At 67.2% G+C, this 112,862-nt stretch carries 105 protein-coding genes, 1 pseudogene and 1 riboswitch (1 of these 107 running past the window's edge); of the genes and pseudogenes, 56 read left to right on the forward strand and 50 right to left on the reverse strand.

What is annotated here, in order from left to right:
- Positions 1-107 (reverse strand): annotated as a pseudogene (locus J2W36_RS23640) (ABC transporter ATP-binding protein); the annotation flags it as partial.
- A 7-nt stretch (positions 108-114) separates the two neighbouring features.
- Complete coding sequence (locus tag J2W36_RS23645; protein WP_307692228.1) at positions 115-1,308, reverse strand: substrate-binding domain-containing protein; 1,194 nt, start codon at positions 1,306-1,308, stop codon at positions 115-117.
- Between the two features lie 358 nt (positions 1,309-1,666).
- Between J2W36_RS23645 and J2W36_RS23650 the strand changes: the two genes are divergently transcribed.
- On the forward strand, positions 1,667-2,251 hold the full coding sequence (locus tag J2W36_RS23650) for a BPSL1445 family SYLF domain-containing lipoprotein (protein WP_307692229.1): 585 nt from the start codon (positions 1,667-1,669) through the stop codon (positions 2,249-2,251).
- Between the two features lie 137 nt (positions 2,252-2,388).
- Here the strand turns inward: J2W36_RS23650 and J2W36_RS23655 are convergent, their stop codons facing one another.
- The 4 genes from J2W36_RS23655 to J2W36_RS23670 form a co-directional block, all read right to left on the reverse strand.
- A complete protein-coding gene (locus tag J2W36_RS23655) occupies positions 2,389-2,841 on the reverse strand; it encodes an Lrp/AsnC family transcriptional regulator (protein WP_307692230.1) in 453 nt (150 codons plus the stop codon).
- A complete protein-coding gene (locus J2W36_RS23660; protein WP_307692231.1) occupies positions 2,838-4,196 on the reverse strand; it encodes a voltage-gated chloride channel family protein in 1,359 nt (452 codons plus the stop codon). Before J2W36_RS23660 ends, J2W36_RS23655 begins: the two co-directional genes overlap by 4 nt.
- Before the next feature lie 15 nt (positions 4,197-4,211).
- Complete coding sequence (locus tag J2W36_RS23665; RefSeq protein WP_307692232.1) at positions 4,212-5,747, reverse strand: sigma-54 interaction domain-containing protein; 1,536 nt, start codon at positions 5,745-5,747, stop codon at positions 4,212-4,214.
- Positions 5,748-5,822: 75 nt separating this feature from the next.
- Positions 5,823-6,887, reverse strand: coding sequence for a hypothetical protein (locus J2W36_RS23670; RefSeq protein WP_307692233.1), 1,065 nt, complete (start codon positions 6,885-6,887; stop codon positions 5,823-5,825).
- Positions 6,888-7,069: 182 nt separating this feature from the next.
- Here J2W36_RS23670 and J2W36_RS23675 point away from each other — a divergent pair, with 182 nt between their 5' ends.
- From J2W36_RS23675 to J2W36_RS23750, 16 genes are all read left to right on the forward strand, one after another.
- Positions 7,070-7,837, forward strand: coding sequence for a CerR family C-terminal domain-containing protein (locus J2W36_RS23675; protein ID WP_307692234.1), 768 nt, complete (start codon positions 7,070-7,072; stop codon positions 7,835-7,837).
- Complete coding sequence (locus J2W36_RS23680) at positions 7,834-9,369, forward strand: efflux transporter outer membrane subunit (protein ID WP_307692235.1); 1,536 nt, start codon at positions 7,834-7,836, stop codon at positions 9,367-9,369. Before J2W36_RS23675 ends, J2W36_RS23680 begins: the two co-directional genes overlap by 4 nt.
- Complete coding sequence (locus tag J2W36_RS23685) at positions 9,366-10,487, forward strand: efflux RND transporter periplasmic adaptor subunit (protein WP_307692236.1); 1,122 nt, start codon at positions 9,366-9,368, stop codon at positions 10,485-10,487. Before J2W36_RS23680 ends, J2W36_RS23685 begins: the two co-directional genes overlap by 4 nt.
- Positions 10,484-13,582 carry an efflux RND transporter permease subunit gene (locus J2W36_RS23690; protein WP_307692237.1) on the forward strand — a complete coding sequence of 1,033 codons (3,099 nt, stop codon included), beginning with the start codon at positions 10,484-10,486 and terminating at the stop codon, positions 13,580-13,582. The genes J2W36_RS23685 and J2W36_RS23690 overlap by 4 nt, the downstream gene beginning before the upstream one ends.
- Positions 13,579-14,046, forward strand: a complete 468-nt coding sequence (locus J2W36_RS23695) for a DUF4189 domain-containing protein (protein ID WP_307692238.1) — start codon at positions 13,579-13,581, stop codon at positions 14,044-14,046. Before J2W36_RS23690 ends, J2W36_RS23695 begins: the two co-directional genes overlap by 4 nt.
- 28 nt (positions 14,047-14,074) lie before the next feature.
- A complete protein-coding gene (locus J2W36_RS23700; protein ID WP_307692239.1) occupies positions 14,075-14,764 on the forward strand; it encodes a response regulator in 690 nt (229 codons plus the stop codon).
- Positions 14,742-16,220: a sensor histidine kinase gene (locus tag J2W36_RS23705; protein ID WP_307692240.1), complete on the forward strand. Its 1,479-nt coding sequence runs from the start codon at positions 14,742-14,744 to the stop codon at positions 16,218-16,220. Before J2W36_RS23700 ends, J2W36_RS23705 begins: the two co-directional genes overlap by 23 nt.
- 204 nt (positions 16,221-16,424) lie before the next feature.
- Positions 16,425-16,847, forward strand: a complete 423-nt coding sequence (locus J2W36_RS23710; protein ID WP_307692241.1) for a tripartite tricarboxylate transporter TctB family protein — start codon at positions 16,425-16,427, stop codon at positions 16,845-16,847.
- Positions 16,847-18,376: a tripartite tricarboxylate transporter permease gene (locus tag J2W36_RS23715; protein ID WP_307692242.1), complete on the forward strand. Its 1,530-nt coding sequence runs from the start codon at positions 16,847-16,849 to the stop codon at positions 18,374-18,376. The genes J2W36_RS23710 and J2W36_RS23715 overlap by 1 nt, the downstream gene beginning before the upstream one ends.
- 192 nt (positions 18,377-18,568) lie before the next feature.
- Positions 18,569-21,190, forward strand: coding sequence for a type VI secretion system Vgr family protein (locus J2W36_RS23720; RefSeq protein WP_307692243.1), 2,622 nt, complete (start codon positions 18,569-18,571; stop codon positions 21,188-21,190).
- A gap of 12 nt (positions 21,191-21,202) precedes the next feature.
- Positions 21,203-21,925 (forward strand): DUF4123 domain-containing protein, encoded by a 723-nt coding sequence (locus J2W36_RS23725; RefSeq protein ID WP_307692244.1) that lies wholly within the window; start codon positions 21,203-21,205, stop codon positions 21,923-21,925.
- A 60-nt stretch (positions 21,926-21,985) separates the two neighbouring features.
- Positions 21,986-22,249 carry a PAAR domain-containing protein gene (locus J2W36_RS23730; RefSeq protein ID WP_307692245.1) on the forward strand — a complete coding sequence of 88 codons (264 nt, stop codon included), beginning with the start codon at positions 21,986-21,988 and terminating at the stop codon, positions 22,247-22,249.
- Positions 22,250-22,285: 36 nt separating this feature from the next.
- Positions 22,286-22,906 (forward strand): DUF3304 domain-containing protein, encoded by a 621-nt coding sequence (locus J2W36_RS23735; RefSeq protein ID WP_307692246.1) that lies wholly within the window; start codon positions 22,286-22,288, stop codon positions 22,904-22,906.
- Between the two features lie 24 nt (positions 22,907-22,930).
- Entirely contained in the window at positions 22,931-23,551 is a 621-nt protein-coding gene (locus J2W36_RS23740; protein ID WP_307692247.1) for a DUF3304 domain-containing protein, read from the forward strand.
- A 24-nt stretch (positions 23,552-23,575) separates the two neighbouring features.
- Complete coding sequence (locus tag J2W36_RS23745; protein WP_307692248.1) at positions 23,576-24,199, forward strand: DUF3304 domain-containing protein; 624 nt, start codon at positions 23,576-23,578, stop codon at positions 24,197-24,199.
- 24 nt (positions 24,200-24,223) lie between these two features.
- Positions 24,224-26,014: a T6SS phospholipase effector Tle1-like catalytic domain-containing protein gene (locus J2W36_RS23750; RefSeq protein ID WP_307692249.1), complete on the forward strand. Its 1,791-nt coding sequence runs from the start codon at positions 24,224-24,226 to the stop codon at positions 26,012-26,014.
- A 13-nt stretch (positions 26,015-26,027) separates the two neighbouring features.
- Here the strand turns inward: J2W36_RS23750 and J2W36_RS23755 are convergent, their stop codons facing one another.
- The 3 genes from J2W36_RS23755 to J2W36_RS23765 form a co-directional block, all read right to left on the reverse strand.
- Positions 26,028-27,551, reverse strand: a complete 1,524-nt coding sequence (locus J2W36_RS23755) for a tripartite tricarboxylate transporter permease (RefSeq protein ID WP_307692250.1) — start codon at positions 27,549-27,551, stop codon at positions 26,028-26,030.
- 1 nt (position 27,552) lies between these two features.
- A complete protein-coding gene (locus J2W36_RS23760) occupies positions 27,553-28,098 on the reverse strand; it encodes a tripartite tricarboxylate transporter TctB family protein (RefSeq protein WP_307692251.1) in 546 nt (181 codons plus the stop codon).
- A gap of 112 nt (positions 28,099-28,210) precedes the next feature.
- Entirely contained in the window at positions 28,211-29,170 is a 960-nt protein-coding gene (locus tag J2W36_RS23765; RefSeq protein WP_307692252.1) for a Bug family tripartite tricarboxylate transporter substrate binding protein, read from the reverse strand.
- 114 nt (positions 29,171-29,284) lie between these two features.
- Here J2W36_RS23765 and J2W36_RS23770 point away from each other — a divergent pair, with 114 nt between their 5' ends.
- The 6 genes from J2W36_RS23770 to J2W36_RS23795 all read left to right on the forward strand — a co-directional run bounded on the left by J2W36_RS23770 (position 29,285) and on the right by J2W36_RS23795 (position 34,854).
- Positions 29,285-29,968 (forward strand): response regulator transcription factor, encoded by a 684-nt coding sequence (locus J2W36_RS23770; RefSeq protein ID WP_307692253.1) that lies wholly within the window; start codon positions 29,285-29,287, stop codon positions 29,966-29,968.
- Positions 29,965-31,398, forward strand: a complete 1,434-nt coding sequence (locus J2W36_RS23775; protein ID WP_307692254.1) for a sensor histidine kinase — start codon at positions 29,965-29,967, stop codon at positions 31,396-31,398. The genes J2W36_RS23770 and J2W36_RS23775 overlap by 4 nt, the downstream gene beginning before the upstream one ends.
- Before the next feature lie 2 nt (positions 31,399-31,400).
- Positions 31,401-31,856, forward strand: a complete 456-nt coding sequence (locus J2W36_RS23780; RefSeq protein WP_307692255.1) for an RNA-binding S4 domain-containing protein — start codon at positions 31,401-31,403, stop codon at positions 31,854-31,856.
- Between the two features lie 126 nt (positions 31,857-31,982).
- Positions 31,983-32,789, forward strand: coding sequence for a PPK2 family polyphosphate kinase (locus J2W36_RS23785; RefSeq protein ID WP_307692331.1), 807 nt, complete (start codon positions 31,983-31,985; stop codon positions 32,787-32,789).
- A gap of 75 nt (positions 32,790-32,864) precedes the next feature.
- The gene (locus J2W36_RS23790) at positions 32,865-33,404 is read left to right on the forward strand and encodes a CinA family protein (protein WP_307692256.1); all 540 of its coding nucleotides are present in this window, start codon (positions 32,865-32,867) and stop codon (positions 33,402-33,404) included.
- Between the two features lie 355 nt (positions 33,405-33,759).
- Positions 33,760-34,854, forward strand: coding sequence for a GNAT family N-acetyltransferase (locus J2W36_RS23795; protein ID WP_307692257.1), 1,095 nt, complete (start codon positions 33,760-33,762; stop codon positions 34,852-34,854).
- Here J2W36_RS23795 and J2W36_RS23800 read toward each other — a convergent pair.
- Positions 34,830-35,435, reverse strand: coding sequence for a hypothetical protein (locus tag J2W36_RS23800; RefSeq protein ID WP_307692258.1), 606 nt, complete (start codon positions 35,433-35,435; stop codon positions 34,830-34,832). The two genes, J2W36_RS23795 and J2W36_RS23800, sit on opposite strands and share 25 nt — an antisense overlap.
- A 182-nt stretch (positions 35,436-35,617) precedes the next feature.
- On the opposite strand from J2W36_RS23800, the gene J2W36_RS23805 reads away from it, so the two are divergent.
- Entirely contained in the window at positions 35,618-35,839 is a 222-nt protein-coding gene (locus tag J2W36_RS23805; RefSeq protein ID WP_307692259.1) for a hypothetical protein, read from the forward strand.
- A 31-nt stretch (positions 35,840-35,870) separates the two neighbouring features.
- On the opposite strand, the gene J2W36_RS23810 is transcribed toward J2W36_RS23805, so the two are convergent.
- The 10 genes from J2W36_RS23810 to J2W36_RS23855 form a co-directional block, all read right to left on the reverse strand.
- Positions 35,871-36,875 (reverse strand): aminotransferase class I/II-fold pyridoxal phosphate-dependent enzyme, encoded by a 1,005-nt coding sequence (locus J2W36_RS23810; RefSeq protein WP_307692260.1) that lies wholly within the window; start codon positions 36,873-36,875, stop codon positions 35,871-35,873.
- Positions 36,875-37,858 carry an adenosylcobinamide-phosphate synthase CbiB gene (gene cbiB / locus J2W36_RS23815; protein ID WP_307692261.1) on the reverse strand — a complete coding sequence of 328 codons (984 nt, stop codon included), beginning with the start codon at positions 37,856-37,858 and terminating at the stop codon, positions 36,875-36,877. Before cbiB ends, J2W36_RS23810 begins: the two co-directional genes overlap by 1 nt.
- Complete coding sequence (gene bluB, locus J2W36_RS23820; protein WP_307692262.1) at positions 37,855-38,532, reverse strand: 5,6-dimethylbenzimidazole synthase; 678 nt, start codon at positions 38,530-38,532, stop codon at positions 37,855-37,857. The genes cbiB and bluB overlap by 4 nt, the downstream gene beginning before the upstream one ends.
- Positions 38,529-39,098 carry a cob(I)yrinic acid a,c-diamide adenosyltransferase gene (gene cobO / locus J2W36_RS23825; RefSeq protein WP_307692263.1) on the reverse strand — a complete coding sequence of 190 codons (570 nt, stop codon included), beginning with the start codon at positions 39,096-39,098 and terminating at the stop codon, positions 38,529-38,531. The genes bluB and cobO overlap by 4 nt, the downstream gene beginning before the upstream one ends.
- Before the next feature lie 34 nt (positions 39,099-39,132).
- Positions 39,133-39,927, reverse strand: coding sequence for an ABC transporter ATP-binding protein (locus J2W36_RS23830; protein ID WP_307692264.1), 795 nt, complete (start codon positions 39,925-39,927; stop codon positions 39,133-39,135).
- Positions 39,924-40,910, reverse strand: a complete 987-nt coding sequence (locus J2W36_RS23835) for a FecCD family ABC transporter permease (RefSeq protein ID WP_307692265.1) — start codon at positions 40,908-40,910, stop codon at positions 39,924-39,926. The genes J2W36_RS23830 and J2W36_RS23835 overlap by 4 nt, the downstream gene beginning before the upstream one ends.
- Positions 40,907-41,725, reverse strand: a complete 819-nt coding sequence (locus J2W36_RS23840) for an ABC transporter substrate-binding protein (protein ID WP_307692332.1) — start codon at positions 41,723-41,725, stop codon at positions 40,907-40,909. The genes J2W36_RS23835 and J2W36_RS23840 overlap by 4 nt, the downstream gene beginning before the upstream one ends.
- 95 nt (positions 41,726-41,820) lie before the next feature.
- Complete coding sequence (gene cobU / locus J2W36_RS23845) at positions 41,821-42,384, reverse strand: bifunctional adenosylcobinamide kinase/adenosylcobinamide-phosphate guanylyltransferase (protein ID WP_307692266.1); 564 nt, start codon at positions 42,382-42,384, stop codon at positions 41,821-41,823.
- The gene (locus J2W36_RS23850; RefSeq protein WP_307692267.1) at positions 42,377-43,729 is read right to left on the reverse strand and encodes a cobyrinic acid a,c-diamide synthase CobB; all 1,353 of its coding nucleotides are present in this window, start codon (positions 43,727-43,729) and stop codon (positions 42,377-42,379) included. Before J2W36_RS23850 ends, cobU begins: the two co-directional genes overlap by 8 nt.
- A complete protein-coding gene (locus J2W36_RS23855) occupies positions 43,726-45,633 on the reverse strand; it encodes a TonB-dependent receptor domain-containing protein (RefSeq protein WP_307692268.1) in 1,908 nt (635 codons plus the stop codon). The genes J2W36_RS23850 and J2W36_RS23855 overlap by 4 nt, the downstream gene beginning before the upstream one ends.
- 77 nt (positions 45,634-45,710) lie before the next feature.
- Positions 45,711-45,950: riboswitch (cobalamin riboswitch) on the reverse strand.
- 47 nt (positions 45,951-45,997) lie between these two features.
- On the opposite strand from J2W36_RS23855, the gene J2W36_RS23860 reads away from it, so the two are divergent.
- The 3 genes from J2W36_RS23860 to J2W36_RS23870 all read left to right on the forward strand — a co-directional run bounded on the left by J2W36_RS23860 (position 45,998) and on the right by J2W36_RS23870 (position 47,672).
- Positions 45,998-46,228, forward strand: coding sequence for a DUF904 domain-containing protein (locus tag J2W36_RS23860; protein WP_307692269.1), 231 nt, complete (start codon positions 45,998-46,000; stop codon positions 46,226-46,228).
- The gene (locus tag J2W36_RS23865) at positions 46,225-46,569 is read left to right on the forward strand and encodes a cell division protein ZapA (protein WP_307692270.1); all 345 of its coding nucleotides are present in this window, start codon (positions 46,225-46,227) and stop codon (positions 46,567-46,569) included. The genes J2W36_RS23860 and J2W36_RS23865 overlap by 4 nt, the downstream gene beginning before the upstream one ends.
- A 287-nt stretch (positions 46,570-46,856) precedes the next feature.
- Positions 46,857-47,672: a sulfite exporter TauE/SafE family protein gene (locus tag J2W36_RS23870; protein WP_307692271.1), complete on the forward strand. Its 816-nt coding sequence runs from the start codon at positions 46,857-46,859 to the stop codon at positions 47,670-47,672.
- A gap of 7 nt (positions 47,673-47,679) precedes the next feature.
- Here the strand turns inward: J2W36_RS23870 and hemN are convergent, their stop codons facing one another.
- Positions 47,680-49,059, reverse strand: coding sequence for an oxygen-independent coproporphyrinogen III oxidase (gene hemN / locus J2W36_RS23875; RefSeq protein ID WP_307692272.1), 1,380 nt, complete (start codon positions 49,057-49,059; stop codon positions 47,680-47,682).
- Positions 49,060-49,338: 279 nt separating this feature from the next.
- Here hemN and fnr point away from each other — a divergent pair, with 279 nt between their 5' ends.
- The gene (fnr, locus tag J2W36_RS23880) at positions 49,339-50,055 is read left to right on the forward strand and encodes a fumarate/nitrate reduction transcriptional regulator Fnr (RefSeq protein ID WP_307692273.1); all 717 of its coding nucleotides are present in this window, start codon (positions 49,339-49,341) and stop codon (positions 50,053-50,055) included.
- A gap of 2 nt (positions 50,056-50,057) precedes the next feature.
- On the opposite strand, the gene J2W36_RS23885 is transcribed toward fnr, so the two are convergent.
- From J2W36_RS23885 to J2W36_RS23925, 9 genes are all read right to left on the reverse strand, one after another.
- Positions 50,058-50,969: a 2OG-Fe(II) oxygenase gene (locus J2W36_RS23885; protein WP_307692274.1), complete on the reverse strand. Its 912-nt coding sequence runs from the start codon at positions 50,967-50,969 to the stop codon at positions 50,058-50,060.
- Complete coding sequence (locus J2W36_RS23890; RefSeq protein WP_307692275.1) at positions 50,966-51,598, reverse strand: SEN1982 family lipoprotein; 633 nt, start codon at positions 51,596-51,598, stop codon at positions 50,966-50,968. The genes J2W36_RS23885 and J2W36_RS23890 overlap by 4 nt, the downstream gene beginning before the upstream one ends.
- Positions 51,599-51,639: 41 nt before the next feature.
- Positions 51,640-53,025 (reverse strand): cytochrome-c peroxidase, encoded by a 1,386-nt coding sequence (locus tag J2W36_RS23895; protein ID WP_307692276.1) that lies wholly within the window; start codon positions 53,023-53,025, stop codon positions 51,640-51,642.
- A 66-nt stretch (positions 53,026-53,091) separates the two neighbouring features.
- A complete protein-coding gene (locus tag J2W36_RS23900) occupies positions 53,092-55,425 on the reverse strand; it encodes an alkaline phosphatase family protein (protein ID WP_307692277.1) in 2,334 nt (777 codons plus the stop codon).
- A gap of 253 nt (positions 55,426-55,678) precedes the next feature.
- On the reverse strand, positions 55,679-57,232 hold the full coding sequence (locus J2W36_RS23905; RefSeq protein WP_307692278.1) for a malonate--CoA ligase: 1,554 nt from the start codon (positions 57,230-57,232) through the stop codon (positions 55,679-55,681).
- An 18-nt stretch (positions 57,233-57,250) separates the two neighbouring features.
- Positions 57,251-58,027, reverse strand: a complete 777-nt coding sequence (locus tag J2W36_RS23910; RefSeq protein ID WP_307692279.1) for an enoyl-CoA hydratase/isomerase family protein — start codon at positions 58,025-58,027, stop codon at positions 57,251-57,253.
- A 10-nt stretch (positions 58,028-58,037) separates the two neighbouring features.
- Positions 58,038-59,024, reverse strand: a complete 987-nt coding sequence (locus J2W36_RS23915) for a Bug family tripartite tricarboxylate transporter substrate binding protein (RefSeq protein WP_307692280.1) — start codon at positions 59,022-59,024, stop codon at positions 58,038-58,040.
- A 114-nt stretch (positions 59,025-59,138) separates the two neighbouring features.
- Positions 59,139-60,617, reverse strand: a complete 1,479-nt coding sequence (locus J2W36_RS23920) for a malonyl-CoA decarboxylase (protein WP_307692281.1) — start codon at positions 60,615-60,617, stop codon at positions 59,139-59,141.
- Positions 60,614-61,282, reverse strand: a complete 669-nt coding sequence (locus J2W36_RS23925; protein WP_307692282.1) for a GntR family transcriptional regulator — start codon at positions 61,280-61,282, stop codon at positions 60,614-60,616. The genes J2W36_RS23920 and J2W36_RS23925 overlap by 4 nt, the downstream gene beginning before the upstream one ends.
- A 165-nt stretch (positions 61,283-61,447) precedes the next feature.
- On the opposite strand from J2W36_RS23925, the gene J2W36_RS23930 reads away from it, so the two are divergent.
- A complete protein-coding gene (locus J2W36_RS23930) occupies positions 61,448-62,359 on the forward strand; it encodes a pseudouridine synthase (RefSeq protein WP_307692283.1) in 912 nt (303 codons plus the stop codon).
- Positions 62,360-62,370: 11 nt separating this feature from the next.
- Complete coding sequence (locus tag J2W36_RS23935; protein ID WP_307692333.1) at positions 62,371-62,688, forward strand: YnfA family protein; 318 nt, start codon at positions 62,371-62,373, stop codon at positions 62,686-62,688.
- Between the two features lie 39 nt (positions 62,689-62,727).
- Here J2W36_RS23935 and lgt read toward each other — a convergent pair whose 3' ends face one another.
- A complete protein-coding gene (gene lgt, locus J2W36_RS23940; protein ID WP_307692284.1) occupies positions 62,728-63,555 on the reverse strand; it encodes a prolipoprotein diacylglyceryl transferase in 828 nt (275 codons plus the stop codon).
- Between the two features lie 131 nt (positions 63,556-63,686).
- Here lgt and J2W36_RS23945 point away from each other — a divergent pair, with 131 nt between their 5' ends.
- Both J2W36_RS23945 and J2W36_RS23950 read left to right on the forward strand, forming a co-directional pair.
- Complete coding sequence (locus J2W36_RS23945; RefSeq protein ID WP_307692285.1) at positions 63,687-64,742, forward strand: GlxA family transcriptional regulator; 1,056 nt, start codon at positions 63,687-63,689, stop codon at positions 64,740-64,742.
- Between the two features lie 61 nt (positions 64,743-64,803).
- Entirely contained in the window at positions 64,804-65,976 is a 1,173-nt protein-coding gene (locus J2W36_RS23950) for an MFS transporter (protein ID WP_307692286.1), read from the forward strand.
- Positions 65,977-66,019: 43 nt separating this feature from the next.
- Here the strand turns inward: J2W36_RS23950 and J2W36_RS23955 are convergent, their stop codons facing one another.
- A complete protein-coding gene (locus tag J2W36_RS23955; RefSeq protein WP_307692287.1) occupies positions 66,020-66,964 on the reverse strand; it encodes a LysR family transcriptional regulator in 945 nt (314 codons plus the stop codon).
- 99 nt (positions 66,965-67,063) lie between these two features.
- Here J2W36_RS23955 and ilvD point away from each other — a divergent pair, with 99 nt between their 5' ends.
- A complete protein-coding gene (ilvD, locus tag J2W36_RS23960; RefSeq protein ID WP_307692288.1) occupies positions 67,064-68,758 on the forward strand; it encodes a dihydroxy-acid dehydratase in 1,695 nt (564 codons plus the stop codon).
- Between the two features lie 73 nt (positions 68,759-68,831).
- Here ilvD and J2W36_RS23965 read toward each other — a convergent pair whose 3' ends face one another.
- Positions 68,832-69,383, reverse strand: a complete 552-nt coding sequence (locus J2W36_RS23965; protein ID WP_307692289.1) for a DUF3592 domain-containing protein — start codon at positions 69,381-69,383, stop codon at positions 68,832-68,834.
- 150 nt (positions 69,384-69,533) lie between these two features.
- On the opposite strand from J2W36_RS23965, the gene J2W36_RS23970 reads away from it, so the two are divergent.
- Positions 69,534-69,842 (forward strand): c-type cytochrome, encoded by a 309-nt coding sequence (locus J2W36_RS23970; RefSeq protein ID WP_307692290.1) that lies wholly within the window; start codon positions 69,534-69,536, stop codon positions 69,840-69,842.
- Here the strand turns inward: J2W36_RS23970 and J2W36_RS23975 are convergent.
- Together J2W36_RS23975 and acs are read right to left on the reverse strand one after the other, a co-directional pair.
- Entirely contained in the window at positions 69,836-70,372 is a 537-nt protein-coding gene (locus J2W36_RS23975; protein WP_307692291.1) for a LapA family protein, read from the reverse strand. The genes J2W36_RS23970 and J2W36_RS23975 overlap by 7 nt on opposite strands.
- Positions 70,373-70,509: 137 nt before the next feature.
- On the reverse strand, positions 70,510-72,519 hold the full coding sequence (gene acs, locus J2W36_RS23980; RefSeq protein ID WP_307692292.1) for an acetate--CoA ligase: 2,010 nt from the start codon (positions 72,517-72,519) through the stop codon (positions 70,510-70,512).
- A 155-nt stretch (positions 72,520-72,674) separates the two neighbouring features.
- Here acs and J2W36_RS23985 point away from each other — a divergent pair, with 155 nt between their 5' ends.
- The 4 genes from J2W36_RS23985 (at position 72,675) to proX (ending at position 77,220) form a co-directional block, all read left to right on the forward strand.
- On the forward strand, positions 72,675-73,292 hold the full coding sequence (locus J2W36_RS23985) for a YqhA family protein (protein ID WP_307692293.1): 618 nt from the start codon (positions 72,675-72,677) through the stop codon (positions 73,290-73,292).
- A gap of 408 nt (positions 73,293-73,700) precedes the next feature.
- Positions 73,701-74,975, forward strand: coding sequence for a glycine betaine/L-proline ABC transporter ATP-binding protein ProV (gene proV / locus J2W36_RS23990; protein WP_307692294.1), 1,275 nt, complete (start codon positions 73,701-73,703; stop codon positions 74,973-74,975).
- 18 nt (positions 74,976-74,993) lie between these two features.
- The gene (gene proW, locus J2W36_RS23995; protein WP_307692295.1) at positions 74,994-76,148 is read left to right on the forward strand and encodes a glycine betaine/L-proline ABC transporter permease ProW; all 1,155 of its coding nucleotides are present in this window, start codon (positions 74,994-74,996) and stop codon (positions 76,146-76,148) included.
- A gap of 34 nt (positions 76,149-76,182) precedes the next feature.
- Positions 76,183-77,220 (forward strand): glycine betaine/L-proline ABC transporter substrate-binding protein ProX, encoded by a 1,038-nt coding sequence (gene proX, locus J2W36_RS24000; RefSeq protein ID WP_307692296.1) that lies wholly within the window; start codon positions 76,183-76,185, stop codon positions 77,218-77,220.
- On the opposite strand, the gene J2W36_RS24005 is transcribed toward proX, so the two are convergent.
- Positions 77,221-78,141 carry a LysR family transcriptional regulator gene (locus J2W36_RS24005; protein ID WP_307692334.1) on the reverse strand — a complete coding sequence of 307 codons (921 nt, stop codon included), beginning with the start codon at positions 78,139-78,141 and terminating at the stop codon, positions 77,221-77,223.
- A gap of 145 nt (positions 78,142-78,286) precedes the next feature.
- Between J2W36_RS24005 and J2W36_RS24010 the strand changes: the two genes are divergently transcribed.
- Both J2W36_RS24010 and J2W36_RS24015 read left to right on the forward strand, forming a co-directional pair.
- Positions 78,287-79,180 (forward strand): transporter substrate-binding domain-containing protein, encoded by an 894-nt coding sequence (locus J2W36_RS24010; RefSeq protein WP_307692297.1) that lies wholly within the window; start codon positions 78,287-78,289, stop codon positions 79,178-79,180.
- A 17-nt stretch (positions 79,181-79,197) separates the two neighbouring features.
- Positions 79,198-80,487: an aminotransferase class V-fold PLP-dependent enzyme gene (locus J2W36_RS24015; protein WP_307692298.1), complete on the forward strand. Its 1,290-nt coding sequence runs from the start codon at positions 79,198-79,200 to the stop codon at positions 80,485-80,487.
- A gap of 28 nt (positions 80,488-80,515) precedes the next feature.
- Here J2W36_RS24015 and J2W36_RS24020 read toward each other — a convergent pair whose 3' ends face one another.
- Positions 80,516-81,532 carry a metal-dependent hydrolase gene (locus J2W36_RS24020; RefSeq protein ID WP_307692299.1) on the reverse strand — a complete coding sequence of 339 codons (1,017 nt, stop codon included), beginning with the start codon at positions 81,530-81,532 and terminating at the stop codon, positions 80,516-80,518.
- 180 nt (positions 81,533-81,712) lie between these two features.
- Here J2W36_RS24020 and J2W36_RS24025 point away from each other — a divergent pair, with 180 nt between their 5' ends.
- Entirely contained in the window at positions 81,713-82,330 is a 618-nt protein-coding gene (locus J2W36_RS24025) for an NAD(P)-dependent oxidoreductase (RefSeq protein WP_307692300.1), read from the forward strand.
- 14 nt (positions 82,331-82,344) lie between these two features.
- On the opposite strand, the gene fumC is transcribed toward J2W36_RS24025, so the two are convergent.
- Positions 82,345-83,742 carry a class II fumarate hydratase gene (gene fumC, locus J2W36_RS24030; protein ID WP_307692301.1) on the reverse strand — a complete coding sequence of 466 codons (1,398 nt, stop codon included), beginning with the start codon at positions 83,740-83,742 and terminating at the stop codon, positions 82,345-82,347.
- 126 nt (positions 83,743-83,868) lie between these two features.
- On the opposite strand from fumC, the gene J2W36_RS24035 reads away from it, so the two are divergent.
- Genes J2W36_RS24035 through J2W36_RS24045 form a run of 3 tightly spaced genes read left to right on the forward strand, consistent with a single transcriptional unit; the run spans position 83,869 to position 87,019 of the window.
- Positions 83,869-85,422 (forward strand): fumarate hydratase, encoded by a 1,554-nt coding sequence (locus J2W36_RS24035; RefSeq protein ID WP_307692302.1) that lies wholly within the window; start codon positions 83,869-83,871, stop codon positions 85,420-85,422.
- Positions 85,419-86,264, forward strand: coding sequence for a glutamate racemase (gene murI, locus J2W36_RS24040; protein WP_307692303.1), 846 nt, complete (start codon positions 85,419-85,421; stop codon positions 86,262-86,264). The genes J2W36_RS24035 and murI overlap by 4 nt, the downstream gene beginning before the upstream one ends.
- Positions 86,261-87,019 carry a PA3715 family protein gene (locus tag J2W36_RS24045; RefSeq protein ID WP_307692304.1) on the forward strand — a complete coding sequence of 253 codons (759 nt, stop codon included), beginning with the start codon at positions 86,261-86,263 and terminating at the stop codon, positions 87,017-87,019. The genes murI and J2W36_RS24045 overlap by 4 nt, the downstream gene beginning before the upstream one ends.
- A 41-nt stretch (positions 87,020-87,060) precedes the next feature.
- Here J2W36_RS24045 and J2W36_RS24050 read toward each other — a convergent pair whose 3' ends face one another.
- The 3 genes from J2W36_RS24050 to J2W36_RS24060 all read right to left on the reverse strand — a co-directional run bounded on the left by J2W36_RS24050 (position 87,061) and on the right by J2W36_RS24060 (position 89,186).
- The gene (locus J2W36_RS24050; protein WP_307692305.1) at positions 87,061-87,699 is read right to left on the reverse strand and encodes a DUF6806 family protein; all 639 of its coding nucleotides are present in this window, start codon (positions 87,697-87,699) and stop codon (positions 87,061-87,063) included.
- Positions 87,700-87,850: 151 nt separating this feature from the next.
- Positions 87,851-88,588 carry a PilZ domain-containing protein gene (locus J2W36_RS24055; protein WP_307692306.1) on the reverse strand — a complete coding sequence of 246 codons (738 nt, stop codon included), beginning with the start codon at positions 88,586-88,588 and terminating at the stop codon, positions 87,851-87,853.
- 139 nt (positions 88,589-88,727) lie between these two features.
- Complete coding sequence (locus J2W36_RS24060) at positions 88,728-89,186, reverse strand: CBS domain-containing protein (RefSeq protein WP_307692307.1); 459 nt, start codon at positions 89,184-89,186, stop codon at positions 88,728-88,730.
- Positions 89,187-89,335: 149 nt separating this feature from the next.
- On the opposite strand from J2W36_RS24060, the gene J2W36_RS24065 reads away from it, so the two are divergent.
- Positions 89,336-90,637, forward strand: coding sequence for an O-acetylhomoserine aminocarboxypropyltransferase (locus J2W36_RS24065; RefSeq protein ID WP_307692308.1), 1,302 nt, complete (start codon positions 89,336-89,338; stop codon positions 90,635-90,637).
- 118 nt (positions 90,638-90,755) lie between these two features.
- The gene (locus J2W36_RS24070; RefSeq protein WP_307692309.1) at positions 90,756-91,577 is read left to right on the forward strand and encodes an alpha/beta fold hydrolase; all 822 of its coding nucleotides are present in this window, start codon (positions 90,756-90,758) and stop codon (positions 91,575-91,577) included.
- A gap of 27 nt (positions 91,578-91,604) precedes the next feature.
- Here the strand turns inward: J2W36_RS24070 and J2W36_RS24075 are convergent, their stop codons facing one another.
- Complete coding sequence (locus tag J2W36_RS24075) at positions 91,605-92,027, reverse strand: thioredoxin family protein (RefSeq protein WP_307692310.1); 423 nt, start codon at positions 92,025-92,027, stop codon at positions 91,605-91,607.
- A 12-nt stretch (positions 92,028-92,039) separates the two neighbouring features.
- Positions 92,040-93,302, reverse strand: coding sequence for a YihY family inner membrane protein (locus J2W36_RS24080; RefSeq protein ID WP_307692311.1), 1,263 nt, complete (start codon positions 93,300-93,302; stop codon positions 92,040-92,042).
- An 84-nt stretch (positions 93,303-93,386) separates the two neighbouring features.
- Here J2W36_RS24080 and J2W36_RS24085 point away from each other — a divergent pair, with 84 nt between their 5' ends.
- From J2W36_RS24085 to J2W36_RS24120, 8 genes are read left to right on the forward strand one after another with little or no spacing between them, the layout of a single operon-like run.
- Complete coding sequence (locus J2W36_RS24085) at positions 93,387-93,794, forward strand: DUF2069 domain-containing protein (protein ID WP_307692312.1); 408 nt, start codon at positions 93,387-93,389, stop codon at positions 93,792-93,794.
- An 8-nt stretch (positions 93,795-93,802) separates the two neighbouring features.
- Complete coding sequence (locus J2W36_RS24090) at positions 93,803-95,221, forward strand: FAD-binding oxidoreductase (RefSeq protein WP_307692313.1); 1,419 nt, start codon at positions 93,803-93,805, stop codon at positions 95,219-95,221.
- A gap of 56 nt (positions 95,222-95,277) precedes the next feature.
- On the forward strand, positions 95,278-95,598 hold the full coding sequence (locus J2W36_RS24095) for a type II toxin-antitoxin system CcdA family antitoxin (protein WP_307692314.1): 321 nt from the start codon (positions 95,278-95,280) through the stop codon (positions 95,596-95,598).
- 4 nt (positions 95,599-95,602) lie between these two features.
- Complete coding sequence (locus J2W36_RS24100) at positions 95,603-95,917, forward strand: CcdB family protein (RefSeq protein ID WP_307692315.1); 315 nt, start codon at positions 95,603-95,605, stop codon at positions 95,915-95,917.
- Positions 95,918-95,927: 10 nt separating this feature from the next.
- Entirely contained in the window at positions 95,928-96,761 is an 834-nt protein-coding gene (locus tag J2W36_RS24105; RefSeq protein WP_307692316.1) for a thymidylate synthase, read from the forward strand.
- Positions 96,762-96,777: 16 nt separating this feature from the next.
- Positions 96,778-97,263, forward strand: a complete 486-nt coding sequence (locus tag J2W36_RS24110; protein ID WP_307692317.1) for a dihydrofolate reductase — start codon at positions 96,778-96,780, stop codon at positions 97,261-97,263.
- Positions 97,264-97,309: 46 nt separating this feature from the next.
- Positions 97,310-97,915 (forward strand): DUF4337 domain-containing protein, encoded by a 606-nt coding sequence (locus tag J2W36_RS24115; protein ID WP_307692318.1) that lies wholly within the window; start codon positions 97,310-97,312, stop codon positions 97,913-97,915.
- A gap of 20 nt (positions 97,916-97,935) precedes the next feature.
- A complete protein-coding gene (locus tag J2W36_RS24120) occupies positions 97,936-98,979 on the forward strand; it encodes an NAD(P)H-dependent flavin oxidoreductase (protein ID WP_307692319.1) in 1,044 nt (347 codons plus the stop codon).
- A gap of 67 nt (positions 98,980-99,046) precedes the next feature.
- Here J2W36_RS24120 and J2W36_RS24125 read toward each other — a convergent pair whose 3' ends face one another.
- Positions 99,047-99,946: a LysR family transcriptional regulator gene (locus J2W36_RS24125; RefSeq protein ID WP_307692320.1), complete on the reverse strand. Its 900-nt coding sequence runs from the start codon at positions 99,944-99,946 to the stop codon at positions 99,047-99,049.
- A gap of 103 nt (positions 99,947-100,049) precedes the next feature.
- Here J2W36_RS24125 and J2W36_RS24130 point away from each other — a divergent pair, with 103 nt between their 5' ends.
- The gene (locus J2W36_RS24130) at positions 100,050-100,922 is read left to right on the forward strand and encodes an aldo/keto reductase family oxidoreductase (RefSeq protein ID WP_307692321.1); all 873 of its coding nucleotides are present in this window, start codon (positions 100,050-100,052) and stop codon (positions 100,920-100,922) included.
- Here J2W36_RS24130 and J2W36_RS24135 read toward each other — a convergent pair.
- The 4 genes from J2W36_RS24135 to J2W36_RS24150 are packed head-to-tail and all read right to left on the reverse strand — an operon-like array spanning position 100,873 to position 107,429.
- Entirely contained in the window at positions 100,873-101,547 is a 675-nt protein-coding gene (locus J2W36_RS24135) for a TetR family transcriptional regulator (protein WP_307692322.1), read from the reverse strand. The two genes, J2W36_RS24130 and J2W36_RS24135, sit on opposite strands and share 50 nt — an antisense overlap.
- A 16-nt stretch (positions 101,548-101,563) precedes the next feature.
- Entirely contained in the window at positions 101,564-103,018 is a 1,455-nt protein-coding gene (adeC, locus tag J2W36_RS24140; RefSeq protein ID WP_307692323.1) for an AdeC/AdeK/OprM family multidrug efflux complex outer membrane factor, read from the reverse strand.
- A 1-nt stretch (position 103,019) separates the two neighbouring features.
- Complete coding sequence (locus tag J2W36_RS24145) at positions 103,020-106,190, reverse strand: efflux RND transporter permease subunit (RefSeq protein ID WP_307692324.1); 3,171 nt, start codon at positions 106,188-106,190, stop codon at positions 103,020-103,022.
- An 18-nt stretch (positions 106,191-106,208) separates the two neighbouring features.
- Positions 106,209-107,429 carry an efflux RND transporter periplasmic adaptor subunit gene (locus J2W36_RS24150; protein ID WP_370869378.1) on the reverse strand — a complete coding sequence of 407 codons (1,221 nt, stop codon included), beginning with the start codon at positions 107,427-107,429 and terminating at the stop codon, positions 106,209-106,211.
- 140 nt (positions 107,430-107,569) lie between these two features.
- On the opposite strand from J2W36_RS24150, the gene J2W36_RS24155 reads away from it, so the two are divergent.
- Positions 107,570-108,208, forward strand: a complete 639-nt coding sequence (locus J2W36_RS24155; RefSeq protein WP_307692326.1) for a TetR/AcrR family transcriptional regulator — start codon at positions 107,570-107,572, stop codon at positions 108,206-108,208.
- Positions 108,209-108,210: 2 nt separating this feature from the next.
- Here the strand turns inward: J2W36_RS24155 and recD are convergent, their stop codons facing one another.
- Positions 108,211-110,349, reverse strand: a complete 2,139-nt coding sequence (recD, locus tag J2W36_RS24160) for an exodeoxyribonuclease V subunit alpha (RefSeq protein ID WP_307692327.1) — start codon at positions 110,347-110,349, stop codon at positions 108,211-108,213.
- A protein-coding gene (gene recB / locus J2W36_RS24165) for an exodeoxyribonuclease V subunit beta (protein ID WP_307692328.1) crosses the window boundary here: on the reverse strand, positions 110,346-112,862 show its 3' portion. 1,263 nt of this gene lie beyond the right edge of the window; only the last 2,517 of its 3,780 coding nucleotides appear in the window; its start codon lies off the right edge, out of view — the gene reads right to left on this strand; it ends in the stop codon at positions 110,346-110,348. The genes recD and recB overlap by 4 nt, the downstream gene beginning before the upstream one ends.

A 112,862-nucleotide genomic window follows, 5' to 3' on the forward strand; every position in this document is an offset into this window, starting at 1 on the left:
TTCGGCCCGACGATGGCCGTCAACGTGCCGGGCGCGAAGGCGCACGAGACAGCGTTGACGGCCACGTGGCCGCCGAAGCGAATGGTGAGTCCGCGGGTTTCCAGCATCGGGCGATCAGCGTTTGTTTTTGATCGGGATGTTCATTTCCTCGGGCTTGATCTCGTGCACGAGCTCAGGCACGCCCCACGCGAAGGCCGGATCCACCTTGATCTTGAAGTGGTACATCGACTGCATCGCCTGGTGGTCTTCCTTGCGGAAGGTCATCTTGCCTTTGGGCGTGTCGAAGCTCATGCCTTCCATGGCAGTGATGAGCTTGTTCGTGCCGGTGTCGCCGCCGGTCTTCTTCAGCGCCGTGACCACCGCCATCGCAGCAGAAAAGCCGCCCGCGGTGAAGAAGTCCGGCGGCGCCTTGTACTGCTTGTAGTGCGCCGAGACCAGCGCCTCATTCACGGGGTTCTTCGGGATGCCGAAGTAGTAGTAGGTCGCGCCTTCCATGCCCGGCAGGCTCTTGTAGGCGGCCATGGCGGGCAGGATGTTGCCGCCGGTCGCGATCTCGATGCCGTAGCGCTTGAGGTCGAGGTCGACGATCTTGAAGGGGTTGCCTGCGCCGGCCCAGACGATCCAGATGATCTTGCGGCCCGGCTGGTCCTTGAGCTTGTCGATCAGGCGCTGAGCACCCGCGGTGAAGTCGGTGGTCGCCGGGGGCAGGTATTCCTCATGGGCCAGCTTGGCGTTCTTCAGCGCGGCGCCGAAAGCCTTGACGCCGTCACGGCCAAAGGCATTGTCCTGCGCCAGCGTCGCGACCGTGACGCCCGGCTTGTCGATGGCCACCGCGTTGCTGATGGCGTCCTGCGACGAGTTGCGGCCGGTGCGGAAGATGTACTTGTTCCACTTGTCGCCGGTGATCGAATCGGCCACGGCGGGCTCGACGATCAGCACCTTCTTGTATTCCTCGGCGACCGGCAGCATGGCCAGCGCCACGCCCGATGCAGTCGGCCCGACGGCCAGCGCGGCCTTGTCGTCGGAGTACGCGGCGGCCAGCAACGACTTGCCAAGATCGGGCTTGCCCTGGTCGTCCTTCTCGATGACCACGAGCTTCTTGCCGTTGACCTCCATGGTGCCGCCGGTGGCGTACTCGAGGCCCATCATCAAACCGATTTGCGTCTGCTTGCCGTAGGCCTCGAGTGCCCCGGTCTTGCTGTAGACGTGGGCGATGCGGATCTCGTTGGACTGCGCCATGGCAGCTTGATGAGCGAAGACGGCAATGCTGCCGAGCACGGCTGTCGCGATAAGGTTGCGGCGGATCATGATGTCTCTCCTGTAGGAATGGCTGAATATTGCACAGTTTGTGCCAATTCATAGATTGTTGATTTAACTAGGTATTTTTAATTTTTTGCCCACCTAAAGACCACAAAACAGACATCCGTTATGTCTAATATTCAGACAAATGTCTGTTTCATCGTCAGGGTTTACGCTGAGCATTTCACTGTCCACCGGAACTTCTTCACGTCTTGCGTCAGTACTTTCCTGCGACGCCCGATTTCGCGTAGGCGCTCGCCTGCTTTGCGTTTTTGGGCCTTTCCACCGCCTTACGATGCAGCCCTGGCGTTCGGACGGTGCAGCAATGCAACGCGATCCGCCTGATTTTTCTCAAAGGATTTGACCCATGTACTCCACCAAGCTCCGCACCTTTGCAACCATCACCGCAGTGGCTGCCTGCAGCCTGGCGTTCGTCGGCTGCACCACGACCCGTCCCGGAGATACCGGCACCGCCACGTCGACGCGCACTTCGATCGATGCGCAGGTCGATGCCTCGCTGTCCAAGCTGTACGACACCGTGCCCGGCTCGCGTGAACTGGTCGCCAAATCGCGTGGCGTGCTGGTGTTCCCGTCGGTCGTCGGCGCGAGCTTCGGCATCGGTGCCGAATATGGCCGCGGCGCCCTGCGCACCAACGGTCGTACCCAGGCCTACTACAGCACGACGGCAGGCTCGATCGGCTTCCAGGCTGGCGCGCAGTCGAAGGCGGTCATCTACCTGTTCACCACGCAGGAAGCTCTCGACAAGTTCCGCAACAGCAAGGGCTGGACGGCCGGTGCAGACGCCACCGTGGCCCTGGCCACCATCGGCGCCAATGGCAGTGTCGACACCAACACGGTTCGCCAGCCCGTCATCGGCTTCGTGCTGACCAACGTGGGCCTGGAAGCAGGCGTGTCGGTCCAGGGTGCGAAGATCACCGAAATCGCGCTGTAAGCAAGCGCCGGGCTCTGCCCGCGCCCAAGCCGGCTTCGACGCTGCACCGCAGCGCCGAGCCGGCTTTTTCAATGGTCACCTGTATTGCCTGCGTTGCCTGCATGCGCTTTGGTCAAGCGGCGGCTGGCCGACTCCCCTCACTGGCGGCGCAGTCCGCGCCGAAAGATGGGCGTGGACATGACGATCGCAGTCCGTGTTTCACCCCATCGGTTGATGTCGCCGAGGAAGGATTCCAGCGCGGCCATGTCCGCCACGGCGATGTGCATCATGTACGAGTCCGCACCGGTGACGTGGTGGCACTCGAGGACTTCGGTGCGTGCACGCAGCACTTTGAGCAGTGCCTGTTTGTGCGGTTGCGCCGTCGTGATGCCGATGAGGGCCTGAACCGGCAAGCCGACTTTTGCGGGATCCACGTCGGCATGCACGCCCCGGATGACCCCTGCCTCCTGCAGGCGCCGGAGGCGCTCAGCCGTTGCCGCAATCGAAAGCCCAGCGGCCTCGGCCAGGGTCTTGAGCGGCGCGCGACCATCGGCCTGCACGGCTTCGAGAAGCTTCCATGCCTTGGTGTCGAGCTGGAAGGCGTCGGTCATGGGCGACCGACCTCCTTTTCGGGTCCTGCCTCGCCTGCCTGCGCTTTAGGGGTCATCGCACGGTGCCGCGCCATGTCACCCAGGCGCAGATCCTCCAGTGGCGTCGTGGCTGCGTACTTGCCGGCACCCACGCGTTGCGCGTGATAGATGCCGGTATGGCCCGCGCACAGGTAGCTCATCACGCAGGCAACAGCCGCCAGGGGCCCGATGGCCGGACCAAAAAGTTCCATGGCCATGACGATAGTGGCCAGTGGCGTATTGGCTGCACCTGCGAAAACCGCCACGAAACCGATGGCGGCAAGCATCGAGAACGGCAAGTGCAGCAGGGGCGCGAGCGCATTGCCCAGTGTCGCCCCGATGTAGAAGAGCGGGGTCACTTCGCCGCCCTTGAAGCCCGTGCCGAGCGACACCACCGTGAACACCAGCTTGCCCAGAAAGTCCCAGGGTGCAACCGGCATCTCAAACGACTGCACGATGGTCGGAATGCCCAGGCCGATGTACTTGTGCGCATCGAACTGCGCAGCGCCGAGCGCCCACACGGCCACGGCAACGACGCCCCCCCCCAACACCGGACGCAACGGCGGGTAAGCCACGAAGCGCCTGACCAGTGCGCCCAGGCCATGCGTCGCGGTTGAAAACACGCGACCAGCCAGCCCGAACGCCACACCAGCGACCGCAACGGCCAGCACGCTCCACACACCGATGGGCGCCATGGCGCCTACCGTGTAGTGCGTGTGGTGTACGCCCCACGCCATGCCGACCTGATCCGCCACGAGGCCGGCCACCACGCACGGAAAGAGCGCGTCATAGCGCATGCGTCCGATGGCCAGCACCTCCAGCCCGAAAATCGCGCCCGCCAGCGGTGTGCCAAAGACCGATGCGAATCCCGCGCTGATCCCCGCCATCAGCAGGATGCGACGGTCTTCCGGCGCCAGGCGCAGCAGGCGCGTGAGCTGGTCGGCCAGCGCCCCGCCCATCTGCACAGCCGTGCCCTCGCGCCCGACCGACGCGCCGAACAGGTGAGACACGACCGTGCCACCGAGCACCAGCGGCGCCATGCGCAGCGGCACCATCTTCGTGGGATCGTGGATCTGGTCGATCAGCAGGTTGTTGCCCGCATCCACCGCGCGGCCCCAGCGGTGGTACACCCAGCCCACTGCAAAACCAGCCGCCGGCAGCAACCAGATCATCGCCGGATGCGCCTCGCGCCAACGTGTGGCCGCATCCAGCATGAACAGGAAAAAGGCCGAGGCACTGCCGGCGAGCACGGCCACCACGCAGGCGATGGGCATCCATTTGCCGATGTACGCCAGTTGTGGAAAGGCTTTGAAGAACTTGAAACGGTCGGAGCGCATGAGAAGGAGTCCTGCCTAATTTGAATCGACCGCCATCCGGTCGTACAGCGTGGCGCGCGAAATGCCCAGCAGCCGTGCCGCCGCCAGCTTGTTGCCACCGGTCGTGGCCATCGCGGCGGCAATGGCGCGTCGCTCCAGCTCGGCAACCTGCTCGGCGAGCGGACGCAACAGACGGGTCTCCCCAGCGCTCGGCTCGATGGGTGCGGCGGTCTCTGGCGCGGCAATCTGCTCCAGGCCGGTTTCGGCCAGCACGCGCTGGACCTCGGCCGCATCAATGCGCGTGGCGTCGCTGCGCATGGCGAGCTGTTCGAGCACATTGCGCAGTTCCCGCGTGTTGCCGCGCCAGTGCTGCGCGGCCAGCAACGCCAGCGCGTCGGGCATGAGTTCAGGTGGCGCCTCACCGCTGCGCTGGGCCATGTCCTCGCCCAGCGCCTCGACCAGCGCAGGAATGTCGCCGCGCCGCTCGCGCAGCGGCGGCACGCGCAGCGGCAGCACGTTGAGCCGGTAATACAGGTCTTCTCGAAAGCGTCCGTCGCGCACCAGTGCGACCAGATCGCGCGAGGTTGCAGCGATCACGCGGGCATCGAAGGCGACCAGCTTGTTGGAGCCGAGCGGCTCGATCTCGCCCTCCTGCAGCGCACGCAGCAGCTTGGCCTGCAGGCCCATCGGCATGTCGCCGATCTCGTCAAGGAAGAGCGTCCCGCCGTCGGCGAGCTTGAACTTGCCCTCGCGGCCCTTTCGGTCAGCGCCGGTGAAGGCTCCCGGCGCAAAGCCGAAGAACTCAGCCTCCAGCAGCGTGTCGGGCACCGCCGCGATGTTCAGGCTGACGAACGGTCCGTGCGCGCGCGCCGAGGCGGTGTGGATGGCGTGCGCCAAGAGCTCTTTGCCGGTGCCTGTCTCGCCCAACAGCAGCACCGGGCTCGACGACTGCGCCGCGCGCCGTGCATGGCGCTTGATGTCCACCGCCGCCGGACTGCTGCCGATGAAGCTCGCAAAGGTGTACTTGGCGCGGCGCTGGCCGCCCGGCGCGTGCTGGAGCAGCGGGTTGGCACGCTGCGTGGCCAGCTCGCGCCGCGCGTCGTCCAGGTCGCGCTGGAGCATCGCGAACTTGCTGATGAGCGGCTGCAGCGTGGTTTCGGGATGGTCGAACAAAACGATGCCGATGGCACCGATCACCTCGCCGGGCGCATCGCCGGCATCGCCCTCGCGCTCGGCGTGCAGCGGAATGCGGCTGACCACGAAGGTGCCGGCCCGATTGGTCAGCAAGTCGATGAGGATGGGCTGGCCGGTGTCGAGCACCTGGCGCATCTGCGTGTTGGGGATGACCTCTTCCACCTGGCGGCCGAGAAAATCGTCCACCGATCGCACGCCCAGCGCCGGCAGAAAGCGCTGATAGCCCTCGTTCACCCAGACGATGCGACCGCCTCGGTCCACCAGGAACATGCCCTGGCTGATACTGGAGAACAAGTGGAACATCGAGCGCGCAGCCAGCGCGAGGATGCCGTCGGCGTCGAGCGGGAGTCGAGGGGAAGCGTCGGTGGGCGCAGGCATGGCTGGATCGTAGCCTGCCGCGGCTGCCGGCGCGGACGTCAGCGCGGCGATGCAGGCCGCCTCAGCACCCCGCGTTCAGGCCGGCTGGAAGCTGAAACTGCGCGAAAAGGCAGCGCCGTCGATGGTGCCATCAAAGGTCGCACGATAGCTGGCACCCTTGGTAAGCGCCTGCTGCGCCAACACGAAGACCTGCGCGGCGGTCAGGCGTTGTGCCGGGTCGTTGGACGCGTCCAGCACCGTGGTGGGCACGGTCGCACCATCGGGCCCGATCAGGCGATGGCTGCGCAGCACCAGAACCTTGCCCGCAGGGGCGCGCAAATAGATTGGCGTGCCCACAGTGCCGTCGCCCACACCGGGCAGCGGGTTCGGGTTCTCCTTGGCAGGCACGAAAGAGGCGCGCGCCACGGTCGTGCCGTCGCAGGGGTAGGTCAGCAGATCGGCCTGGCTCGCGTTGTCGACGGTGCTTTTCACGCCGAACTCCATCACAGTGACCTGGGCGAAGGCACTGCTGCCCTTTTGTTCGGCATAGCCCACGCCCAGGTCGCGCCGGGGCGACAGCAGCGCGGCCATGTGATAGACGGTCGTCAGCAGGTACTTCGCGTGCGCGACCGCACGGTCCGTGGGCAGCGCCGCGGCGGCAATGGCCTCGTCGCTGGTCGCGAGGGCGCTGTGGGCGAAAGCCTCGTTGACCGCGCCTGCCGCTGCCGCATAGCCGGCGGCCTTGGCGCGATCGACTGGATTTTCTCCGGTGAAACCCGGCATGCCGGGCACTTCGGTGTGGGCACCCTGCGTGCCATTGGAAATGTCTGTGGCCAGGTAGGTGCCGTGGTGGGCAGCCGCGCTGTCCAGGCTGGCGTCCGCCGCGAGGGGGCTGAAGCCGCAGCGCTGGCGTTCCTCCTGCAGCACCTGCAAGACGGCGGCGCGCAGCCCCACCATGTCGATCGAACGGGCCATCGCGGGCGACGGCACCGGCAAAGCGACCCGCGCGGCCACCGTCGTCGCGCTGGTGGCGGCTTGCGGCCCTGCGGCCACGACGACGCCCGTGGGGCTGGAGGCCCCGCCACCGCCGCCGCAACCGGCCAGCGTAAGCAAGGCCGCGGCAAGAGGAAGAACGACGGATCTGGTGGGTTTGGACGACATGGGAAGACCTGCTTCTGGGACCACGCCAGTCTCCCGCCGACCTGCACTTTTCAATGGGTGGAACAGAGGGTGCATTCCCCATCTTCTGGAGCCGCTGCGCTGCGTCGTTCCCGATTCACCAGCCTCGTGTTGAGCGCCTTAATTTAATCAATCGTTTGATTTATGTGTTCCAATCTTCCTCTATGAAGTCGCCCATTTCGCACGCCATCCCAGCGCCGCCCGCCTCGCGTGCCCCGCGCGCCTCGCGAAGCGATGGCATCGAAGCACGCGGACGGCTGCTGCACGCGGCACTGCGCCTGTTCGCCGAAAAGGGTTTTGCCAAGACGTCCACCCGTGAAATCGCGCAGGCCGCAGGCGCAAACGTCGCGGCCATCAGCTATTACTTCGGCGACAAGGCCGGGCTCTATGCGGCCACCTTCTGCGAACCCATGGGCGGCACGGCGGCCGACGTGATTGCCTTGTTCGATGTCCCCGGCATGCCGGTCGAGGAGTCGTTGCACCGCTTCATGCTGGCTTACACCGAACCCCTCAAGCTCGGCGAAGTGGTGGGCTACTGCATGCGCCTGCACATGCGCGAGCTGCTCGAACCCACACAACAGTTTTCGACAGAGATCGACCGCGATGTGCGCGGCCCGCACGAGGCCCTGGTGCGCGTGCTGTGCCGCCACCTCGCACTCGACGTGCCAGACGACGACGTGCATCGGCTGGCGTTGTCGATCGCCGGTCTCGCCATGCAGCTCTTCGTGATGCGCGACATCGTGGATGCACTGCAACCTTCGCTGCTCGGCTCGCCGCAGGACATCGATGCCTGGGCCCAGCGCCTGTTGGGCTACGCGCTGGCGATGGTCGCCAGCGAAGCCGCCCGACGACGCGCGACGCCGGCCGCACCACGCGCGCCCTCTCCTCCTGCTCGGTCGCACGGCCGCAGCAACCAACGAACAGGACCATGAGCCCATTGCAACTTCTCGGCGCGCTCGGCGTGCCCTTTGCCCTGACGGCCCTTGGCGCCTGCAGCATTGCGCGCCCGCCCGCCATCGCCACCGCGCCCATGCCGGCCCAATGGAACGCGCCCCTGCCGGCAACTGCAGGCATTGCGCGGCCCGCCACCCACACAGGCTCGCTGGCAGCGCTGACCGAATGGTGGCGCCAACTGGACGACCCGCTCCTGGTCGACCTGATCGCCGCAGCCCAGGACGCGAGCCCGACCATGGCCAGCGCGGCAGCGCGCATCGCCGAAGCGCGTTCGAACCGTGTGGCCACGGCATCCGCCCTCCTGCCGAGCCTGAACGGCACGCTGTCGGGCACGCGCGCCAACACGCCGTCGAGCGGGGGCAACGGCTTTGCCGCGACCCCGATCACGACCCTGCAGGGCACCGTGCAGTCGCAATGGGAGATCGACCTGTTCGGGCGCCTGGGCGCCGATCGCGATGCGGCCGAGACCCGGCTGGCCAGTGCCGACGCCAAATGGCACGATGCCCGCGTGTCCGTGGCGGCCGACACGGCCAACGCCTATTTCGCGCAACGCACATGCGTCCAGCAGCTCGCCGTGTCCGAGTCCGACGCCCGCTCGCGCAGCGAGACTTCACGGTTGACCGACCTTTCCGCACGCGCCGGCTTCACCGCACCGGCCGACGCGGCCCTGGCGCGCGCAAGTGCGTCCGATGCGTCGGGCCGGCTCACCCAGCAGCGCGCGCAATGCGAGGTGCAGCGCAAGTCGCTGGTGGCGCTGACCGGTCTGGACGAACGCGAACTTGCCGCCCGGCTGTCCGCCATGCCGACGCTGCAGCCATTGCCCGCGCTGCTCGCGGTGGACGCCGTGCCCGCGGCGCTTCTGGCCCAGCGGCCCGACGTGTATGCCAGCGAGCTGGACGTGGCGGCTGCCAGCGCCGACGTCGGCTCGGCCGAGGCCGAGCGCTATCCAAGGTTGTCGCTCACCGGCTCGGTCGGCGTTTCCCAGTACCGCGTGGGCGGCTTCAGGCAGTCGCTCGACACCTGGTCGGTGGGGCCGTTGTCGCTGACCGTGCCGCTGCTCGATGGCGGCGCGCGCAAGGCCAATGCCGACGCGTCTCGCGCCCGCTATGCCGAAGCCGTGGCCGCGTATCGCAGCAACGTGCGCCAGGCGGTGAGCGAAGTCGAGCAGGCACTGGTGAACCTGCAGAGCACCGACGCCCGTGCGGGCGACGCCGATGCGGCCGTGCAGAACTACCAGGCCTCTTTCAACGCCACGCAGGCGCGCTACGACAGCGGCCTGGCCAGCCTGTTCGAGCTGGAGGATGCGCGCCGCACGCTCTACAGCGCGCAGACCGCGCGCGTCTCGCTGCAGCGTGAACGCGCCGAAGCATGGGTCGCGCTCTACCGAGCGACCGGTGGCGGCTGGACGCGCCCCGCGCAGCAAGAAGGCATCGAATCGACCGCCTCCACATCGACCTCCTCTGTGACACCTGCGAGCCAGGCCGTCCAGCAGGTCACTCAACAGCCATGAAGTCCATGAAACGCTCCACCCTCGTCCTTTTGATCGCCGCCGCGCTGGCGGTCGCCGGTGTTGCCCTCTGGCTCGTTCGCGGCCACCCGGCCGAAAGCCGGTCCAAGCCGGCGCAGGCCGCGGCCGCGCCCCGGCCGACGCTGACAGTCACCGTCGCGCCGCCTGCGCACGCCGAACTGAACGTCACGCTGGCCGCCAACGGCAACATCGCCGCCTGGCAGGAGGCGGTGATCGGCTCCGAATCGAACGGCCTGCGCCTGGGCGAGGTGCGTGTGAATGTGGGCGACGTGGTCAAGAAGGGGCAGGTGCTCGCAACATTCATTGGCGACACGGTGCGCGCGGATGTCGCACAGGCCCGCGCCTCGCTCGCCGAAGCCCGCGCCAATGCGGCGGACGCCGCCGGCAATGCCGAGCGTGCCCGCACCTTGCAGGCCACCGGCGCACTGAGCCAGCAGCAGATCAACCAGTACCAGACCAGCGCGCAGACCGCGCAGGCGCGGGTCGAGGCGGCCGAAGCCGTGCTGGCAGCGCAGCAGGTGCGCGGGCGCAACACGCAGGTGCTGGCGCCCGATGATGGTGTGATCTCCGCGCGCACTGCCACGGTCGGCGGCGTGGTGGCCGCGGGCAGCGAGCTGTTCCGCCTGATCCGCCAGGGCCGCCTCGAATGGCGCGCCGAAGTCACCTCGGCCGAGCTGGCCCGCATCGCAGTCGGCACGCCCGCCACAGTCACCAGCGCCAGCGGCGCCCAGGTGCAAGGCAAGGTGCGCAGCGTGGCACCGACGGTCGATCCGCAGACGCGCAATGCGCTGGTATACGTCGATATCCCCAATGTGCTGCAAAGCACCGCGGTCAAGGCTGGCATGTTTGCACAGGGCGAATTCCAGCTGGGTAGAACCAGCGCATTGACGGTACCGCAGGCAGCCATCGTGCCGCGCGACGGCTTCAATCACCTGATGCTGCTGCAGCCCGACCAGCGCGTCGCGCAGTTGCGCGTGCAGACCGGCCGCCGCGTCGGGGACCGCGTCGAGATCACCACGGCGCTGCCCGCCGATGCCAAGGTCGTGGTGCAGGGCGCCGGCTTCCTGAACGACGGCGATCTGGTGCGGGTAGCCCCATGAACGTTTCCGCCTGGTCCATCAGGAACCCGATTCCGGCAGTGATGCTGTTCGTGCTGCTCACCGTCGGTGGGCTGCTGTCCTTCAACGCGATGAAGGTGCAGAACTTTCCGGACATCGACCTGCCGACCGTCACGGTGTCCGCGGCGCTGCCGGGCGCCTCGCCGTCCCAACTCGAGACCGATGTCGCGCGCAAGCTCGAGAACGCCATCGCCACCATCCAGGGGCTCAAGCACATCACCACCAAGGTGCAGGATGGCGCGGCCACGCTGATCGTCGAGTTCCGGCTGGAAAAGCCGGTGCAGGAAGCCGTCGATGATGTGCGCTCGGCCGTGCAGCGCGTGCGCTCGGACCTGCCCGCCGACGTGCGCGACCCGGTGGTCACCAAGCTCGACCTGGCGGCACAGCCGGTGCTGGCCTTTACCATCGCATCCGACAGGATGGATGCCGAGTCGCTCAGCTGGTTCGTGGACAACGACGTGACCAAGAAGCTGCTGGCGTTGCCGGGCGTGGGCGCGGTCAACCGGGTGGGCGGCGTGACGCGGCAGGTGCACGTCGACCTCGACCCGGCCAAGCTGCAGGCGCTGGGCGCCACGGCGTCGGACATCTCGCGCCAGCTGCGCCAGGTGCAGACGGAAAGCGCGGGCGGCCGCTTCGACCTCTCGGGCAGTGAGCAGCCGGTGCGCACCATGGCCACCGTGCAGTCGGCCGACGAGCTGCGCACGATGCAGATTCCGCTGTCCGATGGCCGCCGCATCCGCCTCGACCAGGTCGCGCGCATCAGTGACACCATTGCCGAGCCGCGCAGCGCGGCGCTGCTCGACGGCAAGACGGTCGTCGGCTTCGAGGTCGCGCGCAGCCGCGGCGAAAGCGAAGTCGAGGTCGGCGGGCTGATCCAGAAGGCGCTGGTCGAACTGCGCACGCAGCACCCGGACATCCGCCTGACGGAGGCCTTCAACTTCGTCGACCCGGTGCAGGAGGAATACGACGGTTCGCTGCACCTGCTGTATGAAGGCGCCATCCTGGCCGTGGTCGTCGTGTGGCTGTTCCTGCGCGACTGGCGCGCGACCTTCGTCTCGGCCGTGGCGCTGCCGATGTCGGTCATTCCGGCCTTCATCGGCATGCACCTGCTGGGCTTTTCGATCAACGTCATCTCGCTGCTCGCGCTGTCGCTGGTGGTCGGCATCCTGGTGGACGACGCCATCGTGGAGGTCGAGAACATCGTGCGGCACCTGCGCATGGGCAAGAGCCCGTACGACGCGGCGATGGAGGCGGCCGACGAGATCGGCCTGGCCGTGATCGCCACCACCTTCACGCTGATCGCGGTGTTCCTGCCGACCGCCTTCATGAGCGGCGTGGCGGGCAAGTTCTTCAAGCAGTTCGGTTGGACGGCCTCCCTCGCGGTGTTCGCCTCGCTGGTGGTCGCACGCGTGCTCACGCCGATGATGGCCGCCTACCTCATGAAGCCCATCGTCACCGCCGAGAAGGAAGCCGGCTGGATGCGCTGGTACATGCGGGCAGTGGCCTGGTGCATGACGCACCGCCTCGTCACGATGGTGCTGGCCCTGCTGTTCTTCATCGGCTCGCTGGCGATGATCCCTCTGCTCAAGACCGGCTTCATTCCGCCGGACGACAACTCGCAGACCCAGGTCTACCTCACGCTGGCGCCGGGCGCCACGCTGGCGCAGACCAGCGCCACCGCCGAGGAAACCCGGCGTCGGCTCATGCAGATCCAGCACGTGCGCAGCGTCTACACCACGGTGGCCGGCGGCAGCGCCGGCGGCGATCCGTTCGCCAGCTTCGGCACGCCCGAGACACGCAAGGCCACGCTCACCGTCAAGCTGGACCCACGCGGCGACCGGCCGCGCAAGCAGGTGATCGAAAACGAAATCCGCAAGGCGCTGGAGAGCCTTCCGGGCGTGCGCACCACGGTCGGCCTGGGCGGTTCGGGCGAGAAGTACATCCTGGCGCTCTCCGGCGAAGACCCGGTGGCGCTGACCACCGCGGCGCGCGCGGTCGAGCGTGATCTGCGCAGTATTCCCGGCCTGGGCAACATCACATCGACCGCCAGCCTGATCCGCCCGGAAATCGCGGTGCGCCCGGACTTCGCACGCGCGGCCGACCTGGGCGTGACGAGTTCAGCCATCGCCGAAACCCTGCGCGTGGCCACCCTGGGCGACTACGACCAATCGCTGCCCAAGCTCAACCTCGCGCAGCGCCAGGTGCCCATCGTGGTGAAGCTCGAAGACTCGGCTCGGCAAGACCTGGCGCTGCTCGAGCGCCTCACGGTGCCGGGCACGCACGGCCCGGTCATGCTGGGCCAGGTCGCCAAGCTCACGGTAGAGGGCGGTCCGGCCGTGATCGACCGCTACGATCGCTCGCGCAATGTCAACTTCGAAATCGAGCTGTCGGGCATGGGCCTGGGCGACGCCAAGACCATGGCCATGGCGCTGCCCTCGATCGCCAAGCTGCCGCCCGGCGTGCGGGTGGCCGAGGTCGGCGATGCCGAGGTCATGACTGAGCTGTTCGCCAGCTTCGGCCTGGCGATGCTGACCGGCGTGCTGTGCATCTACATCGTGCTGGTGCTGCTGTTCAAGGACTTCCTGCATCCGGTGACCATCCTGTGCGCGCTGCCACTCGCACTGGGCGGCGCCTTCGTGGGCCTGCTGATCGGGCAGAAAGCGCTGTCGATGCCTTCGCTGATCGGCCTGATCATGCTGATGGGCATCGCGACGAAGAACTCGATCCTGCTGGTGGAGTACGCGATCGTCGCGCGCCGCGGGCATGACGGCAGCGGCGGCCGCCCCGCCGTGCCCGGCATGAGCCGCTGGGACGCGCTGATGGACGCATGCCACAAGCGCGCGCGCCCCATCATCATGACCACGCTCGCCATGGGTGCGGGCATGGCGCCCATCGCCTTCGGATGGAGCGCAGCGGACTCGAGCTTCCGCTCGCCGATGGCCATGGCCGTGATTGGCGGGCTGATCACCTCCACCGTGCTGAGCCTGCTGGTGGTGCCCGCCGTGTTCACCTACATCGACGACGCCGAGCACTGGATCGGGCGCACGGTGCGGCGCCTGCGGGGGCTGCCGAGATGACGGCGCCTGCGCAATGCGCCGCTTCGCGACGCCCCGCCTTCCTGCTTGCCCTCGTCGGGCTGCTTGCGCTGCTGGTCTTGGGCAGTCCACGCCCAAGCCTCGCGGCCGACGCGCCACCGACCCTGGCGGCCGCCGTTCCCTCGCCGAGTTGGGGTGCCATTGCCTCGATGGCCTCTCCCACCTCGTCGGCTTACGGTTTCTCCTTCAACCAGCGCACCCGCGACGCGGCAGAACGCGCCGCCCTGGCCCAGTGCGAAAAAACCACCGGACGCGCCGGCAGTTGCGCGGTCCGCGCCTATTTCAACCGCGCCTGCGGTGCCCTGGCCGCCGGGAACTACGGCGAATGGGGCACTGGCCTGGCCGCCACGGCAGACGCCGCGGGCAAGGCGGCGGCCAGCCAGTGCGACAGCCACCTGCCGACCCAACCGTGCAAGACGCTGGTGCAGGTGTGCTCGCCGCGCTGAAACCGCCGGCATCGTAGGATCGTCACCTATGCGCCTGCTCCTGATCGAAGACGAAGCCGAAATGGCCGCCTGGCTGATCCGTGCGTTCAAGCAAAGCGGCTTCGTGGCCGACCATGCGCCCGATGCGGCCACGGCCGAGTCTCTGCTCGCAGTCGGCCACTACGACGCCGTGGTGCTCGACTTGCGCCTGCCCGACAAGCACGGCCTGGTGCTGCTGGCCGACTTGCGTGACGCCGGCAACCGCACCCCGGTGCTGGTGCTGACCGCGCAAGGCCTGCTGCAGGACCGGGTCAAGGGCCTGAACCTGGGCGCCGACGACTTCCTGACCAAGCCATTTGCCATCGAAGAGCTGGAGGCGCGCCTCGATGCGTTGGTACGCCGTTCTCGCGGCAACGCACATGGCATCCTGCGCTGCGGCAGCCTGACACGCACCCCCGAGAGCCGCGCATTCCTGCTCGACGGTGTGTTGCTGCCGTTGACGCCGCGCGAGAGCGCCGCGCTGTCGGTGCTGCTCGCGCGCCACGGTTCGCCGGTCGAAAAATCGCACCTCTCCGCCAAGGTCTTTCCTTCGGACAGCCAGGCGGGCCCCGATGCCATCGAGCTGGTGCTGCATCGGCTGCGCCGCAAGCTCGCCGGCGGCGACGTGCGCATCGTCACCGTGCGCGGCCTGGGCTACATGCTCGAGAGCACCGGCCATGACCCTGCCGCCACGCACTGAGCCCGGCAGCCGCTTCGGCATCCGCGCGCGCCTGCTCGTGCTGCTGCTGCCTTGCCTGCTCGGCCTGCTGGCATTGGACAGCTGGAACGACTACCGTGCCTTGCGCGACCTGGCACAAGACGCCTACGACCGGGTGATGCTGGCCTCCGCTCATGCACTGCGCCGCAGCGTGGTCGTCACCGCAGACGGCACGCTGCAGCTGGATGCGCACACGGCTCAGAGCACGGCCCGCGCGGTGCTCGACGCGATCGACGCCGACAACCAGCTGATGTCCGTCGAGCTCCTCCCACGAACCGCGGGGCAGGACCGCGCAGCAGCCGTGCCAGCCCCACGCAGGCTGCTGGGCGAGGCCGACCTGCCGCAACCGCCCGTCGACGGCTGGGCGTCGGTCGATGGTCTCTCCACGGTCTGGTATGACGCCCACCACCTCGGTCATCCGGTGCGGGTGGTGGCGCTGCGCGGCCCGCAGGTGGACGAGCGCGGCCAGCCCTTCGACGTGCAGGTCCAGGTGGTTCAGCCGAGCCGGCCACGTGCGCGCGCCGAGGCCGACTCGCTGCGCCAGCAACTGCTGCGCGATGCGCGCATGGTGCTCATGGTGAGCCTGCTGGTCTGGCTGGGCGTGACCTGGTCGCTCAAACCGCTCGAGCGTCTGCGCGAATCGGTGATTCGGCGCCAGGGTGGCGTCCCGGAGCCGCTGGACGTCACGGGCGTGCCCTATGAAGTGTCACCGCTGGTCATCGCGGTGAACGCGCAGGTGGCCAGCTACCGGGAGCTGCTCGATGCGCAGTCGCAGTTCCTGGCCGACGCGTCCCACCAGCTGCGCACGCCGCTGGCCATCATGATGACCCAGGCGGGGGTGGCGTTGCGCGAGAAAGACCCGGCGCGCCTTCAGGAAACACTGCGGGCGATACGGGCCCAGGTGGGGCGCAGCCGCCGACTCTGCGAACAGCTGCTGGCACTGGTGCATGCGAGCGAGCGCACCCCGCCAGGGTCGGCGCCCAGCGACGTTGATCTCAACGGCATTGCGCGCGACGTGGTGGTCCAGCACCTGACGCTGGCCCATGAGAAAGACCAGGACCTGGGCTGGGCAGATGCCGGTCATGCGGTCACGGCGCAAGCCGATGGCGCCGAGCTGTACGAGGTGCTGGCCAACCTCGTTCACAACGCGATCGTCCACACGCCCGTGGGGGGCCGCATCACCGTCGAGGCCAGCGCCGCCGACGGTCAATCGCTGGTCGAGGTGCGCGACGACGGCCCCGGCATCGCCCCGGCTCGGCGCGACGAGGTGTTCGAGCGTTTTCGGCAGCTGGCCGGCACCGCGGGCAACCACGGTGCCGGCCTGGGCCTGTCGATCGCCCGCGCTTATGCAAGGCGCAACGGCGGCGATGTCGTGCTGGCGGACGCCGGTCCGGACGGCACCGGTCTGCGTGCCATCCTGCGCCTGCCGCAGGCCTGAAGCTCGCCTGCCGGCCGGTGCCCCTGCGGCAGCCGGCACGTGAGTGATAGTACGTATTCGCAGCCCTGCGGGCCCGAACGAAAGCAGATTGGAAGCATCGCTGCCTACGATCCGCGCCAGCCGGCACAGCCGTCGGCGCTATCAAAAGGAGACCCGCATGCCCGCCTGCCCTTCGTCCACCCTGCGCACGCGGAGGTGTTCCGCATGAACAATCGCAATTTCATCCGGGGCATCTTCCTGATGGCCATCGCCGCACTCTTCGGCGGCGTGGCGACCAACTACAGCATCGGCTCCTTCAGCCGCTCCGGCCCCGGGCTGTTCCCGATCATGGTGAGCTCCTTCCTGTTCCTGATCGGGCTGATCACCGCAGTGCGGTCGTTCTTCGTCGAACGGCTGCCGGTGGACTACAACGTCAAGAACATCGCCATCATCCTGACGAGCCTGGTCGGCTTCGCCGTCATCTCGGAGCACGTCAACATGATCCTGGCCATCGTGTTCATGGTGTTCGTGTCCACGTTCGCCGGCACCTCGTATTCCGTGGTGCGCAACATCAAGATCTCGATCGGCCTGGTGGCCGTCGCTTTCGCCTTCAAGAACCTTCTCGGCCTGAACCTGCCGCTCTACTGATGGAAGTCTTTCACAACCTCGCGTTCGGGTTCGAGCATGCGCTCACGCTGCAGAACCTGCTCTATTGCGCCCTGGGCTGCACCGTCGGCACGCTCATCGGCCTGTTGCCGGGCCTCGGGCCGCTTTCCACGATCAGCCTGCTGCTGCCGCTGACCTATTCGATCCCCACCGGCGGCGCACTCATCATGCTTGCCGGCATCTACTACGGCGCGCAATACGGCGACAGCGTGAGCGCAATCACGATGAAGATCCCGCATGCGAGCAGCATCGTGGCCTGTATCGACGGCTACCAGATGACGCTCAAGGGCAAGACCGGCCTGGCGCTGTTCACGGCCGGGCTGTCGAGCTTCATCGGCGGCACCGTCGCCATCGTGGTGCTGTCGACGATGGCACCGGCGCTCGGCGAAGTCGGCTTCCTGTTCGGCCCGGCCGACTACTGCGCGCTGATGCTGCTGGGCTTCTTCTGCGTGAGCTTCGTGAGCGCAGGCAGCCTGCTCAACGGCCTGGCCATGGCCATGGTCGGCGTGCTGCTCGGCGTGGTGGGCACCGACGTGAACAGCGGCGTGGCGCGCTACACGATGGACCTGCCCTTCCTGCAGGACGGCATCGGCCTCATCAGCATCGCGCTGGGCTGCTTCGGCATTGCGGAAGTGGTGAAGAACCTGGACAACAAGAACGTGCTCACGCCGTTCAACGGCAAGATCAAGCTCATGCCGACCTGGCCCGAGTTCAAGCGCATCTGGCCCAGCGCGCTGCGCGGCAGCGTGATCGGCTCCGTGCTGGGCATCCTGCCCGGCGGTGGCCCCACCATCGCCCAGTTCGCAGCCTATGCGGCCGACAAGAAGTTCAGCAAGTACAAGCACGAGATCGGCACCGGCTGCATCGAGGGTGTCGCCGGACAGGCAGCGGCCGACGAGGCTGCCGCGCGCACCAGCTTCATCCCGCTGATGGCCATCGGCATCCCCGAGAACGCCGTCATGGCGTTGATGATGGCCGCCTTCGTCGTCAAGGGCATCCAGCCCGGCCCGAACATGATCGGCACACACCCCGACCTGTTCTGGGGTCTGGTGGCCAGCATGTGGATCGGCAACTGCTTCCTGCTGGTGCTGAATGTGCCGCTGGTGCGTTACTGGCTGTCGGTCTTCAAGATCCCGTACACCGTGCTGTTCCCTGCGATCATGTTCTTCTGCTGCGTCGGTACCTTCAGCATCAACAACAGTCTGGACGACATCTACACCACGGCGGTCTTCGGCCTGATCGGCTACCTCTTCCTGCGCCTGGACATGGAGGCGGCACCGCTCATGCTCGGCTTCATCCTCGGGCCGATGCTCGAGGAAAATTTCCGCCGCGCAATGCTGCTGAGCCGCGGTGACTTCAGCGTCTTCGTGACGCGGCCGATCAGCGGCACGCTGTTGACCGTGATTGCCATCGTCGTCATCTGGCAGACGGTCGCGTTCTTCCGTGCCGTGCGCAACAAGAAAACGGTGGCTCCTGTCGCCCCAGAGGAAGCGCAACAGGCAGTAGGCTGAGAACAGGTCGCCTGGCGGGTCGGCGGATGTCGACCCGCTTGAAGTGCACTGCATTGTCAGATGGAGAGCCCGCCACCCAGACATCCAATATTTCTCTGCGCATTTCCGTGACTTCCTGCTCGCCGAGCCGAGCCGAGCGCTGTCGCACGCACCAGATCGCGTGCCAGACTGTGCTTTCAGGGAGGCAAAACGATGCGTATGGATGTCAACGCACGCGCGCTGCGCGTGGAAGGCGCGGCACTGCCGCAATGGCAAGGGCAGCCTGCACTGCTGCCTGTCCGATTGGAGGGACGCGAAGGCGTCAACAGGCTGTTCGAGTACCGCCTGCTCCTGAAAACCCCCGACAGCCGAAGTTTCAGCCCGTTTCTTGCGGCCAACTTCAAACTCAACGAGTTCGTCGGCCGAGAGCTCACGGTTCACATCGAACTCGAGGGCAGCGGCACCTATGTCGTGGGCGCGGTCGGGTCCGAGACGGGCTCCCTCGGTGCCGGAACGCGCGAGATCACCGGTCTCGTCGACAGCGCCCGTTTCGTCAAGATAGCCGGGCGGCACGCTTTCTACGAATTTGTTCTGCGCCCATGGCTGCACCTCGCGACCCGCACCTCCGATTGCAAGATCTTCCACAACAAGACGGTGGTCGAGATCCTGGACGAGGTCCTCGCGGACTATTCGTTTCCTGCCGAGAAGCGATTTGGCACGCAGTACCCGGAGCGCGAGACCCAGACGCAACTCAACGAGACCGATGCCGACTTCCTGATGCGCCTTTGCCAGGAATGGGGCATCAACTTTCACTTCGAGCACAGCGAGGGCAAGCATCGCCTCGTACTCAGCGACAACAACGGTGCGTTTGTGGAAAGCCCGAGCGAAGCGTATCGGGAGCTGCGATTCCATGACGGTCGCAACCAGATCGACGAAGAGTTCGTCACCGAGTTCACCGTCACCGACACGCTCACCAGCGGGAGCTACGAGAGCCGGGATTTCGACTACACCCGCCCCCGAGCGCTCCTGGCCGCGCGCGTGCGCTCGCCGCGGGACACGGGCCAGTCCGGGCAGGACATCTTTCGCTGGCGTGCGGACGACGGCAGCGACTACAGCCAGCCCAATGCCGGCCGACTGGCCGATGCCAACCAGACCGAGTCGCAGGGCGAACTGCTCGCGCACCTGCGCATGGAGGCGATGCGCCAACATGGCCTGCGCGCGCAAGGCGCAGGCGAGTTGCGCGGCCTTTTGCCGGGCCACACCTTCCGGCTGAAGGGGCACCCGCAGGAGCTGGCCAACGGCGACTATGTCGCCATCGACACGGAACTGCTGATCGAGGATGTCGCGGCGGTCTCACAAATGACCTCATCGGCGGCACCCACTGCACAGGGCGCGCAGGGCGATGGGGCGGCAGCCCAGCAATGGCGTGTCCAGCTGCGATTCGAAGCCCAACCCGCGCGCCAGCCGTTGCGGCCCGAGTTCAGTATTCCCAAGCCGCGCCAGCACAGCCCGGAGACCGCACTGGTGGTCGGGGCCAGCGATTCGCAAGGTGTCCCGAACAACATCTACACCGACGAATTCGGTCGCGTCAAGATCCAGTTCCACTGGGACCGCTATGGCGAAAAGGACCATCGCAGCTCGTGCTGGGTGCGCGTGTCCAGCGAGTGGGCAGGCAACCAGGCGGGCGCCATGCACCTGCCGCGGGTCGGCCAGGAGGTCATCGTCAGTTTTCTCGGCGGTGACCCGGACTTGCCGATGGTCACAGGGCGGGTCTTCAACCAGCACAACCTGCCGCCGTGGGAGCTGCCCGGCCAACAGGCGCTCAGCGGCTTTCGCTCGCGCGAATTGAAACCCGGTGGCGGCAACAGCGCTGCCGGGCGCAGCAACCACCTGATCTTCGATGACACATCTGGCAGCATCCAGGCACAGCTCAAGAGCGACCACCAGCACAGCCAACTCTCGCTCGGCGACATCAGCCGCATCGAGAACAACGCGGGTCGTCAGGAACCACGGGGCGAAGGCTTCGAGCTTCGCTCCGACGGACATGGTGCCGTGCGAGCCAAGGCGGGCATGCTGCTCACGACGGAAGCGCGCGAACGGGCGCGCAACCACACGACCGACATGGGCGAGACCGTCCATCGACTGGAACGCGCACACGATCACCACGAGACGCTGGCAGCACTTGCGCGGCATCACCATGCGCAGGAAGACAACACCGACCAGGCCGAAGTCGCCGGCCAGTTGAACGCCCAGAACCAGACCATCAAGGGCACGGCCGGCGCGGACAGTGCCAGCACTGGCTTCCCGGAACTGGCCGCGCCCCATCTGGTGCTTGCCAGCGCGGCAGGCATCGGCGCCACGGCGGCCGGCACGCTTCAGCTTGCCGCGGGTCAGCATATTGCCGCGACCAGCGCAGGGCACACCAGCTTGAGCAGCGCCAAGAGCCTGCTCGGAAGCGCGATGGATGCGATACGCCTTTTTGCCCAGAACCTGGGCATCCGCATCGTTGCAGCCAAGGGCCCGGTGCAGGTGCAGGCGCAGGACGACAACATCGAGCTGATCGCCCAGAAGGGGGTCGAAGTCACCAGCACCACCGACTGGACCCGGATCAAGGCCGAAAAGGGAATCTCCCTCGAAGTCGAGGGCACGCGGTTCGAAATCACGAGGAAAGGTGTCCAGATCTGGACCACCGGCGTGAGTCATGTGTGGGCGGGTGACCACCAGACCTTCGGGCCCAAGTCCGCGGCGCCGCTGCTGCCTGAACTGCCTCGCAGCGTGTGCATTCCCTGCATGCTGAAAGCCGCCAAGGCCGGCAGCGCCATCACCCGCTTCTGAGGCACCTCCATCATGAAAAACTTTGTCCTGGTCGACGGTGCCATGGCTTACGGCACGGTCAGCACGCGGCAGGTCTTCAAGGCGCCCGACGCCGAGTGGCTGGCCGCGCTCATGCCGCACGAAGCGCAGAGGCTTGCCGGGCCGCTGCTGCTGGACACCGAGCGCATCAACAGCCTGCCGGCTTGGGTGTCTGAGGCGCACCGGGTCGTCGCGGCCTTTCCCTTGCGACTTCATATGTCGGTGATCGACTCCGAACTTGGGCTGAAGGAACTGGCCGAGCATCTGCGTCGTTTCATCCATTTCAGCGACGACCAAGGTGAGACCTACGGACTGCGCATCGCGGACTGCCGCGTGCTGGCCTACCTGCCCCAGGTATTGAGCGCGGATCAATGGGATGCCTTGACCGCCCCCATCCAGCGCTGGAGCATCCACGACCGGACGGGAAAGCAGGTGCAGTTGTCACTTGACGAAACGCGGCATGCGCGCCAGACGCCCTCGTCGATATGGCACCTGAACGCCGACCAGATTGAACGGCTGATCGATGCCGGAGAAGCCGACGCACTGCTGGCGTTGCTCGGCAAGTCGCCCGAGGCCACCCCACCTGCTGACATTCAACGGTATTTCGCCCTGGCCAGCCAGTGCGTCGAACACTGGCGAGCCGGCGGCGGCAAGGATCGCGGCCAACTCCTCGAACTGGGCCGGCGCGCCTTCGCCAACCAGAGGGCCAAGCGATGAAGCATGAGCCGATGCGGATGGGGTCGGTCGGTGCCGACGGCCTTGACGGAGACCGCTGATATGCGCGACGAACACAACCGCAGCGTGATCCGGCTGGCCGACACCACCGACCACGGCGGCACCGTGAAGACGGCCTTCGAGGGCCTGCGCGTCCACGACAGGCCGGTCGCCGGCGAGGGCTGCCTCGTCTGGTGCCCGCGCTGCAAGGGCGACTTTGCCATCCTGCCTTCGAGTTCCGGGCGAAGGCACCACGGCCGGACCATCGCCTACGAGGGCGACCTGACGGCGTGCGGAGCCCGCCTCATCGCGTCCTTTGTCGGCTGAACCGAGACACAGCGAGCCACCCAGGGAGGTCCACCCATGAACCGATTCAAAACGATAGCCAGTCTCAGGCGCCGATTGCAACACTGGGCCGTCCGGCTGCTTGGCGCCCTTTCCATGGCAGCACTGCTGAGCGCCTGCGCGCTTCACGGCAACGACCTGGTACCCGACCAGGACAAGGTGGGGGTGCCCGTGACCGCCATCGGGCACTACGGCGCAATGATCGGCATCCCCGAATACTCCATCGATGGCTTCCACGGCGGCAACAACAGCGGCTGGGGTGGTGGCGGCAGCATCGCTTGTTGCGTCCTGCTGCCGCGCACCGTCACCAAGCCGGTCATCGTCACGGTCAAGTGGGAGACCTGTGACATCAGCCATATCAAGTACGTCAACCACCGCAAGGTGGACCCGGACGCCCGTTGCACCATAGAGGAACACGAAGCCACCGTGCCCATTCACTTTGCGGTTCCTCCGGGGGACAGTTCCGGTCTGTACGTGCACTTTCTACCGGGTCACAAGGTCGAGGTGTGGGTGTCATGGCCAGGTCCCGGCAGCACTCTTTATCCCGGTCCCAAGTTCCCGTTTGGACCCGCGCCACCCTATGCGCCGCTGCCCGACGAGAAGCCGGCACTGCCGACTGACAACAGCACCAAGAAATAACAAGCAACCCAGGGAGTCCTAACAGTGAGCGATTTCAAGACCATCACCGACCTCAGGCGCCGATTGCAACACTGGGCAGTCCGGCTGCTTGGAGTCCTATCGATAGCAGCGCTGCAGAGCGCCTGCGCGCTTCACGGCAACGACCTAGTGCCCGACCAGGACAAGGTGGGAGTGCCCGTGACCGCCATCGGGCACTACGGCGCAATGATCGGCATCCCCGAGTACTCCATCAACGGCTTCCACGGCGGCAACAACAGCGGCTGGGGCGGCGGTGGCAGTACAGCATGCTGCGTCCTGCTGCCGCGCACCGTCACCAAGCCGGTCATCGTCACGGTCAAGTGGGAGACCTGCGATATCAGCCATATCCAGTACGTCAACCATCGCAAGGTGGACCCGGACGCCCGTTGCACCCTAGAGGGACACGAAGCCACCGTGCCCATTCACTTTGCGGTGCAGCCGGGGGAAGGTGCCGGCTTAAAGGTTCACTTCCTGCCCGGTCACAAAGTGGAGGTTTGGTATACGCGGCAGGGGCCTACCAGCGCTGAGTACCCGGGCCCCAAGTTTCCATTTGGCCCCGCGCCACCCTATGCGCCGCTGCCCGACGAGAAGCCGGCACTGCCGACTGACAACAGCACCAAGAAATAACAAGCAACCCAGGGAGTCCTAACAATGAGCGATTTCAAGACCATCATCGACCTCAGGCACCGATTGCAGCACTGGGCTGTCCGTCTGCTTGGCGCCCTTTCCGTGGCAGCACTGCTGAGCGCCTGCGCGCTTCATGGCAACGACCTGGTGCCCGACCAGGACAAGGTGGGAGTGACCGTCTCAGCCGTCGGCCACTACGGCGCAATGATCGGCATCCCCGAATACTCCATCAACGGTTTCCACGGCGGCAACAACAGCGGCTGGGGGGGTGGCGGAAAGACCAGTTGCTGCGTCCTGCTGGCGCGCACCGTCACCAAGCCGGTCATCGTCACGGTCAAGTGGGAGACCTGCGATATCAGCCATATCCAGTACGTCAACCACCGCAAGGTGGACCCGGACGCCCGTTGCATCGTAGAGGAACACGAAGCCACCGTGCCCATTCACTTTGCGGTGCAACCGGGGGAAGGGGGATGTGGCTTGTTCGCTCACTTCTTGCCAGGTCATAAGGTCGAGCTCTGGTATGCGAGTCCATGCCCCGAATCACCGCGGTACCCCGGCCCCAAATTCCCCTTTGGACCCGCACCGCCGTATGCGCCGCTGCCCGACGAGAAGCCGGCACTGCCGACTGACAACAGCACCAAGAAATAACAAGCAACCCAGGGAGTCCTAACAATGAGCGATTTCAAGACCATCATCGAACCCGCTGCCGTCGTCTGCCCGAAACCATTGCCCATCTCGCGCGCACACGAGTGCGAGTTCGCCCTCAACATCGGCCTGTTCTTCGACGGTACCGACAACAACAAAAACACCGAGGCGACCAAGCTCACCAACACCAATATCGTGCGGCTTTGGGAGGCCTACAAGGACAACGACGACGAGGGGTTCTACGCGAACTATGTCTCTGGCGTCGGAACGCCCTTCACCGAAATCGGCGAAAAGACTTTCCCCGCCATGGGGTCACCCTTCGGTGCCGGTGGCGAGGCTCGGATCGTTTATGGGTTGCTGCAGGTCATCAACTCGGTACATCGGTTTGTGAACGGCAGCTTGCGCTTTGAGGGACCCGTCCTCGCCGCCCTCTGCTCCGACACCCGCGTGCCCGCCGACTCCGCCAGCGCCACCCCCCAGCGCCTGACCGCACCCCAGAAAATCCTCGCCGACCTGGGTCTTTCTCAAGGGCTGGTCGGCGCGCCGCCCGAGCGCCGCCAGTTCATCACCGGCATTGCCGCAGAGCTGCGCCAGCAGCTCCTGGCGCGTGCCACCCGGCCGCGCGTCTCGGCCATCTACCTGGACGTGTTCGGCTTTAGCCGTGGCGCCGCCCAGGCACGCGTCTTCACCAGCTGGCTGCACCAGCTCATGCTCAGTCACGGCGAGCTCTTCGGCGTGCCCAGCTATGTGCGCATGCTCGGGGTCTTCGACACCGTCTCTTCCATCGGCCTGACCGATGCGATCGGCAGCCACGGCCACGGCGCCTGGGCCACGGCGCAGGATCTGCGCATTCATCCGGAGGTGAAGAACTGTGTGCACTACCTCGGGCTGCACGAGCTGCGCACCAACTTCCCCAGCGACAGCGTCGGTGGGCTGGAAGGTGTACTGCCGCCCAATTGCCAGGAGCACTTCTGCCCCGGTGTGCACAGCGACGTGGGTGGCGGCTACGACGCGGGCGAACAGGGAAAGGGTGGCATCGAGCGCCTGATCGACCCGCGCGTGACCCTGAGCATGGGCGGCGGCTTGCGCTTCGAGCCCGACGACAGCCGCAAGCTCTCGCAGTGGTCGCTCAATGCCATGCATGCGGCGGCCTTGGAGACCTGCAAATCGCACGAGGCAATTCCCTGGATCGAGTTCAATTCAGAGGCGGGTGATAAAGCCCGACTCTCCGAACGCTTCGCCATGGCCAGCGACCGAACGGGCACGCCCTTCGTGCGCACGGCGGTCGAGCGCTACTTCCAGCGCTGCGGCGTGGCATCGGGCCTCAACGCGCGCGATGCGCTGCGCGAGCACGGCCTGCGCTACCTGGCCTGGCGCTACCAGGTGAACCGGCAGAACGGCTTCGAGAAGCTCCCCAGCGTGAGGCGCGCTCGCACGCGCGGGGGGCCGGGCCTGGACTACTACCTTCGAGGCGAGAAGCTCTTCGGCGAGCAGGTTCGCATGCTCTCCACGCGCGCACCGCTGCTGGACTTCATGAGCGAGAAGGACACCCGCAACGGCTTCAGCGCGCACGCGCCCGAGATTTTCGAGCGCATGAAGACGCTGCGGCTCGAAAGTGATATCGGCACCTTCTTCGACGAATGGGTGCACGACTCCTATGCCGGGTTCATCGGCAAGTTTGTCAATCATGGCGGCAACCTCATGCACCTCGCGTCCGAAGGGCAACGCTACGTGCGCTGGCGCGGCTTGTACTGCGGCTCCGACGAGCAGCTCAATGCGCTGCGCCGGGCCGGGGACGAGGACCGCCGCGTGGCCTAGGCAGGTCGGTGGATCAGGCGTCGAGCTGCGCCAGCCGCTGCATCTTTCGCTCGCTCATGCGCTTGGCCACCCGTGGCAGCACCAGCACGCACAGCACCACGATCACCAGGGCAATCGACATCGGGCGCTGGAAGAACACCAGCGCACTGCCCTCGCCGATCGACATGGCGTTGCGCAGCTGCGCTTCGGCCAGCGGGCCGAGGATCATGCCGACCACCACGGGTGCGGTCGGGAAGTCGAAACGACGCATCACCACGCCCAGCACGCCGATGGCGTACAGCAGGAACAGGTCGAAGGCGCTCTGGCGCATGCCGTAGGCACCCACCGTCGCGAAGATCAGGATGCCGGCGTAGAGCTGGGGCTTGGGGATCTTCAGCAGCTTGACCCACAGGCCGACCATCGGCAGGTTCAGCACCAGCAGCATCACGTTGCCGATGTAGAGCGAGGCGATCAGCGCCCAGACCAGCGCGGCCGAGGTGGTGAAAAGCTGCGGGCCGGGCTGGATGCCGTAGTTCTGGAACGCGCCCAGCAGGATGGCCGTGGTGTTGCTGGTGGGGATGCCCAGCGTCAGCAGCGGGATCAGCGCGGCGGTGACCGTGGCGTTGTTGGCGGCCTCCGGGCCGGCCACGCCTTCGATGGCGCCGGTGGTGCCGAACTCGGCCTTGGCATCCTTGTCCTTGGCGAGCTTCTTTTCCATCGCATAGCTCAGGAAGGTCGGGATTTCGGTGCCGCCGGCCGGAATGCAGCCGAAGGGCGTGCCGATCGCGGTGCCGCGCAGCCAGGCCGGAATGGATCGCTTCCAGTCGCGCTTTGTCATGTGCACGCGGCTGAGCTTGTTCTGGCCTTCGACGACTTTGCCTTCGTACAGCACGGCGTAGAGCACTTCGGCCACGGCGAACAGGCCCACGGCCACCAGCACGATCTCGATACCGTCCAGCATTTCCGGGATGCCACCGGTGTAGCGCCCCTGTCCGGAGATCTGGTCGAGGCCGACGCAGCCCGCAGCCAGCCCGACGAACAAGGCCGTCATGCCGCGCAGCGTGCTCTTGCCGAGCACGGCGCTCACCGTGGTGAAGGCCAGCAGCATCAGCAGGAAGTACTCGGGCGGGCCGAGCTTGACCGCGAACTCGGCCACGAACGGCGCGAACAGCGTGACGATGACCGTTGCGATGGTGCCGGCGACGAAGGAGCCGATGGCCGCAGTGGCCAGCGCCGCCCCGGCCCGCCCGCTCTTGGCCATCTTGTTGCCTTCCATCGCCGTGACCATGCTGGCCGTCTCGCCGGGCGTGTTCAGCAGGATGGAGGTGGTCGAGCCGCCGTACATGGCGCCGTAGTAGATGCCCGAGAAGAAGATCATCGAGGCCGTGACGTCGACCTTGGCGGTGATGGGCAGCAGCATGGCCACGGCCACGGCCGGGCCGATGCCCGGCAGCACGCCGACGGCGGTGCCGAGCGCGCAGCCAACCAGGCACCAGAGCAGGTTGACAGGGGTGATGGCCGCGCCGAAGCCGACCATGAGTGCGTTGAAGATGTCCATGTCAGAACCACCCTGTGGAAGTCAGGCCCGGCAGGTTGATGGCCAGGAATTGGGTGAAGGTCCAGAACACGGGCGCCGAAATCAGCAGCCCGGTCACGATGTCGATGAGCCAGGTGCGCGGCGCGCCCGACGGCTGGCCGGTCGCGCGGCGCAGGCCCTGCACGGCCATCACGTAGCACAGTGTGCAGCTCAGGATGAAGCCCAGCGAGGTGATGACGGCCGCGTTGATCAGCAAACCGGCCGACACCCAGACGAAGCCCGGCCAGTAGGCGCGGTCGGCGCCGGTCGGAGGATCGAGTTCGCGGAAGCCGCCGCTGCGCGCCTCCCACAGGATGAAGACGCCGCAGATCATCAGCACGATGGCTGTGAGCCAGGGCAGGAAATTGGGGCCGACACCGCCGTAGCCGGCGTCGGACGAAATGTCGAGGGCGCCATACGCCAGGCCCAGGCCCGTCAGCAGCACGCCGACGCCAACGAGGGTCTGCGGCCAGACCGCCGCGGCCTTTGCGTCCGCCTCGTCAGGAGAGATAGAACTTGTTGTTGTCATCGTTTGATTCCAGGGAAGACGGACACGGTGGCCCTTGCGAAAACACCGCGGCGCCGGCACGCCGGACCCACGGTGGTCTTGCTTTCGAAAGCTCTCGCAGCGCAGGGCCCGATCAGATCATTCCGGACTTGGCCATCGTGGCGCGCAGCGACGCGAACTCGTCCTCGACGAACTTGTCGAAGGCCGGGCCGGTCAGCACGGCGGGGGTCCAGTCGTTCTTCTTCACGGCGTCGGCCCAGCTCGGGCTCTTGAGCGCCGCGAGCACCATGTCGGTCAGCGCCTTGCGCTGGTCTGCGCTGATGCCGGGCGCGCCGTACACGCCGCGCCAGTTGCCGATTTCCACGTCGATGCCCTGCTCCTTGAGCGTCGGCACGTCGACGCCGGGCAGGCGCTGGGCCGAGGTCACCGCGATGGCGCGCATCTTGCCCGCGGCAATGTACTCGGCGAACTCGCTGTAGCCGCTGCCGCCGATGCTCACGTTGCCGCCCAGGATGGCCGCCGTGGCTTCACCGCCGCCACGGAAGGCCACGTAGTTGATCTTCGATGGGTCGGCGCCCACCTTCTGCGCGATCATGGCCGCGGCAATGTGCTCGGTGGCACCGCGCGAACCGCCGCCCCACTTCACACTGCCCGGGTCCTTCTTGAGCTGATCGACCACGTCCTTCATCGTCTTGAAGGGCGAGTTGGTGGGCAGCACGAACACGTTGTATTCGCTGGTGATGCGGGCGATCGGCGTGGCCGATTCGAGCTTGACCGGTGGCTTGCCGGTGATGATGCCGCCCAGCATGACCGCGCCCATGACCATCAGCGCGTTCGGGTCGCCCTTGGAGCCGTTGACGAACTGGGCCAGGCCCAGCGCACCGGCAGCGCCGCCCTTGTTGTCGTAGGTGACCGTGTCGGCGACCTTCGCGTCGACGAGGGCCTTGCCCAGCGCGCGGCCGGTGGTGTCCCAACCGCCGCCCGGGTTGGCGGGTACCATCATCTTGACGTTGGCGGCGGCCCAGGCCGAAAGCGGCAGGGCACCGGTGGCGGCGAGTGCGGCCAGGGACTTCAGGAAGGTATCGCGACGCATGGGTTGTCTCCTATTACCAAGGTAAGCTGATCGGAAGCTGAACGCCGCTATGATGCGCCGCCTCGCTGTCAGTTGGCTGTCCTGCACACTGGGGTAAACACCGAACCCTGATTCATGAAGCTGCTGCTTGTCGAAGACGACCCCACCATGCAGACCACGCTGCAGCGCACGCTCGGGCGCCGGCGCATCGACGTGCGCGTGTGCGGCGACGGCGCCCTGGCGCTGGCGCAGTGGCGTGCCATCGAGCCCGACGTGGTGGCGCTCGACCTGAGCCTGCCGAACCTCGACGGCCTGCAGGTACTGGCCCAGGCCCGCGCCGCCGGCCTGCGCACACCGGTGCTGCTGCTGACCGCGCGCGGCACGGTGGGCGACCGCATCGTCGGGCTGAATGCCGGTGCCGACGACTACCTGCCCAAGCCCTTCGACCTCGACGAGCTGGAAGCGCGCATCCGTGCGCTTCGCCGGCGCCACCAGCCCATCGATGGCGAGCCACCGCCCGGCCCCAAGGACGTCGGCGGATTGCGCTATGCGGTCGACAGCGGCGCCATCTATCACCGCGCCGACGTGCTCGACCTCACGCCACGCGAGTTGGCGCTCCTCAAGGCGCTGATGACCAAACCGGGCCATGCGGTGAGCAAGGAACGGCTTTTCGAACTGGTGTTCCCGGGCGAGACCGACGTCCAGTACGAGGCGGTCGAAGTGGTGGTGTACCGGCTGCGCAAGAAACTCGCCGGCACCGGCGCCTCGCTGATGACGTTGCGCGGGCTCGGCTACCTGCTGCGAGAAGACGCTGCATGACGCTGAAGGCTGCGGGCCTGTTGGGCCTGGGGGCAGGCGCTTCGCTGCGCACGCGGTTGCTGCTGGGCATCCTGGCGCCAGTGGCGCTTTTCATCGTGATCAACAGCGTGAGCCTGTACCGGCAGAGCCTGGCTGCAGCCACCACCGCCTACGACCGCACCCTGCTCGCCTCGGCCAAGACCATCGGCGAGCAGCTCGACGTGGAGGGCTACGACGACGCGGCGCGATTGCGCGCCGTGGTGCCCTACTCCGCGCTCGAAGCCTTCGAGGCCGACAACAAAAGTCGCATGTTCTACCGCGTGTCCGCGCAGAGCGGCGACATGGTCTCGGGCTACGCCGAGCTGCCGTTCTGGCGCGGCAGGCTGCCCAACCGGCCGCCCTACGCAGCGCTGGTCGATTTCTATGACGCGGAGTTTCGCGGCCAGCCGGTGCGCATGACCGTGCTGCTCCAGCCGGTGGCCAGCTCCCGGGGGCGCGGCATGGCGGTGGTGCAGGTGGCCGAAACGCTGGAGCTGCGGGAGACGCTGGCGCGTCAGTTGCTGATCGACATGCTCTGGCGCCAGCTCGTGCTACTGGCCGTGATCGCGGGCGTCACCACGCTGGTGGTGCAACGCGCCACACGGCCGGTGCGCGCACTGGGCGAGGCGATCGAGGCGCGCGCGCCCGACGACCTGTCGCCCATCGACGCGCCCGACGCGCCGCGCGAGTTGCGCCCGCTCATCGACGCCACCACCCGTGTCATGGGCCGCCTGCAGGGCCTGCTCGATCACCAGAAGCGCTTCGTGCGCGACAGCGCGCACCAATTGCGCACGCCACTGGCCGTGCTCAAGGCGCAAGTACAGTCGGCGCGCCGCGGCGACGTGCCGCCTGACCAGGCGCTGCGAGAGATCGACGACACGGTCCAGCGCGCGACGCTGCTGGCCAACCAGATGCTGTCGCTCGCCAAGGTCGAGCAACTGCGCCAACAACCCGAGTCGCAGGTGCTCGACTTCGGCAGCATCGTGCGCGAGATCGCTCTCGACATTTCCCCGCTGATCGCCGACAAGGCGCTCGACTTCGAGCTCGACGCCACGCCAACACACGTGAATGCCCACCAGTGGATGCTGCAGGAACTCGCTCGCAACCTGCTGCACAACGCCATCAAGCACAGCCCGCCGGGCGGCGCACTGCTCGTCGAGGTGCGGGTGGACGATGGCATGGCGCAATTGCGCCTGAGCGATGAAGGCCCCGGCATCTCGTCGTCGCTGCGCCAACGGCTGTTCGCGCCCTTCGCCGCGGGAGACACACGCAGCGGCTCCGGGCTGGGACTGGCGATCTGCCGCGAAATCGTGCGTGCGCTCGGTGGCAGCATCTCGCTGGACAATCGGGTCTCGGCAGGCCGCGTCACCGGGCTCGACGCAACGGTGCGGCTGCCACTCGAACAAGGATGACGATGGATCGTTTGCGCATCGACAAGTGGCTGTGGGCCGCACGCTTCTACAAGACCCGATCGCTGGCGGCCGAGGAAATCGGCAAGAACCGGGTGCAGGTCAATGGCGACATCGCCAAGGCCTCGCGCGAGGTCAAGGCGGGTGACACCGTGGCCCTGCGCCATGGCGTGGTGCTTCGCACGGTGGTGGTGCGCGGTGTAAGCGGCCAGCGCGGTCCGGCGCCCGTGGCCCAGCAGCTCTACGAGGAAACGCCCGACAGCATCGCCGCGCAACAGGCCGCAAGGGAGCTGCGCAAGATGGGCAGCGAGCCGGCACTGAGCATCGACACCGGCCGGCCGACCAAGCGCAACCGGCGCGATCTCGATGCGGCAAGGCGCGGCACGTCGGGCGGTACAGGCGCAGGCACAGGCGAATGGGACAACCGATGGAGCGCGTCCGTCGACGCGGACGAACGCTGATTCGCAGCTCACAGGGTGTTGCGCCCGCAGGGCGTCGCGGTTGAATCCGACAACCGCCTGGAGCAGGCAGCACTACGGTAGAAAGCTACCATTCGTGAGCCTAACTAATTCGTGAGCCTACCCATCATGTCCAGCTTCAAGAAGTACCGCGTCGGCGACAAGTTCAAGCTGGACCGTTGCAACCCCGCCGCCACGCCCTTTCTCGAAGGCACCGAAGCGCAGCAGGCCCGCCAACTCGACGCCCTGGCCATCGAGCTCGACAAACTGCAGAACCTGCTGCACGCCGCAGGCCAGCGCAAGGTGCTGCTGGTATTGCAGGGCATGGACACCAGCGGCAAGGACGGCACGATACGCTGGGTGTTCTCCCGGACCTCACCGCTGGGCGTGCGGGTCGCCGCCTTCAAGGCGCCTACCGAAGAAGAACGCGCCCGCGACTTCCTCTGGCGCTGCCATGCCGTGGTGCCCCGCGCGGGCGAGTTGACCGTCTGGAACCGCAGCCACTACGAAGACGTGCTGGTCCCGGTGGTCGAGGGGTGGATCGACAAGGCCCAGACCCGGCGCCGCTACGCGCAGATCAACGACTTCGAGCGCCTGCTGACAGAGACAGGCACGGTCATCGTCAAATGCATGCTCCACATCAGCCCAGAGGTACAGCGTCAACGGTTGCAGGAGCGCGTCGACACACCGGGCAAGCAATGGAAATTCAGCATGGGCGATCTGGACGTCCGTAAGAAATGGGTTCCCTACCAGGCAGCCTACGAGAAGGCGCTGCGTGCAACCTCCACCCGCGACGCCCCGTGGTACGTCATTCCGGCAGACAGCAAGATGCATCGCAATCTCATGATCGCCCGCCTGCTCGTCAAGACACTGGACAGGATGGATTTGCGCGTGCCGCCATCCGACCCGGCACTGGAAGCGCTGGTCGTGACTTGATCGGCTAAAGAGATCGGCATGCAGTCGTTGCTGAGCGCCTCGACCGCGCAGGAGCCGTAGCGCGAGAATGCTGCCATGCAACCCTTGCGCTCCCACGAACTTCCCACGCTCACCGAACTGGCCTTGCGCGTTGCCACCACGCTGCGCGAGCGCGGGCAAAAAGTCGCCGTGGCCGAATCGTCGGCCGGCGGACTCGTCTGCGCCGCGCTGCTCGCCATCCCCGGCGCATCGGCCTACTTCGTCGGCGGAGCCGTCATTTATACCCGGCGTGCCGGCAAGGCCCTGCTCGGCCTGACGCCGCAAGACATGACCGGCCTGCGCGGCGAGACCGAACCCTATGCGGCGCTCATTGCCGGCCGCACGCGCGACGTGCATCGCGCCACCTGGGGCATCGCCGAAAGCGGTGCGGCCGGGCCTTCGCCCAGTCCGTACGGCGACGTGCCCGGCCGCGTGTGCCTGGCCATCGCGGGCGCGCGGACGGCCGTGCAGACCGTCGAGACAGGGCTACAGGATCGCCCCATGAACATGGACCTCTTCGCGCGCCATCTGCTCGCACTGTTTGATCAGACCCTGCACGCCCAGGAAGCGTCGGACGTTTTTGAAGCCGCACCGTGACGTTGCGCCCGCGACACGGCATCGCTTCACAGCGTCAAAAGTGCTCGCTACGATGGCGAGTTCCCACCATCACACGCAGGAGGTGTCGCATGCACTCGCAAAACTCCCCTACCGCCACCCTCGGGCAGCGCGTGGTGATGGTCATCGGCCCCATTGCCGGCCTACGGCCCGGCATCGGTCCGCGCGGCTGATCCTTCCCTGACTGCCTGACGATCCGACGCCGCACGCCGCGGCGTGGCGTTGTGCGGCACCGGTTTCCGGCCTGCCGCCCGCCCTTTCGAACCCTTTTTTTTTGAAGCGCAGCGGCGCCCCGTGCGGGCAGCACGCGGGGCGCTTGCTTTTTCTCAAGGCATCCATGACCGATTCCCACCTCATCGAGGTCAGCGTCTTCGATCCCGATCGCGCCTCCGCCGCGCAATGGGCGGCGTACCACGCGTTCCGACGCGCACGCCATGCCGAGGACCTCCCAGACGACCCTCTTCTCGACGACCCCGAGTTCGAGGAGGTGCTGCGCACCTCCTCGCCGCTGGCCGCCAGCCACCGCTTCATTGCGAGCGAGCGGGGCGTGCTCGCCGGCAACATGATCCTCTGCCACCGCCGCGAGAACACGCCCGACCATGCGGCGTTCGCGCCCTTCGTCGACGTGTTCGGCGGCGTCCTGACGACTCACCGCCGCCGCGGCGTGGCGACCGCGCTGCTGCAGACGGCGCATGCCTTCATGACCGACGCTGCGCAGACGACCGCCACCTTCAAGGTGCACCACGACGCCTCGAACGCATTCCTTCGCATGCTGGGCGCGACGCAGAAGCACCGGATGATGGAAAACCGCCTGTCGTTCGATCAGCTCGACGCCCCCCTGCTCGCGCACTGGGAAGCCACTGCTGCCACGCCGTCGAACGGGTTACGTTGGGAGGTGCATGCCGGCCGGGTGCCGATGGCACGTCTGGCCTCGCTCATGGCACCGTTCTCTCACCTCATCAACGAACAGCCGCTGGGCAGCCTCGAGATGCCTCGCATCCGCTACGAACTGGAAGGCTATGAGAGCTGGTATGCCGACATGGACCGTCGTGGCGGCGAGCATTTCCTGGTGCTGCTGCTCGACGGCGACGAGGTGGCCGCGATGTGCGACGCCAGCTGGGACCGCCGCACGCCTGATCGTGTGCATCAGGGTCTGACTGCGGTCGCGAGCTCCTGGCGAGGCCGGGGCCTGGCCAAGGGCGTGAAGGCCGCGATGCTGGCACTGGTGCGACGCCGCCACCCGCAGACGCGCCTCATCATCACGCACAACGCAAACGTGAATGCGCCCATGCTGTCGATCAACACACGCCTGGGCTTTGCGGTGTACCGGGAGAACACGCTCTACCAGATCGATCGCGACGCACTCGGCGCGGCGCTCGCGCGCAGGCAGGACAGCGCAAGAACGCCTCAGCGCCCGACCAGCGCCATGTAGGCCTGGCGTGTCTCGGGCGAGACCGCATCGATGAGTTGGTCGTAGCGCGTCTGGTGGCGCGCGAGCATGCGTGCCGACGCCACCGCTTTGGACTTGCAGTACCAGTGGCAGGTGTGCTGCATGAGGAACAGTTCGGCCGACATCGTGAAGGCCTTGCGCTTGGGCGTGAGTTGGCGGGCGTTCCTGGCGGTGTCGGCGATGCCGCGTGCGTGGATGGCAAAGGCCTTGCGCAGATCGAAGGTGGCAGCCGGGGCGAGCTTGGCCGCATAGGGCAAGCCGATCGGCAGCGTGCTCACCCGGGTCGAGAGTTCGTCGGTGCGCGAGAACTCGGCGGCGAAGCTCTGGAACTGGTTGGCCAGCGCGTCCTCGGTGGAATTCAGCAGGTTCCAGATCTGATCGCGGCGCGCCGGGTCGTCCTCGCCCAGGCAGCGCAGGTACCCCTGCGTGAGGTTCTCCATGAGCTTCTCGATCTGGTATTGGCCCAGGTGGCTGGCCAGCAGCACGATGCGGGCGCGGTGGTCGCGTGCCTTGAGCGCCAAGGCTGCAATGACGGCCAGGGCCGCCAAGATGAAGAAATCCATTGTCGTGGTTCAGCAAGTAAGAAGGTTCAAGGGTTGAAGTGTAGTGATGCGCCACCGTCGCCGGCCTCTGCCGATAGCCGGACAAGGCAACGGCTGACGCCCTTTGCCGCCATTGCCCGAAGCGGCGAGGCCAGTTTGTCGCCCACGGTCAAGCATTGCTCAGGAGCATCCCAGGAGACTGCATGAATACACCGACAAACATCCGTGACGGCAAGACGCCGCACGACGAACCCGAAATCACCCAGGAAGAAGCTGTGCCCAACGATGGCCGTGACGTCGAAGGCGAAGCGATGATGAAAGAGGTGGGCAACAAGAAGCTCCAGGAGCCCGGCGACCGGGAGCACAAGACCCCTGAAAAGGCAGCGGCCACGCCCGACGCGCAGCAGCCCGACGGCAGCCGATGAACAAATGATCGGCCCCTGGCCTGCGTGAAATTCAGATGCCTCGCACCGCCCGCCACGCCTCTTCCCATGCGTGCTGCGAGTCTGGATGCAGCACTGCCATTCTCACGTGCCCCGGCAGGCCGAATGAAGCTGTGTCACGCAGCTTGACCCCGTGTGCGCGCAGCCTGCCGCCCAGCTGTGCCACATCTTTGACCGGCGGTGCCGCGACGAAGAAGTTGCAGTTGCTCGGCAGGCTGTGCCACCCCATGTCATCGCAGCGCTTGCGTTGCAACGCCTTCCAGTGGCGAAGGACCGTGCGGCTGTCGTCCAGCCAGCGCTGCACGGACGGCTGTACCCAGCTCGCAAGCAGCGCCACGCCGTGTGCGCCCACGGGCCAGGAAGGCGCCATTGCATGGACCCGTTCGACCGCATCGCCGGCGTCCGTGGGGGCGATGGCGTAGGCTGCACGGATGCCCGTCAGGCCCAGCGCCTTGTTGGGCGTCCAGAGCTGCCAGACGGTGTCCAGCGCGGCGTCTGGCACATCGGCCATGCCGTCCAGCCGCAGCGGTTCGTAGGCACGGTCGATCACCTGCACGGCCGACGGATCCGCCGTGCGCAGGCGCGTACCTAACCCGGCCTCGGATTGCCCGAGAGGACTCGACGGTTCGCAGTGCCACGCCAGCCCGACATCTGCAGTGACGGGTTCGTCGCAGCGTGCGGCCAGACCCCATGCCTGCGCCGCACGGGCGTAGTCGCCATAACTCAGCCGAGGCAATGCCACCGCCGTGCCGGGCCGGACCCGGGCGACCGCCGCGGTGATCCGCGAAATGAACTCGCTGGCACTCGCGGCCATGACGATACGTGCCGGCGACACCGCATGGAACGCTGCGAGCTGTTGACGCAACGCCGTGTAGCGTGGATCGGGATAATGCGCCGCACTCACCTGCCGCAGCGCCTTCGCCACCTCGGGACACGGGCCGCAGCCGTTGCCATTGGTCGAGAAGTCATGCGGTGCCGCGCCCTGGGCATCGGGGCCGCCGTGCTGCAGGGTGTTCATCATCCTGCGAGGTGCCGCCACGCCAGCAGCATCGGCAACGCACCCAGCGCGACGGTGGCGACCACACGGTGGCCAAGCCGCGCGGCGGCCCCGCTGTCGGTGGCCACCGGCGAACGGCCTGCCGCATGCAGCGTGTACACGCCCGGCTTGCCAAGCCGAACGTCCAGGCGCAGTGCCATCGCGGCCATGGGCCAGCCGCTGTTGGGCGATGGCGTGCGCTGCGCCTCGCGGCGCAGCCGACGCCAGCCCTGGCGCGCCACCCGGCCGCGCGGTGCGGTCATCCACAGCACGGCGGCCGTCATCCGTGCCGGCAGCCACGAGAGCACGTCGTCGACGCGCGCGGTCCACTTGCCCGCCCAGGTCCAGTCGCGGCCGCCGCGCTCCCCGAGGTAGCCCCACATCGCGTCGGCGGTGTTCGCGAAGCGGTACAACGCCGCGCCCGGCAGGCCGAGCAGCACAAACCAGAACAGCGGCGCGACCACCGAATCGTTGAGGTTCTCGGCCAGCGACTCGATGGCGCTTTCGCGCACCTCGGCCTCGCTGAGCACCGCCACATCGCGGCTCACCAGCCGCGCCAGCTGCGCCCGGCCGGCGGCCAGCGACACCCCCAGCGCCGTCTCGACCGCCAGCACCTCGGCGTGCAGCATGCGCCAGGCCAGCAGCGGCTTGAGGCACAGGCCCAGCAAGGGCGCTGACAGCCACCACGGCAATTGCACCAGCAACCCTTGCACGCCGAGCGCCACGGCGAGCACGCAGCCTGCACCGACGCACCAGGCCAGCATGCCGGCCACAAAGGCCCGTGCACGTCGGTAGGGCCGGCCCATCGGTGGCGCCACGCGCGCGCCTGCCCAGCCCAGATAGCGCCCCATCCAAACCACCGGATGCCAGCGCGCCGGCGGCTCGCCCCAGCAGTGATCGACGAGCAGTGCAATGCACAGCGCCGCCCAGGTGGACAGGCCCGCCAGCATCGCTGCATCCCTCATTGCGCGGCCCCTGCGAACAGGTCGGACGGCTGACCCCATTGCTCGTCGAAGACGAGCCCGGCCAAGGCCTCGCGTCGCGCCCATCGCTCGCGCTGCAGCATCGGCTCGTCGTAGAACGCGTCGACCGGCCCCAGGCACAGCACGGCGATGGGCGCCGCGCCGTTGGGAAGTTGCATCAACGCGGCCAGGGCCGCCGGTTCGAAAAGCGAGACCCAGCCCATGCCCAGGCCTTCGGCGCGTGCCGCGAGCCAGAGGTTCTGGATGGCACACGCCGCCGACGCCAGGTCCATCTCAGGCAGAGTGCGGCGGCCGAACACATGGCGCTCGCGGCCGTCGGCCAGGGCCACGACCAGCACCTCGGCTGCATCGAGCACACCCTGCACCTTCAGGCGCATGAAGGCATCCTCGCGCTCACCCAAAGCGCGCGCGGTGTGCAGCCGCTCGGCCTCGACCAGGGCGTGAAGGCGCTCGCGCATGGCACGGTCGCGCACGCGCAGAAAACGCCACGGCTGCATGAAGCCCACGCTCGGCCCAAGGTGCGCGGCCTCCAGCAAGCGCCGCAGCAAGTCAGGCGCGACCTCACCGCCCGAAAAATGGCGCATGTCGCGGCGCTCCCGGATGGCGCGGTAGACGGCCTCCCGTTCGTCATCGGCGAAAGCGTGGACAGCGTTCAATCCTCGATCCCGCGCTGCGCCGGAATGCCCGCCTTGAACGCATGCTTGACCATCTGCATCTCGGTCACGGTGTCGGCCAGTTCGATGAGTTCGGGCGGGCAGCGGCGGCCGGTGAGTACCACATGCACGTCCCTGGGCCGCGCGCGCAGCGCCGCCAGCACGTCGTCGACCGGCAGCCAGCCGTAGATCAGCGGATAGGTGATTTCGTCGAGCACCACCAGGAAATGATCGCCCGACAGAATCGCATTCCTGGCGCGCGCCCAGCCGTCGCGGGCGAGCTGTGCCGAGCGTTCGAGGTCCTGGCTCTTCCAGCTGAAGCCGTCGCCCAGCCCTTCGATCGGAATGCCGATCTGCTCAAACATGCGGTGCTCACCGAAGCGCGCGCTGGGCACCTTCATGAACTGGTAGATCTTCACCGCCTTGCCGCGGCCATGCGCGCGCAGCGCCAGGCCGAATGCGGCCGTGCTCTTGCCTTTGCCGTCGCCCGTGTTGACGATGACCAGGCCCCGGCGCTCGCCCTCGGGCTTTTCGTAGGGCTTGGCTGTGGGCGGGGTTTCGACTTGCATAGGGATGGAGGGTGTTCGGAAGAGTTGATTGGTTTCAGCGAGGAAGTGCGATCCACTGGCCGGCCACGCGGTGCACGCGCACCCGCTGGTCGAACACGTGTTCCAGGGCGGCATGGGTGGCTGGATCGTCGCAGGTGCCGTGATGCACGATGCGCCCCTGGGCCATCACCACGAGCTGGTCCGCCGCGAGTGCCACCGACAGCTCGTGCAGCACACTGACCACCGTTGCGCCGGCGGCTGCCAGAGAACGCGTGGTGGCCATCCAGTCGGCCTGATGGGGCGGGTCCAGGTTGGCCAGCGGTTCGTCCATCAGCAGCAATTCGGCTTCGACAGCCAGCGCGCGCGCGAGCAGCACGCGCTGGCGCTCACCGCCCGAGAGCTCGCCCAGCGTCCGGTCGCGCCAGTCCCAGGCATGCGTGCTGCGCAGCGCGCGTTCCACGGCGTCGCGATCCGCCGGGCTCGGCGCGGCCAGCCAGCGCTGATGCGGCAGACGCCCGAGCATGACGACGTCCCCTACGCGCAGGTCGTCGGCACTGCCCTCGCCCGCACCGCCCTGGCCCAGCCACGCGAGACGCTGCGCGCGCACGCGACCTGGCAGTTCGCGCAGCGGCTCGCCGAACAGCCGCACCTCGCCGCCGTGGCCCAGCAGGCCGGCGAGCACGCGCAGCAGGGTCGACTTTCCCGCACCGTTGGGGCCGACGATGCTGGTCCAGCAGCCGGCGGCAAGATGCAGGTCGATGCCGTGCAGCACGCGCACACCGCCCAAGGACGCCTGAATACCAGTGGCCTGCAGGGCCGGCGGCGGCAGAAGGTCGTTGCGATGGCTCATGCTTTTCGGTGCATGAGCCACAGCAGGTAGCTGCCGCCGAGCAGCGCGGTCAGCACCCCCACCGGCAATTCCTGCGGCGCGATGAGCCAGCGTGCGCCCAGGTCGGCGGCCATCAACAGCAGCCCCCCCATCAGTGCCGACAGGACGATCAGCCACGCATGCGTGGTCTTGAGCACCGAGCGCACCAGGTGCGGCGAGGCCAGGCCGACGAAGGCGATCAGGCCGGTCTGGGCCACGGCGGCCCCCGTGGCCAGCGCCAGCACCGCGATCAGCGCGGCGCGCATGCGCCCGAGCGGCAGGCCCAGGCTGCGGGCGGTGGCCTCGCCGAGCGCCAGGCCGTCGAGCACCGGCGCGAGCGCCCAGGCCAGCACCAGGCAGGTACCGCCCAGCGCCGCCATCACGGCGCAAGCGCTCCAGCCGACCAGCCCCGTGCTGCCCAGCATGAAGCCGGTGAGCGCCTGCATGATGTCGATCGAGGCGATGCTGATCAGGTCCTTCACCGCGCCGAGCACCACACCCACGATCACGCCCGCCAGCAGCAGGCGCAGGGTGTGCTGCACACCGCGCGCCAACGTCAGCGTGAGCAACACCGCGAGCACCGCGCCCACGAAAGCGGCACCGGTCAGGCCCAGCCGTACCACCCATTCGGTGCTCGCAGGCGAAGCGCCGAACAGCAGCAGCGCGACCGCCACGCCCATGGAGGCGCCCGAGGCGCTGCCCAACAGGTAGGGATCGGCCAGCGGATTGCGGAACAGGCCCTGTGCCACAGCGCCCGCCAGCCCGAGCAGCGCGCCCGCAAGCCAGGCGCCGAGCGTGCGCGGCAGCCGGATGTCCGACACGATCTGCAGCGCGACCGGGTCATGCCGCGCCGCGAGCACACTCTCGAAGCCCGTGCTGCCGATGCAAAGGCCCAGCGCAAGCAACGCCACGGCCACCGCCAGCAGCGCGCCGCCGACCCCCACGGCACGACGCGCCTGCGTCACGCCGGTGCCTTGTCGGCCAGGCACCTGGCCATGATGCGTGCGGCCTCGCCCATGCGCGGACCGGGGCGCACCAGCACGTCGGACTCGTCGGCCGTGAAACGGCAGATGCGCCCTTCGCGCACCGCACGGATGCCGGCCCAGCCGGGCCGTCGCTCCAGCCCCTGGGCGCTGCGCTCGCCCACCATGATCAGGTCGGGATTGGCGCGCACCACGTACTCGGGATTGAGCTTGGGGAACGGCCCGAGCGCCGCGGGCACGATGTTCTTCGCACCCAGCCGCGTGAGCGTCTCGCCCATGAACGAACTCTCGCCCGCCGCGTAGGGACCATTGTTCACCTCGAAATACACGCGCGTGCGTCGAACGCGCTCTGGCAGCGACTGCGCCGCCGCAGACACGCTGGCGTCGATGGTGCGCCACACGCGCAACGCGTCGTCGGCACCCAGCACCTGGCCGAGCTTGACAAGCACGCGCTGCACGTCGGCATGGTTCTTGGGTTCGAGCACCAGCACCTTCAGGCCCAGTCCTTCGAGCCGTTCGATCACGCGCGAAGACTTGGCCAACAGGACCACGTCGGGCCGCAGTGCCACGATGGCCTCGACGTTCGGGTCGATGCCGCCACCCACCTGCGGCAGTGCGCGCACCGAGGCCGGCGAATTCGAATAGCGATCGACGCCCACCAGTCGCGGGCAGGCGCCCAGCGCGCACACCGATTCGGTGATCGACGGCAGCAGCGACACGATGCGTTGCGGTGGCTGCGGCAGGCTGACCGTGACCCCGCGTTCGTCGGTCACCTCCACGGCATGCGCCGTTGCCATCGTGAGCAGCACGCATGCGGCAGCGGCGAGTAAACGCCATCGCCACGCAAGGGCGCGCACCGGTGTCGCGCGGCGGTTGTTTGGAGCGCGGCCGTTCATGGCGGTGCCTTCAGCGTCAACGGCAAGCCGGCAGCCATCAGCACGACGCGGTCGCAGGCCGCGGCCACCTGCTGATTCAATTGCCCCAGCGCATCGACGAAGGCGCGCACCTCGCGCCCCATCGGTATCACGCCCAGGCCAATCTCATTGCCGACGAGCACCACCGGGCCGCGTGCGTCCTGCAGGGCACTGCGCAGTCGCATCGCCGCATCGGTTGCCACGGCAGCCTCGGCAGGTGCGCCCTGCGCCGGCATCAGCAGGTTCGTGAGCCAGAGCGTGAGGCAGTCGACCACCACCAGTGTGTCGGGCGCGCTGTGCGATGCCACGGCCGCTGCCAACGCGATCGGCGCCTCGAGCGTCGCCAGGCCCGGCACGCGCTCGGCCCGGTCGCGCTGATGGCGGGCGATGCGCTCGCGCATTTCCTCGTCCCAAGGCTGCGCCGTGGCGATCAGCACGGCCCGCCGGCCGGCGGGCCCGGCCAGCCAGTCGCGCGCCAGCAGTTCGGCGTGGCGCGACTTGCCGCTCTTCTGGCCACCCAGGATCAACAGACGCTCAGGCATCGGCGAACGCGATCGGCGCGGGCAGGAACAGCCGCGCCGCAGCGTCGGGGCTGGAGGGAAACCAGGCGTGGAAGTAGCTGCCGCGGACGCTGCCACGCACGTACACCGCCTCGCCCGTGCCTGCGGCCTGCGCGGCGCCCGGGCGCGTGGTGCGGGCCGCTGGCACCAGCGTTGTCTCCGATAACGAATAGTGGAAGGTGTGCCCGCGCAACGGCGTGCCTTGCAACGCCAGTTGCTGGGGCCCGAGCGCCGCCAAGCGCTTTTGCATGGCGACGCGGCCGGGCAGCAGACCCCACATGGCGTGCGCGACGCCATCGGCTGCAACCAAGGTTTCGAAGAGCGCCATCATGCCGCCGCATTCTGCCCAGATCGGCCGGCCTGCCGCCGCATGGGCGGCCAGCGCATCGCGCAGCGCATGGCAGGCCGACAGCACGCCCGCATGCAATTCCGGATAGCCACCGGGCAGCCATACGGCGTCGCAGGCGGGCAAGGTGTCGCCCGCCAGTGGCGAGAAAAAGACCAGCCGCGCGCCGAGCGCTTGCAGCAGGTCGAGGTTGGCTGGATAGATGAAGGCGAACGCAGCATCGCGTGCGATGGCGATCGTGCGACCAGCGAGCAGCGGCTGCACAGGGGTCATCGACACGGTCGGCAGGTCGACCCGAAACGGCGGCAGGCTGTCGAGCGAGCGGCGCCCCAACGGGGTGGCGGCCAGCGCATCGGCGGCCGCATCGAGCCGCGCTATCGGGTGGTCGAGTTCGGCCGCACCGACCAGGCCGAGGTGCCGTTCGGGCAAGGCGAACTCGCCCGCTTTGGGCAAACCGCCCAGCCATTGCGCGGGCTCGCGCAGCGCCTCCTGAAGCATGCCGCCGTGGCGCTCGCTGGCCACGCGGTTGGCCAGCACGCCCAGCCAGGGCAGGCCAGGGCGGAAATGCTGCAGGCCGAAGGCCAGTGCACCGAAGGTGCCGGCCATGGCGCGCGCATCGATCACCGCGAGCACGGGCAAGCCGAAGCGCTCGGCCAGGTCGGCCGCACTGGGCGCGCCGTCGAACAGGCCCATCACGCCTTCGACGATCACCAGGTCGGCGACCTCCGCGGCCGCACCCAGGCGCGCGCGGCAATCGGCCTCGCCCGTCATCCAGAGGTCGAGCGAATGCACGGGCGCGCCGGTCGCAAGCGCGAGCCAGTGCGGGTCGAGAAAGTCGGGGCCGCATTTGAAGGCGCGCACGGTGCGGCCCTGGCGCGCGTGCAACCGCGCCAGCGCGGCCGCGACCGTGGTCTTGCCCTGCCCGGAGGCGGGCGCGGCCACGAGCACGGCGGCGCAGGCACGTGCACCCTGTGAGGTCACTGGGGCATCCACTTCAGACCCAGGTAGGCGCTGCGACCGGCCGTGGCGTAGCCGCGCGCCAGCATGTAGTTCTTGTCGCCCGCGTTGTCCAGGCGCGCGATCAGGCTCAGGTCACGCGTGAGCGGCGTGCTCGCGACCAGGTTCAGCAATGTGTAGCCGCCGAGCACGCGGGTGTTGGCGGCATCGTCATAGCGCCGGCTCGACGCCTGCAACTCGGCGCCCAGGGTCCAGCCGGCGACGCGCCAGTCGGCACCCAGCACCCCGTGGCGGCGCGCGCGGCGTGCGAGCTGCTTGTCGGTGTCGAGGTCGCGCGGGTCCTGGAAGTCGGCCGAAGCGCGCAACGAGACGGCGCCGATGCGGTGCGCCGCGGTGAAGGTCAGGCCTTCGTACTGGGCGCGCGCCGTGTTGGCATAGCAGCCAAAGCCCGAACCGCATGCGGTCGAGCCACCATCGAAATCGATGAGATTGCTCAGGCGGTTGCGGTAGACAGTGACGCCGGCCGAGGTCGCGCCTTCGCTGTACTTGAGACCCAGTTCCACGTTGCGGCTCTGTTCGGGCTGCAGGCTGGCCACGCCGTATTCGCTGAAGCGCTGGTAGAGCGTGGGCGCACGAAAGGCCGTGCCGGCCGACACGGTGGCGCGCCACTGCGGCGTGAAGGCAAAGCCATAGCCCGCGCTGCCGGTGTTCTTGCCGCCGAACTCGCTGTCGTCGTCATGGCGTGCATGCAGCTGCACCGAATGCGGACCCTTGACGAAGCTGTAACCCAGCGCCACGCCGTCCTGGGAGCGATCACGCGCCAGCGTCGGCGTGAAGTCGGTCCCGGGGTTGTTCAGCGCGTCTTCGCGGCGTTCCAGCGAGGCGGTCACCAGATGGGCGCCAAAGCGGAACTCGTTCTGCAGCAGATAGCCGCGCAGCGTGGTTTCGGTGCGGTAGAAGTCGGGCTCGGTCTCGTAGTTGCTGCGCGATTCGGTCACCGACACGCGGGTGCGCCACACGTCCGTCCACTGCGAGCTCCAGGTCAGGCCGGCGGTGCGCAGGCTGTACTTGTTTCGGTCGTCCACCGGCGCCGCCGCGCTGTAGCCGAAGTCGTCGTAACCCGAATTCAGGTCGTTGGCCAGGACGGTGGCCTCAATGCGCTGGCGCGGGTTGATCTGCAGACCCAGGCGCACATGGGCCGAGGTGCTTCGGTAGCCGTCGCGGTCAGGGTTGTAGCTGCTGTCGGGGCGCACGTTGAAGCCCTTGCTCTCGGTGTGCGCCACGGCCAGCGAATAGTCGAAGGCACCGTCGACGCCCGCAGCGCCGCTCACGCCGGCCTCGGCATGGCGCAGCCCGTTGCTGCCGATGCCCAGGCCCACGGAAGGGCGGGCCGGGCCTTCGCCGCGCTTGGTGAAGAACTGGATCACGCCGCCGATCGCGTCCGATCCGTACACCGCGGCGGCCGGGCCACGCAGCACCTCGATGCGGTCGATCTGCGACAGCGGGATGGTCTCCCACGAGGCGCCGCCGGTGGATTGCGAATCGACGCGCACGCCGTCGATGTAGACGGCTGTGAAGCGCGATTCGGCCCCGCGGATGAACACGCTGCTGGTGTTGCCCACGCCGCCGTTGCGCGCGATCTCCACGCCGGGCAGCCGCGCCAGCACGTCGGCCACGCCGGTCGCACCGCTGCGCTCGATGGTCTCGCGGTCGACGATGGAGACATCGCTGAGCACCTCGGACACCGGTTGCGCCACGCGCGTGGCGGTCACCACCGTCTCGCCGAGCGAGGCGACGGTGGCAGGTTGCGCCACCGCCTGGGTGGCCGCCAAGGCCGCGGCCAGGGCCCAGGGGAATGCGAAGGGACGTGCGGCCAGGCGCACGCCTGCGGGCAGGTCGGCGCCTGCGGAGACTGAAAGATCGTTCATGGGAAAAACTCGCGTACGGGACCCTGCCCGGCTTCCCCGCCGGACGTGTGGGCGTCAAGAGCGCGCACGACAGGCGTGCGCGTTCACCTCGTTGGCCGGTATCCGGGCTGGCAGAACCACCCTCATCGCCTTCCCAGGCACCTGTTTCAGGGCACCCAGTGGCTGTTGATGAAAGCGGCACCCTCGAAGGGCGCCGTCTGCTTGACCGTTGCGGGGGCAGCGCAGGCTGGCTTCGGCCCGGGGGGCGTCGGCTCCTGCTTCCCGTTGAACTGCAGCGCCTGAACGACACTGCGAGCACCAACGCGGGCGATTCTAATTTGGAAAGCGGCACCATGCCGCGCCGGGGAATCTACAATGCCGATCCATGTCCGCCACCGCACCGAGTCCCATCGACCAGATCGCCGAGCGCGTTGAACGTCTGCTCTTGCGACACGAGGAAGTCCAGCGCACCAACTCGCTGCTGCAGCAGGAGGTGGACGCGCTCACGCGCGAACGCGACGCGTTGCGCACGCGGCTGGGCACCGCGCGCGCGCGCCTGGACGCACTGCTCGAGCGCCTGCCTGCCGAATCTTCCCGCGACCCGGCCACCCCATGAAACAGATCGAAGTCCAGATCATGGACCAGAGCTACCTGCTCGGTTGTCCTGAAGGCGGCGAAGCGCAGTTGCGCGAAGCCGTGGAACGTGTCGACTCCGCCATGTGCAAGATCCGCGACGCCGGCAAGGTGCGGGCACGTGACCGCATCGCCGTGCTGGCGTCGCTGAACCTGGCGTTCGACCTGGGTCAGCAGGCGCAGGCCGCGCCCGATGCGACGCGGGCCCACGACACGCCGACGGCATCGCCGGGGCCGGTGGACACATCGGCCGATGCGCTGCGCGCTGCCCAGCTCATCCAGCGCCTGGACCAAGCCCTTGCGGGCGACGATCATTTGCTCTGAACACCTGCACGGCGGCAGCGGCGGGGCTTAGAATCGTCCTCGTCTGCAGTGCGCGTCGGGCTTAATATTTCCTTGTTCCAATGCTCTCCGGAGCCGGGCTTGGTACATCGCTTGACGGGCGTGATCATCTCGCGTCAGATGAACCCGAAGTCTTGCTGCCCTCGCCCACCTGAACCCTGGTTCAGGATGCGGGTCCGGCGCACCCCACTGCAGACACCTTATTCCGATCGACGGCCCCGCGCACCTGGCGCGCCGGGCCGTTTTTCTTGAACGGTCCCGCCTCACCCATGCTGCTCGAACCTGCGCTCATCGCCGAACTCGCCGTCCTGGGCCTGTGCACCGGTTTCCTTGCTGGCCTGCTGGGCATCGGCGGCGGCATGCTGATGGTGCCGTTCATCACGATCATCATGGGCCATAGGGGCGTGCCGGCGGACCTGGCGGTGAAGATCGCCATCGCCACGTCGATGGCGACCATCATCTTCACTTCGATCTCCAGCGTGCGTGCGCACCACCGACGCGGTGCGGTGCGCTGGGACATCGTCCGGCGCCTGTCGCCAGGCATTGTCCTGGGCAGCCTGGTCGGTAGCCTGGGCGTGTTCGCACTGCTCAAGGGCACGGCGCTGGCCATCCTGTTTGCGCTGTTCGTGAGTTTCTCCGCCACGCAGATGTTCCTCGACCGAAAGCCCAAACCGACGCGCCAGATGCCCGGCACCGCGGGCCAACTGGGCGTGGGCGGCCTGATCGGGTTCGTCTCCGGCCTGGTGGGTGCGGGCGGCGGCTTCATCAGCGTGCCCTTCATGACATGGTGCAACGTGGCCATCCACAACGCGGTGGCGACCAGCGCGGCGCTGGGTTTTCCGATCGCGGTAGCGAACGTGGCAGGCTACGTCGTCAGCGGCCAGTCCGTTGCCGATCTTCCGGCGGGCTCCTTCGGCTACATCTGGCTGCCGGCACTGGGCGTGATTGCGCTGTGCAGCGTGTTCACCGCGCCGTGGGGCGCGCGAGCGGCGCACAGTCTGCCGGTCAAGAAGCTCAAACGCGTGTTCGCCAGCATCCTGTACCTGCTGGCGGTCTACATGCTCTGGAAGGGGCTGCGGGGCTGAACGCCACTCACAGGATGCGCGAGAAGCGTGTGCGGTTGCGATCGACCTGCAGGTAGCGGTCGAAGACCATCGCCACGCCGCGCACGAAGAACCATCCGGTCGGCGTCACGGTGATCGACCGCCCGTCCAGCGTCACCAGCCCCTGCGCTGCCAATGGTGCGAGCACCGCGAGTTCGTTCTCGAAGTACTGCGCAAAATTGACAAGGTGCGCGAGCTCGACCGACTCGAAATCGACGTGCCCCTGGCACATGAGCGCCATGATCACCGTGCGGCGCAGCACGTCGTCGCGCGACAGCGCCATCCCCCGCACCACGGGCAGGCGTCCCTGGTCGATGAGGTCGCAATACTCTTCGAGCGTCTTCGCGTTCTGGCTGTAGGTGGCCCCCACCCGGCCGATGGCGGACACGCCCAGGGCCACCAGGTCGCCGTCGGGCTGCGTGCTGTAGCCCTGGAAGTTGCGATGCAGCCGGCCCTGGCGCTTGGCGACGGCCAGCGGATCGCCCGGCAGGGCGAAGTGGTCCATGCCGATGTACACGTAGCCTGCGGCGGTCAGCGCCGCGATGGAGCGCGACAGCATTTCGATCTTGCTGGCCGCGTCGGGCAGCTCGTCGGCATGGATGCGGCGTTGGGGCTTGAAGCGCTCGGGCAGGTGCGCATAGGCGTACAGCGCGATACGGTCGGGGCGCAGCTGGCAGATCTGCGCGAGCGTGCGATCGAAGGACGTCGGCGTCTGGCGTGGCAGGCCGTAGATCAGGTCGACGTTGACCGACGCAAAACCCAGCCGCCGCGCCGCCGTCACCAGGTCGAACACCTGCGCGGCCGGCTGGATGCGGTGCACTGCCTTTTGCACCTGCGGGTCGAAGTCCTGCACGCCGAAGCTCAGGCGGTTGAAGCCCAGTCCGGCCAGGTGCTTCAGGCGACTTTCGTCGATGGTGCGCGGGTCGACCTCGATCGCGTATTCGCCGCCCGGCATCAGCGTGAACGCGCTGTGCAGCAGGCCCATCAGCTGGCGAAGGCCATCGTCGTCCAGGAAGGTCGGCGTGCCCCCACCCAGGTGCAGCTGGCTCACGGCCGCACCATGGCCGAGCTGCGCGACCTGGAGCTCGATCTCGCGCGCGAGGTAGTGCAGGTAGTCGCCGGCACGGTCATGGTGGCGCGTGACGATCTTGTTGCAGGCGCAGAAGTAGCACAGCGACGCACAGAACGGCACGTGCACGTACAGCGACAGTGGCAGCGCGTGGCCGCGTGCGCCTGCGTCGCGCTGCCGCAGCACCTGGGCGTAGTCCTCGCTGGCGAAGGCCTCGACGAACCGGTCGGCCGTCGGGTAGGAGGTGTAACGCGGCCCCGCGACGTCGAAACGGCGCAACATGGCCGGCGACACGGCCATGGGTGCTTCGGAAGGCGCATGAGGCGCATGAAATGCGCGAGGTGCCCGTGGGGCAGCGGCATGGACAGACAAGGGCATGGCGGCAAACTGGATCAGGAGGTGCGGTGCATCAGCGCAATCCGCGCTCTCAAGCAACCAATGCCCCACTGTGCCGCCAAGCGGGGCCGGCTTCCTTGACCTGAATCAATCCTTGCTCGCCTGGGACGGCAGACAATCTCCCTGAATGGACACTGACCGGCTCGCTGCATTCGCCGCGCGCCGCTGCCGCTGTTTGCGCTTATGACACCCGAAACCATCAAGATCGCCTGCTCCAACTGCAACCTGCGCGAGCTGTGCATGCCGATCGGCCTCGACACGGCCGAACTCGAGCGTCTCGACCAGATCGTGGCCACGCGGCGCAAGGTCAAGCGGCGCGACACCCTCTTTCGCCATGGCGAGCGCTTCACCTCGCTCTATGCCATTCGCACCGGCGTCTTCAAGACGCGCGTGACCACGGCCGACGGCCGGGACCAGGTCACCGGCTTCCAGATGGCCGGCGAGATCATCGGACTGGACGGCATCGTCAACGATCGCCACGCCTGTGACGCCGTGGCGCTGGAAGACGCGGAGGTGTGCGTGATGCCGTTCGAGCGCATCGAGGCGCTGTCGCGCGAAGTCAACGGCCTGCAGCGCCACGTGCACAAGATCATGAGCCGCGAGATCGTGCGCGAACACGGGGTGATGTTGCTGCTGGGCAGCATGCGCGCGGAAGAGCGCCTGGCGGCGTTCCTGCTGAACATGGTGCAGCGCCTGCATGCGCGCGGATTTTCGGAGTCGGAGTTGATGCTGCGCATGACGCGCGAAGAAATCGGCAGCTACCTGGGGCTCAAGCTGGAGACGGTGAGCCGCACGCTTTCGAAGTTCGTCGAGGACGGTATCGCCGAAGTGCAGCAGCGCCACGTGCGCATCGTCGACGCGGCGGCGCTGCGGCGCATCGTCGATTCACCCGCCTGCTGAGTTCAGGCCGGCGCGCTCTGGAACGGGCGTGCGCGCATCCATTTCGTCACGACCCATTTCTCGCTGCGGTCCGCACCGTGGGAGGATTCGACCGCCTGGCTGGCGTGCAGCGATGCCGGATCGGGTTCGCCCGCCGCGTCGCAGTCGGCAAAGCAGACCGCGTGGCCGCGCCGCGGCGTGACGGCGCAGCCCAGCGCAGGAAACACGGTCTCGCCGCCCGCGGGCACGTCGTTGAGGTAGGTCACCATCGTGCGCACCCGCTGGCCGCTGCGCGCGATCGATGCGCGGTTGGCCTCGTTGGACGGCACCAGGAAATCGAAATGGGGACTGCTGCCAGCGCCGGTCGGGTAATGCAGCACCTGCAGGCCTTCACCGTGCGCCACCGGCAGCCCCATGAGCGCGGCAAAGCGCTGGTCGAGGCGCGCGACCAGTGCGTTTTCCTCCAACCGGAAGAACATGCCCAGACTCACGCGCTGCGCGCTCACAACATCGCGCCCGGTCAGCGGGTCGACCAGTGTCGAAGGCCGCAGCCGAGGGCGGGCCATGTCGATGAGTGCGGCGCATTCATCGGCGTCCATCACATCGGCCAGCACCGCCAGGTCGATGGGCGCCACCCGTGCGAGCACGCGCACGTCGCGCCCTGGCACGCGCAGCATCGGGCCGCGCGCGAGCATCGGAAAGGCGCGTTGCACCTGCAAAGCTTCTGACGCCTCCTGCCAGACCACGTGGTCCACGGGCAGCGCCTTGCCTTCCCGCAGCGCATGGCAGAAGGCATCCACGATGGCCTTGGCTGCTGCCAACGCCATGCCCTGCGACTGCATGGCGTCCACCAGTGCCGACGGTGCCTCGCCCTGCACGAGGTGCAGGCGCACCCAGTCGCCCAGGGCCGGGGCAAAGCGCAGCACCTGGCTCACGACCCCTGCAGCCCGACCGGTTGCCAGCCGCTGCCCGTCTGGACGAAGGTTTCCTGCAGCCGCGCACTGCCGGCGCCCCGCAGCACGCCCGCCACCATCGGCAGCACGCGCTGCACCTCGGCATCCTGGAGCCAGGGTGCAGGCGTCACCTGGTAGGTGTAGTTCACGACCGCGGTCCGATGGCCCTTCGCGTCAGTGCCCGGCTGCGCGTCGACCACGTGGTCGAGGCTCAGGTGCGCCACGCAGAAGTCATGCGACGCGGCGCCGGCCGCATGAGCGATGTAGTGCTTGCGGCCCTCGGCCGTGAGGTCGAAACGCCGCACCTGCATGCGGTGCAACGTGCCTTCATCGTCGACTTCAACGTCGGCCACCGTGGAATGGACCAGCCCGAGGCGTTCGAACACGGGCATCTGGCGCGCATTGCGCTCGCCGATGTCGATCTCGTGCTGCGTCACATCGATGGGCCATTGCGTCTTGCCCAGGCACAGGTCACCGTGCTCGGCCAGGTAGCTCTGCAGGGTGGCGGTGAAATCCTCGGGAGGCGCGTCCGATGCACGGTGGCAGGCGCTCAGGCCGGCCGCGGCGAGCAAACAGGCGCCCCACAACAGAAAGCGTGGACGCCATGACATGGTATGCAGGCGCATGGGCGTAGAAGAAGAGCGGACAGGGTTCATTTCGTGCAGGCACCTGAAGCAGGCGCATGGGCTGGTGGCTTGTAGCCGTCGGTCAGCGTATTGAGAAAGCAAAGCAGGTCCACCACTTCCTGTTCGGACATGGGTGGCGACTGGTGCGCGGCGCGGCCGTCCATCGGCAGTTGGGTGTCGATGTTGGCAACGAATTGAGGAGGCAGATCGTCGTACTTGGCGACCTTGCCCCCGTCGTATTGCGTGGTCACCAGCCCATAGCGGGGGAAGTCGGCGTCGGGCGTGGCTCGCGCCTGGCCACCGATGGTCGGGTACCAGAGCTCGGGCTGCGTGTCACGCGTGTTGTAGAAGCGAAGCACCTGCTCGAGCGAGTGCATCACACCGTTGTGGAAGAAGGTGTGACGCGTGGCGACGTTGCGCAGCGTCGGCGCCTTGAACATCCCGCAGAAGGTGTTGCCGGCCACCGGCGGATGATCGGTGCGCGCCGGTCCGCACAGACCCATGTCGTAATAGGCCGGGTCGCTGTTCGCAGGGATTGCGGCGTTGCGCGGGACGCCGATCGCCTCGTAGGAAAAATCGGTGAAGAGTGCCGAGGTGCCGTTGAGCCCTGCACCCTGGTAGTGGCAGGAGGCGCAGTTGCCCGTTTGCGGGTTCGAAAACACCTTGAGTCCGCGCGCCTCGCTCGGCGTGAGGTCACCGCCGATCTTGTTGCCCGCGTACAGATCGAACTTGCTGCTGTAGGGGTGAAAGTCGCTTTCTTCGAGCTGGTAGGCCTGCAGCGCCTTCAGCCCACTGGCGAAGGCCGCGTCGGTATGGTCGAAGACGTCGTCGCCGAACGCCTTGCGAAACAGCGCGGCGTAGGGGCCGGCCTTGAGCTTGGCCACGACACTGGCGGCATCGGGGTTGGCCATCTCGTTGGCAGCGAGCAGCGGAATCTGTGCCTGGTCGGCCAGCGTGGCCGCACGGCCGTCCCAGGTCAGGCCCCCACCGGGACCGGGCACGCTGATGCCGTCGGGGTTGTCCAACAGATCGGCATAGGGTGGCGTCGCATCCTTGTAGCGCAGCGAGGGCACGGCGCGCGTGCCCGCCCGGTTCAGGTCGGGGCCGCCGAGCTGCACCGACAGGTCGTTGGGTGGGCCGTAGCCGTTGTTCGGGTCATGGCAGCTTGCGCACGACATGCGTCCAGAGCCCGACAGGCTGGCATCGAAGAACATCTTCTGGCCGACCTGCGCCGCGGCACTCAGACTGGCCGTGGACACTGTGGTTGCAGGCACCGGCCCCGACACCGGTGCGGTGCCGGTGGCAGGGACGGTATTCGACGATGTACTCGACGCGCTCGATCCGCTGCTGCCACCGCACGCCACGAGTGCAAGCGTGAGGAGCAACGCCAGCGCGTGAATGATCTTGTTCATGGTTCAGCAAAAGCCAATCCCCGGCAGCGGCATGGCGCCACTGCCGGGGACGGGACACTTCCTTTTTTACTTCAGTGCCCAGACGCTGACCTGGCTCGCATCGGCGCCCACCTGCGCAGGCGTCGTCACGTCACCCGACTGCTTTTGGGTGTAGCCCGACGGCGCAACCCAGGCATGGTTGATCGGGCGGACAGAATCGAAGTGCGTGTCGGCGCTGCCGGCGTACTCAGGCAGCTTCAGGATGTTGAGCGCCACGAAGTACTCGGTGTACTTGGAGCGGTTCATGTACGAACCGTCCACAGCCGGGTCGGCCAGGCCGAACATGTCCTGGAAGGTGCGCACCAGCGAGAAGTGGCTGTAGGCGTCGCTGTCGACCAGACCCTTGGGCGCCTGCGCCTGGTTCGTCAGGATGCCGAAGATGCTCTGGCCGTGTCCGCGGTTGCCCTTGGTGTAGTTGACGACCGATGCGTCCGGCGTGAAGCTGCCGTCGCCGTTGTCCTTGAGCGGGTTGGCCACCGTGCTGTTGGACACGTTCCAGCCGCAGCAGGAGTTGAAGCCGCTGGTGGCATTGCCTTCGTCGAACATCAGCACGATGGCGACGCGCTTTTGCGGATTCTTCCAGATCGGCGAGGACTCGATCTTCTTGACCAGCGCGTCGACGTAGTTGTCACCCCGCGTGATGATGGCGCCGCCGGTGGCGTTGGCCACGTTGTTCGCCACGCTGGAGCAGTCGCTGGCCGTCACCGCCGTGGCGCTGCCGGCGACCGTGCCAGTGACCTTGATGCCGTGCATGTCGTCGCACTGGTCGGGCACCACGAAGTTGAGTGCGCCGATGTTGCCGCTGGCCAGGTCGGTGCCCAGTTGGTCGATGTCGTAGTTCGCGGGTACGGCGTAGGCCGTGCTCTTCATGAGGCTGGCATCCCACTGGCCGCCGCCCATGGTGCGGTTGCTGTACTTCCACTCTGGCGCGCTGCGCACGTTCTGGTAGGCCATGCCAGGATGGTGCTTGGTCTTGTAGAGGCCGGCGGGCATTGGCAGGGTGAGCCCTGCCGTGCCGACCGCAGCCGCATTGCCGCCGAGCGTGCCGGGCGCGTACACGTTGTCCTGCGCGGTGACGGCGGCATCGGCCACGCTGTCGGTGCGCAGGTCCTGACCCGGGTTGGTCGACTCGTTGTAGGTACGCCAGCCCATGCCGGCAGCGGCCAACGCGTTGAACAGGTTGGGGCGTCCCACGATGTTGTGATTGACAGCGGCCGTCTGCGTGCAGCTGGCCTTGAACGGCGAACTCGCCAGGCCGGGCTGCGTGGCGTCGGGGATGGGCAGGTCCTGCACGGCGTTGGCACCGGTCGCGTCACAGTTCCACTGGCTGTCATCGGTGATGCCGAAGTCGTCTGCGCCGCCGAGAGCCGTGTAGTTGGGCTCGCTCGGGTTGCCGGTCGCGTAGTAGCTGGTGAGCTGGTTGCCGGCCTTGAGCAACGCGTTGATCCGGGGCGCGAAAGGCGAATTCAGGATCGAGGAGGTGGCCTTGTTTTCCAGCATCACGACGAAGATGTTGTCGTAGCGCGGTACACCTTCGATTGCGAACGCGGCCTGCTGCGCTTGCGCGAAGGTGATCTTCGTGCGCGTATCCTTGGCCGCCGGCACCGTGGCCTGCGTGACGGTCGTCAGGCCCTTGAGGCGTGGATCTCCGCCCGGCAAGGCCAATGCGTCCGGGTACAGGTCGCCGCGGTCGAGCTTGGTCACGGCATAGGTGAAGCGCCCTTCGAGCACATGCGACTCGGCCAGCACCGCAGCCTGGTCGCTGCCGCCGAGCTTGCTCGCATCGGCCAGCACGTTCGATGCCGACACGCCGATGCGCGCGGCCAGATTCTGAGCGGCCGTGGCCTGGTTGCTGCCGTCGGCCTCGCGCATGCGCAGCACTTCGGACGACATCGGGCTGATGACGATGCCACCGGACTGCGCCATCACCTGCTCCAGCGAGGCGCGCAGGACGTCGCGCTTTGCAAGCTTGGCACCGGTGGCGGTATTGACCGCGTCGGTGCCGATGTCGGCGATCAACGCAGCACCAGCGGGCAACGTGAGCGTGAACCGGCCCGACGCGTCTGTGACCACCGGGCGCTCGCTGGCATCGCACACGCCGTTGCCGTTGGTGTCGGCGCAGACCTTGGCGCCGCTGTAGTAGGCGGCCTTCACGTTCGGGTCGGTGGCGCTGCCGGCCACCAGGCTGGTGCCGGTCACCACGCCGCTGAGCGTGACACTGCTGGTGGTAGTGGGGGTGCTGCCGGTGCCGGACGATGCACTCGGTGCAGGGCTGCTGTCGCCGCCACCGCAGGCGGCAAGGATCGATGCGGCAAGCACCGTGAGTGTGGCATTCAACACCTGCCGGGATGAGCTCTTCATGGGGTTTCTCTGTGTGGTTATGCGCCTGCAGAAATGCAGTGGCGTGCACAAGACTAGAAAGCGCACATGACTCATCCGTGTCAGCCCGAGCGTTGTGGCGCAGGCGCAAATGCGGTTCTGGCACACAGCGGCCCGGTCGTCGCAAACGGACGAGACCCCATGAAAAAGGGCCCCAAAGGGCCCCGAAATCGAAGAAATTGCGATCACCCGGCAAGGCCGCGCCTGACCCGCCACTGACTTCGCGCAATACCCCTCAGCCGCGCGCGAACAGGGTCTGGTGCTGTTGGCGCAACAACGCCTTCTGCACCTTGCCCATCGCATTGCGCGGGAGTTCGGGCACAACGAAACACTGCTTGGGAACCTTGAAGTTGGCCAGGCTCGACTTGAGGCTGGCCAGCACGGCGTCGGCATCCACCGCAGCACCCGCCTTGGCAATCACGATCGCCACGCCGACCTCGCCGAAGTCGGCGTGCGGCACCCCCACCACCGCACTCTCGGCAACGCCCGGCAGCTCGTTGATGAAGCCTTCGATCTCGGCGGGATAGACGTTGTAGCCGCCGCTGATGATCAGGTCCTTGCTGCGCCCGACGATGGTGATGTAGCCCAGTCCGTCGATGCGGCCGACATCGCCGGTCTTGAAGAAACCGTCTGCGGTGAATTCCTCGCGCGTCTTCTCGGGCATGCGCCAGTAGCCAACGAACACGTTGGGGCCGTCGACCTGGATGTCGCCGATCTCGTCGGTGCCGCAGATGCGGCCGGCATCCGCCTCGGCCGACGAGACCACGCGCAGGTTGACGCCCGGCAACGCGAACCCGACCGTGCCGCCACGGCGCTCGCCCTGCACCGGGTTGTAGGGATTGGACGTGAGCATCGCCGTCTCGCTCATGCCGTAGCGCTCGAGAATGGTGTGGCCGGTGCGCTCGCGCCATTCGTTGAAGGTCTCGATCAGCAGCGGGGCCGAGCCTGCGATGAACAGGCGCATGCGGGCGCAGGCCTGCCGCGTGAGGCCAGGCTCTGCGAGCATGCGCACGTACAGCGTGGGCACGCCCATGAAGACGGTGGCGTCGGGCAGGCGCGCGACCACGCGCTTGGGATCGAACCGGTTGAGCCAGATCATCTTGCTGCCGTTGATCAACGCACCATGGATGGCGACGAACAGTCCGTGCACGTGGAAGATGGGCAGCGCATGGATCAGCACGTCGCCTTCCTCCCAGCCCCAATAGTCCTTGAGCACCTCGGCGTTGGAGCGCAGGTTGCGGTGCGTGAGCATGGCGCCCTTGCTGCGACCGGTGGTGCCGCTGGTGTAGAGGATGGCAGCCAGATCGTCGTCGCCCATGGCCGCGACGGCATGCTGGTCACTGCACTGCGCTGCCACGTCGAGCAGCGTGCCGGTGCGATCGTCGTCCAGCGTGAAGACGTGTTGCGTGCCCGCCGCCACGGCGATGGGGGCCACCCAGGCCGCGTTGGCGCTGCTGCACACGACCACCGCAGGCTCGGCATTGCCGATGAAGTACTCGACCTCGAGGCTGCGATAGGCGGTGTTCAGCGGCAGGAACACATAGCCCGCCCGCAGGGTCGCGAGGTACAGCAGCATCGCCTCGACCGACTTCTCCACCTGCACCGCCACCCGGGCACCGGGCTCCATGTCCAGCGCATCAAGAAGGTTGGCGATCATGGCGCTGCCGCGTTCCAGGTCGCGCCAGCTGTAGTGCAGGCCATCGTCGGTTTCCACCGCGATGGCGTCGAGATCTTCGGGAAAGGCCGCGCGCAGGGCGGCAAAGAGATTGGCGTTGGTCTTGGGGTTCATGTCATGCCTCGGGAAACTTCAAAAGGCCGGCGCTCGCTTCGCAAGGAAGGCATCGACGCCTTCGCGGTGCTCGCCGGTGCCGGCGTAGCGATAGGCGTCGGGCAGCAGCTGCGCGACGGCCGATGCAGTGGCGGCTGTGGCCAGCATGCCGAGGGCGCGCTTGTTGAGCCGCGCGGCCTGCGGCGCCAGCGCCGCGATGCGCTGCGCGTGGGCCACGGCGGCATCGGCCACCGCGTCGTCAGGCAGCACCTGCAACAGAAAGCCAGCGTCGTACAGGCGCTGCGCGCCGTGCACACCGGCGGCCAGCAGCATGTCGCGCGCGAGCGCATCGCCCACGGCGCTGCGCACCAGCGCAGCTTCGCGCGGCGCCATCGGGAAGCCCAGCTTCGCAATCGGTGCACCAAACTTCGCCGATGCGCCGGCCAGGCGGATGTCGCAGCAACTCGCGATCTCCACGCCCGCACCCATGCAGGGGCCTTCGATCCTCGCCACGAGGGGCACTTCGCAGCCCAGCATCGCCGCCAGCCCGGCCCAGACCTCGTGCTCATGGAATTCGCGCAACTGCGCTTCGTCGAAACGAAAGGACGGGTATTCCGAAATGTCGCCGCCTGCGCAGAAGGCCGCCCCCTCGCCCTGCACCACCACGCAGCGCAGCGCGGTATCGCCGGCGATCGCCTCGAAGAGGGTACGCAGCTGCAGCCACATGGCACGGCTCATCGCGTTGAGCCGGCCCGGGTGCGAGAGCGTCACGAAGGCGATCGCGCCATCGCGGCGCATCGAAACCTGTCCCGTCATAAGAATCCTGTCACTCCAGTTTGGCGCCCGAGGCCTTGACGACGGCGGCCCAGCGCTTGATCTCCGAGTTCACGAAGCTGCCGTAGGGCGCCATGGCAAGGTTCGGAATCTCGGAACCATTGGCAGCCCAGATGGTCTTGAGTTCGTCGGTGGCCAGCGCTTTCTTCATGTCGTCGACGATTCTCGCCTGTGCCTCGGCAGGCGCACCCTTGGGCGCCCACAGCCCATACCAGGTGGTGAGGGTGAAGTCGGGCAGGCCGACTTCGGCCGCACAGGGCACGTCCGGGAAGGCCGGGTTGCGCTGCTTGCCGGCGACCATCAACGCCTTGATGCGGCCGGCCTTGATGTGCTGCGCCGACGAGCCCAGGCCATCGAACAACACGTCGACATTGCCCGCGATCAGATCCTGCAGCGCCGGCCCGGCACCGCGATAGGGAATATGGGTGATGAAGGTGCCGGTCTGCATCTTGAAGAGTTCACCGGCGAGGTGATGCGAGCTGCCTGCACCGGCCGAAGCATAGTTGAGCTTGCCCGGGTTCTGCTTGAGCTGCGCGACGAAGGCCTGTAGCGTCGGCGCCGTGATGCGTTTGGGGTTCACCACCACCACCTGCGGCACGTTGGCCAGCAGCATGAGCGGCACGAAGTCGCGCTCCAGGTCGTAGTCGAGCCGCGGATAGACCGAAGGCGCGATCGCATGGTGCACGCCGCCCATGAAGAGCGTGTAGCCGTCGCTGGGCGCCTTGGCTGCAATGCTCGCGCCCAGCGTGCCGCCAGCACCGCCGCGGTTGTCGATCACCAGCGTCTGCCCCGCCACGCGGGTGAACTGGGCCGACAGCGGACGCGCGAACGCGTCGGTGCCGCCGCCCGCGGGAAAGGGCACGATCATCGTGACGGGCTTGGTCGGCCAGGCCGACTGGGCGCGCACGACGCCACCAAGGACGGCGGTGGCCGCTGCGGCAAGGCGCAGCATGTCGCGCCGTGGGAAGCTCGGGTTCATGGTTTGTCTCCGGTTGTGGTCTGCATGGTCTGGCACCCGGGTTGGCGGTGCCCTGGTCGGCCTGGTCGGCTCTCGTCCGCTCCAGCCTTTCTTCTTTGCTGCACCCTGTTGCGCTCAGCTCTTCAAAAAGAGTGCCTCCACCTCGCCCGCCGCGGCGGGGCGGCCTTGCGCGAGCAGCGCGCGATGCTTGTCGAGGCGTTTGAGATCGTAGAGGTAATTCACCATCAGGCCGAAGGACTGTTTGAGCCCCTTGCCCGAGGGATCGCCCGCCCAGTTGAGTCGTTCTATGCGCGCACCGTTGCCCAGATGGAAACGCGCCACCGGATCGACCGGCTTGCCTTCGACCATCGTACGGCCCAGGTATTCGGCGGCCGCGCTCAGGAGGAACTGACGCACCGGCGACTTGTCGTCGAGCGCGGCCACATCGTCCGCCGCGGGCAGCAGGCGCTCAACGGTCGGCGGCATGGCACCGAGAGCGCGGCCCAGGGCAGACGCCCGTTTGTCGTCCAGGCGCGAAAGCAGTTCGCCTGCATGCTTGCCCAGCCAGGCCCGAAAGCCCGGCACCGGCGACAGTGTCGCGAAGACCTTCAGCCGTGGCAGCTCTTCCTGCAGGGTCTCGACCACGCGCTTGATCAGCGAGTCGCCGAAGCTCACGCCACGCAGGCCGGTCTGCGTGTTGCTGATCGAATAGAAGATGGCCGTGGTGGCCTTGTCCGGTCGCACCACCGCGGCCGCCTCGTCGAGCAACGGCACGATGCCCTGGCTGATGTGGTCGACCAGCGCCACCTCCACAAAAATCAGCGGTTCGTTGGGCAAGCGCGGATGGAAGAACCCATAACAGCGGCGGTCGCCATCGTCGAGGCGGTTCTTCACGTCCGACCAGCTCTTGATGTCGTGCACCGCCTCGTACTGGATGAGCTTTTCGATCAGCGAGGCCGGCGAATCCCAGCTGATGCGCTGGAGTTCCAGAAACGCGACGTCGAACCAGGTGGAGAACAGCTGCTCCAGATCGGCATCGAGCGGCACCAGACGGCGGTCGCTCTTGAGGTGCGGCAGCAGCTCGGCGCGCAGGTCGACCAGAAAGCGCATGCCGCCGGCGTCGATCGCAAAGCGCTGCAGCAGACGCGCGCGGGGCGAGGCCAGCGCGCGGCGCAGTTGCACCTCGGCCTGACCTTCGTCGGGGGTGCCCATGGCCGCCTGATGGCGGTCGCGGGCGGTGTTGAGCTTCTTGGGGTCGGGCGCGAAACGCTCACTCATCAGCAGCCAGACGTCGCGGCGTTCGGCGGGCTCGCAACCCGCGTACCACTTGACGATCTCGCAGGCACGGCGGCCCGCCTCGACCTCGCTCACACGCGAATCGACCACCGCCTGCAGGTCGGCCAGCACCCGGCGCAGCGTGCGCGGCGCCAGGCCTTCGCCATGCCGGCGCAGTGTGGCTTCCAGCCGCTCGGCGAGCATGCGCGGCGGCGGCGCGGGCACCTTCTTGCGGGCGGCAGGCAGCTCGGCCAGCGGCTTTTTGTCGACCGCGTCGCTCGCGCCGGCCTTGGGTCGCAGGCGCGAAACGCCGCGGGCGAGCCAGGTGGGTGTGTTCATGAAGCGAGCCTCGATTTGCGGGTCAGGGCCAGCGCACGCAAGGCTTCGCGCTGGCGGTGGAGGTGGGTGCGCATGGCGGCATCGGCGCCCTCGCTGTCGCGCGCCTTGAGCGCGGCAAACACGGCCAGATGCTCGGCCAGGCTCTGCTGCAGCCTGCCGGGTGCCTTGAGCTGCTGCAGCCGCGCAAGCTTGAGGATCTTGCGCAGGTCGCCGATCGCCTGCGCGAGCCAACGGTTGTCGGCCAGCGTGATGATGGCCTCGTGAATCGCGAAATTGGTCGCGTAGTACGCATTGATGCGTTCGGCCTTGGCATGTGCTTCGAGCTGCGCATGCAGGATTGCGAGTGCATCGAGGTCGGCCTCGCTCGCGTTGCTTGCAGCCTCCCAGGCGCACCGGCCTTCGAGCAGCGCGATCACCGGAAAGATCTCGTCGAGGTCGCGTTGCGTGACCTCGGCCACGAAGCAGCCGCGTCGCGGCTCATGGCGCAACAGGCCTTCGGCCGTAAGCACCTTCAACGCTTCGCGCAAGGGCGTGCGAGAGATGGAAAGGCGGGTGCACAGTGCGGCTTCATCGAGGAAGCTGCCCGGCGTGAGTGCGCCGGCGAAGATCTCCTCGCGCAGCGTGGCGGCGACCTGGTGATGCAGCGAGTTCGGGACAAGGCGCATGGGCAAGTTCGAGGGCGCCGTAATTTTGGGTAATTACGCATAATTATGGGCATCCCCATGGGGCCGCGCAAGCGACGCCGCGCCCGGACAAACCCCTGGATACCCACCCCTCGCGTGCGGCCGACGGTACGGTCCCGGTACATTCCAGGCATCTTGAATTCACCTGTGCCTCCCCGCCTCGCCGCCACCGCGCCCCTGCCCACGCGGCGCGGCGTCGGCCCCAGTACCGTGGGCCTGCCTGCGGGCGAGTGGCCCACCCTGCTCGACTTCCTGCTTGCGCGCTTTCCAGGCGTTGCCGAGGCGACGTGGCGCAGCCGCATGCACGCTGGCGATGTGGTCGACGAGAAAGGCCGGCCGGTGCAACCCGCCCAGCCCTATCGGCCGCACCAGCGCCTTTACTACTACCGAGAGATCGAAGACGAACCGCGCATTCCCGTCGAGGAACGCGTGCTGTTCCAGGACGCGCACCTGCTGGTCGCCGACAAGCCGCACTTCCTGCCCGTCACGCCCACCGGTAAATACCTGCAGGAAAGCCTTCTCGTGCGCTTGAAGCGCCGGCTGGGCATCGACACACTCGCGCCCATCCACCGCATCGACCGCGGCACGGCGGGGCTGGTGCTGTTCTGCGTCGACCCGGCAGGCCGCGCGGCCTACCAGAAACTGTTCGCCGACCGGGGCGTGCGCAAGCAGTACGAAGCCATCGTCCACTGGCCGTCCGGCGTGGTGCTGCCCGCCGTGCGCCACAGCCGGCTGGTGCCCGACGCATCGTTCCTTCGGACGGCCGAGGTCGCGGGCGAGCCCAACTCCACCACCCATTTCGAGCTGCTGGAGCGCATCGGCGACGACCACGCGCGGCTGCGCCTGTCACCCGTCACGGGACGCAAGCACCAGTTGCGCGTGCACTGCAACGCACTGGGCATGCCGCTGGTCAACGACCCGGTCTACCCCGTGCTCCTTCCGGCGGCTGAGGACGACCATGCCGCGCCGCTGAAGCTGCTGGCCCGGCAGCTTTCGTTTCGCGACCCGGTGACGGGCGCTCTGCGCGAATTCCAGAGCACCCTGACCCTCGACGCTTGAAAGCCCTCGCCATGCGCACCCTGTTGCTCTTCGTCGCCACCGCCGTGGCCGAAATCCTCGGCTGTTATCTGCCATGGCTCTGGCTGAAGCAAGGCCGCTCGGTCTGGCTGTTGGTGCCCACCGCAATCAGCCTGGCACTGTTCGCGTGGCTCCTGACGCTGCATGACACGGCGTCCGGCCGGGTCTACGCGGCCTACGGCGGCGTGTACATCGGCGTGGCCATCGCCTGGCTGTGGGCCATCGATGGCGTCCGGCCCACGCCCTGGGACCTGGCCGGCGCAGGCATTGCGCTGGCCGGCATGGCCATCATCATGTTCCAGCCACGCTAGCACCGCAGCCGATGCGCGGTGCCGCGTGTGTGCTGCGCCTCAGCCGCGCGGTGCAACCACCGAATGCCGGGCCGGCGCGCTGACGTACAACCAGACGCCGAACAGCACCATCGGCACGCACAGCCACTGGCCCATGCTCATGTTGAGCGCCAGCAGGCCCAGGAAGTCGTCAGGCTCGCGGAAGTACTCGGCGATGAACCGCATCACGCCGTAACCGATCAGGAACACGGCGGACACCCGGCGCTCGAGCCGTTCCTTGCGCGCGTAGAGCCACAGGATGACGAACAGCAGCAGACCTTCGAGCAGGAACTGGTAGATCTGGGACGGATGGCGTGCCAGCATGGACCCGCTTTGCGGAAACACCATGCCCCATGGCAGGTCCGGGCTGCTGAAGCGGCCCCACAGTTCACCATTGATGAAATTGCCTACACGTCCGGCGGCAAGGCCCGTGGGCACGCAGGGCGCCACGAAGTCGGCCACCTGCCAGAACGGCCGGGAACGCGAACGGGCGAACCACACCATCGACGCGATCACACCCAGCAGGCCACCGTGAAAACTCATGCCGCCCTGCCAGACCATGAGGATTTCCAGCGGATGCGTGAGGTAATAGCCTGGTTTGTAGAACAGGCAATAGCCGAGCCGCCCGCCGATGATCACACCCATCACGCCCAGAAAGAGGATGTCTTCCACGTCCTTGCGGCTCCAGGCGCCCGCACCGGTGACCGAGCGAAACGGCTCATGCCGCAGACGGCGTGTGCCGAGAAAAAAGAAAAGCGCGAAGGCGGCGAGGTAGGTCAGGCCGTACCAGTGGACGGCAAGCGGGCCGATCTGCAGGGCAATCGGATCGATATGGGGATACATGAGCATGATGGCGTTATTGTGCCCGGCGCCCCGTGACCGCCCACTGACGGCACACTGACCGCCCACCTGAGCATGGTGGCTGAATATGTGGGGCCAATGTCGTTGCGGCCACCGCACAGGCAGCCGACACTGCGCGCATGCCCTTCTTGCAACCCTCCCCTGCGTGCGGCGCCCCGGAAGACCGCCGCGGCCCGCGTGCTGTTGCGTGCCTGCTGTACCCGGCGATGATGAGCCTCGACGCCGTCGGCCCGCTGCAGGTCTTCGCCTCGGCCAACGCCGAGCGCACCGGCCACGGCTTGCCGCCCGCCTACACACTGCATCTGCTCGCCGATACCGCAGGGGCGGTGCCGACGTCGGCCGGCTTCAGCCTGAGGGCCGATGCCGCGCGCGACAGCGTCGACCCGGCCACGCTCGACACCGTGCTGGTGCCGGGCGGCGACGGCGTGGACGTCCAGAGGGACAACGCAGCACTGCTGTCGTGGCTGCGCGCCGCCGCGCCGCAGGTGCGCAGGCTGGGCTCGGTCTGCTCGGGCGCGTTGATCCTGGCGGCCGCCGGACTGCTCGACGGGCGGCGCGCCACCACCCACTGGTCCCGCCTGGACACGCTGCGCCAAGCGCATCCGGCGGTGCAGGTGGAGGCGGATTGCCTTCACACCTACGATGCGGCCCATGCGCTGGACGGCCATGTCTTCACCTCGGCCGGCGTGACCGCCGGCATCGACCTGGCGCTGGCCCTGGTCGAAGCCGATCTGGGCCGACCGATCGCGCTGGCAGTGGCGCGTCGCCTGGTGATGTTCATGCGCCGGCCGGGGGGCCAGGCCCAATTCAGCCCGCTGCTGGCGCCCGAAACGCTGCATGCACCGCGGCTTGCGCAGTTGCTCGAATGGATCCCCACACAGCTCGGCGGTGACCTGTCACTCCCCGCGCTGGCCGCGCAGGCGTGCATGCCGACGCGCACGCTCTCGCGCGTGTTCCTGCGCGAACTTGGCATGACACCGGCACGCTATGTGGAGCGCGTGCGGGTCGAGGCAGCGTCCACCTTGCTGGCACAGGCGCAAGCCTCCATTTCGACGGTGGCCCGGCTGTGCGGCTTCACGCATCCGGAAAACCTGCGGCGCAGCTTCCATAAGCACCGCGCGGTGAGCCCGCAAGCCTATGCCGAGCGCTTCGGCGAAGGCGCGCGCGCCGATTGAGCACGGCCGCATCACTTCCTCATGTCACGCTGACGATTCCCTGCCCCAACGAAAGCCCGCCGTGCTGCTGCTGCGCAATGCCACCCTTCGCCTGCTGTTCACCAGCCAGGCCCTGTACTGGGCCTGTTCGATCATCGGCATCACGCTGACCTCCCTCGTCGGTGCGCGGCTGGCGCCTTGGCCAGTGCTCGCCACCCTGCCGCTGGCCCTGCTGGTGCTCGGCAGCCTGCTGTCGGTCCAGCCGCTGTCGATGTTCATGCAGCGGCACGGCCGGCGCGCAGGGCTGCGCACCGGTGCCTTGTTTGGGATCGCGGGCGGACTGGTCGCCATGGCCGGCGTGCTGCTGGGCAGCTTCGCGGTGTTCTGCTGCGGCACGCTGTGCGTGGGGGTGTACCAGTCGTCTTCCGGCTACTACCGCTATGCCGCGCTCGAAGCGGTGGCCGCACACCAGAAGGGCCGGGCCGCGGCCTGCGTGGTCGGCGGTGGGCTGTTCGCGGCCCTGTTCGCGCCGCCGCTCTCGCTCTGGTCGCGCAACGCACTGGCCACGCCCTTCGCGGGCGCCTACCTGGCCATCGCCGTGCTGGCCGCGCTGGGCTGGCTGGTGGTGTCGCGGTTGCCGGAAGGCGGTGCGCCACGCGCAGCGGCAGGCGGCATGGCGGCCATGCGCCAGCTGCTGGCGCGCCCGGCGCTGCGTGCGGCGGTGGTCATGACCGCGACCGGGCACGGCTTGATGATCCTGGTGATGAACGCAACGCCGCTCGCCATGGACTTCTGCGGCTTCTCAGCCGGTGCCGCTGCGCAGGTGATCCAGTGGCATGTCGTCGGCATGTTCCTGCCCGCCCTCTTCGCAGGCGCTTGCGTCGATCGCTGGGGCGGCCGGCGCGTGGCCGTGGTGGGCGCGCTGTGCCTGGTGACCAGCGCCGGGCTCGCGCTCAGCGGACTGTCGTTCACCCAGTTCCTTGCCAGCTCCTTCCTGCTGGGCGCCGGCTGGAACCTGATGGTGATCGCCGGCACCACCCTGCTCGGCGACACCCACACACCCGAGGAACGCGGGCAGGCACAGGCGCTCATGGAACTGAGCAACGGTGGCGTCGCGGCAACGATGTCCTTCGCCTCGGGTGCGCTGATCAACGGCGTGGGCTGGACGGCGATCAACGTGGCGATGCTGCCTCTGCTCGCGCTGGCCTTGGGGGTGCTGGCGGCGGGCGGTCGGCGAATGGCCCGGGAGGCTTAGCAGGGCGAGGCGGGCCACGCACAGCGGGCGAGCGGCTGCGGCCTCACCGCCCAGCGACCTCGCGCTCCCGCACGAACGCCACGAAGCGCGCCAGCGCCGGGTTCGCTCCACCGGCCGGCCAGACCAGGCTGGTCTCGCACGCCGGCAGCACGACCGTCGCCTTGCCACGGCCCGTTCGCGCCAATTCGCCCGCCGCGCGGTACACCACGCCGTCACGCTGGAACTGGCGCACGCTCTCCGGCACCCAGGCCACGCCCAGCCCGCCCCACACCAGGTTGACGATGGTTTGCATCTGGATGGCCTCCTGCGCAATGACCGGCACCCGGCCGGCTGCATGGTAGAGCCCGAAGATCGCGTCATGCAGCGACGGCACGATGCGGCGCGGAAAGATCACCAGCGGCTCGGCCAGCACATCGGCCACGGCCGGCCGCTCGGCACGTGCACAAGGATGCGCGGCCGGCAACGCCAGCACCAGCGGCTCCTGCGCCACGCGCAGGAGCGCCAGGCCAGGCGGTGCAAAACCAGGCGAGTGCAGCATCAGTCCCGCATCGATCTCGCCGCGCGCGAGGGCTTCGAGCTGGACATCGCCGGTCGCCTCGACCAGCTCCAGCGCCACCTGCGGACACAGCACGCGAAAGTCGCGCACCCACTGCGGCAGGTGTGCGAAGCCGATGGTCGAGACAAAGGCCAGCCGCACCCGCCCGACCTCGCCGGCCGCCGCCGCCCGGGCGCGGGCCGGCAGCGCCTGCGCGCGCTCCAGCAGATCGCGCACATCGGGCAGCAGCGCCTCGCCCGCGGGCGTGAGCGCCACACGACGCCGCGTGCGATCGAACAGCACGATCCCCAGGGTCTTCTCCAGTTGGGCGATGGCCTGCGTCACTGGCGGCTGGGTCATGTGCAGGCGCAGGGCAGCGCGGCCGAAGTGCAGCTCCTCGGCCACGGCCAGGAACTGGCGCCAGGCGCGCAGATCGACAAGCGTTTCTTTCATATACCGAGCATATCAATCCATCCTTGAAAACGGATTGGAACCAATCAGTCATTCGTCGGATACTGGCGTCCCCCCGATTCACCACCACAAGAGACTTCCATGGACACCAAGCCGATCCAGATCAATCGCCGCAGCGCCAACATCGTCGAAGGCAAGAACCGCGCGCCCAACCGCTCGATGTTCTACGCGATGGGCTATGAAGAGAGCGACTTCAAGAAACCGATGGTCGGCGTCGCCAACGGCCACAGCACCATCACGCCATGCAATTCGGGCCTGCAGAAGCTGGCCGACGCGGCCATTGCCGGCATCGAGGAAGCCGGCGGCAACGCCCAGGTGTTTGGCACGCCCACCATCTCCGACGGCATGGCCATGGGCACCGAAGGCATGAAGTATTCGCTGGTCAGCCGCGAAGTCATCAGCGACTGCATCGAGACCTGCGTGGGCGGCCAGTGGATGGACGGCGTGCTGGTGGTCGGCGGCTGCGACAAGAACATGCCCGGCGGCCTGATGGGCATGCTGCGCGCCAACGTGCCTGCCATCTACGTCTACGGCGGCACCATCCTGCCGGGCCGCTACAAGGGCCAGGACCTGAACATCGTCAGCGTGTTCGAAGCCGTGGGCCAGAACGCCGCCGGCAACATGAGCGACGAGGACCTGCACGAAATCGAAAAGCGCGCCATCCCAGGCACCGGTTCCTGCGGCGGCATGTACACCGCCAACACCATGTCCAGCGCGTTCGAGGCGCTCGGCATCTCGCTGCCCTACTCGTCCACGATGGCGAATCCGCATGACGAAAAGGCCAACTCGGCCAAAGAATCGGCCAAGGTGCTGATCGAGGCGATCAAGAAAGACCTGAAGCCGCGCGACATCGTGACCAAGAAGGCCATCGAGAACGCCGTGGCCGTGATCATGGCCACGGGCGGGTCGACCAACGCGGTGCTGCACTTCCTGGCGATCGCTCACGCGGCTGGCGTCGAATGGACCATCGACGATTTCGAGCGCATGCGCAAGAAGGTGCCGGTGCTGTGCGACCTCAAGCCGAGCGGCAAGTATCTGGCCGTCGACCTGCACCAGGCTGGCGGCATTCCGCAGGTCATGAAGGTGCTGCTGAAGGCCGGCCTGCTGCACGGCGACTGCATCACCATCACCGGCCAGACGATCGAAGAAGTGCTGGCCGACGTGCCCGATGTGCCACGCGCCGACCAGGACGTGATCCGCCCGATCGGCCAACCGATGTACGCCGAAGGCCACCTGGCCATCCTCAAGGGCAACCTGTCGCCCGAAGGCGCGGTCGCCAAGATCACGGGCCTGAAGAACCCGGTCATCACGGGCCCGGCACGCGTGTTCGACGACGAACAGTCCGCACTCAAGGCCATCCTCGACGGCAAGATCGTGGCTGGCGACGTGATGGTGCTGCGCTACCTCGGCCCCAAGGGCGGCCCTGGCATGCCGGAAATGCTGGCTCCCACGGGGGCGCTGATCGGTGCGGGCCTGGGTGAAAGCGTGGGCCTGATCACCGACGGCCGCTTCTCGGGCGGCACCTGGGGCATGGTGGTGGGCCACGTGGCGCCGGAAGCAGCGGCCGGTGGCACCATCGCGTTCGTGAACGAGGGCGACTCGATCACCATCGATGCACACGAACTCAAGCTCGAACTGAACGTGCCGGAAGCCGAAATCGCGAAGCGCCGCGAAGGCTGGACGCCCCCGGCCCCGCGCTACACGCGCGGCGTTCAGGCGAAGTTCGCGTTCAACGCATCGAGCGCCAGCTCGGGCGCGGTACTCGACAAGTATTGAGCTGCAGACCCCGGGCGGTCTGACCTGCGGCCGAGGCACATGGCGTGCCTCGGCCGTTTGTGTTTTCTTCGTCCTACGGCAGGTCCTGCTCCAACGCGGGCGACCGCTGCTGGCGCCGCGCCGCATACGTGAGCGCCAGACCGATGAGCGTCGGGAACAGCGAGAAGATGGCCAGCCCGATCACCAGGCCCCATGCGTCCTGGAAGTCCGCCACACGGGCATCGGCCGGGTTGCCAACGGCCACGCGCACCTCCGCCGGGTCGCCTTCCTTGCTGCGCGGCAAGCTGCCGCCAATGCCCTGGATGCGACGCAACTGGCCGTCTGCCGCCCTGAACTCGACCACGGGCGCACGCCAGACCGTCGTGTTGCCTTTGCTGTCCATGCCGTTTTCCGACACGTACGCCACCACGCGCCCCTGAATGCGCTCGGTATGGGCGAGCGCCTGGTAGCGCGGCCAGCCGACCGAGGCGGCACCGTAGAAACCGGCCGCGCCCACCATCAGCGCCCCGATGCCAATGCCCCAGAGCACGCCTTTGCGCCAGATCAGCAAAGCGGAGACTGCCAAGCCTGCAAGCAAGGCGTATTTGAAGATGCTCAAGGCATGCGAAACGACGGCGTCATCCATGTGCGGCTGGTATCGGTATGCGCTCACGCGCGCGGGTGATGGGATCGAATGCCGGGATACGCTGGGGTCTGGACCGACCGAATCGGCGCTGTGCACCCGCCTCCCTACAATCGCGTTGAATCGACTGTACGACACCCACGAATGCGACCCATGAAAAGAGTGCTGCTGCTTGCCGCGATGTGCCTTGGCTTCTCTGCGCCTGTCCTGGCCGACCTGGCACTGGCGACCTCCAAGAACTGCATGGCCTGTCACAACGTCGAACGCAAGGTGCTCGGGCCCGCCTTCAAGGACATCGCAGCCAAGTACAAGGGCGACGCCGGCGCTGCAGACATGCTCGCCAACAAGATCCGCAAGGGTGGCGCTGGCGTGTGGGGGCCGGTGCCGATGCCGGCCAACACGCAGGTCAGCGAGGCCGAGGCCAAGAAACTCGCGACCTGGATTCTGGTGACGCCTCAATAGTTCGGCGCGGGTGGAATGATGGTCGTGCCGGTGCCAGTTTCCACAGTGCCCACCGGCGCGCCACGGCGATCCAGCCTGTCTTCCAATTGGCCGATGTGTGCCGCCACCGTGTTGTCAGTCTGGTCGGCGCGCTGACGCACAGCCGACTCCAGTTGCTCGACACGTGCCAACAGTGCGCTGTGGCGCTCGGCATTGCGTGCCATGTGCGTGTTCTCCTGGGTCTCCAGGAAGCTGCGCAGTTCCGTGAAGCGCGATGCCTCGGCCTTGTCGGCCAGGTCACGCTGGGCTTGCATTTCCTTGTTGTGGCGACGGGTTTCGAGAAGCACCGAACTTTGCAGGTACACCACATAAGCGACGAAGAAGATCGCCAGCAGGATGGTCAAGCCCAGCATGATGAGGCCCAGCGGCGCCGTCACCTGCATGAAGCCGATGGACATCGCGGTCGGTGTGAGCAGGATGCCCCAGTTGAGCGCTGCCAGCGCCGCAATCAGCAGCACGATCACTGCCAGCACAATCGTTCGGATACCCATGTAGAAACTCCCAGAAGAAAAGAAAACTCTAATCGTCTGTTTGTAACCCATGCGACACCCGTGCCCCTGTCGGACACAGGGCAGTGCCGTCGCCAGCGGGCGCCCTCAACCTCCAGGGGTGATCGCGCCCTGCCCGTTCAATACGCCTGACCGAGCTGCTCGAGAATGGCCGGGTTCTCAAGCGTCGAGGTGTCCTGCGTGATCGCCTCGCCCTTGGCAATGGAACGCAGCAGCCGCCGCATGATCTTGCCGCTGCGCGTCTTGGGCAGGTTCTCGCCGAAGCGAATGTCCTTGGGCTTGGCGATCGGGCCGATTTCCTTGGCCACCCATGACCGCAATTCGGCCGCGATCTTGCGTGCTTCCTCGTCGCTGGTCGGGCGACCGCGCTTGAGCACGACGAACGCGCACACGGCTTCGCCCGTCACGTCGTCCGGACGGCCGACCACCGCCGCTTCGGCGACAAGATCGGTCTTGGCGACCAGGGCCGATTCGATCTCCATCGTCCCCAGGCGGTGGCCTGACACATTCAGCACGTCGTCGATGCGCCCGGTGATGCGGAAGTAGCCGCGGTCTTCGCTGCGCACCGCGCCGTCTCCGGCCAGGTAGATCGTGCCGCCCATCTCTTCGGGGAAGTAGCTCTTCTTGAAGCGCTCCGGGTCGTTCCAGATGGTGCGGATCATCGAGGGCCATGGCCGTTTGATGACCAGCATGCCACCGGCACCGTGGGGCAGGTCCTTGCCGGTCTCATCGACGATCGCGGCCATGATGCCCGGCAACGGCAGCGTGCAGGAGCCCGGCACGAGCGGCGTGGCGCCCGGCAGCGGCGTGATGACATGGCCGCCGGTTTCGGTCTGCCAGAAGGTGTCGACGATCGGACATTTCTCGTGCCCGATGTTCCGGTGGTACCACATCCACGCTTCCGGGTTGATCGGCTCGCCCACCGAACCCAGGATGCGCAGGCTCGAGAGGTCCCAGTTCTTCGGGTGCACCTTTTCGTCGGATTCGGCGGCCTTGATGAGCGAGCGGATCGCCGTCGGCGCGGTGTAGAAGATGCTGACCTTGTGCTGCTCGATCATCTGCCAGAACCGGCCGGCATGCGGAAAGGTAGGGATACCTTCGAAGATCACCTGCGTGGCGCCAGCCGCGAGCGGGCCGTAGGCGACGTAGGTGTGACCGGTGATCCAGCCGATGTCGGCGGTGCACCAGAAGACGTCGTCCGGGCGCAGGTCGAAGGTCCAGTCCATCGTGAGCTTGGCCCACAGCAGGTAGCCACCCGACGCGTGCTGCACGCCCTTGGGCTTGCCGGTCGACCCGGAGGTGTAGAGGATGAAGAGCGGGTGCTCGGCGCCCACGGGCACCGGTGCGCATTCGTGCGACTGGCCTTCCAGCGCGTCGAGCGCTTCGGTGAAGCTCTTGTCGCGGCCTTCCACCCGCTTCCAGTCGCTGAGCGTGCGTTCGTAGACCAGCACGGTCTTGATGGACTCGCAGCCGCCCAGCGCAATGCCTTCGTCGACGATCGCCTTCAGCGGCAGTTCCTTGCCGCCGCGCAACTGGTAATTGGCCGTGATCACGGCCACAGCGCCCGCATCGATGATGCGCTCCTGCAGCGCCTTGGCCGAGAAGCCGCCGAACACCACGCTGTGCGTGGCACCGATGCGCGCGCAGGCCTGCATGGCGATCACGCCTTCGATGGTCATCGGCATGTAGATGACGACGCGGTCACCCTTCTGGATGCCCTCGGCCTTGAGCACGTTCGCGAACTGGGACACGCGACCGAGCAGGTCCCGGTAGCTGATCTTCGTGACCGTGCCGTCGTCGGCCTCGAAGACGATCGCGGTCTTGTGCTCGACCGGCGTGCCCATGTGCTTGTCCAGGCAGTTGGCCGACACGTTCAGCTCACCGTCGTCGAACCACTGGTAGAACGGCGCGTTCGACTCGTCCAGCGTGCGGGTGAAGGGTTGGGTCCAGACCACATGTTCCTTGGCCTGCCGGGCCCAGAAGCCCTCAAAGTCGGCGGCGGCCTCGGCGCACAGCGCCTCGTAGGCTGGCATGCCGCTGATGCGGGCGCCTTGCAACGCGCGCGCGTCTGGCGGAAACACGCGGTTTTCCACCAGGACGGATTCAATGTTGTTGTTCGTGTTGCTCACTTCATGTCTCCTGCAGGGCAAGGTTGGTTTCGCTCGTAATGTCGACCTGTGCACTTACGGCGCACTGACTCGCCATGGTAGTGCGCACCGGGGGCATCACGGCGCCGACACAGGCGCGCCCTAGAATCCGTGTTTTCCCGAACGTCCCATCCCAGATGTCTGCACCCGACTCCTTCGACCCTCTGAACCCACCGGTCCCGCGCAAGAGTTCGCCGCTGCGACCGCTGCCCCGGCTGATCTTCGCGAGCCGCTGGCTGCAGCTGCCGCTCTACCTCGGCCTGATCATTGCGCAGGGCGTCTACGTCGTGCACTTCCTGGTCGAGCTGCTGCATCTGGTGGAGGCCGCCTTCGGCAGCCAGACCGCGCTGCAGGCGCTCATCAGCAGCATCGGCTACAAGACGAGCGCGCCGGTGACTGCGCTCAACGAAACCGTGATCATGCTGGTGGTGCTGGCACTGATCGACGTGGTGATGATCTCCAACCTGCTGATCATGGTCATCGTGGGCGGCTACGAGACCTTCGTGAGCCGCATGGACCTTGAAGGCCATGCCGACCAGCCCGAGTGGCTGAGCCACGTGAACGCGTCGGTGCTGAAGGTCAAGCTCGCGACGGCCATCATCGGCATCAGCTCGATCCACCTGCTCAAGACCTTCATCAACGCGGACAACTACAGCGACCGCGTGCTGATTGCACAGACCGTGATCCACATTGCGTTCCTCCTGTCGGCCATGGCCATTGCGTACACCGACCGGCTGATGTCCAGGGAGCACTGACCGGCGTCGGCGCCGCTGGCTTGACGCGGCTCATACCGCAAAGTTATAATCCAGGATCCAAAGACGACCAACTGAATATGTTGGTCATCCTGCACTACTCGCGGATCACCGAATCCCGTCGCGGTGCAGGGTCTCATTAGCCGGGCTTACCGCCCGGCGCCCCTGGCCGGTTTTCCGGCCCCATTGCCACGTCACAGCGCATCGGGCGGCCCCTTCGACCAGGCCCGCCGCTCCGAATGACGCTCCCGGCGGGCACTGGTTTCGTCGTCCTTTTGTCGTCGTCAGTGCCCCTGGGCAGCCCTTCGAGGCTCGCCGCGCGTCGTCACGCCCGTCGTGCCCGAAGCCTGGTGCCGTGGCCGTCACCCCTCGGGGTGGCGCTTCGTGCAACCCACCTAAGGAACCCAGCGCATGGCCAAAGGCATTCTCATCGACCACGTCTTCAAGGTCTTCGGCGACGACCCGCAACGCGCGCTCGACCTCGTCGCGCAAGGCGCGAGCAAGAGCGAGATCCTCGCGCAGACCGGCAACTCCATCGGCGTCTTCGATGCGAGCTTCGAAATCCAGGCGGGCGAGATCTTCGTCATCATGGGCCTGTCGGGCTCAGGCAAGTCGACGCTGGTGCGCCTGCTCAACCGGCTGATCGAGCCGACCGCCGGACGTATCGTGATCGACGGCCAGGACATCAATGGCCATTCCGATGCCAAGCTGCGCGCCCTGCGGCGCAAGGACATCAGCATGGTGTTCCAGTCCTTTGCGCTGATGCCGCACATGACGGTGCGTGAAAACACGGCCTTCGGGCTCGAACTCGCCGGCGCCAGCCGAAAGGAACGCCTGGCGCAAGCCGACCACGCGCTCGCGCAGGTCGGGCTGGCCGCCTGGGGCGACAGCTATCCCGATGAACTCTCGGGCGGCATGCAACAACGCGTAGGGCTGGCACGTGCCCTGGCGTCGGACCCCTCGATCCTGTTGATGGACGAGGCCTTCTCGGCGCTCGATCCGATCATCCGCACCGAGATGCAGTCCGAGCTGATGCGCCTGCAGCAGGAGCAGCGCCGCACCATCGTCTTCATCTCGCACGACCTCGACGAGGCCATGCGCATCGGTGACCGTATCGCGATCATGAAGGACGGCCAGGTGATCCAGGTCGGCACACCCGACGACATCCTGCGCAACCCGGCCAACGACTACGTGCGCAGCTTCGTGCGCGGCGTGGACGCGGCCGCCGTGTTCAAGGCCGCCGACATCGCCCGCAAGTCACTCACCGTGGTGTCCGAACATGCCGACCGCGGCGCACGCGCGGCGCTCAAGATGCTGGAAGACCAGGACCGCGACTACGCCTACGTCGTCAGCCCGGGCAAACGCTATCTGGGCACCCTGTCGTCCGACACCCTGCGCAAGGCGCTCGACGGGCACGCCGGCCCGCTCGGACTGCAGCATGCGTTTCTCGAAGGGGTGACGCCCATTGCCGCCGACGCCTCCGTGGCCGACCTGTTCGGCCAAGTGGCGCAAACACCCTGTGCGGTGCCGGTGGTCGATGCCGATGGCCGCTTCTGCGGCGCGATCAGCAAAACCACGCTGCTGAAGTTCCTCGACCGCGACACGCCACCGGTGGAGCCGAGCGCGCAGCCCTCCACGCCAGCGCCGGCGACCACCGTGGCCACTGCAGTCGCCGAATTTCACTGATCAAGGGAACCCGCAAGAATGAACGAGAACACAGTCACCGACACGCTTCAGACCCAGTCCCCGCAAGCCGCAGCAACGACCGTCGACCCATGGCAGGCCGCATCCGCACCGCCGGACCCATCGGCCAACACCGACTGGCTCGACGCACCCGCCTCCGCAGTGGACACCGCCCATCAACTGGGCGCCGATCCTTCGGGCGATGGCTTCGGCCTGCACCGCCTGTGGGACGGCTCGCTGCCCATCGAAGCCTGGATCAACCATGGCCTGAGCTGGGTGGTGGTTCACTTCCGCCCTTTCTTCCAGACCGTGCGCGTGCCCATTGACAGCACGCTGGCCGGGGTGCAGAGCCTGCTGACCACCTTGCCGACGCTCGCCATGATCGCGCTCGTGGGCATGCTCGCCTGGCAGTTCACCGGCCGTGCGCTGGCCATCGGCACGACGCTGGCCTTGCTGCTCGTCGCCATGCTGGGCATCTGGCCCGAGGCCATGGTCACGCTGTCGCTGGTGCTGACCTCGCTGGTGTTCTGCCTGGCCATTGGCCTGCCGCTGGGCGTGCTGCTGGCCAGCAGCGACCGTGCACAGCGTCTGACGCGGCCGGTGCTCGATGCCATGCAGACCACGCCAGCCTTCGTCTACCTCGTGCCCGTGGTGATGCTCTTCGGCATCGGCAACGTGCCTGGTGTGATCGTGACCATCATCTTCGCGCTGGCCCCTCTGGTGCGGCTGACCAACCTGGGCATCCGCCAGGTGCGTCCTGACCTCATCGAAGCCGCACGCGCCTACGGCGCTTCGCCCTGGCAGATGCTGGTGAAAGTGCAGCTGCCGCTGGCCATGCCCTCGATCATGGCAGGCATCAACCAGGCCTTGATGCTGTCGCTGTCGATGGTGGTGATCGCCTCGATGATCGCTGTCGGCGGTCTCGGCCAGATGGTGCTGCGCGGTATCGGCCGCCTGGACATGGGCCTGGCGACCGTCGGTGGCCTGGGCATCGTGCTGCTGGCCATCACGCTCGACCGCCTCACGCAGGCCATGGGCACGTCCCGCCGCGACAACGTCCGCCATTGGTGGCAGACCGGCCCGGCTGGCATGGCCTGGAAGCTGTTGCAGCGCCTGCAGCCCGCCACGGGCAATGACCGCTCGGCACCGCCTGCACTGGCCGCCGCGACGCACTGAAGAACACCATGACTTGCCCCAGGAAATTCAACGCATGAAAATCACACGATCCTTTGCAGGCCATGGCCTGCTCGCGCTCGGCCTGTGCGGCCTGCTCGCGCTCGGACTGGTGCAACGCGCCAGCGCCAACGACGACCGACCCGGCGAAGGCGTGACCGTGCAGCCGCTCAAGAGCTCGCTGGCCGAAGAGGCCTTCCAGACGCTGCTGGTTTCGCGTGCGCTCGAAAAGCTCGGCTACACCGTCGAGCCCATGAAAGACCTGGAACCGGCCACAGAACACCTGGCCATCGCCAACGGCGACGCCACCTTCATGGCCAACCACTGGAGCCTGCTGCATGCGGACTTCTACAAGAACAGCGGTGGCGACGCCAAGCTGTATCGCCAGGGTGTGTATTCCGACAACGCTGTGCAGGGCTACCTGATCGACAAGAAGACGGCCGAGCAGTACGGCATCACCCGCATCGACCAGCTCAAGGACCCAGCCATCGCCCGGCTGTTCGACACCGACGGCGATGGCAAGGCCGACCTGACCGGCTGCAATCCAGGCTGGGGTTGCGAACTGGCCATCGAGGCGCACCTGAGCGCCTATGGCCTGCGCGACAGCGTGACCCACAAGCAGGGCAGCTATGCGGCGCTGATCGCCGACACCATCTCCCGCTTCAAGCAGGGGCAGCCCATCCTGTACTACACCTGGATGCCGTACTGGGTGAGCGCCGTGCTGCGCCCGGGCACGGACGTCGTGTGGCTTCAGGTGCCGTTCTCCGCCTCGCAAGGCAAGGATGGCAAGGTCGACACCCAGTTGCCGAACGGCCGGAACTACGGCTTCATGGCCAACCAGCAACAGATCGTCGCCAACCGGGCCTTCGTCGACAAGAACCCGGCCGCCGGCAAGCTGTTCGCAGTGATGCAACTGCCCATTGCCGACATCAACGCGCAGAACCTGCGCATGAACGAAGGTGCGAATTCGCAGCAAGATCTCGAGCGCCATACCGACGGCTGGATCCGCGCCCACCAGGCGACGTTCGACGGCTGGCTGGCCGAAGCACGCGCCGCGGCGGACCACAAGCCCTGATCAGGCGACCGGCGCGTCTTCGGGCATGGCCTGGAAGATGCGCGTGAAGTCGCAGCACGACTGCGCCAGCATGACGATCGAGGCAGTCAATGCGCTGCGATGCTCGCCCTTGTGCATGGCCACATAGGGCACGGGTGGCAGGGGTGGCCGCACATCGAGCACCGCGAGCATGCCCGCGGCGATCAGCGGCTGCAGGCACTGGCGCGGCAGATAACTCACGCCCAACCCCGACACCGTGAGCCCCGTCAGCGCGATCAGGTTGCTCACCACGATGGCGTCTGCGGGCACGACGCCCAACGCCTTCATCCACGTGTCGTAGAGCCGGCCGGTGCCCGAAGCCTGGCCCTGCACCAGCATGCGGTGGCGCGCCAGCTCGTGCAGCCGTACGCTGCCCGATGACGACAACGCGCCCGGCTTGCACATCCACGCACTTTCGACCTGCCCGATGGTCGTGCCGGGAATGCGCGCATCACCGAAGGCATCGGGCACGACGATCAGGTCGAGTTCGTCGGCCAGCAGCTTGTCGCGCAGCGGCAGGCTTCCGTCCACGTCGGGTTCCAGCGTGACCTTGGGATAGTGTTGCTGGACCAGGCCGACGAGCCGCGGCAGCCACGTCATGGCCGTGAGTTCGGTCACGCCCAGGCGAAGGCGCCGCTCGATGACTTCCGGCTTGCCGAACTGCTCGACCGCCGCATCGCGCTGCTGCAGCAGCCGGCGTGCGAGCACGAACATCTCCTCGCCCTTTTCCGTGAGCCTTGCCGTGCGTTGGCTGCGGTCGAAGAGTGCGGTGTCGAACAGCATCTCCAGCTCGTGCACCCGCTTGGAAACGGCCGACTGCGAAGTGTTGAGCTTGTGCGCTGCGGCTGCAAAGCCACCCAGTTGGCCGATCCAGTAGAGCGCCTCGAGTTGCTTGAAGGTCATCACGGTGCGTTCCTCGCCCCAGAGAGGGGATCATTGATTCGAATCACTTTAAGGAATGCAATTCGAGCACAAAAAATCGCTTTTTGAAATCTCTGCGGACTTTCAGAATCGCCGTCACCCGTTTCACCTCAACGAAAGCCTTCCCATGAACATCCGACTGCTGGCGCTTGCCCTGGGCACCGCCCTCCTCGTCTCCAACGCCATGGCGCAAGACAGCGACACGTTGCGCAAGATCAAGGAGACCGGCACGATCCAGATCGGCAGCCGCGACAGTTCCATCCCGTTCTCGTACCGGCTCAATGCCAGCGGCGAGCCGATCGGGTTTTCCAACGACATCTGTCTGAAGATCGTCGACGCGGTCAAGACCAAGCTCGGCCTGCCCAAGCTCAACGTTCAGTACACGACGCTGACTTCGACCAATCGCATCCCGCTGATACAGAACGGCACGGTCGACCTTGACTGCGCGACCACCACCAACTCCGTGGCGCGCCAGCAGCAGGTCGCCTTTGCGCCGAGCCACTTCGTCACCAACATCACGGTGGCGGTCAAGAAGAACTCGGGCATCACCTCGCTGGCCGACCTGGGTGGCAAGCCGGTAGCGACGGTGACCGGCAGCACGTCGATCCAGCTGCTGCGCAGCTTCCGCCGCAGCGAGAACGTCGACGTTCAGGAGATTTCGGGCAAGGACACGGCGGACGCCTTCCTGCTGCTGGCCAGCGACCGCGCGGTGGCCTACGTGCTCGACGACGTGCAACTCGCCGGACTGATTGCCACCGCGCCGAATCCCTCGGACTACGTGATCCTCAAGGACGTGGTGCTGCGTCAGGAGCCCTACGGCATCATGCTGCGCAAGAACGATCCGCAGTTCCAGGCGCTGGTCGACCAGACCATGATCCAGTTGATGAAGTCTGGCGAGATGGCACAGTTGTACGCCAAGTGGTTCACCCAACCGATTCCGCCGAGCGGCGTGAACCTGAATTTCCCGATGAGCGACGCCGTGCGCGACGTTTACAAGAATCCGAACAACAAGGGCGTTTGAACGCACCGACACCGCAGATGACCACAAACCATCCCCAGGGCCTGCTTTTCCCCGACGCGCTCCAGCAGGCCGTGCGCAGCCGCTTCCTCCACGTGAGCCACGACCACCGGGGGCGCGAGCGCCTGTACTTCGACAACGCAGGCGGCTCGTTCCGGCTGCGCTCGGCGCTCGAACGGCTCGCGCAGATCGATGCAATTCCCGACAACGCTGAACGCATCCACGACGTCGCCGAAGAACTGAAGACGATCCAGGCCAATGCGACGGCAGACGTCCGCACCATCCTCAATGCCGAGGGCGGCAGCGTGTACGCCGCCCTCACCGCATCGGGCGCGATGTTCGACCTGGTCCGCGCCGTGGTCGAGAACGTGCCGGGCCAGAACATGGTCACGACCGCGCTGGAGCATCCGTCGGCCTACGACGCGATGGCGCAGTACGCCCAGCGGCTGGGCCGTGAATTGCGCGTGGCCGCCAGCAACCCCGCAACCGGCGGCATCGATGTGGAGGAAATCCTCCGGCACATCGACGCCGACACCTGCCTCTTGAACGTGATCTACGCGTCGAACATCTCGGGCGCCAAGCTCGACCTGGAGGCCATCGTGCGGCGCGCGCGCGAAATCAAGCCCGACCTCTACATCCTGGTCGACGCGGTCCAGCATGCGCCGCACGGGCTCATCGACCTGCAGAAGACGCCGGTCGACGGCATCACGCTGGCACCCTACAAGTTCTTCGGCTGCCGCGGCTCGGGCATCGCCTGGCTGTCGCCGCGCGCGGCCGTGCTTCCGCACGACAAGCTCAGCGGCAAGAAGGCCGACTTCTGGGACCTCGGCAGTTCGGCACCGGGCCAGTTCGCGGTGGTCACGGAAATCGTCGACTACGTCTGCTGGCTGGGCGGTCACTTCAGCGATGTCGCCGATCGCCGCGGACTGTTCGCGGCGGGCATCACGCACATCGAGTTGCACGAACGCGCGCTGCTGTGGCGCCTGCTCGAAGGCAGCGAAGCCGCGCCCGGCCTGCGGCACATGCCCGGCGTGCAGGTGTTCCTCGACCATCCGGACCTGACCCGGCGCGACCTGATCATCGGCATCGGGTTCGACGGCATCGACCACACGCAGGCTGTGCACGACTACGCCCAGCACGGTGTGACCGTGTATGAACGCGTGGTGAGCAGCATCTATTCCCGGCGCATGCTGGAATCGCTGGGCCTGAAGGGCGCGGTGCGCATCTCGCCGCTGCACTGCCACACGCCCGCCGACATCGACCGCTTTTTGCACGTGACCCGCACGCTGGCCGCGCGCGCCGCGGGCTGAAGCGCACGGAGGTCGCTACGGTCCTTCGTCAGCGCGGTGGTGGCAGCGGATGGCCGAGCGCGCGTTGCCATTGCCAGGACAGCACACGCTGGACATTCGGACGCCCGCCGACCAGCAGGGGCGCCTCCAGTGGAACGAGGCTGCCGGCGCGCCACTGGGCCACCGCAAAGCTGAAGGTGTACGCCGGCTCCTGTCCCATCCGCAGGTCAGTGATACGCACGCGCCCTGCATCGTCTTCATCCACCTTGTAAAAGCCCTGGCTGAAAGATGCGATGCGCTGCGCGCCTTCGTCGTTGGCAATCGCGCCGGCCAGCGCCGTGCCGCGCGCGAAACGATCGAAACGCACACTCGGCGTGGCGTCCAGCAGCGAATAGAAGCCCTCGTGATAGCTGTCGCCTGACATCGCCACCACGCGCCACAGCACGCTGTTGAAGGCCGTGGGCGTGACCAGCACGCGTTCTGCGAAGATGCCTTGCGCCGCCAGCGAAGCCTGCGCCACGCGCGCCGCCTGCTGCTGCGCCACCATGCCCCAGCCCAGGTAGGCCGTGCTCAACGCCAGGCCGATGATGTTGGCTACGCGACCGCGCCGGTCCTTGTGCCATGCCAGCGCAGAGGCCGTGCCGACCAGCAGCGGCACCGTGTACAGCGGATCGATGATGAAGACACTGCCCACGCCAAACGGGTGGTCGGTCAACGGCAGCGCCAGTTGGGTGCCGTAGACCGTCAGGGTGTCGAGCAGGGGATGCGTGACCAGCGCCAGCCAGAGCGCCAGCCACCAGCGCTTCCAGGCCGGCCACTCCCCCTGCAGGCGCGCCACGGCGGCCGCAAACGGCAGCGAGAACAGGGTCAGCCAGAACAGCGCATGCGTTTGCGCACGGTGCAGCACCATGTTGCGGATCGGGTCGCCGTGGTCGATGAGCACGTCGAGGTCGGGCAACGTGCCGGCGACCGCACCCCAGAGCGCCGCTTTCCACACGGCTGTGCGCCGACCCATGACCGCCACGCCAATGGCAGCGCCCAGCGCAATTTGAGAAACGGAATCCATGGGCCGCTATTCTGCGGGCCGCGCAATGGCCTGCCGCGAGCAAGGTCCATCACCTTCGCGATCACCATTTGCACCATTCAGGAAACAGACAAGCACGCAAACCGGTGTGGTTCTTTGACAGGGGAAATCTAAGATGCGGGGCACAACGCCCCCCTTGTTTCAGCCCTTCAGGAGTTCCTCATGAGCCACATTGCCATCATCGGCGCCACCGGACGCGCCGGTGGCCGCCTTCTCGAAGAAGCCTTGCGCCGCGGCCATACCGTCACAGCCATCTCCCGCCATGCCAGTGCCAAGCTGGCCGGCCGCGCCCATGTGAAACCGCTCGACGTCGACGTGCTGGACAGCGCCGCACTCGAGAAGGCCGTGGCCGGCCACGACGCCGTGTTCAGCGCCGCCCATTTCTCGACCGTTCCGTTCGCTGCGATCGTCGAGCCGGTCAAGCGCGCCGGCGTGAAACGCCTGCTGGTCGTCGGCGGCGCGGGCAGCCTGTTCGCAGCCCCCGGCGTGAAAGTGATCGACACGCCGGACTTTCCTGACGCCTACAAGGCAGAGGCTTCGGCCGGCAGCGCGTTCCTGGATGCGCTGCGCGACGAGACGGATCTGAACTGGACATTCCTGTCCCCGTCAGCGGAGTTCGTCGAAGGCAAGCGCACCGGGCAGTTCCGCCTGGGCAAGGACGACCTGTTGGTGAGCGCGCAAGGCCGCAGCTGGATCACGTTCGAAGATTTCGCGATCGCGTTCATCGAAGAACTTGAAAAGCCTGCCCACCCGCGCCAGCGCTACACCATCGGGTACTGACGCTCACCCCGGCCTCAGCGGCCGGTCATGTTCTCCGGCACCACCCACTGGTCGAACTGCTCGGCCGTGAGGTGGCCCGAAGCGATCGCGGCTTCACGCAGGCTGCTGCCTTCCTTGTGCGCCTTCTTGGCAATGTAGGCCGACTTGTCGTAACCGATGTGCGTATTCAGCGCTGTCACCAGCATCAGTGAGCGCTGCACCAGTTCGGCGATGCGTTCGCGGTTCGGTTCGATGCCCACGGCGCAGTGGTCGTTGAAGCTCACCATGCCGTCGGCCAGCAGGCGCACGCTCTGCAGGAAGTTGTGCGCCACCATCGGGCGGAACACGTTGAGTTCGAAGTTGCCCGAAGCGCCGCCGAAGTTGATGGCCACGTCGTTGCCGAACACCTGCGCGGCCAGCATCGTGACGGCCTCGCTCTGCGTCGGATTCACCTTGCCCGGCATGATGGACGAGCCGGGTTCGTTCTCCGGAATGCTCAATTCGCCGATGCCGCTGCGCGGGCCGCTGGCGAGCCAGCGCACGTCGTTGGCGATCTTCATCATGCTGGCGGCCAGCGTCTTGAGCGCGCCATGCGCGTGCACCAGCGCATCGACCGAGGCCAGCGCCTCGAACTTGTTGGGCGCCGTGACGAAGGGCAGCCCGGTCAGGCGCGCCAACTCGGCGGCCGACTGTTCGGCATAGCCCTTGGGCGCGTTCAGGCCCGTGCCCACCGCCGTGCCACCCAGCGCCAGTTCGCACAGGTGCGGCAATGCAGCGCGGACGTGGCGCTCGCCATGATCGAGTTGGGCGACGTAGCCAGAGAACTCCTGGCCCAGCGTGAGGGGCGTGGCGTCCTGCAGATGGGTGCGGCCGATCTTCACGATGCCATCGAAGTCCTGCGCCTTCTGCGCCAGCGTGCCGCGCAGCTTGGCGATGGCCGGCAGGAGCCGGTGCGTGAGCGCCTGCACCGCAGCCACGTGCATCGCCGTCGGGAACACGTCGTTGCTCGACTGGCTGCGATTGACGTCGTCGTTGGGGTGTACGACACGCGCCTCGCCACGCTCGCCGCCGAGCAACTCGCTCGCACGGTTGGCCAACACCTCGTTGACGTTCATGTTGGTCTGCGTGCCGGAACCCGTCTGCCACACGACCAGCGGGAACTCGCCCGGGTGCTTGCCGGCGATGACCTCGTCGGCCGCGGCCACGATGGCGTTCGTCTTCTTCTCGTCCTGCAGGCCGAGCGCGTGGTTGACCACGGCCGAAGCACGCTTGACCTGGGCCAGCGCGGTGATGATCTCGGCGGGCTGCTTTTCGCCGGAGATGTCGAAGTTCTGCAGCGAGCGCTGCGTTTGCGCCCCCCACAGCTTGTCGGCTGGCACTTCGATAGGGCCGAAGGTGTCGCGCTCGACACGGATGTTCTGGCTGGTCGTCATGGAAAAAGCTCCGCTGTCAAAATAGGGGGCCTGCACAATTCGAAAAATGCGCAGCAAATCCTGACAGCATAGCCCCAAACGAGAATGGCTCGCATGTGCGAGCAATCCAACCCTACGATGAACGCCATGACCACCACCATCCAGCAGGACGACCTGATCGAGTCGGTCGCTGCCGCCTTGCAGTACATCAGCTACTACCACCCGACCGACTACATCGCGCACCTCGCCAAGGCCTACGAACGCGAGCAGAGCCCGGCGGCGAAGGATGCGATCGCGCAGATCCTCACCAACAGCAAGATGAGCGCGACCGGCCAGCGCCCGATCTGCCAGGACACCGGCATCGTCAACGTGTTTCTCAAGGTCGGCATGGACGTGCGTTGGGGCGGCTTCACCGGCAGCCTGGATGACGCCATCAACGAAGGCGTGCGCCGTGGGTACAACCACCCGGACAACACGCTGCGCGCCTCGGTCGTGGCCGACCCGCAGTTCGACCGCAAGAACACCAAGGACAACACGCCCGCGGTGATCTTCACCGAGATCGTGCCGGGCGATAAGCTGGAAGTGACGGTCGCGGCCAAGGGCGGCGGCAGCGAAAACAAGAGCAAGCTGGTCATGCTCAACCCCGGCGACAGCGTGGTCGACTGGGTCTTGAAGACCGTGCCGACCATGGGTGCCGGCTGGTGCCCGCCCGGCATGCTGGGCATCGGCATCGGCGGCACCGCCGAGAAGGCCGCGCTGATGGCCAAGGAAAGCCTGATGGACGACCTGGACATGCACGAGCTGCAGACCAAGAAGGCCTCGGGCGCCGAGCTGAGCAAGGTCGAGGCGCTGCGCATCGAGCTCTACGAAAAGGTGAACGCGCTGGGCATCGGCGCGCAGGGCCTGGGTGGCCTATCGACCGTGCTCGACATCAAGATCAAGATGTACCCGACGCATGCGGCCAGCAAGCCGGTCGCGATGATCCCGAACTGCGCGGCCACCCGCCATGCGCACTTCACGATGGACGGCAGCGGCGCGGTGTACCTCACGCCGCCCTCGCTTGACCTGTGGCCCGATGTCGATTGGGCGCCCGACTACAACAAGAGCAAGAAGGTCGACCTGAACGCCCTCACGCCCGAGGAAGTGGCGAGCTGGAAGCCCGGCGACACGCTGCTGCTCAACGGCAAGATGCTCACCGGCCGCGACGCCGCGCACAAGCGCATCGCCGACATGCTGCTCAAGGGCGAGAAGCTGCCGGTGGACTTCACCAACCGCGTCATCTACTACGTTGGCCCGGTCGATCCGGTCAAGGGCGAAGCGGTCGGCCCGGCCGGCCCCACCACCGCCACCCGCATGGACGGCTTCACCGAAATGATGCTGGCCCAGACCGGCCTGATCGCAATGATCGGCAAGGCCGAGCGTGGCCCGACCGGCATCGAGGCCATCAAGAAACACAAGAGCGCATACCTCATGGCCGTCGGCGGCGCCGCCTACCTGGTGAGCAAGGCGATCAAGACCGCCAAGGTGGTGGGCTTCGCGGACCTGGGCATGGAAGCCATCTACGAATTCGACGTGGTCGACATGCCGGTGACGGTGGCGGTCGACGCCGGTGGCACCAGCGCGCACATCACCGGCCCGGCCGAGTGGCAGAAGCGCATCGCCTCGGGCGAGTTCAAGACCATTCCCGTGGCAACGGCTTGAACCTCGGCGCCGCGCGTCATCAGCCGGTCGGCGTGTTCGACAGCGGCGTCGGCGGACTCAGCGTGCTGAACGCGCTGCGCGCCGCCCTGCCGTACGAGCGCTTCGTCTATTTCGCGGATGCCGCCCACGCGCCGTACGGCGAACGCGACGATGCCTTCGTCGCGCAGCGCACGCAGGCCGTGGCGCACGACCTGCGCGACACCCATGGCATCAAGGCGCTGGTGGTGGCCTGCAACACCGCCACGGCAGCCGCCATCCACCTGCTTCGCGCAGACCATCCGGGGTTTCCGCTGGTCGGGCTGGAGCCCGCGCTCAAGCCGGCGGTGGCCCTCAGCCGAACCCGACAGGTCGCCGTTCTTGCCACCCGCGGCACGGTGACCAGCCGCAAATTCCAGGCCTTGCGCGACGCACTCGCCGGGCAGGTCCATTTCCACGCCGTCGCCTGCGACGGGCTGGCCACGGCCATCGAGCAGGCCGACAGCGCACAGATCGCCCGCCTGTGCGAACGCTATGTGCGCAAGGCGGGCGACTTCGGCACCGCCGCCGGGCAGATCGACACCCTCGTGTTGGGCTGTACCCATTACCCGCTGGTGGCCGACGAGTTCCGGCGCCATACCGGTGTGTCGGTGGGCTTCCTCGATACCGGCGTGCCTGTCGCGCAGCAGACGCGCCGCCTGCTGGCCGCCGCCGATCTGCTGGCCGACGACGCGCAGGCCGGCGACGTCCGGCTGACGGGCAGCGGCGATGTGGCCGCGCTCGAAGCCGCAGCCGCCCGCTGGCTCTCACGACAGGCCGGGTTCACGGAGGCCACAGCCTGGACTGCCGGTCCGGAATCGGCATGAAACGCCTGGTGGCCACCTTCGCGCTCGCCGCCACCTGCCTGGCCAGTCACGCCGCCTGCGACACCGGGCTGGCCGAACGCCTGCACGCCAAGCTGCACCCGGATCGCAGGCTCGACCATGAACTGGCCTTGTGTGAGCCCTGGCGCGGCGTGCTGGGGCGTTACATCGTGGTGCTGCCGTTGCCGCGCGCTTCGTCGCAGCAGGAGCTCTCGACCTTCGATCTCGACGTGCTGGTGGTCCAGCAGGCAGACAACGGCAACACCGACCGCGCGCGCATCGTCAGCCGGTTGTATGAGCCGTCGGCGCTGACCGAAGACGCCATCCGCGTGTCGGAGATCAAGCTGGATTCGGCGAGGTACATGCTCGGCAAGGACGAGCGCGCGTTCGGCTTGCGCATCACGCACCGCGGCGCATCGCGCACCAACCCTTATGAAAGCGAACGGCTGAGCTTGTATGTGCCGCAGGGACCGCGCCTGTTGCGCCTGCTGCGCGGCTTCGAAGTGACGCTCGAACGCGGCGAATGGGACGCCAGCTGCGCAGGCAGTTTCGAGACGGTGCGCAGCGGACTGACAGTGCTGCGCAGCGAAAGCCACGGCTATGCCGACCTGCAGGTGCGCCAGACCCGCTCGGTGAGCCAATCGAGCACACAGGGCGACGAGTGCGTGACGCGCGAGCAGCCCGCCACGTTTCGCACGGCCACACTGCAGTTCGAGGGCAGCGTCTACAGCGTGCCCCGCGGCTTCACGGCCGACTGACCACGCCCCACCCCGAGGGGCAAAGGCGCGACAGGGCCGCCTCAGTGCAGGTGGCGCGGACGGCGGCCGCCGCCATGGCCGCCGGCACCCGGACCGCCAGCGCCACCGCTGCCGCGCGGCCGCTTGCCGAGTTCCAGCGAGTTCACCAGCGCATCGAAGCGCTCGCCGAACAGCTTGTCGATCTCGGCAACCACGCCGCCGAGTTCGGCGCCATCGAAATGGCGCTCCATGAGGTTGACCACGTCCTCGACCAGCAAGTCGCGCTGCACCTGCATGATCGCCGCCGGGTTCGGGCCGACGAACATCATCAGGAAGTCGTCACGCGACTCTTCCTCGGGGTCACCCTCTTCCTCGTCGAAGTCGGTGTCGTAGAACGTAATCTCGAGGGCCGCGCCCTGCTCGGCGAGTTCGTTGAGGGCCATGCACATTTCGTCGAGCGCCTGGCGGAAATCTTCGTCGCCAGGCACCGTCCAGCACATCTGGAGCATGTGCTCTTTCTGCTCGAAACGGATGCCGGGTTCTTCTTCATAGGCGCTGGTGGCGCCGTCGGCCAGCGAGCGAGCGCCCGCATAGGCCCAGAGCGGCTTGAGCGCTTCCTGGATCTGCGCGAAGTTCACGTCCGAACGCAGCGGCACGTCGCCATGCACATGAATTTCGAATGGAGCGTTGTAGCGAGGCATGTCTGTGCTCCTTGTTGATTGCGGGGTGCCCGGCTGTGGCACCTTCCGTCTGCCTGTGGAGGCGCCGCGGATTCTAGGTCCGTGGCAGCTGAGCATGAATTATGCCGCCGCCAATGACATCGCTGCCAGCGCCGCTATGCCCCAGGGTGGATCAGGATTCGTAGAACAGGTGGTGCCGCGTTTCTGTTTTGTTGAGCCAGCGGCGCAGCCACCGCAGCGAAGTGTCGCTCACCCCGTTCCAGCGCATGCCGCAGCGCCAGCGGCCTTCGGCGCTCAGCGTGCAATGCATGATTTCCGGGGCCGGCAGCTCGATGCAGTACGTATCGACGAGCAGACGGAGCTCGCTGCCGTCGTAGGTGCCCAGCGGCAGCGGTTCAGGCAAGGTGAAGCCGATGCCGGTTTCACTGATGTCGATGATGTGCGGCGCCACGTTCAGGCCGTCGAGGTGCACCGGATCGCGGCTGCCAATCTTGATGCGGCGGGTGTCACGCGACTGCTGGCACACCACCTTGTCGGGCATGCGGGCATTCCAGTACTGGGCGCTGCCATAAGTGCCGTCCAATGTCACCGCAAAGAGCATGACGCCATCGTCGGTGGGCACCGAGAGGTTGATCGTCTCGCCCGGAGCGACGAAAGGCATTGAATCACAGACGATGTAGAGCGAATCCTGGTTGGCACCGACCAGCTTGGCCTCGGCCACCGAAACGCCATCGGGCGACCGCACCCGCAAGGCGCTGCTGAGCTTGGCGAGCTTGCTCATCATGTCGCGGATCACCTCGGCCTGCTCGATGGGCCCGGCCGGCGGCGACGCCGTCATGTCGGGCATGGTCAGCGCTGCCGCGGATCGGCGCCGGATCAGGGCGGCGAAGAGGTCGATCCACGTTTTCATGGGCCAGGGGTGTCCATCTCGTTGTGCACGCAGCGTGCAGGTTGTTTGCGAGATTGAACACGAGTGGACACGCCCAGGTGTCACGGGAATGCAAAACCTGCCAGCCCGTGGCGCGAGCCGGCCTCCTCCAGCAGCAGCCTCAGCCGGCGTTGCTGCCTTCGTCCTCGGCCGGCCAGTCGCGGATGTAGGCCTTGAGCATCTTGTTCTCGAAGTTCTGGCTGTCGACCACCGCCTTGGCCACATCGTAGAAGCTGATCACGCCCATGAGCATGCGCTTGTCCATGACCGGCATGTAGCGCGCGTGGCGCTGCAGCATGATGCGGCGGATTTCGTCGAGGTCGGTCTCGCCGGTGCAGGTCACGGGCGCGTCGTCCATGGCCTTGCGGACCAGCGTGGTGCCCACCGTGCCGCCATTGGCCACGATGGTGACGATGACTTCGCGGAAGGTGAGCATGCCCACGAGGTCGCCGTGTTCCATCACGACCAGCGAGCCGATGTCCTTTTCGGCCATGGCTTTCACCGCCACGGCCAGCGGTTCGTCAGGCGTGACCGTGTAGAGCGTGTTGCCCTTGACGCGCAGGATGTCGCTGACTTTCATGATGGTGCTCCTCTGTGACTCGGCTGGCTCGTGGTTCGCGTTTGAATATAGCCCATGTCGCTCACAATGCGCCATCGGCCCGCGCGCGGCGGTGGCGGAGATACCGTCGCCTGCGCGCCGGGACGCCGAGAAATTCATCAAGGAGAGACATGCCTGGCTATTCCGACCCCGGTTTCGACACCCTCGCCCTGCACGCGGGCGCCGCGCCCGACCCAACGACCGGCGCGCGCGCCGTGCCGATCCACCTCACCACGTCCTTCGTCTTCGAGTCGAGCGACCACGCCGCCGCCCTGTTCAACCTGGAACGCGCCGGCCACGTCTACAGCCGCATCAGCAACCCGACCAACGCGGTGCTGGAACAGCGCGTGGCGGCGCTCGAAGGCGGCATCGGTGCCATTGCCACCGCCAGCGGACAGGCTGCGCTGCACCTGAGCGTGGCCACGCTGATGGGCGCCGGCTCGCACATCGTGGCGAGCACCGCGCTCTACGGCGGTTCGCAGAACCTGCTGCACTACACGATGCGGCGCTTCGGCATCGAGACGACCTTCGTCAAGCCGAACGACCTGGACGGCTGGAAGGCCGCGATCCGGCCGAACACCAAGCTGCTGTTCGGCGAAACCGTGGGCAACCCGGGCCTCGATGTGCTCGACATCCCGTCGGTGAGCGACATCGCGCATGCGGCCGGCGTGCCGCTGCTGGTCGATTCGACGCTGACCTCGCCCTACCTGATCAAGCCCTTCGACCATGGTGCCGACCTGGTCTACCACTCGGCCACCAAATTCCTGAGCGGCCATGGCACGGTGATCGGTGGCGTGGTGGTCGACGGCGGCAGCTTCGACTGGGAGAAATCCGGCAAATTCGCCGAGCTGAGCCAGGCCTATGACGGTTTCCACAACATGGTGTTCAGCGAGGAAAGCACGGTCGGCGCCTTCCTGCTGCGTGCGCGTCGCGAAGGCCTGCGCGACTTTGGTGCGTCGATGAGCCCGCACACGGCGTGGCTGATCCTGCAGGGCATCGAGACGTTGCCCCTGCGCATGGAGCGCCACATCGACAACACGCAGAAGGTGGTGGAGTTCCTGGCCGCGCACCCCTTCGTGTCGCGGGTGGGCCATCCGCTGATCGAATCGCACCCGAGCCATGCGCTGGCCGGCAAGTTGCTGCGTCACGGCGCGCGCGGCGCCGGCGCGGTGTTCAGCTTCGACATCAAGGGCAGCCGCGAGCAGGGCAAGAAGTTCATCGAGGCGCTCAAGCTCTTCAGCCACCTGGCCAACGTAGGCGACTGCCGCAGCCTGGTGATCCATCCGGCCAGCACCACGCACTTCCGCATGACGGACGAGGCGCTGGCGGGCGCGGGCATCGGCCAGGGGACGATCCGGCTGTCGATCGGGCTGGAAGATCCGGCGGATTTGATCGATGACCTGAAGCGGGCGTTGAAGGCCGCTGAAAAATGAGCAAACCCCCAGGCTTGCCCACTTCGTGTGGCAGCGCCCACCCCCTTGCAGGGGGCAACACCCACGGCCCGGCAGAGCCGGTTCCGCGGTGTTTCTGGAATAAGAGGAGCGAGACATTGTGATTTTTCAAATCAACGGCCATACCACCTACGCCTACACCGGCGGCAAGCCGCTCGATGCGGCCAAGCCGACCATGGTCTTCATCCACGGCGTGCTCAACGACCACAGCGTGTGGATCCTGCAGAGCCGCTGGTTCGCCAACCACGGCTGGAACATGCTGGCAGTCGACCTGCCCGGCCACTGCCGCAGCGCCGGAAAGCCGCCGGCCACCGTCGAAGAGGCCGCGGATTTCGTCGTGGCGCTGCTCGACGCAGCCGGCGTTCAGAAGGCCGCGCTGGTCGGCCACAGCTTCGGCTCGCTGATCGCGCTGGAGACGGCCGCCCGCGCGCCAGAGCGCGTGTCGCACCTGGCGATGGTTGGCACGGCCTACCCGATGGCAGTGTCGCCGGCGCTGCTCGACAGCGCGCTGAACGCGCCGATGAAGGCCATCGACATGGTCAACGCCTTCTCGCATTCAATGCTGGCGCCGCCGCCCTCCTCGCTTGGCCCCGGCACCTGGCTCTATGGCGGCTCGCGCGCGCTCATGCGACGTGTCCTGGCGAGCAACCGGGAGGTCAACGTGTTCCACGTCGGGTTCAAAGCCTGCAACGACTATGCCCATGGCGAAGCAGCCATGGCAGCCGTTGCCGCCCAGGGCTGCCCCGTGCTGTTCCTGCTCGGCGCCGTCGACCAGATGACGCCGCCGCGCGCCACCCGCACGCTGACCGCGCAGGCGCCCGCGGCCCAGGTGGTCACCGTGCAGGCTGGCCACGCACTGATGAGCGAGGCCCCGGACGCAGTGCTGTTCGCCCTGGCCGATTTCACGGGAACGCCGCGCTGAAGCGGCGGGGACACCGGTGCTGCGCGCTCAGGCGCCGGTGGTGTCCGGGGCTCCGGGGGTCAGCGCGAAGGTGTCCGGGCGAGCAGCCAGCGCGGACAACAGGGTCATGACCTCGGCCGTGGCCGCCTGCGCCGCACCGCGCTCGTCGGGCAAGGCGGCGAGCATGCGCGCGAGCGTGTCCGCATGGGGCAACAGGGGGCCCAGGAAATGCGTGCCGGATGCGCTCGCGATCAGCAGCGTCGGAAAGGTCTCCACGTCGAAGTCGTCCGCCAGTTCGGCGTGGTCCTCGACGTCGACCCATGCAAAGCGCAGCGACGGGTGGGTGCGCGCCACCTGCTCGAACACGCCCCGGTACTCGCGGCATGCACCGCACCACTCGGCGCACAGACAGACCACCCAGGTGGACGCATCGGCACCGGAATTCGAAGGGGCGAAGGACAAGGCACTCATGGCGTGTCGCGATTATCCGCCGCGCGCGGCGATCGCGCCTGCACCGAACGGCGAGGTCGACACGGCCTGCGGCAGCGCATCGCGCAGCAGCAGCGCGGCCAGCGGGCCCCGGTGCCAGACGGCATCGACGGCGTCTGCGTGTGGCAGCAGGAGTTCGGCCACCAGCGGGGCCAGCGACGTGGTGTCGGGGTCGGCCAGCAACACGTAGCGGGCTTCCTGGCCGGGCAGCGCCTCGGCGAGCGGCGCGATCCAGTCGAGCGCGACCAGCGCATCAATCACCGGCACCAGCTGCAACGCGTCGATGCGCATCTGCTGGACGAGTTCGTTGCGGCTCAGCCCGCGCGTGGGCGCACCACGCGCCACATGCAGCAACTGCAGGGCCTCGACCGCGAGCTGGAAGCACCAGCCCGGCGTCCCGCCGCGCCGCGCCACACCGGCCATCAGGCTGGGCAGGTAGGCCGCGATGACCGCGCCCAACAGCACGATGACCCAGGCCACATAGATCCATACCAGCAGGATCGGAACGGTGGCAAAGGCACCGTAAAGCACCGAATAGGTGGGCACGAGGCTCAGGTAGTAGCCCAGCGCGCGCTTGGCGATCTCGATGGCGGCCGCGACGAACAGGCCGCCGGCCCACGCGTGCGCCCATTTCACCGCTGTATTGGGCACGTAGTGGTACAGCGAAGCCATGCCGGCGGCCAGCAGCACGAATTCGAAGGTGTCGAACAGCAGCTTGAGCGCGACGCCGCCCTCGCCGCCGACCACTTCGCGCGAGGCTGAAAATACGTAGGAGGTCGTGCTCAGGCTCACCGCAAGGATCAGTGGCCCCAGGGTAATCGCCGCCCAATAAATGAGCACGCGCTGCGCGAACGGCCGCGGCTTGGGGACGCGCCAGATATTGTTGAGCGTCTTGTCGATGGTCAGGATGAGCGCGATGGCCGTCACCAGCAGCACCACCAGGCCCGCGATGCCCAGGCCGCTGGCCTTGCTTGCGAACTGGTTCAGGTAGCCCAGCACCTGGCGCGCGATATTGTCGGGAATGAGGCTCTCGATCAGCCAGCGCTGCAGTCGGCCCTGCATCTTGGCAAACATCGGGAAGACCGTGAAAAGGGCCAGTGCCAGCGTGAAGAAAGGCACCATCGCGATGGTGGTGGTGAAGGTCAGGCTGCTGGCGGTCAGGCCCAGCCGGTCGGCGCGAAAACGTTCGCCCAGCACCGCCGCGGTGTTGCGCCACGGAAAACGCGAAAGATCCCTCCACAATTCTTGACGATTCATGGGGCCTTATCATAGGGATCGCGGGGATCCCACCCCAGCGGCCCATGGGCGCACGGCGCGGTCGGCCGCGCAGCGCCCCTCTCCATGAAATCCGATCCGCACCCCTCCTCATTCTCCGTTGCCGCCACGCGCTGGCTTGCCGTCGGCAGCCTGGTGGGGCTGATCGTGCTCGGGCTGGCCTGGGAAATGTGGCTCGCCCCACTGCGCCCGGGTGGCTCCTGGCTGGCGCTCAAGGTGCTGCCGCTGGTCGTGCCGCTGGCCGGCCTGATGAAAAACCGCATGTACACCTACCGATGGGTCAGCCTGATGGTCTGGCTCTACTTCACCGAAGGCGTGGTCCGGGCCTGGAGCGACACCAGCGGCGTGAGCCAGTTGCTCGCGTTGGCCGAGGTGCTGCTGTGCCTGACGCTCTTCACGGCATGCGCGCTGCATGTCAGGCTGCGGCTGCGCCGTGCTGCCACGCCACGCCCCCTGCAGATTCCCGTTCCATGACTCTTACCATGACTGCATTGATCGACCAACTGCGCACCATCGTCGGTGACGCCCATGTCCTGACCGAGGGCGACCTCACGGCCTGGGAACAGGACTGGCGCAAACGCGTGCGCGGCAAGGCGCTGGCCGTGGTGCGCCCGGGTGACACCGCTCAGGTGGCCGCGGTGGTGAAAGCCTGCGCGGCCGCAGGCACGGCCATCGTCGCGCAAGGCGGCAACACCGGCCTGGCCGTCGGCTCGACGCCCGATGCGAGCGGCACACAGATCGTGCTGAGCCTGCAGCGCATGAACGCCATCCGCACCATCGATGCGGCCAACCTCACGGTCACGGTGGAGGCTGGCTGCATCCTGCAGACCTTGCAGGAACAGGCCGAGAAGGCCGGTTTCCTGTTCCCGCTGAGCCTGGCAGCCGAAGGCAGCTGCACCATCGGCGGCAACCTGGCGACCAACGCAGGCGGCACGCAGGTCGTGCGCTACGGCAACACGCGCGATCTGTGCCTGGGCCTCGAGGTTGTCACACCGCAGGGCGAGATCTGGGAAGGCACCAGCGGCCTGCGCAAGGACAACACCGGCTACGACCTGCGCGACCTGCTCATCGGCAGCGAAGGCACGCTGGGCATCATCACCGCCGCGACGATGAAGCTCTACCCAATGCCGGTCGCCCAGCTCACCGCCTGGGCGGCGCTGCCGTCGCTGGACCACGCCGTCACACTGCTCGGCCTGGCGCACAAGCACCTCGGCGCGGGCCTCACCGGCTTCGAGGTGATGGGCCAGTTCGCGCTGAGCCTGGTCGGCAAGCACATGCCGCAGTTGCGCGTGCCCTTCCTCGGCGATGCGGCAGCGCCTTACTGCGCACTGCTGGAGATTTCCGACAACGAATCCGAAGACCATGCGCGCGCGCGCTTCGAGGCGCTGCTCGAAACCGCCTTCGAGGACGGCTGCGTGACCGACGCGGTGGTGGCCGAGAACCTCACGCAGGCCCACCAGCTCTGGCACATCCGCGAAAGCATCCCGCTGGCACAGGCCGAGGAAGGCCTGAACATCAAGCACGACATCTCGATCGGGGTGTCGCGCATCCCGGCTTTCGTGGCCGAGACCGACGCATTGCTGCAACGCGAGATCCCCGGCGTGCGGCTGGTGAACTTCGGCCACCTGGGCGACGGCAACCTGCACTACAACGTCCAGGCCCCGGCCGAAGGCGACGCCAAGGCCTTCCTGCGCGACGAGGAAGAGCGCGTCAACACGCTGGTGTACGACGCGGTCGAGAAATTCGGCGGCTCCTTCTCGGCCGAGCACGGCGTGGGCGAACTCAAGGTACACAAGCTCGAGAAGCACAAGTCCCCCGTGGCGCTGGGCATGATGCGCGCCATCAAGCGCGGGCTGGACCCGCAGAACATCATGAATCCGGGGCGGGTACTGCGGGCGTGAATGCAGATTTTCATGCGCGTAAAATATGCGCATCCATCTTGCTCAAGGAATTTGCGATGCTTCGTTTCGACAACGCACCAAAGAAGGCGACTAACCTCTCGCTCAACAGCAAGGTGCTGGAAATCGCGCGCGAACTGGGCATGAACGTGTCGCAGACGGTCGATGCCTTGCTGGCCAAGGAAGTCGAGCGACGCTATTGGGAAGGATGGAACGAGCGCAACAAGGAAGCGATCGAGGCCTACAACGCACGCATTCGCCGCGACGGCGTTTGGGGCGCCAAGTACCGCACCTTCGCGGGCAGTCTGGGGGACGGGCGCCAAACGCCTGATCTCAAGTCCGACACCAAGCCCGAAACCGCCAAACGCAAGGTCGCCTGAACCGATGGCGCGCTTCGACGTCTACGCCAATCCGGACAAATCCGAGCACCGCCACACACCCTTCGTGCTGGACGTGCAGAACGACCACATCGACGGCGTGGAGACACGCATCGTCATTCCGTTGCGCGACGCACGTGTGCATGGCCAATGCCTTGAGCGCGTACATCCCGCTTTCCGCATCAACGAGCGCGACGTGGTGCTCGACACGCCGACCATGGCCACCTTTCCGCGAGATTGGCTGCGGTCGCCGGTGAGCAGCCTCAAAGCGCAGCAACAGGCCGTGCAAGATGCGCTCGACGCCGTGTTCGGCGCCTACTGAATTTCAACCCATGACCGATCGTCCCATCCGCACCCCCTACGAAGACTTCATGCGCCACGTCGACACGCATGGCGTGTTCAAGGCCGACCGCACCGGCACGGGCACCCGAAGCGTCTTCGGCCACCAGATGCGCTTCGACCTGAACGAAGGCTTTCCGCTGGTGACGACGAAGAAGGTGCATGTGCGCTCCATCATCCAGGAGCTTCTGTGGTTTCTCACCGGCTCCAGCGACAACAACTGGCTGCGCGAGCGCGGCGTGACGATCTGGGACGAATGGGCGCGTGAAGACGGCGACCTGGGCCCCGTCTACGGCGTGCAGTGGCGCAGCTGGCCGACGCCCGACGGCGGCCACATCGACCAGATCGCCGAGGTCATCAAGACGCTCAAGACCAACCCCGATTCGCGCCGCATCATCGTGAGCGCGTGGAACGTGGCCGAGCTGTCGAAGATGGCGCTGATGCCGTGCCACGCCTTCTTCCAGTTCTACGTGGCACCACCGCAGGCGGCGGGCGAGCGCGGCAGGCTCAGCTGCCAGCTCTACCAGCGCAGCGCCGACATCTTCCTGGGTGTGCCCTTCAACATCGCGAGCTACGCGCTGCTCACGCACATGGTGGCGCAGCAGTGCGACCTGGACGTCGGCGACTTCATCTGGACCGGCGGCGACTGCCACATCTACAGCAACCACGCCGAGCAGGTCGCGCTGCAACTGAGCCGCGAGCCACGGCCGTACCCCACGCTGCGCATCCTGCGCAAGCCGGACTCGATCTTCGACTACCAGTACGAAGACTTCGCGTTCGACGGCTACGACCCGCATCCCGCCATCAAGGCACCGGTGGCGGTCTGACCAGGAGCCGATCACCATGCGCCTGAACCTGATCTACGCCCGCGCCGCCAACGGCGTGATCGGCAAGGACAATGCCCTGCCCTGGCACTTGCCGGAAGACATGGCGCACTTCAAACGCATGACGGCAGGCTACCCGGTCATCATGGGGCGCAAGACCTGGGATTCGCTTCCGCCAAGATTCCGGCCGCTGCCAGGGCGGCGCAACATCGTGGTGACGCGCCAGGCCGACTGGCAGGCCGATGGGGCCGAGCGCACGGGCAGCCTGCCCGAGGCGATCGCCCTGTGTGCCGACGATGCGGAGGTCTGGGTCATCGGTGGCGCGCAGATCTATGCCGAAGCCGCACCGCTCGCCCGTCGCGCCGTTGTCACAGAAATCGCGCAGGATTTCGACGGCGATGCGCACGCACCTGCGCTCGACAACGGCTGGCACGAGCGCACACGCGAATCGGGCGTGTCGAGCAACGGCCTGCCCTTCAGCTTCGTCACGCTCGAGCGCGCCTGAGCGCTCAGCGCCATTGCGCCCCACATTCACTACAACAAAGCGCCCCATGTCCGACCACGGCTTTCACGTCCACGGCCCCCACGACCACGAACTCGAACATGCGGCGCAAGGCGAGCATGGCGGGACCGCGCACCACGGCATCGGTGGCAAGAGCATGACCAACCAAATCGCTGTCTGCACCGCGGTCATCGCCACGGTCGGCGCGCTGTTCTCGTACATGGGCGGGGCCACGCAGGCGACGGCCGCGCTGGACAAGAACAACGCCGCCATCAAGAAGACTGAAGCGTCGAACCAGTGGAATTACTTCCAGGCCAAGAGCACCAAGCAGGCGCTCACGGAGTTCGCGCGCGACATGGCGCCCGACGGCCGCAAGGCCGCGCTCCAGGCGAAGGTCGAACGCTACGAAAAGGAGAAAGCCGATATCCAGGTCGCTGCACAGAAGCTGGAAGACGAAGCCACGGCATGGGACCATGAATCCGAAGCGCAGATGCATCAGCACCATCGCTGGGCCCAGGCCACCACCGTGCTTCAGGTGTCGATCGCGCTGGCCGCCATCGCGCTGCTGACGCGCAAGAAGTGGCTGGAATACGGCATGCTGGCCGTTGCCGGCGCGGGCCTGCTCGTGGGTGCGGCCGCGGCCTTTCATCTCTGAGGGCGCATCCAGGAGACACCATGACCATCCAAAAGCTCCTCGGCATCGATCTGCCGATCATCCAGGCGCCGATGGCCGGTGTGCAGGGCAGCGCCATGGCCGTCGCGGTGTCGAATGCGGGCGGGCTGGGCTCGCTGCCGTGCGCCATGCTCACGCCCGATGCGCTGCGCAGCGAACTGCAGACGATCACCGCGCAGACCACGCGGCCTTACAACGTCAACTTCTTTTGTCACGTGCCGCCGGTACCCGACGCGACGCGCGAGGCCGCCTGGCGCACCGCGCTCGCGCCCTACTACGCGGAATTCGGTATCGACCCGGCCAGCGTGCCGGCGGGTGGCGGACGAACGCCTTTCAATGCCGAGGCCGCCGACCTGCTCGAGACCTTCAAGCCGCCGGTGGTGAGCTTTCATTTCGGCCTGCCGTCGCCCGCACTCCTGGCACGCGTGAAGGCCTGGGGCGCCAAGGTCCTGTCGTCGGCCACCACCGTGGCCGAAGCACGCTGGCTCGAAGCCCATGGCGCCGACGCAATCATTGCGCAGGGCCTGGAGGCCGGTGGTCACCGAGGCATGTTCCTCAGCGAGGATCTCACCACGCAGTCGGGCACGATGGCATTGCTGCCGCAGGTGGTGCGCGCCGTGCGTGTGCCGGTGATTGCCGCCGGCGGTATAGCCGATGCGCGAGGCGTTCGGGCCGCGCTTGCACTGGGCGCTGCGGGCGTGCAGGTCGGCACCAGCTACCTGCTTTGCCCCGAGGCCACGACCACCGCACTGCATCGCGCCGCTTTGCAAAGCGATCGCACCGAACACACGATGCTCACCACGCTGCTCACGGGCCGGCCCGCGCGCGGCATGGCGAATCGGCTGATGCGAGAACTCGGTCCACTGAACGACGCCGCACCCGCCTTTCCGCTGGCCGGCGCGGCCACGCTCCCGTTGAAGACAGCCGCGGAACAGCAAGGCCGGGACGATTTCTCGACGCTGTGGTCAGGCCAGAACGCGAGTGGCTGCCAGGACATTCCGGCGGCCGAGCTCACCCGCGCGTTGGCTGGCGTGTCGCCCACCTGAACGGTCTGGTCGATTTTCCGGCCAACGCCGGGGCACAGGGCACACGGACGCAGGTGCCCTCTGCGTCTCAGGGTGGCATCGCCCGCACGAAATCGACGAAGGCGCGCAGCGGCGCCGGCAGGTTCTGTCGACCCGAGAAGTAGAGGAACGGCCCGGAGAAGCTCGGCCACCACGGTTCGAGCACCGGTTCCAGTTCGCCACGATCGATGTAGGGCCGCAGCCAGTCCTCGAAGAGATAGATGATTCCGCTGCCCGCCACCGCGGCGTCGACGGCGAGGTCGACGGTCGCGCCCAGGCCGACGATCAGCGCCCCCTTCGTGTCGACCTTGACCGATTCGCCGTCCCGCTCGAAGTCCCACGCTGGCATCGCACCGCTTGCGAAGCGCCCGCGCAGGCAGTCGTGGTCGAGCAGTTCGCGCGGATGCGAGAGGCGTCCTCGGCGATCGAGGTATGCCGGTGATGCCGCAGCCGCGAAGCGCTGCACGCGCGGGCCGATGGGCACGGCGACCATGTCCTGCTCGAGCCGCTCTTCATAGCGAATTCCCGCGTCGGCGCCTTCGGCCAGCACGTCGACGAAGCGGTCTTCCGCGATCACCTCAAGGCAGATGTCCGGGTACTTCGCGAGGAAGGGTGGCACGATGCGCGGCAACACGAGCCGTGAGGCGCTCACCGGCACATTGAGCCGCAGGCGGCCCGCCGGCCGGTCGCGAAAGCCGTTGACCACGTCGAGCGCCGCGTGCACCTCGCCGAGCGCGGGCGCGAGCCGCTCCAGCAGGCGCGCACCGGCATCGGTCGGTGTCACGCTGCGCGTGGTGCGATGCAACAGCCGAACGCCCAGCCGGTTCTCAAGCCGACGGACCGCGTCGCTCAGGCGCGATGCGCTGGTGCCGGCCACGCGCGCGGCGTTGCGAAACCCGCCCTCGCGGGCGACGGCCAGGAAGGCGGTGAGGTCTGCCAGATCGTCCATGGACTGTCCTGATTTCTGCACAGCCTGTGCAGATTGCAACGGATTGTCGCGCAGCGACTGCACGCCTAGATTCGTGGCACGCCACTTTTCGAAAGACCACACCATGACCCGCACCGCATCCGCCGACACCTACCGCCTGGGCACCCGCGCCGTGAAACGTCTGGGCTACGGCGCCATGCAGCTCGCCGGCCCCGGCGTCTTCGGCCCGCCGAAGGACACCCACGCCGCGCTCGCCGTGCTGCGCGAAGCGCTAGCCCTGGGCATCGACCACCTCGACACCAGCGACTTCTACGGCCCGCACATCACCAACCAGCTCATCCGCGAGGCGCTGCACCCCTACCGCGACGACCTGGTGATCGTCACCAAGGTCGGTGCCGTGCGCGGCGACGACGCCTCTTGGAAGCCCGCCTTTTCCGCGGAGGATCTGGAACGCGCGGTGCACGACAACCTGCGCAACCTCGGCCTGGACGTGCTCGAGGTCGTGAACCTGCGCGCGATGTTCGACGTGCACGGCCCGGCCGAAGGATCGATCGAGGCGCCGCTGACAGCATTGGCCGAGCTGCAGCGCCGCGGCCTCATCCAGCACATCGGGCTGAGCAATGTCACGCCGGCGCAGATCGAACAGGGTCGCAGCATCACGCCGATCGTCTGCGTGCAGAACCACTACAACCTCGTGCATCGCGGCGACGATGGCTTGATCGACCAGCTCGCCGGCAGCGCAACGGCCTACGTGCCCTTCTTCCCGCTGGGTGGGTTCACGCCGCTGCAGTCGGGTGCGCTGAACGAAGTGGCCGCGCGGTTGGAGGCGACGCCGATGCAGGTGGCCCTCGCGTGGCTGCTGCGCCGGTCACCGAACATCCTGCTGATTCCCGGCACGTCGTCGGTGGCACACCTCCGGGAGAATCTGGCGAGTGCGGCGCTCGAACTCAGCGATGAAGATCTGGCGACGCTGAACGGTCTGGCGGCGCGTCGTTGAAGCCGCCGACTCCCGCGCTGCTGGCGCCGACCATGAAGAGTTCGAGGCACAGCGGCAAGGCATTCCGCCGCGCCGCGAGCAGATCGCTCGCATATTCGGACAGGATGCCGATGCCGACCGCGTGCAGGCACCGGGCAGCCGATGCGGGGTGCAGGCCGGCGCGCAGTTGATAACGGCGGTGCGCGATGGTCATCACACGGGCAAGGCGCCACACGGTTTCGGTCAGGGCGTCTTCCACACGTGCCACGGCATCCAGGGGCAGCTCCGACCAAACGCCGTGACGCAGCACGATCTTCACCGCACGCGACTGCCAGGGGTCGGCCATGCAGTGCTCGATCTGCCGGCACAGTTGTTCACGCAGCAGTTCGAGCGGCTGTGGATGCACCTCGTAGGCTGCCACGTCGGCGCCGATGTCCAGCGGCCAGCGCACGCTCTCGACCAGTTCGGCCACCAGCGCCGCCTTGTCGGTGAAGTGCCAGTAGACGGCACCGCGGGTCACCCCGGCGCGTGCCGCCACGGCGTCGAGCGTCGTGCCTCGCACGCCGCCCTCGGCGAAGGCCATGAGCGCAGCTTCGAGCACCCGCGTGCGGGTGCGGTCCGCCTCGGCCCGGGTGTGCCTCACCACGATGCGACGCGACCGGTCAGGGCTGCGAAGCGGCAGAGACCGTGGCCACCGGCGTGCCCGTTGTCTCCACCCAGCCACCGCCCAGCGTCTTGTAGAAGGTCACGAGGTTGGTGAAGCGCGACAGCCGGGTGCTGATGAGGTTCTGCTGCGCGCTGTAGAGCGACCGCTGTGCATCGAGCACGCTGAGGTAGCTGTCGACGCCGCGCTTGAAGCGGGCATCCGACAGCCGATAGCTCTCGGACGTCGCATCGACCAGCGCCTGCTGCGCAGCGAGCTGGCGACCCAGCGTGTTGCGCGCTGCCAGCGCATCCGACACCTCGCGGAACGCGGTCTGGATGGCCTTCTCGTACTGCGCCACGTAGATGTCGCGCTCGGTCTTGGCGATGTCCAGGTTGGCCTGGTTGGCACCGCCGTCGAAGATCGGCAGCGAGATCTGCGGCGAGAAGCTCCAGCTGCCCGAGCCGCCCTTGAACATGCCCGACAGGCTCGCGCTGGAGCTGCCGGCCGAGGCCGTGAGGCTGATGCTCGGGTAGAAGGCGGCGCGCGCGGCGCCGATGTTGGCGTTGGCGGCCTTCAGGTCGCGCTCGGCCTCGAGGATGTCGGGGCGGCGCTGCAGCAGGTCCGACGGCAGGCCTGGCGGGATGCTGGCGAGCGGGTTGGCTGCGGCCGTGGCGCCATCGGGCAGCGCCTTGGGCAGCAGGTCGTCCGGCAGGTCGGCACCGACCAGCAGCACCAGCGCATTGCGGTCCTGCGCCACCTGCGCGGTGTACTTCTCGACGTCGACCCGTGCCGTCTCGACACTGGTCTGCGCCTGGCGCAGCGTGAGCGCGGAAGCCGAGCCCAGATCGAAGCTGCGCTGGTTGAGCTTGTAGGTGTTGCTCTGGCTGGCGAGCGTTTCCTGCGCGAGCTTGAGCTGGTCCTGGTCGGCGGCCATCGTGAGGTAGGCCGTCGCGACTTCTGCCACCAGGCTGATCTGCGTGCTGCGGCGCGCCTCGGCGGTGGAGAAGAACTGCTCGAGCGCCTGCGCACTGAGGCTGCGCACCCGCCCGAACAGGTCGAGCTCGTAGGAGCTGAAGCCCAGCGAGGCGCTGTAGCTGTGCGACACGGTCGTCTGTCCGGTGGTCGACAGGTCGGCCGGTGTGCGAGCGCCGCTGCCACTGCCACTGGCCTTGATCGACGGGAACAGCGACGCGTCCTGCACGCGGTAGGTCGCGCGGGCCTTCTCGATGTTGAGCACGGCCACGCGCAGGTCGCGGTTGTTGGCCAGCGACATCTCGATCACGCGCTGCAGCGACGGGTCGGTGAAGACGTTGCGCCAGCCGATCTCGGCCACCGGAGTCGTGGCGGTGCCGCCGGTATCGCCGGAGAAAGTGGTCGGCACCGGTGCGGCCGGTTGTTCGTAGACCGGCATCAGGCTGCAGCCGGCGAGGAAGACGGCGAGCGTCAGGGGGGCCAATGCGAAGCGGGACATGTCAGACACCTTCCGAAGCGGCCGCAGCCGGTTGGCCGTGGTGGGCCGCAGCGCCCGGCTCGGCCGGCTTGCGCTTGTTGAACAACCCCATCACGAGGACGAAGAACAGCGGCACGAAGAAGATGGCGAGAATCGTGCCGGACAGCATGCCGCCGATCACCGCCGTGCCCAGCGCGTGCTGCGCACCCGCGCCGGCGCCGCTGCCGAGCACCATGGGGAGCACACCCAGGATGAAGGCCAGCGAGGTCATCAGGATCGGGCGCAGCCGCATGCGAACGGCCGCCAGCGCGGCTTCGATCAGGCCCATGCCCTCCTCATACAGGTCCTTGGCGAACTCGACGATCAGGATGGCGTTCTTCGATGCCAGCCCGATGGTGGTGAGCAGGCCCACTTGGAAGTACACGTCGTTCATCTTCCAGGTCAGCATCGCGCCGAGCAGCGCACCGAACACGCCCAGCGGCACCACCATGATCACGGAGAACGGGATGGCCCAGCTCTCGTAGAGCGCGGCCAGGCACAGGAACACGATCAGGATCGACAGCGTATAGAGCAGGCCGGTCTGGCCGCTCGATGCCTTCTCCTGGCGCGACAGGCCGGTCCATTCGTAGCCGATGCCCGGCGGCAGCTTGGCGATCGCGGCCTCGACGATGGCGAGCGCCTCGCCGCTCGATGCCGCGCCGGGCATGGCCATGCCCAGGATTTCCACCGAGGGCACACCGTTGTAGCGCTCCAGGCGCGGCGAGCCCGAACTCCAGCTCGCCTTGGCGAAGGAGGTGAAGGGAACCATGGTCCCGGCGCTGTTGCGCACATACCAGCGGTCGATGTCCTCGGGCAGCATGCGGTACTTGGCGTCGGCCTGCAGCATCACCTTCTTCACGCGGCCCTTGTCGATGAAGTCGTTGACGTAGCTGCTGCCCCACGCGGCCGAGAAGGTGTCGTTGATGTCGGACATCGACAGTCCCAGCGCGCCGGCCTTGTGCGGGTCGATCTCCAGGCGGAACTCCGGCGTGTCCTCCATGCCGTTGGGCCGCACCGCCACCAGGCGCTTGTCCTTCGACAGTTCGCCCAGCAACTGGTTGCGCGCCTGCATCAGCGCCGCGTGGCCCAGGTTGGCCTGGTCCTGCAGCATCACGTCGAAGCCCGTGGCGTTGCCGAGTTCGGACACGGCCGGCGGCGCGAAGGCGAACACCTTGGCATCGCGGATCGTTGCGAAGAAGGCGCCAGCCTTGGCGGACACGCCGCTCACGCTCAGCGCGTCGCCCTTGCGCTCGTCCCAGGGCTTGAGCTTGACGAACGCAAAGCCGGTGTTCTGGCCGCTGCCCGCGAAGCTGAAGCCCGACACCGCGAACACGCCGGCGACCGCGTCCTTCTGGTCTTCCAGGAAGTGGTGCTCCACCTGCAGGATCACGTCATTGGTGCGCGCAGCGGTGGCACCAGGCGGCGTTTGGATCAGCACGAACAGCGTGCCCTGGTCCTCGTCGGGCAGGAAGCCGACCGGCAGCTTCATGAAGCCGAACACCACGGCCGCCAGCAGCACGGCGTAGACGATCATGTAGCGCCAGCCCTTGCCCAGCATGTGGCGAACGACGCCCTGGTAGCGGCCGTTGCCGCGGTCGAAGCTGCGGTTGAACCAGCCGAAGAAGCCGGTGCTCGCCATAGCATGGCCCTTGGCCACCGGCTTGAGCAGCGTGGCGCACAGCGCCGGCGTGAGCACCAGCGCGACCAGCACCGACAGCGTCATGGCCGACACGATGGTGATCGAGAACTGGCGGTAGATCACGCCGGTCGAGCCGCTGAAGAAGGCCATCGGCACGAACACCGCGGCCAGCACCAGGGCCACGCCGACCAGCGCGCCGGTGATCTGGTCCATCGACTTACGCGTCGCCTCCTTCGGCGAGAGGCCCTCCTCCGTCATCACCCGCTCGACGTTTTCCACCACGACGATGGCATCGTCGACCAGCAGGCCGATGGCCAGCACCATGGCGAACATCGTCAGCGTGTTGATCGAGTAGCCGAAGGCCGACAGCACGCCGAAGGTGCCCAGCAGCACCACCGGCACCGCGATCGTCGGAATCAGCGTGGCGCGGAAGTTCTGCAGGAAGAGATACATCACCAGGAACACCAGTACCACGGCCTCGATCAGGGTGCGCACCACCTCCTCGATGGAAATGCGCACGAAGGGCGTGGTGTCGTACGGCTTCTGCACCTTCATGCCCGGCGGGAAGAACTTGGCGAGTTCATCCACGCGAGCGTCGATGGCCTTCACCGTGTCGAGCGCGTTGGCGCCGGTGGCGAGCTTGATGGCCAGGCCGGCGGCCGGCTTGCCGTTGTAGCGGCCGACGGTCGAATACGACTCCTGGCCGAGTTCGATGCGTGCGACGTCGCGCAGACGCACCTGCGAGCCGTCGGTCTGCGTGCGCAGCAGGATGTCCTCGAACTCCTTGGCCGTCTTCAACCGCGTCTGCGAGGTGATGGTCGCATTGATCTGCTGGTTGCTCGTCGCAGGCAGGCCGCCGAGTTGGCCGGCGGAGACCTGGGCGTTCTGCGCCGAGATGGCGTTCTTGACGTCGATCGGCGTGAGGTTGAAGTTGGCGAGCTTGTCCGGGTCGAGCCAGACGCGCATCGCGTACTGGGCGCCGAACAGTGTGGTGTCGCCAACGCCTTCGACGCGGCTGATCGCGTCCTGCACGTTGGCGGCCACATAGTCCGACAGGTCGGAGCCATTCATGCTGCCGTCCTCGGACGTGAAGGCCAGCACGTTGAGAAAGTTGGTGGCCGACTTGGTAACGGTCACGCCCTGCTGCTGCACCTCTTGCGGCAGCAGCGCCGTGGCCAGCGCAAGCTTGTTCTGCACCTGCACCTGCGCGGTGTCGGGGTTGGTGCCGTTCTCGAACGTCAGCGTGATGGTGACCGAGCCGGACGACTCACTGGTCGAGGCCATGTAGCTCAACCGGTCGAGCCCCTTCATCTTCTGTTCGATGACCTGGGTGACGGTGTCCTCCAGCGTCTTGGCGGAAGCGCCGGGGTAGTTGGCGGTGACCGCGATGGCCGGCGGCGCGATGCTCGGGTACTGCGCGATGGGCAGCGTGAAGATCGCAAGAACCCCGGCCAGCATCACGATGATGGCGAGGACCCAGGCGAAGATGGGGCGGTCGATGAAGAAGCGTGCCATGACGGTCTTTCGCGCGGGTTAGCTCGACGCCTTGGCGTTGGCGGCCGCTGGTGCTGGCGTTGGCGCCTGTGCCTTGGCTGCGCCGTCCGCCGACTTCGGCGTCCACGGGGTGACCTTCACTTGCACACCCGGCCGGGCGCTCTGCTGGCCATCGACCACAAGCTGGTCGCCCGCCTGGAGGCCGCTGCGCACCAGCCACTGGTCACCCACCGTGCGTTCGGTCTCGAGCGCGCGGCGCTGCAGCTTGTTGTCACTGTCCACCACATAGGCGGTCGGCTTGCCCGCGTTGTCGCGCGACACCGCCTGTTGCGGCACCAGCAGGCCCTGCTCCTTCACGCCTTCCTGCAGCACGGCACGCACGTACATGCCGGGCAGCAGGTCGGCCTTCGGGTTGGGGAACACGGCGCGCAGCGTGATCGAGCCAGTGTTCTGGTCGACAGTGACATCGGAGAACTCGAGCTTGCCTTCCAACGGGTAGGTGCTGCCGTCTTCCAGCGTGAGCTTCACCACGGCGGCGTTGGCGCCCGCCTGCTGCAGGTCGCCGCGGGCCATGGCCTGCTTCAGGCGCAGCAGCGATGCGCTGGGCTGGGTGACGTCGACGTAGATTGGGTCGAGCTGCTGGATGGTCGCGAGCGCGGTGGTCTGGTTGGCCGTGACCAAGGCGCCCGGCGTGACGCTCGACTTGCCGATGCGGCCCGAGATGGGTGCGTCGACGCGGGCGTAGGCCAGGTTGATCCGGCTGGTCTCTACATTGGCCTTGGCGGAGGCCACGTCGGCCTCGCCCTGGCCGAGCGAGGCCGCGGCGTCGTCGTAGTCCTGCTGGCTCACCGCCTGGATGGCGACCAGCTCCTTGTAGCGGTCCGCCTTCAGGCGCGTCGTCTTCAGGCTGGCCTGCGCCTTGGCCAGCGCGGCCACGTTGCTGTCATAGGACGCCTTGTAGGTGGCCGGGTCGATCTGGTAGAGCGCCGCGCCCGCCTTCACGTCGCTGCCCTCGCGGAAGTTGCGCGTCTTGATGATCCCGTTGACCTGCGGGCGCACCTCGGCGATCAGGAAGGGAGACGTGCGGCCCGGAAGTTCGGTGCTCAGCACGACACGTTGCGGCTGCACCGTGACCACCCCGACCACGGGCGTGCCGGCTGCCGGCGGCGCGCCGCCGGGCGGCTTGCCGCAAGCCGTCAACAGGAAAGCGGCCGACAAGGCGGCAGTGAAGGTCATGCAATAGGTCATGGCAGGGCGCATGAGAGATCTCCAAAAAAGACGGATGACTTCGGGTTTTCGGCAATATCAATACCGTACTGTACGGTAATATATTTTGACTTTTGGACTCGGTCAAGCAATACTGAACACATGAGTACAAAAATAATTCTGAAGAGTCTGCAATGAGAGTGCGCACTGAAGCCAAGCGGGATGCCATCGTCGAGGCCGCGGCAGAGGTTTTCCTCCAGGCTGGATTCGAGGGCGCCTCCATGGCCGAGATCGCGGTTCGCGTGGGGGGCTCCAAAGCCACGCTGTATGGGTACTTCAGCTCGAAGGAAGACCTGTTCCTGGAAGTGATCCAGTACATCGGCAGGCGGCACTTCGACCCCATCTTCGACAGCCTGGCCCAGCACAGCGGCGACCTTCGCACGGCGTTGCAGCGCTTCGGTGAAAAGATGATGCAACTGCTGACGGACGAACCGATCGTTCGGGCCCAGCGTGCCGTGATCGCCGAATCAGGCCGCACCGACATCGGCCAGCGCTTCTTTCGGATCGGCCCGCAGAAAGGGCTCGACGACATGGCCCGTTTCGTCGAGCTGCAGATGGCACGCGGACACATGCGTCAGGCCGACCCGATGCTGGCGGCCCAGCAGCTGTTCGCGCTGTTCGAGGTCGAAACCCGCATGCCCCTGCTCTTCGGCCTGGCGCGCAAGGTGTCCAAGCCGCGCGTTCGCCAGGCCGTCGAGCTGGCAGTCGACGCCTTCCTGCGGATCTACGCGCCCAACCCGCCAGCGACCGCACCGGCGGCCTTACCTGCCTGAGCTCAGCCGCCCACCATGTCGCGACCCAGGGTGTCGTCCAGCAGTCCGCTGGCGCGCCGCACGCGGCGACGGGTGGCATCTTCCATCACCCGATGGGTCGGGTCCGCACTGGCCAGGCTGAACCAATGCCGCGCCCGCGTGATGCCGGTGTAGACCAGTTCGCGCGTGAGCACCGGGTTCAGGTGCTCCGGCAGCACCAGGGCCGCATGCGTGAACTCCGAGCCCTGCGATTTGTGGACCGTCATGGCATACACGCTTTCGACACTCTGCAGCCGGCTGGGCAGCACCCACCGGATGGTGCCGGCACCGTCGCCGGCTGCGAACGCGACGCGCAACGCCAGCCGCGGCACGCCATCGAGGCCGACCTGTGGCAGCGCGAGCGTGATGCCGATGTCACCGTTCATCAGCCCGAGGCCGTAGTCGTTGCGCGTGACGAGCACCGGCCGACCCAGGTACCAGCCCTGCGAAGCAGTCAGCAGCCCGGCATCGACCAGCAGTGCCGCGATGCGCTGGTTCAGGCCTTCGACACCCCAAGGCCCACGCCGCAGCGCGCACAGCACCTGGAAGCGACCGTGCGCCTCGAGCACCGCACGCGCCCAGGCGTCGAACACCTCCTGCTTGGCATTCGCTTCGGGCTGCAAGCGGTGGAGTGTCTCCAGATAATGCCGCAGGCCCACCGGCGGCGGCAACGCCTCCCCCCCCAGGTAACGCCCTCGCCCGTTGTTCACGAACTGGTGCACTGCGCCGTCGATCGCCAGTGCGCGCAAGGGGGCGTCGCCGGGGCTGGCCAGGCTCAACCGCGACAGGTCAGGGTAAGGCAAGCGCCAGATCTCGCGCAACGCCGGCACGTCGCCGCTGTTGACGGCGTCGGCGAGCCGGCCAATGCCGCTGTCGGCCGTGAAGCGATGGCTGTGGCGCAACATGGCCACGGCTTGGTCCAAGGGCGTGCCGTGCGCGTCCACCCACTGCGGCGCGACCTTCTCGCCACTGACGGCCTCCAGCCAGTCGCGCGTGGATGGCAGGTAATGGCCTTCGCCCGCGCGCCGGCACAACTCGCCCAGCACCGCGCCGGCCTCGACGGAGGCCAGCTGGTCCTTGTCGCCGAGCAGCACGAGGCGCGCGCTGTCGGGCAATGCCGCGAGCAGCGCAGCCATCATTTCCAGATCGACCATCGAGGCTTCGTCGACCACCAGCACGTCCAGCGGCAGCGGGTTGCCAACGTGGTGACGAAAGCGGCGACTGTCGGGCCGGCTGCCGAGCAGGCGATGCAGCGTAGTGACCTCGGTGGGAATCCGCGCGCGCACGAGTTCCCCATGCGGCAGGCCATCGAGCCGCAGGCCCCGGACCGCACCGGCGATCGACTCGTTGAGCCGCGCCGCGGCCTTGCCGGTAGGAGCCGCCAGCCGGATGCGCAGCGCGCGCACAGAATCATCGGCATCCGCGCGGCCGTGCAGGTGCAGGCTTTGCAACAACGCCAACAGCTTGACGACGGTGGTGGTCTTGCCAGTGCCGGGTCCGCCGGTGACGATGCTGAACACATTGCCTGCAGCCAAGGCGCAGGCCATCTTCTGCCAGTCGGCCTGCGCGGTTGCCGAAGGAGCCTCCGGAAAAAGCGTGTCCAGCGCCTGCCGAAGGGCCGCGGCCGGCAAGGCATCGCGGCGCGCCAGGCCGGCCTTCAGCCGCGCGCCGATGGCGCCGTGGACGTCGCGCTCGTATTGCCAGTAGCGGCGCAGGTAGAGGCGCGTGCCGGCCAACACGAGCGGTGTACCGCCAGGGCCGCCAGCGACGAGCGTCGACGCATTGCAGGCCGCCTGCCAGCGCGTTGCATCCACGCCGGCCAGCACTGCGGCGGGCAGGACCGGTGGCGGCTCGCCGGAGCCGCCCGCCTCGGCCTGGTGGCCGTCTGGCGGCAGCGAGAGCGCGAAGCTGCTGTCTTCCAGCGTCGCCTCCAGATCGAGGCAGACATGGCCGCGACCGAGCTGATGGCTGGCCAGCGCTGCGCCCAGAATGACCAGGGGATGCGCGTCCGGGGCCTGTTCGGCCAGGAACACGGCCAGGGCACGGTCGAGCTCGCGCAACCAGCCGCGTGCGGTCCATTGCCCGAGCAGGGCCAGCATGCCGGCCAGGGTATCGAAGCTCATGGTGTCAACTCCTGCGCGGTGGCGTCGCCGCTGAACAGGATGTCGAGCGCCTCGATCAGGCTGCGCGGCGGGCGTTCGAAATGCAGGCCGCGCGTAGCCGACGCTGTACCGCGCAGAAAAAGGCAGAGCGCGCCACCCACGTGGCGGTCGTAGTCATAGCCGGGCAGGCGCGATTGGAGGAGCCGGTGCAGCGCGAACACGTAGAGCGCGTACTGCAGCTCGTAGCGGTGCGCGAGCACGGCATCGCGCATGGCCTGCGCGGTATAGGCCGCGTCGTCGGGGCCGAGCCAGTTCGACTTGTAGTCCCCCACGTAATAGCGGCCGTCGTGCTCGAACACGAGGTCGATGAAACCCTTGAGCATGCCATTCAGGCGGTGGGGCAGCAGCGCTGGCCGTGCGAGGCCGTCCAGCGTGCCGGCGCACACCAGCGCGTCGAGCCGGTCGGTGTCGACCTGCCGCAGCGCGAACCAGAACTCCGTTTCCACGCGGTAGCCGACGAGATCGGCAAGCACCAGCGGCGCGGTGCCGGGCAAGGGCAGTGGCGCGGCAAGGAAGGCTGGCAACCAGGCCGTGAGCGGCCCGGTCCAGCGGCTCCAGCCGCGCAGGTTGCAACGGCGCGCGATCAGGTCCCCCGCCTCGGCGGGATCGGCAAGCACCTTCGCAAAACGCTGGTCGGCGGCCCACTCCAGCAACCCGTGCAGGAAACTGCCGGGGCTCGGGCCGCGCGGAAAGGCGTGCAGGCTGCCTGCCGTGGCGGCTGGCTCCACGGTGCCGGCAGCCACAGCGTCCGGCAAGGGTTCGTCGCGGCTTTCGGCATACACGTCTTCGGCTGCCGTCTGCGCCGCCTGCGTGCGCTGAAGGGGTACGCCGGGCACGGCCGGCTCCGCAGCGCCCTCCTCCGTGCCGGGGACGGGCACGCCGACCTGCAGGCCTGAATAGCTGGTGATCCACCACGGCTCGCGCGGCGCGAGCTGCAACGCATGGGCCGGCCCGATCTCATCGTCGATGCTGCCGGCCTGGTATTGCACGTCAACCGGTGGCGGCAGCGGTGCGATCGCCATGGTGCCCTCTGCTTGCTCTTGCTCGCCTGCGGCCAGGGCGTTCAGACGCGCGGCCAGCTGCGCCGGCGGCACCGCTTCGCCGCCGGCGAGCAGGTAACCCGGCGCGCTGGCGTGCAGCGCCTTCAAGGGCGCCATGCCGATCCATGTGGCATGGCGCGCACGGGTCAGCGCCACATAGAACTTGCGCAGGTCTTCGCCCAGGCGTTCGCGGTCGGCCTGCGCCAAGGCGACGGGGTCTGCGGTCAACGCCACGTGAAGCTGGCCGTCTTCGTCGTGCCATTGGAGCGGCACATCCTCCGGGCGCGTCGCTCGAAAAGCGCAGGCGAAAGGCAGGAACACCAGCGGATACTCGAGGCCCTTGGATTTGTGCACCGTGACGACCTTGACCAGCGCGGCATCGCTCTCCAGACGCAGCTTGCGGCCATCGTTGCCGCCGGCATCGTCCTGACGCTGCTCGGCCAGGTAGCGGATGAGCGCATGCTCGCCATCGAGCTGCGTGCTGGCCTGCTGCAGGAGTTCGGCCAGGTGCAGCACATCGGTGAGCGCACGTTCGCCCCCCGCCGACAACAGGCGGCGCGGTACCGAAAAATCGGCAAGCAGTCGACGCACCATCGGCAAGACGCCCTGGCGCCGCCAGCACTGGCGGTAGCCGCGAAACTGAAGCACGCGTGCTTCCCATACCGCCTCGTTCTGGTTCAACGCGTCAAGCGAATGCCAGCGCAGCCCCAGCGAGGCTGTGCCGAGTGCGGCGCGCAGCAACCGGTCGTCCTCGGGTTCGGCACAGGCGGCCAGCCAGCATTGCAGTTCGCGGGCCTGCGGGCTCTGGAACACCGACTCCTTGTCGGACAGGTAAACGCTGCGCACGCCACCCGCCGCCAGGGCCTGGCGAACGGCGGCGGCTTCCTTGCCGGTGTTCACGAGCACGGCGATGTCGCCAGGCTGCAAGGCCCGGTGCGGCTGACCCGGCGCGTCGAAGCCGGCATCGCCCTGCTGGCCCAGGCGCAGCAAGGTGACGATCTCCCCCGCGCAGACGCTGGCCAGCCGCTGCACATAGGTGGTCTTCGACCATTCGGGGCTGTCGGCGCCCGCATCGGGCAACCAGCAGGTGAGCGCGGCCGGCACCCGGCCCTGCACCACGAAACGGTCGTCGCGGCCCTGCGCCTGCACGGCATGAAACGGCACCGGGTTGTCGTGCGCGTCGCGGAACAGGAAGGCGCCGTGGCCCGCGTCCCGGCGCTCGGCCTGCGCGAAGACGTGGTTGACCGCCGCCACCATGGCCGCGGTCGAACGGAAGTTGGTGCCCAGGGTGTAGTGGCGACCCGCGGTGTCGCGCCGGGCACGCAGGTAGGTGTGGATGTCGGCGCCGCGGAAGGCATAGATCGCCTGCTTGGGGTCGCCGATGAGGATCAGCGCACGGTCACAAGCCGAGTCGGCAACGCGGTAGACGGCATC

Source organism: Variovorax ginsengisoli, from assembly GCF_030811835.1.
In the GTDB taxonomy this organism is placed as follows: domain Bacteria; phylum Pseudomonadota; class Gammaproteobacteria; order Burkholderiales; family Burkholderiaceae_C; genus Variovorax; species Variovorax ginsengisoli_C.

Excerpts from the sequence above, each read along its gene's own strand:
- J2W36_RS24035 (WP_307692302.1), top strand. The coding sequence starts at position 83,869 with ATGACCACCACCATCCAGCAGGACGACCTGATCGAGTCGGTCGCTGCC.
- J2W36_RS23780 (WP_307692255.1), top strand. The coding sequence starts at position 31,401 with ATGGATCGTTTGCGCATCGACAAGTGGCTGTGGGCCGCACGCTTCTAC.
- J2W36_RS23690 (WP_307692237.1), top strand. The coding sequence starts at position 10,484 with ATGAACGTTTCCGCCTGGTCCATCAGGAACCCGATTCCGGCAGTGATG.
- J2W36_RS23890 (WP_307692275.1), bottom strand. The coding sequence starts at position 51,598 with ATGTCATGGCGTCCACGCTTTCTGTTGTGGGGCGCCTGTTTGCTCGCC.
- J2W36_RS23680 (WP_307692235.1), top strand. The coding sequence starts at position 7,834 with ATGAGCCCATTGCAACTTCTCGGCGCGCTCGGCGTGCCCTTTGCCCTG.
- J2W36_RS23900 (WP_307692277.1), bottom strand. The coding sequence starts at position 55,425 with ATGAAGAGCTCATCCCGGCAGGTGTTGAATGCCACACTCACGGTGCTT.
- J2W36_RS23770 (WP_307692253.1), top strand. The coding sequence starts at position 29,285 with ATGAAGCTGCTGCTTGTCGAAGACGACCCCACCATGCAGACCACGCTG.
- hemN (WP_307692272.1), bottom strand. The coding sequence starts at position 49,059 with ATGGCCGTGTCGCCGGCCATGTTGCGCCGTTTCGACGTCGCGGGGCCG.
- lgt (WP_307692284.1), bottom strand. The coding sequence starts at position 63,555 with ATGCTCATGTATCCCCATATCGATCCGATTGCCCTGCAGATCGGCCCG.
- J2W36_RS24130 (WP_307692321.1), top strand. The coding sequence starts at position 100,050 with ATGACCCGCACCGCATCCGCCGACACCTACCGCCTGGGCACCCGCGCC.
- J2W36_RS23735 (WP_307692246.1), top strand. The coding sequence starts at position 22,286 with ATGAACCGATTCAAAACGATAGCCAGTCTCAGGCGCCGATTGCAACAC.
- adeC (WP_307692323.1), bottom strand. The coding sequence starts at position 103,018 with ATGTCCCGCTTCGCATTGGCCCCCCTGACGCTCGCCGTCTTCCTCGCC.
- J2W36_RS23730 (WP_307692245.1), top strand. The coding sequence starts at position 21,986 with ATGCGCGACGAACACAACCGCAGCGTGATCCGGCTGGCCGACACCACC.
- J2W36_RS23905 (WP_307692278.1), bottom strand. The coding sequence starts at position 57,232 with ATGAACCCCAAGACCAACGCCAATCTCTTTGCCGCCCTGCGCGCGGCC.
- J2W36_RS24060 (WP_307692307.1), bottom strand. The coding sequence starts at position 89,186 with ATGAAAGTCAGCGACATCCTGCGCGTCAAGGGCAACACGCTCTACACG.
- J2W36_RS24095 (WP_307692314.1), top strand. The coding sequence starts at position 95,278 with ATGCTTCGTTTCGACAACGCACCAAAGAAGGCGACTAACCTCTCGCTC.
- J2W36_RS23695 (WP_307692238.1), top strand. The coding sequence starts at position 13,579 with ATGACGGCGCCTGCGCAATGCGCCGCTTCGCGACGCCCCGCCTTCCTG.
- J2W36_RS24005 (WP_307692334.1), bottom strand. The coding sequence starts at position 78,141 with ATGACCTTCAAGCAACTCGAGGCGCTCTACTGGATCGGCCAACTGGGT.
- J2W36_RS24150 (WP_370869378.1), bottom strand. The coding sequence starts at position 107,429 with ATGCGCCCTGCCATGACCTATTGCATGACCTTCACTGCCGCCTTGTCG.
- J2W36_RS23920 (WP_307692281.1), bottom strand. The coding sequence starts at position 60,617 with ATGAACACACCCACCTGGCTCGCCCGCGGCGTTTCGCGCCTGCGACCC.
- J2W36_RS23775 (WP_307692254.1), top strand. The coding sequence starts at position 29,965 with ATGACGCTGAAGGCTGCGGGCCTGTTGGGCCTGGGGGCAGGCGCTTCG.
- J2W36_RS23915 (WP_307692280.1), bottom strand. The coding sequence starts at position 59,024 with ATGAACCCGAGCTTCCCACGGCGCGACATGCTGCGCCTTGCCGCAGCG.
- J2W36_RS24120 (WP_307692319.1), top strand. The coding sequence starts at position 97,936 with ATGACCATCCAAAAGCTCCTCGGCATCGATCTGCCGATCATCCAGGCG.
- J2W36_RS23725 (WP_307692244.1), top strand. The coding sequence starts at position 21,203 with ATGAAAAACTTTGTCCTGGTCGACGGTGCCATGGCTTACGGCACGGTC.
- J2W36_RS23710 (WP_307692241.1), top strand. The coding sequence starts at position 16,425 with ATGAACAATCGCAATTTCATCCGGGGCATCTTCCTGATGGCCATCGCC.
- J2W36_RS24110 (WP_307692317.1), top strand. The coding sequence starts at position 96,778 with ATGCGCCTGAACCTGATCTACGCCCGCGCCGCCAACGGCGTGATCGGC.
- J2W36_RS23895 (WP_307692276.1), bottom strand. The coding sequence starts at position 53,025 with ATGAACAAGATCATTCACGCGCTGGCGTTGCTCCTCACGCTTGCACTC.
- J2W36_RS23865 (WP_307692270.1), top strand. The coding sequence starts at position 46,225 with ATGAAACAGATCGAAGTCCAGATCATGGACCAGAGCTACCTGCTCGGT.
- J2W36_RS23910 (WP_307692279.1), bottom strand. The coding sequence starts at position 58,027 with ATGACGGGACAGGTTTCGATGCGCCGCGATGGCGCGATCGCCTTCGTG.
- J2W36_RS23975 (WP_307692291.1), bottom strand. The coding sequence starts at position 70,372 with ATGGGTATCCGAACGATTGTGCTGGCAGTGATCGTGCTGCTGATTGCG.
- J2W36_RS24015 (WP_307692298.1), top strand. The coding sequence starts at position 79,198 with ATGACCACAAACCATCCCCAGGGCCTGCTTTTCCCCGACGCGCTCCAG.
- J2W36_RS23800 (WP_307692258.1), bottom strand. The coding sequence starts at position 35,435 with ATGGATTTCTTCATCTTGGCGGCCCTGGCCGTCATTGCAGCCTTGGCG.
- J2W36_RS24055 (WP_307692306.1), bottom strand. The coding sequence starts at position 88,588 with ATGAAAACGTGGATCGACCTCTTCGCCGCCCTGATCCGGCGCCGATCC.
- J2W36_RS24080 (WP_307692311.1), bottom strand. The coding sequence starts at position 93,302 with ATGAATCGTCAAGAATTGTGGAGGGATCTTTCGCGTTTTCCGTGGCGC.
- fumC (WP_307692301.1), bottom strand. The coding sequence starts at position 83,742 with ATGACGACCAGCCAGAACATCCGTGTCGAGCGCGACACCTTCGGCCCT.
- proV (WP_307692294.1), top strand. The coding sequence starts at position 73,701 with ATGGCCAAAGGCATTCTCATCGACCACGTCTTCAAGGTCTTCGGCGAC.
- J2W36_RS23870 (WP_307692271.1), top strand. The coding sequence starts at position 46,857 with ATGCTGCTCGAACCTGCGCTCATCGCCGAACTCGCCGTCCTGGGCCTG.
- J2W36_RS24105 (WP_307692316.1), top strand. The coding sequence starts at position 95,928 with ATGACCGATCGTCCCATCCGCACCCCCTACGAAGACTTCATGCGCCAC.
- J2W36_RS23760 (WP_307692251.1), bottom strand. The coding sequence starts at position 28,098 with ATGACAACAACAAGTTCTATCTCTCCTGACGAGGCGGACGCAAAGGCC.
- J2W36_RS23685 (WP_307692236.1), top strand. The coding sequence starts at position 9,366 with ATGAAGTCCATGAAACGCTCCACCCTCGTCCTTTTGATCGCCGCCGCG.
- J2W36_RS24125 (WP_307692320.1), bottom strand. The coding sequence starts at position 99,946 with ATGGACGATCTGGCAGACCTCACCGCCTTCCTGGCCGTCGCCCGCGAG.
- J2W36_RS23935 (WP_307692333.1), top strand. The coding sequence starts at position 62,371 with ATGCGCACCCTGTTGCTCTTCGTCGCCACCGCCGTGGCCGAAATCCTC.
- cbiB (WP_307692261.1), bottom strand. The coding sequence starts at position 37,858 with ATGAGGGATGCAGCGATGCTGGCGGGCCTGTCCACCTGGGCGGCGCTG.
- J2W36_RS23720 (WP_307692243.1), top strand. The coding sequence starts at position 18,569 with ATGCGTATGGATGTCAACGCACGCGCGCTGCGCGTGGAAGGCGCGGCA.
- J2W36_RS24075 (WP_307692310.1), bottom strand. The coding sequence starts at position 92,027 with ATGAGTGCCTTGTCCTTCGCCCCTTCGAATTCCGGTGCCGATGCGTCC.
- J2W36_RS23970 (WP_307692290.1), top strand. The coding sequence starts at position 69,534 with ATGAAAAGAGTGCTGCTGCTTGCCGCGATGTGCCTTGGCTTCTCTGCG.
- J2W36_RS24100 (WP_307692315.1), top strand. The coding sequence starts at position 95,603 with ATGGCGCGCTTCGACGTCTACGCCAATCCGGACAAATCCGAGCACCGC.
- proX (WP_307692296.1), top strand. The coding sequence starts at position 76,183 with ATGAAAATCACACGATCCTTTGCAGGCCATGGCCTGCTCGCGCTCGGC.
- J2W36_RS23660 (WP_307692231.1), bottom strand. The coding sequence starts at position 4,196 with ATGCGCTCCGACCGTTTCAAGTTCTTCAAAGCCTTTCCACAACTGGCG.
- J2W36_RS23985 (WP_307692293.1), top strand. The coding sequence starts at position 72,675 with ATGTCTGCACCCGACTCCTTCGACCCTCTGAACCCACCGGTCCCGCGC.
- J2W36_RS23655 (WP_307692230.1), bottom strand. The coding sequence starts at position 2,841 with ATGACCGACGCCTTCCAGCTCGACACCAAGGCATGGAAGCTTCTCGAA.
- J2W36_RS23715 (WP_307692242.1), top strand. The coding sequence starts at position 16,847 with ATGGAAGTCTTTCACAACCTCGCGTTCGGGTTCGAGCATGCGCTCACG.
- J2W36_RS23810 (WP_307692260.1), bottom strand. The coding sequence starts at position 36,875 with ATGAACACCCTGCAGCACGGCGGCCCCGATGCCCAGGGCGCGGCACCG.
- J2W36_RS23745 (WP_307692248.1), top strand. The coding sequence starts at position 23,576 with ATGAGCGATTTCAAGACCATCATCGACCTCAGGCACCGATTGCAGCAC.
- J2W36_RS23955 (WP_307692287.1), bottom strand. The coding sequence starts at position 66,964 with ATGAAAGAAACGCTTGTCGATCTGCGCGCCTGGCGCCAGTTCCTGGCC.
- ilvD (WP_307692288.1), top strand. The coding sequence starts at position 67,064 with ATGGACACCAAGCCGATCCAGATCAATCGCCGCAGCGCCAACATCGTC.
- J2W36_RS23705 (WP_307692240.1), top strand. The coding sequence starts at position 14,742 with ATGACCCTGCCGCCACGCACTGAGCCCGGCAGCCGCTTCGGCATCCGC.
- J2W36_RS24090 (WP_307692313.1), top strand. The coding sequence starts at position 93,803 with ATGACTGCATTGATCGACCAACTGCGCACCATCGTCGGTGACGCCCAT.
- J2W36_RS23805 (WP_307692259.1), top strand. The coding sequence starts at position 35,618 with ATGAATACACCGACAAACATCCGTGACGGCAAGACGCCGCACGACGAA.
- J2W36_RS23830 (WP_307692264.1), bottom strand. The coding sequence starts at position 39,927 with ATGAGCCATCGCAACGACCTTCTGCCGCCGCCGGCCCTGCAGGCCACT.
- J2W36_RS23925 (WP_307692282.1), bottom strand. The coding sequence starts at position 61,282 with ATGCGCCTTGTCCCGAACTCGCTGCATCACCAGGTCGCCGCCACGCTG.
- J2W36_RS24045 (WP_307692304.1), top strand. The coding sequence starts at position 86,261 with ATGAAACGCCTGGTGGCCACCTTCGCGCTCGCCGCCACCTGCCTGGCC.
- cobO (WP_307692263.1), bottom strand. The coding sequence starts at position 39,098 with ATGCAAGTCGAAACCCCGCCCACAGCCAAGCCCTACGAAAAGCCCGAG.
- J2W36_RS23790 (WP_307692256.1), top strand. The coding sequence starts at position 32,865 with ATGCAACCCTTGCGCTCCCACGAACTTCCCACGCTCACCGAACTGGCC.
- J2W36_RS23665 (WP_307692232.1), bottom strand. The coding sequence starts at position 5,747 with ATGCCTGCGCCCACCGACGCTTCCCCTCGACTCCCGCTCGACGCCGAC.
- J2W36_RS23965 (WP_307692289.1), bottom strand. The coding sequence starts at position 69,383 with ATGGATGACGCCGTCGTTTCGCATGCCTTGAGCATCTTCAAATACGCC.
- J2W36_RS24050 (WP_307692305.1), bottom strand. The coding sequence starts at position 87,699 with ATGCCTCGCTACAACGCTCCATTCGAAATTCATGTGCATGGCGACGTG.
- J2W36_RS23765 (WP_307692252.1), bottom strand. The coding sequence starts at position 29,170 with ATGCGTCGCGATACCTTCCTGAAGTCCCTGGCCGCACTCGCCGCCACC.
- J2W36_RS24115 (WP_307692318.1), top strand. The coding sequence starts at position 97,310 with ATGTCCGACCACGGCTTTCACGTCCACGGCCCCCACGACCACGAACTC.
- proW (WP_307692295.1), top strand. The coding sequence starts at position 74,994 with ATGAACGAGAACACAGTCACCGACACGCTTCAGACCCAGTCCCCGCAA.
- J2W36_RS23650 (WP_307692229.1), top strand. The coding sequence starts at position 1,667 with ATGTACTCCACCAAGCTCCGCACCTTTGCAACCATCACCGCAGTGGCT.
- J2W36_RS24025 (WP_307692300.1), top strand. The coding sequence starts at position 81,713 with ATGAGCCACATTGCCATCATCGGCGCCACCGGACGCGCCGGTGGCCGC.
- J2W36_RS24020 (WP_307692299.1), bottom strand. The coding sequence starts at position 81,532 with ATGGATTCCGTTTCTCAAATTGCGCTGGGCGCTGCCATTGGCGTGGCG.
- recD (WP_307692327.1), bottom strand. The coding sequence starts at position 110,349 with ATGAGCTTCGATACCCTGGCCGGCATGCTGGCCCTGCTCGGGCAATGG.
- J2W36_RS23785 (WP_307692331.1), top strand. The coding sequence starts at position 31,983 with ATGTCCAGCTTCAAGAAGTACCGCGTCGGCGACAAGTTCAAGCTGGAC.
- J2W36_RS24065 (WP_307692308.1), top strand. The coding sequence starts at position 89,336 with ATGCCTGGCTATTCCGACCCCGGTTTCGACACCCTCGCCCTGCACGCG.
- J2W36_RS24145 (WP_307692324.1), bottom strand. The coding sequence starts at position 106,190 with ATGGCACGCTTCTTCATCGACCGCCCCATCTTCGCCTGGGTCCTCGCC.
- J2W36_RS23860 (WP_307692269.1), top strand. The coding sequence starts at position 45,998 with ATGTCCGCCACCGCACCGAGTCCCATCGACCAGATCGCCGAGCGCGTT.
- J2W36_RS23645 (WP_307692228.1), bottom strand. The coding sequence starts at position 1,308 with ATGATCCGCCGCAACCTTATCGCGACAGCCGTGCTCGGCAGCATTGCC.
- cobU (WP_307692266.1), bottom strand. The coding sequence starts at position 42,384 with ATGCCTGAGCGTCTGTTGATCCTGGGTGGCCAGAAGAGCGGCAAGTCG.
- fnr (WP_307692273.1), top strand. The coding sequence starts at position 49,339 with ATGACACCCGAAACCATCAAGATCGCCTGCTCCAACTGCAACCTGCGC.
- J2W36_RS23670 (WP_307692233.1), bottom strand. The coding sequence starts at position 6,887 with ATGTCGTCCAAACCCACCAGATCCGTCGTTCTTCCTCTTGCCGCGGCC.
- J2W36_RS23840 (WP_307692332.1), bottom strand. The coding sequence starts at position 41,725 with ATGGCAACGGCGCATGCCGTGGAGGTGACCGACGAACGCGGGGTCACG.
- J2W36_RS23700 (WP_307692239.1), top strand. The coding sequence starts at position 14,075 with ATGCGCCTGCTCCTGATCGAAGACGAAGCCGAAATGGCCGCCTGGCTG.
- J2W36_RS23755 (WP_307692250.1), bottom strand. The coding sequence starts at position 27,551 with ATGGACATCTTCAACGCACTCATGGTCGGCTTCGGCGCGGCCATCACC.
- J2W36_RS23945 (WP_307692285.1), top strand. The coding sequence starts at position 63,687 with ATGCCCTTCTTGCAACCCTCCCCTGCGTGCGGCGCCCCGGAAGACCGC.
- J2W36_RS24010 (WP_307692297.1), top strand. The coding sequence starts at position 78,287 with ATGAACATCCGACTGCTGGCGCTTGCCCTGGGCACCGCCCTCCTCGTC.
- J2W36_RS23750 (WP_307692249.1), top strand. The coding sequence starts at position 24,224 with ATGAGCGATTTCAAGACCATCATCGAACCCGCTGCCGTCGTCTGCCCG.
- J2W36_RS24085 (WP_307692312.1), top strand. The coding sequence starts at position 93,387 with ATGAAATCCGATCCGCACCCCTCCTCATTCTCCGTTGCCGCCACGCGC.
- J2W36_RS24155 (WP_307692326.1), top strand. The coding sequence starts at position 107,570 with ATGAGAGTGCGCACTGAAGCCAAGCGGGATGCCATCGTCGAGGCCGCG.
- J2W36_RS23855 (WP_307692268.1), bottom strand. The coding sequence starts at position 45,633 with ATGAACGATCTTTCAGTCTCCGCAGGCGCCGACCTGCCCGCAGGCGTG.
- J2W36_RS23675 (WP_307692234.1), top strand. The coding sequence starts at position 7,070 with ATGAAGTCGCCCATTTCGCACGCCATCCCAGCGCCGCCCGCCTCGCGT.
- J2W36_RS23795 (WP_307692257.1), top strand. The coding sequence starts at position 33,760 with ATGACCGATTCCCACCTCATCGAGGTCAGCGTCTTCGATCCCGATCGC.